Below are 115343 nucleotides of genomic sequence, written 5' to 3'. Positions count from 1 at the left end.
CATGCGCTGATCCTTGTGGAGATTCTCCGTCTTGCGCAGATCCGCATGCCCCATCCACGGCGACGATTCGATGTTGCGCATGTACTCGGCGACGCTCGCGTTGGATTGCGCCACGCCATCAAGCGACATCGAGTCTCCGCTCTGCTTCAGACCGGTGAGGCGCGCGCTGGCCGGGATGGTTTTCACCAGCTCGTCGAACAGGTGGACCATCTGGGAGCGGTTGGCCTGCAACTGTTCGATGATCTGCTTGCGCGCCAGCAGGCGATCGCGCACCTTTTCCAGATCCTTGATCTTGGCGATCTTCTCGTCGAGCTGTTTGATCTCGGTCTGCAGATAGGCGTTGCGCTCGTTCTGGTTGTCAATGCGCAAGCCCATCCACCAGGCCCAGAGCAGCACGCAAAGTACGGCAGCAGCAGCAGCCGCACCCAGCTGCATGAAGAATTCACGCTCTCGCTGCTTGCGACGCTCGGCGCGCCACGGAAGGAGGTTGATATGTGCCATCAGTCGAAGCTCCTGAGCGCAAGGCCGACAGCAATCATCAGCGCCGGCGCATCCTGGGCCAGGGCCTGCGCCTGCACGCGAGAGGAGAGCGACATGCGCGCCAGCGGGTTGGCCACTACGCAGGGGATGCCCAACTGCTCCTCGAGCATCGGTGCCAGGCCCTCGATCGAGGCGCAGCCACCGGCGAGCACGACCTGGTCCACTTTGCTGTATTCGCTGCCCGCGAAGAAGAACTGCAGCAGGCGGCTGATCTGCTGGGTCAGGGATTCCTTGAACGGTTCCAGCGCCTCAGTCTCGTAAGACTCGGGCAGACCGCCCTTGCGCTTGGCGCGACCGGCCTCTTCATAAGACAGACCGTAGCGGCGCATGATTTCGTCGGTCAGCTGCTTGCCGCCGAACACCTGCTCGCGCGAATAGATGGTGCGCTGGTTGCGCAGCACGGACAGCGTGGTCATGGTGGCGCCGATGTCGACCACGGCGACCAGCGCATCGCGACCGACGTTGAGCTGGTCGGCCAGCATGGCGAAGGCGTTCTCCAGTGCAAACGCCTCCACGTCGATCACCTTGGCGGCCAACCCGCCGAGATCGAGTGCCGCCACCCGCATGTCCACGTTCTCGGTGCGCGAGGCAGCGAGCAGGATGTTGTTCATGTCGGGGTTGTCGCGAACCGGCCCCATTACCTCGAAATCGAGGCTGACCTCGTCGATCGGATAGGGAATGTACTGGTTGGCCTCGACCTGGATCTGCCCCTCGAGATCTTCCTCGGACAGCTCGCTGGACATCGGCACTACGCGGGTGATCACGGCGGAACCTGCCACCGCTGCGCAGGCGTGCTTGAGCTTGGAGCCGGACCGCGCCAGCGCGCGCCGAATCGCTTCACCGACTGCCTCGACCTCGACGATGTTCTTCTCGACAACCGCATTGGGGGGCAGTGGCTCGACCGCGTAATGCTCCACGCGATAGCGGCCACCGGCCTGGCTGAGCTGCAGCAGCTTTACGGCAGTCGAACTGATGTCGACACCAATAAGCGGCGGCTTCTTGGGTGTAAAAAGACCCACGGTTTGTCCCCCTTCCCCTGGCACTCCAGCCGGTTCCCGGCGGATGTGCGCTGGCATTAAATCCAAAAATTAACGCAATAGCAACGGTATACGATCACTTTCTCGACTCAGTGGCGTGATGGGACACACATTTGAGTCATCCGGCTCTTTGGCCTGTTTTTTGCCCCGGGACCGCAACCGACCCTGCAGGCGATAGTGCTACATCTATACTCTGGCACGTTTTGACTCAGGTCTCGCTACCTCCACATCATGCGAATTTTGAAGCGTCTGCTCCGCTGGGCACTGATCCTGGCCTTCTCGGGACTGCTGCTCGGCGTAGCCGCCATCGGCGTCGCCTACTGGCTGATTTCTCCGCGCCTCCCCAACGTCGACGAGTTGAAGGACTACCGCATGCAGGTACCGCTGCGGGTAGAGAGCGCCGACGGCAAGTTGATCGCCAGCTTTGGCGAGACCCGCCGCATCCCCGTCGACATCGACAAGGTGCCGGATCGACTCAAGCATGCGGTGCTGTCGGCGGAAGATGCCGATTTCTACACGCACCCGGGCTTCGACTGGCACGGCATCGCGCGTGCGGCATGGCACGTGATCATCTCCGGCGGCGACAAGGGCTCGGGTGGATCGACCATCACGCAGCAGGTCGCGCGAAATTTCTTCCTGAGCCCCGAGAAGCTCTACTCGCGCAAGCTCACCGAAATCTTCATTGCCGTGCGCATGGAGAACGAGCTGACCAAGGACCAGATCCTGGGTCTCTACCTCAACAAGATGTTCCTGGGCCATCGCTCCTATGGCGTGGCTGCAGCCGCCGAGTACTACTACGGCAAGACGCTGGACCAGTTGAGCATCGCCGAGTGCGCCACCATCGCCTCGACGTTCCAGCTGCCATCGGCAGTGAACCCGATCAACAACCCGGTCCGCATGCTGGCACGTCGCAACTGGGTGCTCGGACAGATGCTCGAGCATCGTTACATCAGCAAGGTGGAGTACGAGCAGGCGGTCAAGGAGCCCAACGGCGCCTTCGCACACGAGCAGCCGATCGAGGTCGATGCCCCGTATCTTGCCGAGATGGTGCGCCGGCAGGTGCTCGATCGACTCGGCAACGACGCGCTCACCGAGGGCTACGTGGTGAAGACCACCGTGCAGAGCGCCAGGCAGACCGCCGCCGTCGACGCACTGCGCGATGGACTGGTGGCCTATGATCGCCGCCACGGCTGGCGCGGTCCCGAAGCTCACTCCGACCTCGCCAACAGCGCCGGCACCGCCGACTTCGACGACTTGCTGGCAAGCTACAGCAGCATCTCGGGCATGCAGCCCGGCGTGGTGACAGCCGTGTCGCCAACCGAGGCAACCGTCTACCTGGCCAGTCACGACAGCGCCACGCTCGACCTTACCGCCGTGAGCTGGGCCCGCCCCTTCATCAGCGACTCGCGCGTGGGCGTGTCGCCCAAGCGCGTGGACAGCGTGCTCAAGCGTGGCGACATCGTTCGCGTCTCGCGCAACGACAAGGGTGCGTGGGAACTGGCGCAGATTCCCAAGGCGCAGGCGGCGCTCGCCTCGGTGAATCCGGAGGACGGCGCCATCCAGGCGCTGGTCGGCGGCTTCAGCTTCGCGCGGAGCAAGTTCAATCGCGCCGTGATGGCCGCTCGCCAGCCGGGATCGAGCTTCAAGCCCTACATTTATTCGGCCGCGTTCGATCGCGGCTTCACGCCTGCCTCCATCGTCAACGACGCGCCGCTAGCGCTGCCCGACCCGTCCAAGCCCGGCGGGCTGTGGACCCCGTCCAACGACGACGACAAGTTCGACGGGCCGATCCGCCTGCGTGAAGCGCTGGTGCAGTCGAAGAACCTGGTGTCCGTGCGACTGCTGGACGCCATCGGCGTGCGCTATGCGCGCGAGTACGCCACGCGCTTTGGCTTCTCGCTCGATGCGCTGCCGCCCAACCTCTCCATGGCGCTCGGCACCGCCTCGGTGTCGCCCATGGGCATGGCACGGGGCTACGCGGTGTTCGCCAACGGCGGCTATCTGGTCAAGCCCTATTTCATCCGCGAAATCGACGATCGCGACGGCAAGCCGGTCTATCTGGCAAACCCCGCACGCGCCTGCCGCTCGTGCCAGGAGCGGCTGCTCGACACCAGTCCGCCCGGCCCTCCGCCTGCCGAGAGCGCCGCCCCCACGCCAGCCGCGGCCGCCATTGCCGCATCCACTGCCGACGATCCTGCCATCGGCAGCAGCGCGCCCGATGCCGTCGGCGATGTGGTCCTGCCCAGCGATGCCCATGACAATGCCAAGGCCCCGCCGGTACTTGCTCCACACGTCATCGACATCCGCAACGACTATCTGGTGACGTCGCTGATGAAGGACGTGATCCTGCGCGGCACGGGCGCGGCAGCGCGTGCGCTGGGGCGCGAGGATCTGGCCGGCAAGACCGGATCGACCAACGATCATCGCGACGCGTGGTTCGTCGGCTTCAACGGGGACCTGTCCACGGCCGTCTGGGTCGGTTTCGACGACTTCAGCTCGCTCGGTCGCTCGAACGGCGTTGGCGAGTTCGGCGCACAGGCCGCGCTGCCGATCTGGATGGATTACATGGGCAGCGCCCTCAAGGGCCTGCCGGTGAACATGCTGTCCATGCCGCCGGGGATCACCACCCTCACCATCGACCGCAGCACGGGCCTGCCGGCCCCGCCGGGCGATACCAACACGATGTCGGAGATATTCAAGGTGGAAGACCTGGACAAGCTGCGCAGCCAGGCGGCCCAGCAACAGCAGGAGCAGGACAAGCAGCACGCGTACGACATTTTCTGACGTACCGGGTAGGATCGTGTCGTGCCCGCCGTCCCGTAGCCGGACGGCGGCCCCACCGACGAAGGAGCGAGACATGGCCCGAGGCGAGCACCACCGCATCCACGCCCATGACCGCCTGCAGCGCAATCGCCTGCGCGTTGCCCAGGAAGCCGCGAGGCTGATGAGCGAGCACGGCATCCGCGACTTCCACCATGCCAAGCTGAAAGCCTCCGAGCGCCTGGGTATCGTCGATGCGCAGAGTCTGCCGCGCAATGACGAGATCGAGCAGGCGCTGCGCGAGCATCAGCGGATATTCCTGGCTGACACCCAGCCGCAACGGGTACGCCGCTGCCGTGAGGCCGCGGTGGAGGCGATGCGCTTTCTCAAGGCATATCAGCCGCGCCTCGTCGGTGCCGTGCTGGAAGGCACCGCGGACGCGCACTCCGCCGTCTGTCTGCACCTGTTCGCCGACGATCCCGACGACGTGCTGCGTTTCCTGGACGAACAAGGCGTGCCGTTCGAAATCCAGACCCGCCGCCTGCGCCTGAGCCGCGACGAGACGGCCGAATATCCGGTGCTGCTGTTCTCGGCGGACGGGCTGCCGTTCGACCTCACCGTGCTGCCGACCGATTCCCTGCGCCAGCCGCCGCTGGACCGGATCGACGAGAAGCCGATGCGCCGCGCGGGCGTGACTGCCGTTGAGCAGTTGCTGTTCGAAGATCGCGAAGACGACGATCTGGAGCGCAAGCTCGCCGCGCTGCGCTGAGATCGCGCCGTGCCGAACAAAAAACGCCCCGGCATGCCGGGGCGTTTTTCTGGACATCCCGGAGCGGCTCGTGCCGTCCCAGGATGTCGTGCTCACTCAGCGCTTGGCGGCGGGAATGAAATCGCGCGGCGCGGCACCGGTGTAGACCTGACGCGGGCGACCAATGCGTGCCCCCGGGGTTTCGTGCTGCTCGATCCAGTGCGCGATCCAGCCGGCGGTACGCGCGATGGCGAACATCACGGTGAACATCTCGGTCGGGATCCCCAGCGCCTTGTAGATGATGCCCGAATAGAAGTCGACGTTCGGATACAGCTTGCGCTCGACGAAGTAGTCGTCCTTCAGCGCCGCCTCTTCCAGCTTCATCGCCACGTCCAGCAGCGGGTCGTTGACGCCCAGCTCGGCCAGCACCTTGTGGCACATCTCGCGGATGATCTTGGCGCGCGGGTCGAAGTTCTTGTAGACGCGGTGGCCGAAGCCCATCAGGCGGAAGTTGTCGTTCTTGTCCTTCGCGCGCTTGACCGCCGTCTCGACCTTATCCGGCGTGCCGATCTCCTCGAGCATCTTCAGCACGGCCTCGTTGGCGCCACCGTGCGCAGGGCCCCACAGCGCGGTGATGCCCGCAGCGATCGATGCGTACGGATTGGCGCCGGTCGAGCCGACTAGGCGCACCGTCGAGGTGGAAGCGTTCTGCTCGTGGTCGGCGTGCAGGATGAACAGCAGGTCCAGCGCCTTGGCCGCCACCGGATTGAGCGTCAGCGGCTCGCTGGGCACCTCGAACATCATGTGCAGGAAGCGCGTGACGTACTCGAGGTTGTTGCGCGGATAGCGCATTGGCCAGCCAATCGAGTAGCGGTACGCGGCGGCGGCGATGGTCGGCATCTTGGCGATCAGGCGGATCGCGGCCAGCTTGCGGTCGTCCGCGCTATCGACATCGAGATCGTCGTGGTAGAACGCCGACAGCGAGGCCACCGAGGCGGCCAGCATGGCCATCGGATGGGCGTTGTGGTGGAAGCCCTGGAAGAAGTTCTTCAGCGACTCGTGCATCATCGTGTGATGCGTGATCTGGTGCTCGAAGGTGGCGAACTCTTCCTTCTTCGGCAGCTCGCCATTGAGCAGCAGGTACGACACTTCCAGGAAGTTCGAATGTTCGGCCAGCTGCTCGATCGGGTAGCCGCGATACAGCAGCACCCCTTCGTCGCCGTCGATGTAGGTGATCGCGCTCTTGGTGCTGGCGGTGCTACCGAAACCGGGGTCGTAGGTGAAGTGGCCGGTGTCCTTGTACAGCGTGCCCAGGTCGATACACGACGGGCCCAACGTGCCGCTCACCAAGGGCAGCTCGCTGCTGCGGTTGTTCGACTCGTCGGTCAGCTTGACGATCTTTGCATCGGACACGGAAACCTCCTTCACGTATGTCACCGCCGCCGCGACCGCAGGGCGGCTCCGGCTGGCGAGGGAATCGGGGCAGCGGCGGCGGGGAGACCGGCGCTGCAGCAGGCGCCGTGGCACCTGGGCCGCGCATTATCGCACAACGCCATCGCCCACATGCGTCAGCGGATGGTCTGATGGAGGGCACAAAAAAACACGGGGCAGACGTCGGTCTGCCCCGTGCTCGAGACCTGCTCGACTGGCGCCAGGGCGCCGGCCGGGATCACTGCAAGCCTTACTTCTGCGCGTAGCGACGGCGGAACTTGTCCACGCGACCGCCGACGTCCAAGGTCTTCTGCTTGCCGGTGTAGAACGGGTGCGAATGGCTGGAGATATCCACCTTGACCAGCGGGTACTCGTTGCCGTCTTCCCACTTGACGGTTTCCTTGGTGGCAATCGTCGAACGCGTCAGGAACGCGAACTCGGACGAGAGGTCCTGGAACACCACCGGGCGGTAGTTCGGATGGGTATCGGGCTTCATGACAGGCTCAAAGCGGTGGGTGAAAAGAGCGGCATTGTACAAACCCGGCGCAGCGCGGGTCAACCCGGAGCGCTACGGCGCGCCGAGCGCCCGGCGCACCATGGCGGCGAAGCGGTCCGCGTCGAGCTCCATGACGATATTGGCGTTGGCCGGACGCTGCAGCCGGCCGGCCCAGTCGACCACGGTGGCGCCGCGGGTCAGCCGACCATCCAGCTCCACGGCAACGTGGCGGGATTCGCTGCGGGTCACGATCGACGGATCGATCGCCACGGCCATCGCCAGTGCATCGGCGGCGATCACCCCGCGGCGGCCGCGGCTGCGGTTGAATGTCCGCGCCGTCCCGAACACCTTGCCGAAAAACTCGGCGCGCGCGTCGCCGGCGGCGAGCCAGCGATCGAAGGTGTCCTCGTCGAAGGCGTAGCGAAGGGTCGCCTCCCAGTCAACCAGATCGAAATGGGGGAACGCCTCGAACACCACGTGCGCCGCCTCCGGGTCGAAGCCGACGTTGAACTCGGCCGGCACCTTGCCGGTATTGCCCAAGCCGGTCACCGCACCGCCCATCACCACCAGCCGCGCGACGCGTTGCGGGAGTGACGGGTCCAGCCGCAGCGCCAGCGCGAGGTTGGTCAGCGGCGCCAGCGCCACCAGGGTGAACTGACCGGGATACTCGCGAGTCAGGCGCAGGATCGCGAGCGCGGCGGCCTCGTCTTCGGCCGCTGCCTTTGGCGCGGGAAAGCCGATGTCGCCAAAGCCGTCGCTGCCGTGCACGAAGGCGGCATCCTCCTCAGGCATGCGCACCAGCGGGCTCGGGCAGCCGGCAAACACCGGCGTGGCGGCGCCCACCAGGTCGACCAGGGTGCACGCATTGCGCACCGTATGGGCGAGGCCGACGTTGCCGGCGGCGACACTGAGGCCGACGACGTCGGCATGGGCGTGCGCCATGAGGATGGCCAGCGCGTCGTCGACGCCCGGGTCGGTATCAATCAGGAGTTTCGGCTTGCTCATGGTCCGTCACGTATCGGCAGAGCCGGTCAGCTTAAGCGCAAGGCGGGCGACGGGACAACGCGCTCATCACGCGTGCGCGTAGCGCGCCGCGCCGCCGATCCAGCGCTCGATGAGCAGCTCGGCGGCACGCGGGTGCTCGCGCAGCATCGTCTCGCCGACTTCATGCACGGCATCGAGCAGGTGCGCATCGCGGGACAGATCGGCGATGCGGAAGCTGAGCTGGCCGGTCTGTCGCGTGCCGAGCACTTCGCCGGGACCGCGCAGCTCGAGGTCCCTCTCGGCGATGCGGAAGCCGTCGTTGGTCTCGCGCATCACCTGCAGGCGTTCGCGCGCCAGCTGGCCGATCGGCGGCTGGTACAGCAGCACGCAGTTGGAGGCGATCGCGCCGCGCCCCACCCGTCCCCGCAACTGGTGCAGCTGGGCCAGGCCGAGGCGTTCGCTGTTCTCGATCACCATCAGGCTCGCGTTGGGCACGTCCACGCCCACTTCGATCACCGTGGTGGCCACCAGCACGGCCAGCTCGCCCGCCTTGAAGGCATCCATCACGGCCTGCTTGTCCTTCGGCTTCATGCGGCCATGGATGAGGCCGACGCCGTGGCCCGGCAGTGCGGCGACCAGTTCGGCGTGCGCCACTTCGGCCGCCTGCGCGCGCAACTGCTCGGACTCCTCGATCAGCGTGCACACCCAGTAGACCTGGCGGCCGTCGCCGCACGCGCAGGCGATGCGCTCGATGACTTCGGTGCGGCGCGCGTTGGAGACGGCCACGGTCTGCACCGGCGTGCGACCGGGCGGCAGCTCGTCGATGGAGGACACGTCGAGATCGGCATAGGCGCTCATTGCCAGCGTGCGGGGAATCGGCGTGGCGGTGAGCACCAGCTGATGCGGCACCTGATCGCCCTCCAGCCCCTTGTCGCGCAGGGCGAGACGCTGGTGCACGCCGAAGCGGTGCTGCTCGTCGACGATCACCAGACCAAGCCGGCCGAACGCGACGCCTTCCTGCATCAGCGCGTGCGTACCGATCATCACCAGCGCGCCCCCCGCCACGCGCTTGAGCGCCTGCTGGCGCGCCTTGCCCTGCACCTTGCCGGCCAGCCACTCGACCGCGATGCCCAGCGGTTCCAGCCAGTGGCGGAAGTTGCGCAGGTGCTGTTCGGCCAGCAATTCGGTCGGCGCCATCAGCGCCACCTGGTAGCCGGACTCCACCGCCGCCAGCGCCGCCAGCGCCGCGACCACGGTCTTGCCCGAGCCGACGTCGCCCTGTACCAGGCGCAGCATCGGCTTGCTGCGGGCGATGTCGCGCACCACTTCGTCGGTCACGCGCTGCTGGGCCGCGGTCAGGGTGAACGGCAGTGATGCCAGCAGCTGCGCGCGCAGCTCACCCTTACCACCCAGCGCGGGCGCGCGTCGCATGCGCACCGCCGCACGCATGCGACGCAGGCTGAGATGCTGGGTCAGCAACTCCTCGAAGGCTAGGCGCTGCTGGGCCGGATGGATGCCGAGCGTGAGCTGACCCAGATGCGCATCGGCCGGCGGGCGATGTACATAGAGCAGCGCCTCGCGCAGCGAGGTGAGCCCATGTTCCGCGCACAGCGGCGGCGGGATCAGCTCCAGCGCGGCCTCGGGCGGCAGCAGTGCCAAGGCCTTGGAAATCACCCCCGCCAGCCGCTTGATGCCCAGCCCCTCGGTGGTGGGGTAGATCGGCGTCAGCAGCTCGCTCATGGCCGCCGGCGCATGGCCCGCCAGCCGCTCGTACTGCGGGTGCACCATTTCCAGCCCCTGTGCACCCAGGCGTACCTCGCCGTAGCAGAGCAGTCGCGTGCCGGGCTTGAGTAGGTCGGCCTGTGCACGATGGAAGTGGAAGAAGCGCAGCTGCAGCGTCTCGCGCGAATCGTCGCTGATCGCCACCTTCAGCTGCGGGCGGAAGCGAAAGCCCCGCTCCACCGCATCCACCACACCCTCGACCTGGGCGCGATCGCCCGGACGCAGATCGGCGATCGGCGTCAGGTGGGTGCGGTCTTCATAGCGCAGCGGCAGGTGGAACCACAGGTCCTGCACGCGCTCCAGCCCCAGCCGCGCCAGCGCCTCCGCCAGCGCCGGCCCGACGCCGGGCAGGCTGGCGACGGGGCGCAGCCCGGGTGCGTCCGTGGATGGCTGGGCGGTGGCATTTCGAGCAGGCATCGCGCAAGCCTAGCGGAGGCGCTGCGCCTGCTGCAGCGGTGACGGCAGCGGCGCACGTGGGTGTCGGCCGCGCAGGAGGCTCAGTCGAGCACCATGACCGCATCGACCTCGACCTGCGCCGCCTTCGGTAGTGCCGAGACCTCGATGGTGGAGCGCGCGGGATACGGCGTCTGGAAATACTCGGCCATCACCGCGTTGACCTCGGCGAAGTGGCCCAGGTCGGTGACGTAGATGCCCACGCGCACGATCTGCGCCAGTGAGCCGCCGGCCGCCTCGGCCACCGCGGTGAGGTTGTCGAACACGCGCCGCGTCTGCGCGCGGATGTCGCCCTCGACCAGCGCGCCAGTCGCCGGATCGAGCGGAATCTGGCCGGAGAAATACACCGTGTTGCCGGCGCGGACGGCCTGCGAATACGGACCGATGGCGGCGGGCGCACGCTCGGTGGCGATGATGCTGCGGGACATGGAGGCACCTCGTGGCCGGGGATGATCGACAAGCGCCGCATCCTGCGACGCGAACGCACCCGAGGCAAGCACCGGAGCGCTACAGCGGGTAGCGGTGCGCCCCGCTGACCACGCCAGTGCGGCGCACGCGGCGGATCACTTCGGCCAGGTGGCGGCGGCTCTTCACTTCCATCGTGAACAGCAGCGTGGCGGCGGCGGCATCGCGCTCGACGTACTCCACGTTCTCGATGTTGGAGTCCGCATCGGCGATCGCCGAGGCGACCGTGGCCAGCACGCCGGGGCGATTGATGACCTCGATGCGCAGTTCGGCGCGGTAGTCGCCCTGCACGTCACGATCCCACTCGATCGACACCTTGCGCTCGGGCTGCTTGCGCAACTCGGCGACGTTCGGGCACTCCTCACGGTGCACCACGATGCCCTTGCCGGAGGAGAGATAACCGACGATATCGTCGCCGGGCAACGGATGGCAGCAGTTGGCGAAGCTGAGCACGCCGCGCTCGGCGCCGGTGATGCGGATCTTCTCGGTGCTGGTCGCCGGGATGAGCGCGCGGGCGCGCTTGCCGCGGGCGGCCACCAGCTGCGCGGCGACCACGTCGGGCATGCGGTTGCCCAGCGCGATGTCGGCCAGCAGCTCTTCCAGCCGATGCAGCTTGGCCTCGGTGAGGAAGCGGTCGAGCACCGTCGGCGCGATGCCGTCCAGGCTGCTGCCCAGCGCGTCGAGTGCGCGATCGAGCATGCGGTGGCCGAAATCGACCGCGTCTTCGTGCTGCAGATGCTTGAGAAACTGGCGGATCGCCGTGCGCGCCTTGCCGGTGACGACGGACTCCAGCCACGCCGGATTGGGCACCGCCGAGGGCGCGGTGATGATCTCCACCAGCTGGCCGGACTCCAGCCGCGTGCGCAGCGGCACCAGTTTCTTGTCCACGCGCGCGGCCACCGCGTGATGGCCCACGTCGGTGTGCACGGCGTAGGCGAAGTCGAGCGCGGTGGCGTTGCGCGGCATGGAGAGGATGTCGCCGCGCGGAGTGAACAGATAGACCTCGTCCGGGAACAGGTCGATCTTGACGTTCTCGATGAACTCGCTGGACGAAGCGGTGTTCGCCTGACTGTCGACCAGCGAGGAGAGCCACTCGCGCGCCCGCGCCTGCGCGCTGTTGGCCGGACCCGAATCGGTCTTGTAGGCCCAGTGCGCGGCAACACCACGCTCGGCGACCGAGTCCATCTCGGCCGTGCGGATCTGCACCTCGATCGGCGCGCCGAACGGTCCCAGCAGCACGGTGTGCAGCGACTGGTAACCGTTGGCCTTGGGAATGGCGATGAAATCCTTGAAGCGGCGGTCGACCGGCTTGTACAGCGTGTGCACCGCACCCAGCGCCATGTAGCACTGCATCGCGTTGTCGACCACCACGCGGAAGCCGTACACGTCCATCAGCTGCGCGAAGGTCTTGTGCTCGTTGCGCATCTTCGAATAGATGCTCCACGGCGACTTGATGCGCCCCACCACGCGCGCCACGACATGCTCGGAGGCCAGCCGCTGGGTGAGCGCCGCCTCGATCTTGCCCATCGCCTCGCGGCGGTTGCCGAGCGCGGCACGGATGCGTTCGCTGATCACGCGGTAGCGATCCGGATACAGGCCGCGAAAGCCCAGATCCTGCAGCTCCGCCTTGAACTTGTTCATGCCCAGCCGCTGGGCGATCGGCGCGTAGATTTCCAGCGTTTCGCGGGCAATGCGACGGCGCGAGGACCCATCCTTGGCACCCAGCGTGCGCATGTTGTGCAGGCGGTCGGCGAGCTTGATCAGGATGACGCGGATATCGCGCGCCATGGCCAGCAGCATCTTGCGGAAACTTTCCGCATCCGCCTCCTGGCGGTTGCTGAAGCGCATCTTGTCGAGCTTGGTCACACCGTCGACCAGCTCGGCCACGGTTTCGCCGAATTCACCCGCCAGCTCGGTGCGGCTGAGCTGGGTGTCTTCAAGCGTGTCGTGCAGGATCGCCGCGATGATGGTCTCGGCGTCCAACCCGAGTTCGGCGAGGATGCCGGCCACGGCGATGGGATGGGTGATGTATGGCTCACCGCTCTTGCGCGCCTGCCCGGCGTGCGCCACGGCACCGATGCGGTAGGCGCGGACCACGCGCTCGACCTGGTCGGCCGGTAGGTAGGTCAGTCGATCCTTGAGTGCCAGCACGTAGTCCGGCAACACCGCGGCTTCCGAAGGATCCGCCGCGGCGATGGGCGCGGGAATGCGCTGCCCGCTCAGACAGGCACCCCGTGCCGGGAGACCATCACGGCAGCCGTCCGCAACGCGCGACGCCCCCGACGGGCGGTGGCCCGCGGAGCGCGATCATGCATCGGGCCGCCGTTGGTCATGCTCAGTCGTCCCCGCCCTTGGAGAGATCGTCGTCCACTTCGGCCGCCGCCCACTCCAGCGCCTCGCGCTCGGCGCGCTCGCGCTCGGCCTTGTCGATCTCGTCGATGGTGGCCTGGTCGATGCGGCGGTCGGCTATTTCGCGCAGGGCCAGCACGGTCGGCTTGTCGTGGTCGGGATTGACCGCCGGATCGGCGCCCTTGGACAACTGGCGGGCGCGCTTGGTCGCCATCAGCACCAGTTCGAAACGGTTGTCGACCACCTCAAGGCAGTCTTCCACGGTAATGCGTGCCATGCGAAATCCTCAGGCGGTAAAGCAACTTGGAAGGTCGTTCAGTGTATCGAGCGTACGCTTTGCTGGCAATCGATCGGCGCGTATGATGCCCGGTTGCGCCGCCGGCGCCGGGCGAAAGCGCGGCGAAACCCGTGCATAATATAAAACCAGACAGTACACTTTCTTCACTCCCCCGGCTCTGCAACGGATTCGAGACCGATGCTTCACCCACGACTTCCTCTCTGGCTGCGTCGCGCGGTCGTTCTCGGTGCGGTCGCACTGCTGGCAGGCTGCGCCATCGCCAAGCCGCGCAGCGACGATCCGTTAGAGAAGTACAACCGCAAGGTGTATGCGTTCAACGACTCGCTCGACAAGGCGGTGATCCGCCCGGTGGCCGTGGGCTACCGCAAGGTGACCAACCCGCCGGTGCGCCGCTCGGTCGGCGATTTCTTCACCAACCTGCGCATGCCGGTGACGGTAGCCAACGACCTGCTGCAGGCACGCCCCAAGCAGGCGCTGCAGAGCACCGGACGATTCCTGGTCAACCTCACGCTGGGCATCGGCGGCCTGTTCGATCCAGCCAGCTCGCTGGGGCTGCCGATCGAGAACAATGACTTCGGCGTCACGCTTGCGCGCTGGGGCGTGCCGGAGGGCGACTACCTGATGCTGCCCTTCCTCGGCCCGACCACCGTGCGCGACGTCTGGCAGATCCCGGTGGACGGCTATTTCTTCGACCCGCTGACGATCTACGCACGCAACCACAGCTACCACTACGGGCAGCAATACCTGCCGCAACTGGTGTACCTGGTGAACCTGCGCTCGCGCGCCTTCGACGCGGAGGGCTTCCTGCAGTCCGCCTACGATCCGTATGTGTTCGTGCGCGACGCGTATCGCCAGCGCCGGCTCTACAAGATCTACGACGGCAACCCGCCGTCCAGCCTGATCGAGCAGATGCAGGGGCTGGACCAGGACAATTTCGATCCCGACCAACTGCTCGACGAGCAGCACCAGTGGGAAAACAAGCATCCGGACCAGACCAACTCATCCGGCGGCAAGGGCTGATTCCCCGCGCCGGCAACCGCACTCGCATCGATCAACAAAAAGGGCCCCGCGGGGCCCTTTTTTCTTACGCAGCCGCCGTCAGGCGGTGAGCAGATCCTCGACCTCGCAGACCTGCGCCAGCGCGTGCAGGCCCTCGGGCAGATGACGGACGGCCAACGTTCGCCCGTGTGCGCGAACGTCGGCAAGCACCGCCAGCAAGCACGACAGGCCGGCGCTGTCGCCGCGCTCGACCCCGGCCAGATCCAGCGACGCAAACGAACCGTTGGCGAGTTTCTCGCGCAGCGCCAGCAGCGCCGCGTGCGCGGTGTCGAAGGTCAGCACGCCGCTCACCGCCAACGTGGCATCCGCGCGCGCCTCGAGCTGGAATCCGGCCGCCTGGCTCACGATGCCTTGCCGTCCTTTTCCATGGTCTTGAGGGCATCTTCGCCGCGGGTTTCCAGGTTGGTGATCAGCTGGTCGATACCCACCTTGCGGATCTCCGCATCCACTTGGTTGCGGTAGTTGGTGACGTAGGAAATGCCCTCGATGATCACGTCGTAGGCCTTCCAGTCCCCGTTGCGGCTCTTGCGGAAGGCGTAGTCGACCGACACCTTCTTGCCGTCTTCGAGCACCACCTGGGTGCGCACCACGGTGCGCTTGTCATTGAGGTCGCCGTTGAACGGCAGCACCACCACGGCTCCCTTGGTGTAGTTCAGCAAGCCCTCGGCGTAGCGGTTGGTGATGGAGTTGTAGAACGCCTTGGCGAAGCGCTCGCGCTCGGCCGGCGTGGCCTCGCGGGCGTGCTGGCCGAGCACCAGGATCGAGGCGTAGTCGATGTCGAAGTGCGGCAGGAACACGTCATCGATCACCGCGATGAGCTTTTCGCGGTTGTTCTTCAGCTCGTCGCGGTGACCGGCGATGGTGGTGTCCAGGTCGTGCGCGATGGTCTGCACCACCTGCTCGGGGGTCTGCTGGGCGGAGGCTGCCGCGGCGGTGTCCTGCGCGAACGCCGGTGCGGCCAGCGAGGCGCCGAAGGTCAGTGCAAGAGCGAGTGCCAGGGGACGCAGCATGGGGAAACTCCTAGGGGAGAGGGTCGAAAATCGCGCGATCACTTCGCGCCGGCGGCGGGCTTGTTGCCGCCCTTGTCGCCGGGCGAGCCGTTGACCAGGAACTTGCCGATCAGGTCCTCCAACTGCATCGCGGACTGGGTGAGGATCATCTCGTCACCGTCCTTGAGCATGTCGGGGGACCCGCCGGGTTGCACTGCAACATACTGGCTGCCGATCAAACCGCTGGTGAATACCGCGGCCGAGGAATCGTCCGGAATCTGGTCGTACTTCTTGTCGATCGCCAGGGTGACCAGCGCATCGAGCTTGACCGGATCGGCCTGCACCGACTGCACACTGCCGATCGCCACGCCGGCCATCTTCACCGGGGCGCCCGGCGACAGCGCGCCCACGTTGGTGAAGCGCGCCTTCACTGTGTAGGTGCCGCCCAGGTTGTCGGCCGACGCACCGGCGCCGAAGAACTTGCCCAGCATCGCCTCCAGCGGCTCGGTGGACTTGCTCAGCGCCAGCGTGCCGCCATCGGCGACGAACTTCTTCGCGCTGCCGAACTGCAGGCCGACGTACTGGTCGCCCAGCAGGCCACTGGTAAACACGGTAGCCACCGAGTCGACCGGGATCTGGTCGTACTTGTTGTCGATCGAGAGGGTGACGTCGGCCACCTCCTTGCCCGGCTCCAGTGCGATGGACTCGACCTGGCCCACGCGCACGCCCGCGATCTTCACCGGCGCGCGCTCCTTGAGCTGACCGACGTTGGCGAAATGCGTCTTCACCGTGTAGCTGGGCCCTTGGTGCACGTTGGCGATCGACGTGGTCTGAGTCGCCAGGTAGGCCAATGCGGCAAAGCCGAGCACGATGAACAGGCCGGTGCCGACGGCATAGGATTTTCGCTGGGTCACGGCACGATCCTCGAGGCGGAAGAAACGGAAAGGGTCACGAAGGGAGTCACATCAGGAAAGCGGTGAGCACGAAATCCAGCGCCAGGATGGCGATGGACGAGGCCACCACGGTGCGGGTGGTGGCATAGGCCACGCCCTCGCTGGTCGGCGCCGTGGTGTAGCCCTGGTACACGGCGATCAGCGAGACCACCGCACCGAACACCAGGCTCTTGTAGATCACGCCGTTGATCACGTCTTTCCAGACGTCGACGGTGGAAGTCATGTTCGACCAGAACGTGCCGTTGTCGATGCCCAGCCAGGTCACCCCGACCAGGTGTCCGCCGAACACACCGAGCGCGCAGAACACGCAGCACAGCAGCGGCATCGCGATCACTCCCGCAATGAAACGCGGGGCGGCGACGTAGGCAATCGGGTCCACCGCCATCATCTCCATCGCGGCGATCTGGTCGGTCGCACGCATCAGGCCGATCTCGGCGGTGATCGAGGTGCCGGCACGCCCGGCGAACAGCAGCGCGGTCACCACCGGCCCCAGCTCGCGATAGATCGCGATCGCCACCACCGTGCCGCTGGCCGCGGTGCCGCCGAAGATCGACAGCACGTAGTAGAGCTGCAGGCCCAGCACCATGCCCACGAACAGGCCGCAGGTCATGATGATGGTGAGGCTCATCGCGCCGGTGAACCACAGCTGGCGCACCGTCTCGCGACCGTGGCGGAAGCTGCGCGGCACGGCGGCCAGGATGGTCAGCAGGAACAGGCCGCAGGCGCCGATCTGCGCCAGCGCCTCGGTCACCGCGTTGCGTTGGGGCTGTGCGCTCATGCCGGGCTCCGCGGAAAACCGAGCGACTGGGCGTAGTCGCCCGCCGGATACTGGAACGGCACCGGGCCGTCCGCTTCGCCACCGAAGAACTGCCGCGTCCATGGCGAACCGTCGTCGGCGATCGTCTTCGGATCGCCCTGCGCCACCACCTTGCCGTTGGCGATCAGGTAGACGTGGTCGGCCACGTGCTTGATCGCGTCAAGCTCGTGCGCCACCAGCACGCTGGTGATGCCCAGCGTGTCGTTGAGCGTGCGGATCAGCTTCAGCACCTGGTTCAGTGCGATCGGATCGAGCCCGACGAACGGCTCGTCATAGAGGATCAACATCGGATCAAACACGATCGCTCGCGCCAGCGCCACGCGCCGGGCCATGCCGCCGGACAGCTCGCTGGGCATCAGCGCCGCCGCACCGCGCAGGCCGACCGACTGCAGCTTGAGCAGCACCAGGTTGCGGATCAGCTCTTCCGGCAGGTCGGTGTGCTGGCGCAGCGGAAACGCGACGTTCTCGAACACGTCGAAATCGGTCAGCAGCGCCGAGTTCTGGAACAGGTAGCCGATCTGCTCGCGCAGCTTGAACAGCTTCTCGCGCGATAGTCCGGCCACGTTCTGCCCGTCCACCCACACGTCGCCGCGGTCGCCGTGCATCTGGCCGGTGATGTGCTTGAGCAAGGTGGTCTTGCCGGTGCCGCTGGGACCCATGATCGCGGTGATCCTGCCGCGGGGGATATCCATGTCCAGCGCATCGAAGATGGTCTTGCCGTTGAGCACCGTGGTCAGGCCACGGACGCGCACCAGCGGCTCGGCGTCGGTCGGCGTGCGGACGGGTTCGGTCATGGGAGGCGGGGTCGGCCAAAGAGGAACAAGGTAATGGAACGCCGCGGATGGCGCCATCGCGCGGCAGCCTGTCGCAGACCGCCGGCTAGGGCGCAAGTTCGAGGCAATCGACGCAAGTTTTCGCGGCGCGTCACGGGGCCAGCAGGTCGGCGATCAGCGCCTCGTGGCGCTGCCACTGCAGCGCGCTGCGCAGGCGCACCGCGCGCACGATGGTCTGCAGGTCGGCGAGCGCGTCCTCGAAGCGATCATTCACCACGATGTAGTCGAACTCGTGCGCGTGGGCGATCTCCTCGCGCGAGTTGTGCAGGCGCCGCTCGATCACCTCCGGCGCGTCCGAACCGCGCCCGCGCAGGCGGCGCTCCAGCTCCGGGCGCGATGGCGGCAGGATGAACACGCTCACGCAGTCCGGCTTGCTCGCGCGGATCTGCCGCGCGCCCTGCCAGTCGATCTCCAGCAGCACGTCGCGCGACTGCGCCAGCAGGCCGTCGACCGTGGTGCGCGAGGTGCCGTAGAGGTTGCCGTGCACCTCGGCGTGTTCGAGGAAGATGCCTTCGGCGATCTCGCGCTCGAATTCGGCGCGCTCCACGAAGTAGTAATGCCGGCCGTACTGCTCGCCCACCCGCGGCGGCCGCGTGGTGTGCGACACAGACAGCGAGATCGATGGCTCGGTCTCCAGCAACGCGTTGACCAGGGTCGACTTGCCCGCACCGGACGGCGCAGCCACCACGAAAAGGGTTCCTGCCGTCGGCGCGCTCATTCGATGTTCTGCACCTGTTCGCGCATCTGCTCGATCAGCACCTTCAATTCCACCGCCGCGTTGGTGCTGCGCGCGTCGACCGACTTGGAGCCCAGCGTGTTGGCTTCGCGGTTGAACTCCTGCATCAGGAAATCCAGCCGCCGACCCACCGGCTCGGCCAGGCCGAGCACGCGGCGGGCCTCGGCGATGTGGGTGGAGAGGCGGTCCAGCTCCTCGTCGACGTCGGTGCGGGTGATCTGCAGCACCAGCTCCTGCTCCAGCCGGCCCGGGTCGGCGGGCTGCTTGATGTCGGCGAGGCGGGTTTCCAGCCGCGTGCGCAGCGCGGCGCGGATCTCCGGCATCCAGCCGCGCACGTCGGCGACCACCCGCTCGATCGCGTCGAGCCGCTCGCGCAGCATCTGCGCGGTCTTCTCGCCCTCGCGTTCGCGGGTGGCGGTGAGCGCATCCAGCGCGCGGTCCAGCACGTCGAACAGGGCCGCCTGCTGGGCGTCGTTGTCCACCTCGGCGCGGTCGAGCACGCCGGGGAAGCGCAGCAGCTCGGTGAACTCCACCTGCATCGTGGGAAAGCGCGGCTGCAGCTCGCGCGCCAGTTCGCCCAGGCGTGCCAAGGTGGCGGCGTTGACCCGCAGCGATTCGCCGCGATCCTCGCCACGCAGGCGCACCGTCAGATCGAGCTTGCCGCGCGACAGCCGCGTCGCCACCCGCTCGCGCAGCAGCGATTCGAAGCCGCGCAGTTCGTCCGGCAGCCGCGGGCTGATTTCCAGATAGCGATGGTTGACCGTGCGCAGCTCGCAGCTGAGCGTGCCGGCGGGGCCTGCCAGCTCGGCCGAGGCGTAGGCGGTCATGCTGCGGATCATGGAAGCCTTTGCGGACATGCGGAAAAGAGCGCAATGGTAAACTTTCCGGCCCTGCCCTGCCCAACCAGGCTCCCCGACCCATGCATACCGTCAGCCGCCCGAGCGGCCGCGCCAGCGACCAGCTGCGCCCGATCACCATCGAACGCCGCTTCACCCGTCACGCCGAAGGTTCGGTGCTGGTGAGTTTCGGCGACACCCGCGTGCTGTGCACCGCCAGCATCGAGGATCGCGTGCCGCCGTGGCTGCGCGGCAAGGGCGAGGGCTGGGTCACCGCCGAATACGGCATGCTGCCGCGCGCCACCCATACGCGCATGCAGCGCGAAGCGGCCAAGGGCGGCCAGGGCGGCCGCACCATGGAGATCCAACGCCTGATCGGCCGCAGCCTGCGCGCCTGCGTCAATCGCCAGGCGCTGGGCGAACGCGTGGTCACGCTGGACTGCGATGTGATCCAGGCCGACGGCGGCACCCGCACCGCGGCGATCACCGGTGCCTACGTCGCGCTGGTCGATGCGGTCAGCCACCTGATGGCGCGCGAGAACCTCAAGCGCAACCCGATCATCGGCGCAGTGGCGGCGGTGTCGGTGGGCATCTACCAGGGCGTGCCGGTGCTCGATCTCGACTACGCCGAGGATTCGAGCTGCGACACCGACATGAACGTGGTGATGAACGACGGTGGCGGCTTCATCGAGGTGCAGGGCACCGCCGAAGGCCATGCGTTCCGCCGCGACGAGATGGACGCGCTGCTGGCCCTGGCCGAGAAGGGCGTGGCCGAACTGGTCGCCGCCCAGCGCGCCGCTTTGGCGGCAGGCTGAGCCGATGGCGCGCATCGTCCTGGCCAGCGGCAACCGCGGCAAGCTCGCCGAGTTCAACCATCTGCTCGCCGACAGCGGGCTGGACGTGATGGCGCAGGGCGAGCTGGGCGTGGAGGACATCGAGGAAACCGGCCTCACCTTCGTCGAGAACGCCCTGCTCAAGGCGCGCCACGCCGCGCGCGTCACCGGCCTGCCCGCGCTGGCCGACGACTCGGGCCTGTGCGTGGATGCGCTGCGCGGCGCGCCCGGCCTGTATTCGGCGCGCTACGCCGGCACCCACGGCGACAACGCGGCCAACAACGCCAGGCTGCTGCGCGAACTGGACGGCGTGCCGGCCGAGCAGCGCCGCGCGTTCTTCATCTGCGTGCTGGTGCTGCTGCGCCATGCCGACGATCCCGCTCCGCTGGTGGCCGAAGGGCGCTGGCACGGGCGCGTGCTGGACGCGCCGCGCGGCGACGGCGGCTTCGGCTACGACCCGTTGTTCCTGCCCGACGGCCACACGCTCGGCGCCGCCGAGCTGGACAAGGCGCTGAAGAACCGCATCAGCCACCGCGGCCAGGCGCTGGCGCAACTGCACGCGCGCCTGGTCGACCTGAAGGCCTGAGATGGGCCTGATCGCGCCGCCGCTGTCGCTCTACGTGCACATGCCCTGGTGCGTGAAGAAGTGCCCGTACTGCGACTTCAATTCGCACGGCCTGCGCGACGCACCGCCGCCCTACGCCGACTACATTGACGCGCTGCTGGCCGACCTCGACGCCGATCGGGTCGACTTTGGCGCCGCGCTGGCCGGCCGTCCCATCGTCAGCGTGTTCTTCGGCGGCGGCACGCCCAGCCTGTTCGCGCCGGAGCTGGTGGAGCGCTTCCTGGACGGCGCCCGCGCGCGGCTGCCGTTTGCCGACGACGCCGAGATCACGCTGGAAACCAATCCCGGCACGGTCGAGCACGGCCGTTTCGACGGCTACCTCGCCGCCGGCGTGAACCGGCTCTCGTTCGGCATCCAGAGCTTCGACGACGACAAGCTGCGCCGGCTCGGCCGCATCCACTCGGCCGCCGAGGCCGCGGCGGCGGTGAAATCGGCGCAGGATGCCGGCTACGCCAACATCAACCTCGACCTGATGTACGCCCTGCCGCAGCAGACGCTGGACGGCGCGCTGGCCGACGTGGCGCGCGCCGTGGCGCTCTCGCCCACCCACCTCTCGCACTACCAGCTCACGCTGGAGCCGAACACCGCGTTCGCCGCCAACCCGCCGCCGCTGCCCGACGACGACCACGCCTGGGCGATGCAGGAAGCCTGCGAGGTCGCGCTGGCCGACGCCGGCTACGGCCAGTACGAGATTTCCGCCTACGCGCGGCCGGGCCGGCGCTGCACGCACAACCTCAACTACTGGCAGTTCGGCGACTACCTGGGCATCGGTGCCGGAGCGCACGGCAAGGTGAGCGATGTGGCCACCGGCAAGGTCCAGCGCCGCTGGAAGGCGCGGCTGCCACGCACCTATCTGGAGGCCAGCGGCGGACCGGGCCGGATCGGCGGCGGCGGCGCGGTCGACCCCGCCGAGCTGCCGTTCGAGTACATGCTCAACGCGCTGCGGCTGATCGACGGCGTGCCGATGGGTGACTTCGCCGCACGCACCGGACTCGCCCCGGCGCGCATCGACGCGGCCGTGGCGGACGCGCGACGCCGCGGCTGGCTGGTCGACGATGCGAGCCGATTGCAGGCCACCGCGCAGGGCCAGCGCTTCCTCAACGACGTGATCGGGCTGTTCCTCGACTGAGTCCGCTCGCCGGACTGTGCGCGCCGTCACGCCGGATCGACGCCCAACTTGTTCAAGTTTGATGGCCGCGAACCGTCACAGGAAGCGATATCCGGGGATGCGGGTCATACCCTGCCCCGGATACGCTTCTGACCCTTCCCTCGTCGAGATCGACCCACTGCATGAACGGCCCCGCTCCCTCGCCTCACGTCGTCCGCGGCATGCGCTCGTCCGGGCCGCAGGGCACGCGCCTGTTCACGGCGGACGAGCTGCATCGCTACGCGGCCGATTCGATGCCGCAGATCGAGGAGCGCGCGAGCGTCGCCCAACCCGTGCTCGAAGGGCGCAGCCACGGCGTGGAGAAGCGCCGCTTCGCGCTGCGCAGCGGCAAGCAGACGGTGGGCCGCCGCGCCGACAACGACATCGTGGTCGATGACCTGAGCGTGTCCGCGTCGCACGCCTGGATCATCAACCAGCAGGGCCACTACATGATCATGAACACGCTCTCGACGAACGGCACCTTCGTCAACGGCCGGCGCGTGCATGAGGCGATCCTGCGCCACGGCGATCGCGTGCGGCTGGGCCAGGCCGAGTTCGTGTTCCTCACTCGAGACGCCCGCGCCTCGCGGTTGCTGTGGGCCGCGTGGATCGCCGCGGGCGCCGTGGCGCTCGGCGCGCTGGGCGCGTTCGCGTGGTGGCTGCTGCGCTGATCGCCGGCCCATGCGCGACCCCAACCTTCCCCGCACGATCGACCGCTACCGCATCGAGGGCATCCTCGGTCGTGGCGCGATGGCCGTGGTCTACGCCGGCTACGATCCGCAGATCGAACGCGAGGTGGCGATCAAGTGCCTGCATGCGGGCGTGGCCGCCGATGCAAGCTATCGCCGCCGCTTTCTGGTGGAAGCACGAGCGGCCGGCCACCTGACCCACCCGCATATCGTCACGCTGTTCGACGTGGGCGAGACGCCCGACGGCCAGCCGTTCCTCGCGATGGAGCGCCTGCCCGGCGACACCCTCGCCAGTCGCGCCGCCCGCGAGGGCCTGCCTCCCTTGCAGGTGGTGCTCGAACTGGCCCTGCAGATGGCGACCGCGCTGGATTACGCGCACGCACAGGGCGTCGTCCATCACGACATCAAGCCGGAAAACATCATGCTGGCCGACGGCTGGCGGCAGGCCAAGATCGCCGATTTCGGCATTGCCGAACGCCGCGGCCTGCAGCCGGCCGGCGCGGACGCGCCCGGCGAAATCGGCGGCACGCCCGCCTACATGGCGCCGGAGCACCTGCGCGGTGAGCCGACCGACGCACGCAGCGACCTGTTCTCGCTGGGCGTGGTGCTGTACTGGTTGCTGGCCGGCAAGCTGCCGTGGAACGAGACGGCCGACGTGCCGCGCCTGCTCGAAGAACGCCTGCAGCATCCGCTGCCGCCGCTGGAACCGCTGGACGCCGCTACGCCGGCGATCCTCACCGACATCGTGCACAGCCTGCTCGCGCCGGAAGCCGCCGCGCGCTACCAGCGCGGCGCCGAGCTGGCCGACGACCTGCGCATGGCACGGCGCGAGTACGAGCGCCTGCACGAGCAACCGCTGGTCAGCCGCATCGTCTCGCTGCGCTGGCGCTGGTCGGCGGTGCTCGGCGGCGTGCTCGGCCTGGTGCTGATTGCCGGCATGGCGGCGATCTATGCCATGCAGGGCCGCGCGGTCAGCGGACTGGCGCTGGATTTCGGCAGCTCGCTGGGGCGCATGGTGGCCAGCGAATCGGCCGAGGATCTGCTGCTGGGCGACCGCGCCGCCACCCGTGCGCTGGTGGAAGACATCGCCCGCAACCAGCAGATCCGTTACCTGGCGGTGGCCGATCGCGGCGGCGAAGTAGTGGCCAGCACCCGCCCGGAGGAAGTCGGCGGCGCGCTGCCGACGCTGCCCGGACACCCGCTGGCGCAGCGCGGCGAGATCGACAGCTACCGCGGCGACGACGGTGGCAGCGACGGCCTGCTGCTGTTCAACACACCCATCCATTACCAGAGCGCCACCGTCGGCACGCTGCGGCTGGGCATCAGCCGCAGCCCGCTGCGCGCGGCGCAGAGGACCACGCTCGCTGCGATCGCCGCGGTGCTGCTGGTGACCCTGCTGGCGGTGCTCGGCGCCGCCTATGCCCTGTTCCGCCGACTGCTGGCCTCGATGGGCCTGGTCGGCGACGCCATGCTGCGCGTGGCGCGCGGCGATCTGCGCTACCGCATCCGGCTGACGCGCCGTGACGAGCTCGGCCGTCTGTTCGCCGCCTTCAACCTGATGGCCGGCGCCCTGCAGTCGCGCCAGCGACGTCCGGCAGCGCCGCCACCGCGACCGGCCCGACCCGGCGCGACGGTGGTCCAGCCCACCCGCCTGACCGCGGTGCCGCGGCGCCGCGCCGGGGATCAGTCGACCGGCGAGTAACCGCAGCCGCGGATGCTTTGACTCGCCGGCGCGTCAAAGCTGCTTGAGGCGACGCTGCAGCTCCTGCGCCCGCGCGCGATAGGCCAGCGCCGGCTCGTACGAGGGGTCCACCGCCAGCACGCGATCCCACAGCGCGATCGCCGGTTCCAGTTTCTGGTCGCGATAGAGCACGATGGCGCGCTGGTGGCAGCGCGCCACGACGCGCTGGCGCAAGCCAGCGGCGCTGCCGCGATCCGAAGCCAGTGCCGGGTCCTCGGCCAGCGCCGCATCCAGTCGGGCCAACGCCTCGGTATCGCGTCCGGCATCGAGCAGTTCGAGACTCTCGCGCTGCAGGCGCTGCGAGCGCGCCGCCGGCGACTCGATCAGCGCCCGAGCGGCCGGCGCCGCCGCGTCAGTGCCCGCGGATGCGGTGGGCTCGTCGCCTGCCGCGCGCCGGGAGGCCGGCAGCCGCAACTTTTGCCCCGCGCGCAGCAGAGCGGGCTGGGTCGAGCCGTTGTAGCGCGCCAGGATCAGGAACAAATGCGCATCGCCCAGATAGCGCTGGGCCAGCGTGCTGTACGACTCACCGGCCTGCACCACGTGGCTGGAGCCAGCCGGCCCCAGCGTGCGCTGCGGATCGGCGGTGAGCTGGCGCAGCATCGACTGCGCCAGGCGATCCTTCGGATGCTCGACGAGGTAGGCGCGCAGCGAGGCCTCGCCTTCGGCATAGCGGCCGTGCTGCAGGTCGTCGTTGATGATCGAGCCAAGCGGCCGCACCGGCGGCGCCGGCTCGGCGGGTGCCGCTGGTGCCGGTGCGGGCGCAGGGGCCGCAGGCGCTGACGTGGCGTGGTCGCCGCGATGGCGCAGGCGGTCGAACTGGGCGCATCCGCCGAGCATCAGGAGAACCGCCATCACCGACAGACCGGCCGCGGATTTCAGGAGACGAGGGAACATTCGGGACATCGTGATCATGCGGGCAACCTTGCGTATCCGACGCTGCGGTCAGACGGGATGAGTACGACGGCCGGCGCTGCGCAGCGCAGACCACCAGCTGAGAGGACGCGCCAACCATGCATGCCGTACGCGCTCCGGCCGAACCAGGATCAGGGCGGCATTGTCGCCGGCATCGCCGCCGCGGGTCAGCACCAGCGCCAGCGCCTCGCCCACCGCAGCGTGCAGATCGCGTCGCGCGGCGAAGGCGGCCAGCTCCTGCGTGGACAGCTGCTCCCAGACGCCGTCGCTGCACAGCGCGAACGCCTGCCCGGCGCGCAGCCGTGATCGACGCGCGGCTGCATGGGACCGCCCAGGCCGCGCAGCAACTGGTGCTGGTCGGCGGCGCGCCCGGCCTCGTCCGCCGTCAGTTCGCCGCGGCGCACGCGCACCTGCACCGCGCTGTGATCCTCGGTGCAGCCAAGCAGCCGGTCGCGGGTGAAACGGTACAGGCGGCTGTCGCCCACGTGCGCCCAGTACGCCGTGCGGCGCTTGAGCAGCAGCGCCACCACGGTGGCATGCGGTGCGGCATCCACCAGGCCCTCGCCGCGGCGGCGCAGTTCAAGATGGGCGTCCTGGCAGAGCTGTTCGAGAAACAGCGCGCCGGGCAGCTCGCGCCAGCGTCCTTCGCGCCACAGTCGCTGGGCCACGGCGATCACGCCGGCCGAGGCCAGCTCGCCGGCACCGTCGCCGCCCATGCCGTCGGCCAGCACCAGCAGGCGCGATTGCGTTGCCTCGTCGGCCAGGCACACCAGGTCGTCCTGCTGGCTCGGCCGCCCGCCGCACGCCCGCCCGGCACCCAGCCACGACGGGCCGGCCGCATCGACGGGTGCCATGTCGATCCCCTGTTCCATTCCGCGACGTCCTCCGCTCATCGGCGCCCGGGGTGTGTCCCGGACGCCGCGCGGCCAGTGTAGCCAGCACCGCGCATGCAACCGCGACCGACTCGACCAAACGACCATGGCGAGCCCCCGGCTTCCGGCATAGACTCGTCGCTCCGGGGGAGTTCACTAGGGTCATCCATGGAAGCAGAACCGCAGGGTCGAGGCCGTCTGCCCGCGCGCAGCGGCGGCGGCGGAAGTGCGCGCGACCAGTGGTCCGGACGCGCGCGCCGGCTGATCGAGCATTGTCAGGCGTTGAGTACCGACTGGCTGGCGCGCCCCCTGCGGGTGTGCCTGGACGAGCTGGAGCGCCAGCTTTTCTCGCTGTCGGAAACTGCCCACGACCCGTTCAACCAGCAGCGCCACTTCAATGTGCGCCAGCGCCTGATGCGCGAGCGCGCCACGCTGGAGCAACGCTTCTTCGAGCAGCTGAACCTGCACTTCGACCAGTTGGGAACACCGCCGACACCCCCGCCGGCCGAGCCGCTGGATCAGCCGCTCAGCCTGGTCGACACCGACGAACACGAGATGACCGTGGCGCTGGACAAGCTCGCGGCCCGCGGCGAGTCGCGCGGCGGCGCGGCGATCTTCGAGCTCGGCTATCGGCTGGCCGTACTGGTGGCAGCCCCGCCTCTGGAGGGCGGCGAGCTGCCGATGGGTCCGCTGGCGGTGGCCAAGGCGCTGCGTCATGCCGCCGGCGCGGTGGAACTGCCGGTCGAGCACGACCTGATGCTGATCAAGTGCCTCGAACACGCCCTGCTGCCGGACCTGCCGAAATTCTTCGGCGCGCTCAACGACGCCCTGCAGCACGAGGGCATCCTGCCCCAGTTGCGCCCGTATCCGCTGCTGCGCCAGAGCACGCAGGTCGTGCGCGGCGGCGCACCGGGCAGCGCCGCATCCGGCGCGGCATCGTCGCCAGCCAACGCGGTGGCGACGGAAGCGGCCGGCACCGGCGGCGGCACTGCGCAGGCGAACGAACCGATCGCGGTGCTCGACAGCCTGCGCGAACTGCTCGCGCGTCGGCGCAGCGGACAGACCACCATCGGCGGCGAGGCGGCCGAAGTCGCCACGACCGAAGAACTGCAGACCGCGCTCTCCGCCCTGCAGCAACACCTCACCCAGGTGACCGACAAGGCCACCCGCGAACTGCGCAGCGCGCAACTGCTGCGCGAGGAACTGCTCGCCCAGCTCAACCACGGCAAGCCGGCCGGCGCTCCACGTACCGGCTTGAGCGCCGAGCAGGGCGACACCGTCGAGCTGGTGGCGATGCTGTTCGACCAGCTCTCGCGCCAGCTGCAGCAGGGCGAGGAAACCCACGCCCTGCTCGGCGGACTGCAGCTGCCGGTGCTGCGCATGGCGGTCACCGACCGTAATTTCTTCGAGCAGAAGGAGCACCCAGCGCGCCAGCTGCTCGGCACCGTGACCGAAGTGGCGCACGAGTGGCTGGACGATTCCGGCAGCGAGGCCGATCGCAGCCTGCGCGCGAAGCTGGAGCAACTGGTGGAGCGCGCCAGCCGCGAGCCGCCCAGCGCCGGCCTGTACACCGCGCTGCTGGCCGACATCCAGCAGCATCTCGCGCTGCTCTCGCGCAAGGCGCAGACCGCTGAGCGCCGGCATATCGAGGCGATGCAGGGCCGCGAGCGCCTGGACCAGGCGCGCCAGCGCGCCAGCGCGCTGATCGGCGAGCGCTTTGCGCAGAATCCGCCGCGCGGCCTGCTGCGCGCGCTGCTCGACCGCGCCTGGTCGGACGTGCTGGCCCTGACCATCCTGCGCCACGGCGAGGACAGCGAGGCGTTCACCGGCCAGTTGCTGATCACCGACCAGTTGCTCGGTCGCAAGCCGGTCACCGATCGCGCCCACCTGCAGGCCGAGGTGGAAACCGGCCTGCAGCAGATCGGCATGCATCACGAGGAGGCCGCGCAGGTCGCGCAGCGCCTGGCCAACCCGGGCGAGAGCGCGGTGCCGACGTCCGGCGGCGAGGCGCTCAGCACCACCGACCTGGCGATGCGCCTCAAGCAGCACCAACGCCTGGGCGAACACCAGCAGACCGCCGCCGAACCTGCGCCGGCCGCGGTGAGCGAAGCGGGCGCCAGGGCCACCGACACCACGGCGCGGCCGGGCCCCGCACGTCCGTCGATCGCGCCGCCGCCGCGCAGCCAGCCGAAACTCGATCCGCGCGAAGTGGAGCTGCAGGAGCGACTGCGCCTGATGCCGTTCGGCCGCTGGTTCGAGTTCACCGATCCGCGCACCGGCAAGCTCAGCCAGCGCAAGCTCGCCTGGTTCTCGCCGGTGTCCGGCCAGACCCTGTTCGTCAACCGTCGCGGCGTGCGCGCCGAGGACATGACCCTGCCGCAGCTGGCGCACGAGATGGTGAAAGGTCGCGCGCGCGAGCTGACCGAAGTGAAGGAATCGCTGCTCGATCGCGCTTGGCGCAGCCTGACCGGCAACCTGCTGCGGCCGGGCCCGTCGCGACCGACGCCGGGCCGGGCAGGAATCTGAGGACGCCATGAACACCAGCCCCGCCTCCAGCGAACAGCGCCGCGCGCAGCGCAAGCGCGTCAACTTCACCGCCGTGGTCACTGACGTGATCAGCGGCAAGCCGATGGGTTTTCTCGGCAACCTCTCCGCGGGCGGCATGCTGCTGATCTGCCAGCAGCCGCCACGCGAGGAAGCCATCTACCAGCTGCAGCTGCCGCTGCACGGCCTGGGTCCGCAGCCGCAGCACATCGAGGTGGGCGTGCAGGCGCAGTGGCACGAGCGGGCCGCGTCGATGGGACAGATCTGGGCAGGCTTCCGCATCATCGCCATCGCCAAGGAAGACGCCGCGGTGATCGACCGCTGGCTCGCCCTGCCGACCTGAGTGGCCGGTCGCCGCGCGCCGGGTGGCATCCGCCGGCGAAGGTTTGCGATCATGCATGATTCCCCGCGCACCGCTTCGTCGATGCGCTCCACTCCGGCGTTGCCCGCGCCGCGGCTCCGCTTGCCGCCACCCCGGGCACGCCCCGCCGGGAGGATCCCCGCATGAACGATCGCCTTGCCCCGCTCTACGCCCAGCACCTTGCGACGCTGCTCGAACGCGCCGATCGGGCGCTGGCGCGCGGCGGCTTCGATCACCTGCTGATCGCCGCCGGCCAGCCCGGCACCAAGTTCCTCGACGACAACCACTACCCGTATGCGGTCAATCCGCCGTTCAAGCACTGGCTGCCGCTGACCCGCGCACCGGGCAGCTGGATCGCCTACACGCCGGGCGCGAAGCCGAAGCTGGTGTTCCTGCAGCCGCGCGACTACTGGCACGTGGTGCCCGAAGCGCCGGCCGGCTACTGGGTGGAGCACTTCGACATCGTCATCGCGCGCACCGCCGAGGAGGCGATCGCGCAACTGCCCAAGGGCAACGCCGCGGTGATCGCCGAGGCCTGCCCGCCGATGGACGGGCTGCAGGCGAACAATCCCAAGGCGGTGCTCGACTACCTGCACTACTACCGCGCCTACAAGACGCCTTACGAGCTGGAGCTGATGCGCGAGGCCAGCCGCATCGGCACCCGCGCGCACCGCGCCGCCGAGCGCGCGTTCCGCGCCGGCGAGAGCGAGCTGGGCATCCACCAGGCCTACCTCGCCGCGGCCGGCCAGACCGACGCCGAGCTGCCCTACTCCAGCATCGTGGCGCTCAATGAGCATGGCGCCGTGCTGCACTACATGGACTTCACCCGCACCCCGTCCAAGCCGTTGCGCTCGCTGCTGATCGACGCTGGCGCCAGCGCCAGCGGCTACGCCAGCGACATCACCCGCACCTACGCCGCCGACGGCCATGCGGAGTTCCAGGCGCTGATCGACGCGATGGACGCCGTGCAGCGCCGGCAGGCCGCCAGCGTGAAGGCCGGTGTCGACTACGCCCAGCTGCACGTGCAGGCGCACCACCAGCTGGCCGAGGTGCTGCTCGCCCACGGGCTGATCCGCATGAACCCGGAAAGCGCAGTGGCGAGCGGCGTGACGCGCGCGTTCTTCCCACACGGCCTGGGCCATTCGATCGGTCTGCAGGTGCACGACGTGGCGGGCTTCGCGAAGAACGACCGCGGCGAGACCATCGCCCGTCCGGACGGCCACCCGTTCCTGCGCATGACGCGCACGCTGGAGCCGGGGATGGTGGTGACCATCGAACCGGGCCTGTACTTCATCGACATGCTGCTGGACGAAGTGCGCCAGACGCCTGCCGCGAAGGACGTGGACTGGGCCAGGGTGGACGCGCTCAAGCCCTACGGCGGCATCCGCATCGAGGACGACGTGGTGTGCACCGCCGGCGAGCCGGAAAACCTCACCCGCGACGCCTTCGCCCAGCTCGGCTGACGCCGCCCGCGACGCGGGTCAGTGGTAGCCCGCGTCGCCCGCCACCTTGCCGCGGAACACCCGGTACGAATACACCGTGTAGGCCAGCACGGCGGGGATCAGGAACGCCGCCCCCACCAGCACGAAGCCCTGCGAGCTGGGCGGCGAGGCGGCCTCCCAGATGCTCAGCGCCGGCGGCACGATGTTCGGCCAGATGCCCACCACCAGGCCGATGAAGCCCAGCAGGAAGAAGCACAGCGCAAACACGAACGGCTGCATCTCGCGCTGCTTGGTCACCGAGCGCCACAGCATCACCGCCACGAACGCGGTGAGCAGCGGCACCGGCGAGAGGTAGAGGAAGTTGTTGCCGGTGAACCAGCGCTGCATCAGCGCCGAGTGCAGCGTCGGCAGCGAGGCACTGACGATCAGCATGAACACGATCACCGCCACCATCAGCGGCCGGGTGAGCGCGAACGCGATGCGCTGCAGCCGCCCCTCGGTCTTGAGGATCAGCCAGGTCGCGCCGAGCAGCGCATAGCCGCACACCACCGCCACGCCGGTCACGATCGCGAACGGGCTGAACCACGCGAACGCGCCGTGCGTCTGCCCCGGCGCCAGCGGCACGATGCCGTCGACCAGCACGCCCAGGATCACCCCCTGCGCGAACGCCGCCAGCAGCGAGCCCACGTGGAAGGCCAAGCCCCAAAGCCAGCGCGAGGTGTGTGCCTTGAAGCGGAACTCGAACGCCACGCCGCGGAAGATCAGCGCGATCAGCATCAGCAGGATCGGCAGGTACAGCGTCGACAGCACCAGCGCGTAGGCCTTGGGAAACGCGGCCAGCAGACCTGCACCGCCGAGCACCAGCCAGGTCTCGTTGCCGTCCCAGATCGGCGCGGCGGTATTCATCATGTGGTCGCGCTGGTGCTCGTCGTCGGCAAACGGCGCGAGGATGCCCAGGCCGAGCACGAAGCCATCCAGGAGTACGTACATCATCACGCCGAAGCCGATGATGAAGTACCACACCACGGGTAGCACGGTTGCCATGTCCATCGCTCAGCCCTCGATCGTTTCTTGCGGCACGGACAGCGGACGCGCCGGCGTCTGGTGCGCGGCCGCATCCTTCACCGGCGCGGCCACCGGACCGGTGCGGAACAGCTTCACCAAGTAATACAGGCCCGCGCCGAAGATGCCCAGATACACCGCCACGAAGGTGATCAGCGAGGCGACCACGCTGCTCACCGGCAGCGGCGTCGCCGCCTCGGCGGTGCGCGTGATGCCGTACACCACCCACGGCTGGCGACCCACCTCCGCCACCCACCAACCGGTGAGCACGGCGATGAAGCCGGACGGGATCATCGCCACCCATGCGCGCAGGTACCACGGCTTTTCCAGCGTGCCGCGGCGCCAGCGCCACAGGCCGATCAGCGCCAATCCCAGCATCGCGAAGCCCAGGCCGACCATGATGCGGAAGGAGAAGAACGGGATCTTCACCGGCGGGCGCTGGTCGGCGGGAAAGTCCTTCAGGCCCTTCACTTCACCGTGCAGGCTGTGGGTGAGGATGACGCTGCCCAGCCTCGGCACGTCGACCGCATAGTGGTTCGTCTCGGCCTTTTCATCGGGCCAGGCGAACAGGGTCAGCGGCACGTCGCTGCGGGTTTCCCAGCGTGCCTCGATCGCCGCCAGCTTCGCCGGCTGGTTTTCGCGCACCTCGAGGCCCGACATGTCGCCGATCACGATCTGCAGCGGGATCACGATCGCCAGGAACGCCAGCGCCAGCTTGAGCGTGGCGCGCGACTTGTCGGCGAAGCGGCCCTTGAGCAGGTACCACGCGGACACGCCGCCGATCACCATCGCAGTGGAGATGAACGCGCCCATCACCATGTGCGGCAGGCGCACCGGGAAGGACGGATTGAAGATCACCTTCATCCAGTCGTCCGGAAAGAACACGCCGTCCCTGATCACGAAGCCGGCCGGCGTCTGCATCCAGCTGTTGGCGGACATGATCCAGAAGGTGGAGATCAGCGTGCCGATCGCCACCATGCAGGTGGCGATGAAGTGCGTGCGGTCGCTCACTTTGCGCCAGCCGAACAGCATCACGCCGAGGAAGGTGGCTTCCAGGAAGAACGCGGTGAGTACCTCGTAGTTGAGCAGCGGGCCGACCACGTTGCCGGCCACCACCGAGAAGCCCGACCAGTTGGTGCCGAACTGAAAGCTCATCACGATGCCGGAGACCACGCCCATGCCGAACGCCACGGCGAAGATCTTCAGCCAGAAGAAATACAGATCGCGCCACAGGTCGGTGCGTTTGACCAGCCACACGCCTTCCAGGAAAGCCAGCCACGACGCCAGCCCGATCGAGAAGGCCGGGAACAGGATGTGGAAGGAAATGACAAAGGCAAACTGCAGCCGGGACAGGAATTCAGCCGTCAACATGATCGACACCTCATGAGGTCGTTCTGCGGCGGACTATACGCTCGCGCATGGAAGCCCACGCCGCACGCGACGAAACGCCGTGCGGCCATCGACCGCGTTGATCCGGTGCATCCGCGGCAGCGGCGGGAATGGCATAGTTTCGGATCCTTGACGTGGAGGCCCGATGAGCGCGCACCAGCCCCCACGAAGCACGCAGCACTCGCGCATGAGCGAGTGGCTGGATGGCGTCGGGCGATCGCGCACGCTGGGCCGCCTGCTGCTCGAGTTGCTGCCCGTGCTGCTGGCCAAGGCGGTCGCCGCTGCGCTGCTGTGGTGGGTGGTGTTCGGCACGCACCGCTGAGGCGCGGCGCTCAGCGCGAAGCCAGCAGCGCCTCGATGGCCTCGGGCTCCTTGGGCACCGCCGCGGTAAGCACCTCGTGGCCGCGACGGGTCACCGCCACGTCGTCCTCGATGCGGATGCCGATGCCGCGCCAGCGCTCGGGCACGCTGCGATCGTCCGGTGGCACGTAGATGCCCGGCTCCACCGTCACCACCATGCCCGGTTCCAGCACGCGCGGCTCGCCCTCGATGCGGTAGTCGCCCACGTCGTGCACGTCCAGGCCGAGCCAGTGGCCGGTCTTGGCGGGAAAGAAGTGTCGGTAGCTGCCGGTGGCCACCGCCGTCTCCGCGTCGCCCTTGAGCAGGCCGAGCGCGCACAGCCCTTCGGCGATCACCTGCACTGCCGCCGTGTGCGCGGCGCTGAACGGGTTCCCCGGGCGCACCTCGTCGATCGCGGCCAGCTGGGCGGTGAGCACGATGTCGTACAGCGCGCGCTGCTCGCGCGAGTAGCGTCCGCTCACCGGAAAGCTGCGGCTGATGTCGGACGCGTAGCAGTCGACCTCCGCGCCCGCGTCGATCAGCAGCAGCTCGCCCTCCGCGAGCCGCGCGCGGTTGGCGGTGTAGTGCATGGTGCAGGCGTTGGCGCCACCGGCCACGATGGGCGGGAACGCCGCCACCGCGCCGCGCAGCCGCATCGCGCGCAGCAACTCGGCCTCCACCTCGTACTCGTGGCGCCCCGGGCGCGCCACCTGCATCGCCGCCAGGTGCGCCTCGGCGGCCACTGCCGCGGCGGCACGCATGAGCTTGAGTTCGGCCGGCGACTTGAACAGGCGCAGGTCGTGCAGCAGATGCCCCAGCGCCACGAATTCCTTCGGCACCACGCCACCACCGCGCAGCTGGCGCAAGCGCCGCATCCAGCCGAGCAACTGCGCGTCGAACTGCGGCTCGCTGCCGAAGTGGCAGTACACGCGGGCGCGGCCCTCGATCATGCCGGGCAGGATGTCGTCGATGTCGTCGATCGGGAACGCGTCGTCCATGCCGAACGCGGCCACCGCCTGCTCGGTGCCGACGGACGCGCCGTGCCAGCGCGCGTGCTCGTCGTCGTGCTCGCGGCAGAACAGCACCGCCTCACCGTGCTTGCGCCCTGGCAGCAGCGCCAGAACCGCGTCAGGCTCCGGAAAGCCGCACAGGTAGTGGAAGTCGGAATCCTGCCGGTACGGCCAGGCGGCGTCCGCGTTGCGCATGCGCTCGGGCGCGGCGGCGACCAGCACCACGGCGTCTTCGCCCGCCAGGTGCATCAGCTGGCGGCGGCGGCGGGCGAATTCGGCCGGCGTGATCAAGGGCGACGCACGTCAGTGCAGGGTGTCGTTGCCGGCGGCCGGATCGCTCGCGCACTCGGCGTGCAGCAGCATCGCGCCCACCCGCACGAACTCGTGCACCTCGATCAGCGCGTCCTCGTCCTCGTCTTCGCTGCCGAAGTCTAGGTGGGAGGAGGCGATGGTGCCCAGGTCACGCAGCACTTCCTGCGCCTCCTCGGACAAGCGCGCGTGCGATTCCGAGCCGGCCAGCCCGAAGCCGCCGAGGAAACCGCGGCACCATTCCACCGTCGCCTCGGCGCGTTCGGCCAGCGGGCGGTCGTCCTCGGGCAGCATCGGCTCGAACCCCAGATCCGGGTCGGCGAGCTGGTCGGCGGCCTGGCGCGACAGGCGTTCCAGCAGGGCGGCGTCGGCGACGGTGGGGTTCGGCGCTTCGCCGTCCAGGTGCAGCACCGCCAGCAGCGGCTGGCGGCCAACGCGCCCGCCGCCGGCCAGGAAGCCGCTGAGCGAGCCGTGCAGTTCGCTGGGCGTGGTGCCCAGTTTCAGGCGATGGGTGAGGTCGTCCAGATCGTCGTATTCGACGCGGGCGGGGGCCGTCATGGCGGGCTCCTTCGAAGGCAGGGCGGCAGTCTACCGCCTCGCTCGCCGCGAGGCGTCCTGCGCCGCAGTTTTGCGCCGGCCTGCTGATATAGTTTCGGCCCATGAGCACGCCGCCCGATCTCCAGCAGGAACTCGCCGCACTAAACCGCCAGGTCGATCAGCTGATCGACACCGTGCGTCGCCTGTCCGAGGAAAACCGCAGCCTGCGCCACAGCCAGGAGCAGCTCGCCAACGAGCGCGCCGGCCTGATGGCGCGCAACGAGCAGGCGCGCGGCCGGGTGGAAGCGATGATCCAGCGCCTCAAGGCCCTCGAGAGCAACAGCTGATATGAGCACCCCTGCCAGCGAACCGGTCGCGTTGCGGCTGATCGACCGCGAGTTCCTGATCGCCTGCGCGCCGGAAGAGCGTGAGGGGCTGCTGGAAGCGGCCAGCTATCTCGACCGCAAGATGCGCGAGCTGCGCGCCAACGCCAAGACGCCGGGCTTCGACCGCCTCGCCGTGCTGGCGGCGATCAGCGTCACCCACGAATTCCTTGCCTTGCGCAAGCAGCACTCCGGCGCCGACCAGAGCGTGACCGATGGCCTGGCCGCGCTGCGCCGCAAGCTGGAAGCTGCGCTGGAGCCGGCCGCGCCGCGGGCCTGAACTGCGCCTGCCGCAAAGCGCCGCGGCGCGGGCACGGCGATGGCGTTGCTGATAAAATCCGAGACGGCGTTTTCTGCGGTGTGCGCCAGCACACTCTTACATTTGCCTTGTTCCTAAATACGGCCCCGGGTCGGTTGCATTCAGGCTGTTGTGCATGTCCGCCGCGTGCGGAAAGCCTCGAAGCCTGGACAACCCTCCCACCTGATCCTCGTGGATCAAGGTCGTTTGGTGGGCAGCGGCATCGCGGTTGACGCCACCTCTTTTCCGCACCGGCCGGCGCCCAGGCGCCGGCCGGCGTGTTGTCGGCGGCGCCGGTCGGCGCGCCCCACCGGGAGACGCGCGACCGTGGATGCCATCGCCCAGCGACGCGAGCTTCGCCAGCGCCTCACCGAGCGCCGCAAGGCGCTCACCCCGCAGCAGCGCATCGCCGCCGCCCAGGGCCTGCGCCATAGTCTGGAGCAGTTGCCCGAATATCACACCGATACGCGCGTGGCCGGCTACTGGGCGGTGAACGGCGAGCTGGCGCTGAACCTGGTGATTCCACCCCTGCTCGCGCGCGGCCAGCAATTTCTGCTGCCGCTGCTCGGTGCCGAGCGCCAGCTGCGCTTCGCGCCGTGGAACGCCGGCGATGCGGTGGAACCCAATCGCCACGGCATCCCCGAACCGGTGCGTGTGACCACGCCGCTGGCGCCGTTCCAGCTCGACCTGGTGCTGGTACCGCTGCTGGCGTTTGATCGCCGCGGCCAGCGGCTAGGGTACGGCGGCGGCTACTACGACCGCAGCTTCGCCTTTCTCAACGAGCAGGCGCGCCCCACCGAACCATTGCTGGTCGGTATTGCCTACGATTTCCAGGAGGTCGACGCGATCGAACCCGCGCGCTGGGACGTGCCGCTGGACTTCGTCGCCACCGACCGCGAACTGATCGACTGTCACGCCGAACGCAACCATGAGACGCCCGCATGAGCGCCGCCCGCAGCAAGCCCGCACCCATCAAGGCCGCCCGCATCAAGCATTGGCTGATGAAGTCCGAGCCGGACACGTTCTCCATCGATGACCTGCAGGCCCGCGGCAGCGAACCGTGGGATGGCGTGCGCAATTACCAGGCGCGCAACTTCATGCGCGACGGCATGCGGGTTGGCGACGGCGTGTTCTTCTACCACTCCAACTGCGCCGAGCCGGGCATCGTGGGCCTGGCCGAGGTAGCCTCGGAGGCCTACCCCGATCCGAGCCAGTTCGACCCGAAGAGCGACTACTTCGACCCGGGCGCCAGCCGCGTCAATCCGCGCTGGGTGCTGGTCGACGTGGCGTTCGTGCGCAAACTCAAGCGCACCATCACGCTGAAGGAACTGCAGGCGCTGCCGTCGCTGGCCGAGATGGCCCTCGTGCGCAAGGGCAATCGCCTGTCGGTGATGCCGGTGACCGCTGCCGAGTGGAAGACCATCCTCGACCTCGAATGACGCCGGCCGGCCCGGCGGCACGATTTTCCTCCCAAGTTCCGGAATCCCTGCCCATGAGCAACGAAAAGAAACTCGCCGGCGAAGCCGCCATCCGCTTTGTCGAGGACGGCGCCATCGTGGGCGTCGGCACCGGCTCGACGGTGGCCTACTTCATCGACGCGCTGGCCGATCTGCGCGAGCGCATCCGCGGCGCCGTGTCGAGCTCGGAGCAGTCGACCGCCCAGCTGAAGAAGCACGGCATCGAGGTGCTCGACCTCAACAGCACCGGCCAGCTGACGCTGTATGTGGACGGCGCCGACGAATGCGATCCGCACAAGCGTCTGATCAAGGGCGGCGGCGCCGCGCTGACGCGCGAGAAGATCATCGCCGAGGCCAGCGAGAAGTTCGTCTGCATCATCGATTCGAGCAAGCAGGTCGACGTGCTCGGCAAGTTCCCGCTGCCGATCGAGGTGATCCCGATGGCGCGCAGCCTGATCGGTCGCGAGATCGCCCGTCGCGGTGGTCATCCGGTGTGGCGCGACGGCGTCGTCACCGACAACGGCAACTGGATCATCGACGTGCACGGCTGGCAGATCACCGATCCGGTGGCGCTGGAGCAGGATCTGAACCAGCTCCCGGGCATCGTCAGCGTGGGCCTGTTCGCCCGCCGCCCGGCCGACATCGTGCTGGTGGGCGACCGCCAGATCTGATCCATCGCCGCATCGTGGATGGCGGCCACCGCCGCCAGACACAGGCAACAAAAAACCCGCCGTGAGGCGGGTTTTTTGTTCCGGTCACTTGAGCCGACCGGCGTCTTGTTTGGCAGCCCCGGAAGGATTCGAACCTCCGAATGCCTGAGTCAGAGTCAGGTGCCTTACCGCTTGGCGACGGGGCTATGAAACAAAGTTTAGCGCTTCGAGAACTGCGTGGCGCGACGCGCCTTGTGCAGACCGATCTTCTTGCGCTCGACCTCGCGGGCGTCGCGGGTCACGAAACCGGCCTTGCGCAGCGGCTGCTTCAGCGTTTCGTCATACTCGATCAGCGCACGGGCGATGCCCAGACGGATCGCACCGGCCTGACCGGTGATGCCACCGCCGGCGACGGTGACCTTGATGTCGAACTTGTCGGAGCTCTGGGTCAGTTCGAGCGGCTGGCGCACGATCATGCGCGAGGTCTCGCGACCAAAGAACTGCTCGAGGGTCTTGCCGTTCACTTCGATCGCGCCGCTGCCCTTGCGCAGGAACACGCGGGCGGCGGAGGTCTTGCGGCGGCCGGTGCCGTAATTCTGCTGAATCGCCATGAGGTTTCCTTAGAGTTCCAGCGCCTGCGGCTGCTGGGCGGTGTGCGGATGTTCGGCACCGCCGTAGACCTTGAGCTTGCGGTACATCGCGCGGCCCAGCGGGTTCTTCGGCAGCATGCCCTTCACGGCGATCTCGATCACGCGCTCGGGGTGGCTCGCCAGCAGATCACGCAGGTTGGTGGTCTTGAGGTTGCCGACGTAGCCCGTGAAACGGTGGTACTTCTTGTCGTCCAGCTTGGCACCGGTGACGGCCACCTTCTGCGCGTTGACGACAACGATGTAATCGCCGGTGTCGACGTGCGGGGTGAATTCCGGCTTGTGCTTGCCGCGCAGGCGGCGCGCAATCTCGGTGGACAGACGACCGAGCGTCTTGTCCGTGGCGTCGATCACGAACCAGTCGCGCTTGACGCTTTCCGGCTTGGCGCTGAACGTTTTCATTTCGGAATACCTGTTGGCCGCCGTGAGGGCGGTGACGGAAATCGGGTCAAACAAAGGTGCGAGATGATAGCGGAGCTTTCATCCATCGCACAAGCCCACCGATGGGCGAGCTGTGAGCCGGCTATGTTAGCACGGACGACGGGCCGCTTGAAAAGCCCCCCGAAACCGGCAAATCCACGCCTGCGGCGCGCTGCCGGCTTGGCGCGGGGGCGCGCATGCCTTCCAATAGCGACCGCAGCACGCCTTCCCCCCGGAGACCGCCATGACCGTACGCCAGCTCAGCCCGCTCGACCGCCTGATCGCCGGCTTCGAACGCGCTCTGGAGACGGTGGCCGGCGATCCCCAGGCCGCCCGCCCCTCGCCGGCCAGTGACCTGGACGAGGCCGAGATGGATGCGCGCGAACGTCGCCACGCCGCGGGGCTGATGCGCATCAACCATACCGGCGAGGTCTGCGCGCAGGCGCTGTACGACGGCCAGGCTGCGCTGGCGCGCAACGAGGACACCCGCCGTCATCTGCAGCACGCCGCCGCCGAGGAAACCGATCACCTCGCCTGGTGCGCCGAGCGCCTGCGCGAGCTCGACAGTCGGCCCAGCCTGCTCAATCCGCTGTGGTATGCCGGCAGCTACGCGATCGGCGCGGCGGCCGCGCTGGCCGGCGATCCGGTCAGCCTGGGCTTCGTGGTCGAGACCGAGCGGCAGGTCGAGGCGCACCTGGCCGAGCATCTGGAAACCCTGCCCGAGCAGGACCAGCGCTCACGCGCGGTGCTGGCGCAGATGCAGGTTGACGAGGTTCGCCACGCGGACGAGGCCCAGGCGCGCGGCGGCATCGAGCTGCCCTTCCCCATCCCGCCGCTGATGCAGCTGACCTCAATGGTGATGAAGAAGGTCGCCTACCGCCTGTAGCCGCAGGCGACCCCAAGGCCGACATGAAAAACCCGCCTCTCGGCGGGTTTTTCGTTACATCAGGTTGCGGCCGTGGAACAGCTCCTCGATCTCGCGTCGCAGCAGCGACTCGATGCGCTGGCGCTCCTTGAACGAAAGGTCGTCGGCGTGAGCCTCGAACAGGTACGTGTCCAGGTCGAAGTCCTTGATGTGCATCTTCGTGTGGAACATGTTTTCCTGATACACGTTGACGTCGAACATCTCGTATTTCTGGCGGATGTGGCGCGCCAGGTAGTCCTGCACCGAGTTGATCTTGTGGTCGATGAAGTGCTTCTTGCCCTTCACGTCGCGGGTGAATCCGCGCACGCGGTAGTCGGCGATCACGATGTCCGACTCGAAGCTGTCGATCAGGTAGTTCAGCGCCTTCAACGGCGAGATCACGCCACAGGTGGCCACATCGATGTCCGCGCGGAAGGTCGCGATGCCGTTGTGCGGATGCGTTTCCGGGTAGGTGTGGACGGTGATGTGGCTCTTGTCCATGTGCGCCACCACGGCACCGGAAATGGTGTCGCGGCCGAGCTTCTCCACCACCGGCTCCTCGGAGATGAGGATGGTGACCGAGGCGCCCTGCGGGTCGTAGTCCTGGCGGGCGATGTTGAGGATGTTCGCGCCGATGATCTCCGCCACGTCGGTGAGGATCTGGGTCAGCCGGTCGGCGTCGTACTGCTCGTCGATGTATTCGATGTAGCGCTGGCGCTGCTCTTCGGACACCGCGTAGCAGATGTCGTAGATGTTGAAGCTCAACGCCTTGGTCAGGTTGTTGAAGCCCTGCAGGCGCAGGCGGGGAAGTGGTTTCACCACGGCAACTCTCCATGGCCGCACGGCGGCCAGCAGCAGAGGCGGGTTAGCGACAAGGGTCCCCGCGGGATGGTACGGCACGAAAAGACAAGCTTCCGCGACCCTTGTGACCGACGCGCGACACGTCATCGGTGCTGGAAGACCGCCAAGTATGGAGTAAAAGGGATGAAAACTGAAACTGCGCCCCGGGCGACGGGTTTGCCATAATGCGGCGCTACAGGGGAAAAACACTTACGCTCACGCAGGGCCGTGCCTGACCGGCCGCCCGGGTCACCCTCATTCGGAAAACATCGTGGCGCAACTCAAATACCAGCTGCAGCAAGCTTTCGAACGGTCCCAGGCTCCGCTGGGATTCGCCCCCGATCCGGCCTCGATGGAGCGCTTCCTGGCGCTGTGCCATCGCCGCCGCTATCCCGGCAAGACCGCGATCATCCGTCCGGGCGATCCGGCCAACACGCTGTATTACGTGGTCGAAGGCTCGCTGGCCGTTTGCACCGAGGACGAGCAAGGGCGCGAGCTGATCCTCGCCTACATCAGCCGCGGCCAGTTCATCGGCGAGATGGGCCTGTTCGTCGAGCAGTCCCAACGCGAATCGCTGGTGCGCACGCGCACCCCGTGCGAGATGGCCGAGATCAGCTACGAGCGGCTGTTCCAGTTGATGGAAGGCCAACTTCGCGAGGAATGCCCGAAGATCCTCTTCGCCATTGGCGCCCAGCTGACCAACCGCCTGCTGCGCACGTCGCGCCAGGTCAGCCGCATGGCCTTCATGGACGTCACCAACCGCATCTCGCGCACCCTGCTCGACCTGTGCCAGGAACCGGACGCGATGACCCATCCGGACGGCACCCAGATCCGCATCTCGCGACAGGAAGTGAGCCGCATCGTCGGCTGCTCGCGCGAGATGGTCGGCCGCGTGCTCAAGCAGCTGGAGGAGCAGGGCATGATCCAGGTGTCCGGCAAGACCATCGTGGTGTTCGGCACGCGCTGAGCATCAACAGCGGGGGGGCGAACGAAAGCGGCGCTTCGGCGCCGCTTTGCGTTTGTGCCGATTCAGTACCAGGCCACGCGCTCGATGCTGCGGCCCAGCGCCTTTTCCACCAGCTTGCACAGCTTGGGCGACGCGTTCACCAGCACCGGTTCGGCGGCCGCCTTGAGCATGGGAATGTCCAGCACCGAGTCGCCGTAGGCGCGCTGCCAGGCGCTTACCCCCGCCTCGGCCAGCGACTGCAGCTTGCGCCGTCCCACGTTGTGCCGCTTCACGCGCATGCCCGGCCAGCGCGGCACCAGCTCCGAAGCCAGCAGCTCAATCTCGGGCAGGCCCAGTTCGTCGAGCAGGCCGCGCGCGAGCGTGCGCTCGCAGCCGGTGACCACGATCACCCGGTCGCCCCCGGCCTGGTGGCGGCGCAGCACAAGCAGTGCATCGCGCTGGAACTGGCGTGGACGGCGTACCAGCCTGGACGCGAAGTCCAGCGCCAGCTCGCGGTAGCGCCGCTCGCCGACGCCCAGCAGCCCCACATGTACCAGCGTGCGCACGCCCAGCCGCCAGGAGAACGGCCACACCAGCAGCAGCCACGGCACTACCGGCAGCAGGAGCAGCTTGCGGCCCACGCCTGCGTAGCGTTCGCGCATGAAGCGGGCGAAGGTATCGTCCACGGTGATCACGCCGTCGAAATCGAACAGCACCGTGCGCGGCCCGGCCACCGGCGCCGATGCGACCGGCTGCGGCGGCGCCTGTTCCGGCGCCGGCATCGCCACCTCGTCCATGGCTCAGTCCGCTTCGAACAGGCGCTTGAGCTCGGTGCCCGGATCGACCGCCCGCATGAACGCCTCGCCCACCAGGAAGGCGTGCACGCCCGCCTCGCGCAGCTCGCGCACGTGCTCGGGCGTGTGGATGCCCGACTCGGCCACCAGGATGCGGTCGTACTCGACCAGCGGCTGCAGTTCCAGCGTGGTCTCCAGCGTGGTCTCGAAGGTGCGCAGGTTGCGGTTGTTGACGCCGATCATCGGCACCGGCAGCGCCTGGGCGCGTTCGAGCTCCTCGGCATCGTGCACCTCGCACAGCACGTCCAGATCCAGCTCGGCAGCCAGCAGCGCGAGGTTCATCAGCTCGGCATCGCCTAGCGCGGCGACGATCAGCAGGATGCAGTCCGCGCCGATCGCGCGCGCCTCGTACACCTGGTAGGGATCGATCACGAAGTCCTTGCGCAGGATCGGCAGCGAGCAGGCCTCGCGCGCCTGGCGCAGGAACTCCTCGCTGCCCTGGAAGAAGTCCTTGTCGGTCAGCACCGAGAGGCAGGCCGCGCCGGCCGCCTCGTAGCTGCGGGCGATCGCGCCCGGATCGAAATCCGCGCGGATCACGCCCTTGCTGGGGCTGGCCTTCTTCACCTCGGCGATCACCGCGGGCAGGCCGGCGTCGATCTTCGCCTCCAGCGCCGCGGCGAAGCCGCGCGTGGGCGGCATGTCGGCCACGCGCGCGGCCAGCTCGTCGAGCGAAACCCTGGCGCTGCGTTCGGCGATTTCTTCCGTCTTGCGGACGAGGATGCGTTGCAGGATATCGGCCATGATCGTGGTGTCGTTGGGGCGCCGCGGGAGCGGCGGTAAGACAGGGCACCGCGCCCGGGCGGGGCGTCAGATGCCGGCGAGGCGTCGGGTGGTGGAAACGAACTGCTGCAGTTTGGCACGGGCGGCGCCGCTGGCGATGGTGGCGCGCGCCAGCGTGATGCCGTCGTCGATGCTGTCCACCACGTCGGCGGTATACAGCGCCGCGCCGGCATTCAGGCAGACGATGTCGTGCGCCACGCCGTGCTTGCCATGCAGCGCCTCTTCCAGCATCGCGCGCGATTCGGCCACGCTCTCCACCCGCAGGTTGCGGCTGGAGGCCATGGCGAGGCCGAAATCCTCCGGCTCGATCTCGTATTCGCGCACCTGGCCGTGGCGCAGCTCGCCGACCAGGGTCGCCGCGCCCAGCGAAATCTCGTCCATGCCGTCGCGGCCCCACACCACCATCGCGTGCTTCGCGCCCAGCTGCTGCAGCACACGGACCTGGATGCCGACCAGGTCGGGGTGGAACACGCCCATCAGGATATTCGGCGCATCGGCCGGGTTGGTCAGCGGCCCGAGAATGTTGAACAGGGTGCGCACGCCCATTTCCTTGCGCACCGGCGCGACCACCTTCATCGCCGGATGATGATTCGGCGCGAACATGAAGCCGATCTCGGTCTCGGCCATGCAGGCAGAGACCTGCGCGGGCTTCAGGTCGATCGAGGCGCCCAGCGCCTCCAGCACGTCCGCGCTGCCGGACTTGGACGACACGCTACGCCCGCCGTGCTTGGCCACGCGGGCGCCGGCCGCCGCGGCCACGAACATCGAGGCGGTGGAGATGTTGAAGCTGGACGCACCATCACCGCCGGTGCCGACGATGTCGACGAAGTGGTCGTGCGGCGGCGCCTCCACCCTGGCCGACAGCTCGCGCATGACGCGCGCCGCGCCGGTGATCTCGCCGATGGTTTCCTTCTTCACGCGCAGGCCCGTGATGATCGCCGCGGTCATGAGGGGGCTCACCTCGCCGCGCATGATCTGGCGCATCAGCGCGATCATCTCGTCGTGGAAGATCTCGCGGTGCTCGATCGTGCGCTGCAGGGCCTCCTGCGGCGTGATGTGCAGCTCGCGCGACATCATGCGGCGAGCTTCCGCGCCGGCAGGCCGAGGAAATTCGCCAGCATCGCGTGGCCGTGCTGGGTAAGGATGGACTCGGGGTGGAACTGCACGCCCTCCACCGGCAGGGTCCGGTGGCGCAGGCCCATGATCTCGTCGATCGAGCCATCGGGATGCTCGGTCCAGGCGGTGACTTCCAGGCAGTCCGGCAGCGAGGCCTGCTCGACCACCAGCGAGTGGTAGCGCGTGGCTTCGAACGGATCGGGTAACCCGGCGAACACGCCCTGCCCGCGGTGGCGTATCGGTGAGGTCTTGCCGTGCATGATCTGCTTGGCGCGGATCACCTTGCCTCCGAAGGCCTGGCCGATTGCCTGGTGGCCCAGGCACACGCCGAAGATCGGCAGCTCGCCGGCCATCTCGCGCAGGATCGCCAGCGACACGCCGGCGTCGTCCGGCGTGCCCGGCCCGGGCGAAATCATGATGTGCGAAGGCTTCAGCGCACGCACTCCGGCGACATCGAGCGCATCGTTGCGCACCACCCTCACCTCCTGCCCCAGCTCGCCCAGGTACTGCACGAGGTTGAAGGTGAAGCTGTCGTAGTTGTCGATCATCAGAAGCATACGCGGTGTAACTCTCTGTAATAACTAGCCATAGCGGCCGGTGATGAACTTCGGTACCCGCTTGCGTACCCGCCTTTTGCTTCACTGCAATGGGCGGCGCCTCTATAGCGGCCACGACTCCATTCTTACATGCATCCCTTGTCCGTTCGCGGCGGCAGGTTGTTGCACCTAAGGGCACCATGCGCTGACAGTCGCATGTGTGCACTCGCTCCAGGAAAAGAGGAAAAGGGATCGCCGACACACAAGGCAGCAAGGCCTCGCCACCGAGCCCTTTTGCGCCAAAATGCATTTTCGTGCGAAGTACTCCGGAGCCAGCGCATCCGGTTGCGGGCTATTCGGTAAGCAGGATCAGCCGTCCGTAGGTACATGTTACCCACGGCACAACCACAGCGATATGCGGAAACATCATGGACAGGCATCTTCTTGAATTAATCATCCCCGAACATCTGAAGAGCGAAAAATACGCCCTTACAGAAGCTGAGCAGGACGTAAATCCATACTCTAGGAGGTTTATCTTTGGCAAGGAATACGCGAAAGCTCGCAACGATCGCCTTTCCTTTTTTGGCCCGAACGGCGCGACGCTTTTGCGCGCTATTTTGAGTGATCTTCCAACCGAGCGATCGAAGGCTATCTTTCCGGGTATTTTTGACCTTGGAAACCACGATAACGTGGCGCTGAACGATATCACCTACTCCCGCCTTACCGATGAGCTCAAAGACCAACATGGATGGTTGCTCGACCCGGAAGAAGCGTTCGAGAACATTAAGAGGATGGTAGTAGATACCACTGGGAACACTTTCGAATTTTATGTTAAGCAAGACAAGCTTAAGGCACTGAAGGTCCTCAAACTGCTACTTGTTCTAGTCAGACAACGCGAACCGCGTCTTATTGATTTTCTAACCAAGGAGCCACCTGAGAAAGTGTCCCTAGAAATTAGGGACGCCTTTCCAATCACGAAGAACGAGCAGAACACCTACTTGCTCTCTGACCTAAAGTCCTACCTCACCATCGAAATGGATGAAGCCAGAACCCATGAAATAGATGCGTTTTTTTACCATTTCATCCGTCGCTGCGGTGCCACTCAAAGGTCACTCGAAGCCCAGATCACGACCGATTTTTCGGCCTCGCACGAAACGGAAGGAGCACTCGACCTTTTTACCGCTTCATTAAAAGAATTCGTGCCACGGGCGCCGAAAAGGGAAGCACCCCTAGACGAAGCGCTCTATGTTTACCTCTGCAGGTATGAGTGCGTACATTTTTTCAAGGAAATCGAACGAATCATCGCGACTACCACTCCGCGTGCTCAAGTGGCGCCGGTGCCTCATGAAATTCAAGCATTCAGAACCAAGCTCGCCGCGCGGTTCAAGGCACCAGAAGGCGGTACTATTGCGGAGTTCGCCATTAAGCTTCGGCAGTTCCCCGATTTTTTTCAGGACTACATGGCGGACATATTGCCAATCACCCAGAAGACCATCGGGTTCCCCGTGGAGTCCCAGAGTTATTGCAATGCCATCGGGCCCGCGCACGAGTTACTTAGGCTGCGCTTGTTCTTTAGCCTGACTCCTAGTGGTGACATAAACGAGGATAAGCCTTTTACCTTGTTGCTAGGCATCTCAGCGATATGTGCAGTTCTCCATCAACGCCACGTGGAGCGAACGAAATACGACATCTACTGGCCTGGCCGAAAGACCCAGGGCAGCAGCCTCATGACGCCACTCGAAGAAGGCTTGCATCTGCATGAGCGCCGCACGGACTGGGCTGTGCCGGAGGCCATCCTTCAGATATGGGACCTTCGACTCCAATGGATGCACGACTCGCTCGTGGGAGCAACAGCCATCAACTCGCGGAAGGTTTCGTTACGGCTCGCGTTAAGCAACATGCTGCTCGCCTGCACGGCATCTAGCGACATCGGTCATGTTGTAGACGAACTCCAACGTTTCAACGATCATATCGAAGCGTGCCTTCATCGCGTCTACGAGGCATCGAGCACTTCCAGGTTGTGATGGCCACGCAGGGCACGCGTGCTGCCGAACCGATCGCAGCCGCCGCGCGCACTACCCGTTACGTTCAGTGGCTTGGACATACCTATAAGCCCTTGATACGTACCGTTAAAAGAGGAACCTCTCCTCGACGGACCCCTTCCTTCGTCAAATCGCCGCCGGGCAAGCAATCCGGCCTGCCCATTGACCGAAGGAAGTTCCATGTCCACCGCAATCCCCCATGAGGCTCGAGCCTCACGCAGTATGAAGACGTCACCCGAGGGGGCTCCCAGCCCGCGCGATAACGTGACGTTGATGGAGATCCGTCGACTCCTCCTGGAAGTCAGCAGCCAGCTTGGGCGGTCCGAGCCCAAGAAGGCCCTTCGACTTCCGGATGTGAAGGAGCTCACTGGCGAAAGCCGTAGTCAGATCTATGCGCGCATGAACAAGAAATGCGCTGCGTACGATTGTACGTGGCCTCTCCCCTTCTACATTGGGAAGTCCCCGCGCTGGTGGCGTCACGAAGTTGTGGCTTGGCTTGAGGCACGCGCCACTCCCACTTCCACTAGCCACCACTGAGGAGACCAAAACAATGTACGCAGAAACCAAAACGCACGACGCAAGCTACACCGGCAGCAACTCTCTCGCTGCCAGGCTGGCAGCGCTTCAACCGAAGAAGCGCACCAGCAACCAGGCGAAGTTCGCCGAACATTACGAAGAGATCCTTCACGCCATTGAACGTGGCGTGTCACTGAAGGACATCCGCGAGGCTCTTGCCGAAGCAGGCCTCAAGCTGTCGTCGGCGACCTTTAAGCGGCTGCTGCAGGCGGAAGCCGACCGCCGCCGGAAATCTTCCCCTCAGGTAAGCGAAGCCGGCGAACAGGGAGGTGCAGCATGAACTACTTCAACTTCGGGCCTCCGGCATATCCGCTGGACAAGTTTCCGGTCCTCGTTCGTGAGACCGCGCGCGAGCTGAGCTGGCACCTGCAGGCGCCTGACGCGCTCATCGCCATGTCGCTCTTGGCCGTGATGTCTGCTGCCTGCCAGGGGCGGATCAAGTTCAAATTGCCCACCGGGCAGGTCCGTCCGGTGTCGCTCAACATCTTCGCAATCGCCGAGTCCGGTGAACGCAAGAGCGCCCTGGATGATCTTGTTGCAAGGGCCTTGTACGACTTCGTCGCGCGTCGCCAAGCCGCGCACGATCTCGCGATGGAACAATACGAACGGGATCTGGCGATGTGGGATGACGTCGCCCAGGTGCTGCAACAGAAGCGCTCCGCCCTGATCCGCAAGGGGAAGCCGACGGATGAGGTGACCATGGAACTGGCGGAACACCGCAAGATCAAACCGGCCCGCCCTCGCATGCGGAAGATGGTGCATCAGGACCTGACCGGGCGCGCGTTCGCTGATGCAATTAACGGTAACGGAGAGTCCATTGCATGGATGAGTGCTGAGGGCGACATCCTTTTGCGCAGCGGAGCGATGAAGCAGCTTGGATGGCTCAACTCTGCCTGGGACGGCTCGACACTCACGCTCGATCGGGCTGACGGCAAGAGCGTGGTTGCGCGCAATCCGCGAGTCACGATCAGCCTGATGGCTCAACCGTCCGCATTTCGCCAGCACATGGCGCGCCATGGTGAGCAGGCGCGTGGCACCGGTCTCCTCGCGCGGTTCCTGGTGGGCTGGCCCGCATCTACGCAAGGCAAACGCTTCCTGTCCGCGGCAGAGCCTTCATGGGACAACCTGACAAGGTTCCATGAGCGAGTTGGGGAGTTGCTTGATGAATACGATCAAGCGCTCGCAGCCGGCTCGATCGACCAGACCATCCTGACGTTCACGGAAGACGCCACCACGCGCTGGATCAAGTTGGTCAACGACGCCGAGCCGCTCATCCGGCCTGAAGGTGCATACCACGACATCAACGATGTTGTCTCGAAGGCTAGCGAGATGGTCGGTAGGGTCGCTGCAATCCTGCACTACTTTTCCGAGCAGGAAGGTGCAATCTCGTTGGATACGCTGGAGCGTGCCATCGTTATTGTCGGATGGCACGTGGATGAGTTTCAGCGCATCTTCAGCGAAACGTCGGACACGTCGATCGCACACGGTGACGCAAATATTCTCGCACGTCACTTCCACACCCAGGTCTGGCAGAAGGGGTTCGCTTCGGTACGTCGGAACGACATCCTTCGCTTCGGCCCGGTGGCCCTGCGCGTCAAACGCCGCCTGGATCCTGCCTTGGACATCCTGGTGGCCAACGGCGCGGTTTGGACCAACCGCGACCGTCGCGGACGCTCCTACGTGAACCTCAACGGGCAGTTCTTCAACAACTTCTTCTCGTTCTAGCAGAAAGCTCGGGGGCAGGCCGGTCGTTCGGCCGGCCTGACCCCGGAGACCGTTGGCGGATTCGTAAGCTCCCCCGTCAAGCAGACACTTCAAAAGTAGAACCGCTGGCGGCTTGTTGACGGTATTCGGCGGGTGTCAGGTCGCCGAGTGATTCGTGGGGGCGTTGCTCGTTGTAGTCGAGCATCCACCAGTAAGCGGCTTCACGCACATCCTCCAGTCGGGCGAACAGGTGTTGGTCGAGCACCTCCTCTCGGAAGGTGCGGTTGAAGCGTTCGATGTAGGCATTCTGGTTGGGCTTGCCGGGCTGGATGTACTGGATGGCCACGCCGCTGGTCTTGGCCCATTGGGTAAATGCCTCGCCCAGGAACTCCGGCCCATTGTCCGAGCGCAGCACTTGCGGCAAGCCGTGGTCGCGTTTGATCTGTTCGAAGATGCGCACCAGCCGCGCCGAGGTGATCGACGTGTCGACCTCGATGTGCAGCGCCTCGCGGTTGAAGTCGTCGACCACGTTGAACGTGCGGAAACGACGACCGCAGGCCAGTGCGTCGCTCATGAAATCGATCGACCACACCGTATCGGGCAGCCGCGGCACGTACAGCGCTACGCGCTCACGCTTGGGCAGGCGGCGTCGGGCGGCTCGCCGGAGGTTGAGCTTCATGGCCTTGTACACCCGATAGATCCGTTTGGGGTTCCAGTCCGGCCGCGCCTTGCGCAGCTGGGCACAGCACTTCCAGAAGCCACGGCTCGGCCGATCCTCGACCAGACGGGCCAACGCAGCGATGAGCTCGGCATCGCGCACCGTCCAATCCAGCGGCGGGCGGTAGTACGCGGCACGTGACAGTCCGACGCACTCGCAGGACCGGCGTAGCGGCCGCGCGTGCACCTCGACCAGGTACCGCACTGCCTCGCGCTTGCTCGCCGGTCCTACAGTTTTTTTGCGATCAGGTCCTTCATCGCCGCGTTGTCCAGCGCCAGCTCGGCATACATCCGCTTCAGCCGGGCATTCTCGGCCTCCAGCTCCTTGACGCGCTTGAGGTCGGAAGCCTCCATGCCGCCGTACTTGCTCTTCCACTGGTAGTAGGTCGGCACGCTGATGCCGGCCTGCCGACAGATGTCCTTGATGGGCACCCCGGCGTCGGCCTGCTTGAGGATCGAGACGATCTGCGTCTCGGTGAACTTCGACTTCTTCATGGAACCTCCTGGCTCGGGAACGATGCCAGAAAGTTCTACTTTCGAGATGTCTGCCTAGCGGGGGAGCTTACGGATTCCCTGGTGCGGCGGATCCCGAAAAAGCTGCGATTCACGCGACCGAATCGCGTGAATCGATTACCCGTGCCGAGAGGCAGATCAACCCGTACCCCCTGGTGAAGAAGCGCGGCACCAACCAAGCGCTTACATCAGCCCTGGGGCGGCCTTAAGCCTCGCCGGCGCAAGAGCCCAGCCCGTGAACCGTCTGCCCTACTGCCCTGCAGACAGCCTCAAAGACGGCCCGCCTGACCGCTTTTGGCTTCAGCTCTGCCGTTTCGGCCGGCAACATACTCGTGCCGTTCCTTCTCGGACATGTGCTTAACTCGCGCGGCACCCAGGTGCCGCTCAGGCATCACCGCAATGCCCCGTTCCTTGTAGCTTCGGTGATCGACCCGCGCGCTTGCGCCTACCTCCGCGAGCATTTCGTTCTGGATCTCGGCGATGAGCCTACGCTGAGCACGTGCCGCATCTCGCAGCTCCATGCGGTTCTTTCCACCACTGTCCTTCTTGCAGCCGCCCCGTTCTGGATGCTGGGGGTTGTGACGGGCAAAGGTCTGCTGCGGAGATCGATCGATGCCATCCGGCAGCCTGTCGGAGAACATCAAGTGCATGTGCGGATTGTTCATTCCGCCGAGTTTCCCCACGGGCTCATGGATTGCGTAGAGGTAGGGTTTCGGGCCGACGACGCGCTTCACCGTGCGTCTCGCGAGTTCCTGTTGTTGCTCCCGATCCAGCTCAACGGGAAGCGCGATTTCGTATTCGCGATAGACCGACCCATTCTCGCGTTCGTACTTTTCGGCCGCCCGCCAGAACTCGATCGGGTCGCCCCCTGCCCACCGCGGCAAGTTGCCGTATCCGGTGTCGACCAGATCTTCGTAGTCACTGAACTTGCCTTCCCGCGTGATGTATCTCGCATGCTCGAGCACCGAGCCCTTCTTGCCGCTGTTGATCTCAAAGTGATAACTAGCCATCTGTGCACTACCCTTTCTTTTCTGTGCAAAAAAAACCGACGAGGGATCTCGTCGGTCGCTTTTGAAGGGTGGCTTTCAGCCTACACGGACGTGTTCTAGGAGAAACGGTAAGTGCGCATCCCCAATTCCCCCCTATACGGATGGCTTGGATTCACTCAACCGCCTCTTCTTGAAACGATGTAACTGGTACCGCCCTTCATATACGTAGTGCACAGTGGGTAAAAATTTACTTTTTGCTGCTGACATAGCACGCGCCCTCGTACGAGGAGCACTCATGAAGGCAGCATGCCGGTCATGCTTCAACGGCACGCTCCAACCGATGTCCGTAGAGCGCTTGCGCAACCGTAGCCGGCTGGACCGACACGTCGGCGGGCCTCTTCCACACCAGCAGCGCCGCATCGAAGAGCGCCATGGCTCGTGTCTTCATGGCACCCTCGTTCCAGACACTCAATTCCGCCCTCTGGAAGTAGGTATTGAGCAGCAACGCGCTCTGGCCTAGCCTGGACCGCTTCCCCAGCTTCTCACCCTCGACCGGAACCTCGGGGTCCGGAAATGGGCCATTGCTGACGGAGCTGTTCAACGGTTGCGTCAACACCGTCAGGTTTCCGAAGCAGTGGATCGCGGTTCCGCGCAGCGATCGCTGCTCATCGGTCATGTCTGGGGTCTGCCAGTACGGGAGCTTTTCCCAGCTCTGAGGCATTACGTGCTCAACGGTGAGGTCAGCCTGGACAGGAACGTGGTTGCTGCCCTGCAGCTTGCCCCTGGCGGCGTACTCCAGTGCGCGCAAGACGGCGCAGGTCTTGCCCGGCTTCAGCTCGGTGTACACCGGACGATGGAGCCACTTTTCCTTGAATGCTTCATCCTCAGGCCAGACCTCGCTCGGTGCGCTCGCACTCAACAGCGCATTACGTAGAGCAATGTGAGGTGCTTGAGCGGCTTGGGTCACGGCATGGAGCACACGTAGGAAGAACCGGTTGTAACCCTTCGTGGTCAACCCGCACACGGCGCGCCGTGTCAAATAGGAGGCCAGATCACCCAGCGCTTGCTTGAGTTCCTCGCTGTCATCTGCCAAGCGCTCCCGCAGCGCCAGGTACACAGGGGTGACCGTTCCGACGTCCAGCGAACGAACAAGGCGGGCGAACTCGGCCAGGTAGCCGGTTCCTTCCGGTGAAATCAGCTGCTTGAAATGGTGACTCGACGCCACGATGCGTGCCAGTTCCCTTTCCAGATCACGCGGGCCTTCCTGCCACCACGCCTTGAACGCTTGGAAAACATGACTGGCAAGTGTGACCTCCTCGCTTCGCAGGATCGTGTAGTTGAAGAAAAAGAGATCGATGCGCGGGTACGTCAAGCGCCCCTGGCGCTCCCGCTCCCGCCAATAGCGGTTCGCGGACACACCCTTGGGGCCGGCATCCAAGTCGAACGAGCTCCAGAACTTCTGGTAGAGCTCTTGCACGGGCCTCTGGCTTCGCGCGGCTTCAAGAAACACAAAGTTGCGCACCAGATCGGACGCCAGCAGCGGTTCGCCACGGGCATTCAGCGTCTCGAAAATGACCTGTGGGTCGTCCTCGGCCTCCAGCGCGAGCGTCATTATCTGAATGTGCTCCGAAAGCACCATGAACAACGTTTCCGCCCGCCCGGCATCCAAAGGCCGTTCGGTGCCTAACGGAGGCACCTCGTTGTGGCTTCGTATCTCTGCAACAAGCGCGTCACTGTGCGTGCGGTCGTGCGCCGGATCGACCGCATCGCTCAGATCCATGCCCCGCATGTATGCCAGGCAGGCGTGGCAGAGATAAAGGAAGGTCTGCACCATCAAGGGGCGTTCGATCTTTCGGCGACCCTCTCGTGCCGGATAGGCACTGCACAACGCCTCAACCGTGAGCTGCTCGTCACTCAGCCGCCGGATCTCGTCCTGCCCCGCCTGAGTTGGCCACACCTTGTAGTGATCTTCCGGCTGGCTGTAGGGCCCCATGTTTCGCGTCAGGCCCGCGAGCATCTGCGGGATGGGACTTTGATCGAGCTTCAACGCGGCATGCCGAAAGGCCAGAAGCAGCAGTTGCAAGGTCGTGGAGCGCTGCTGGCCATCGATGACCTCGTAGGCAGGAACACGGCCGAACGTATGTCGGACCGGAGCCATGACGATCGACCCTAGGAAATGCTTCTGGAATGGCTGCATGCTCACGGTACTGGTTCCGCCAGCTTCCAGCGCTCTCCGCGCAGTGAGCTCCTCGGCGCGGTCTTGGATGTCCAACCACAACGGACCAACCTGCTTTTCGAGCGTCCAGACATAGCCGCGCTGGAAGATGGGAATCTGGTACTGGAACTGAGCGTTGAACAGCCCAATCACGGTCGTTTTGTTGGGTTGCATCGCAAATCCTTGCTGGTGTACTTCGGGTGTCTGTCTCAGCCGCCTTCACGAATATCAAGCGCGGGCAGCGCCTTCACGATCTTGAGGGTTTCCAGGCTGACGGTGATCACGCGCTGGAACAGCTCCAGGGGGTACTTGGGGTTTCCCATGGTTTCGATGGCCCAGTCGTTGGCGTCGTTGACGATGCCGCTGGCCTTGTCGGTCTTCACGCACTGGCGTTCCACTACCCAGTCCAGCGCAGGCTTGCCGTTGACCACGTAGTCGTAGGCTTCCAGCGGGATGCCGGTTAGGGTGATGATGTCGTTGTAGTGCAGGGTGGTGAGGTCTTTTTCCTTGCCCTTCTTGCCGTAGCGCATTTTCTCGACGCGGTAGCCAGCGTCGGTGAGGCGCTTGCCGCCGGTGTCGACCTTCACCGGGTAGGGGGCGACGGTTTCGTAGCCCAGATGCAGCTCGGCGAGCGCGCGGCCGGCGCGGGAGAATGCCCAGAAGTCAGTGGAGGCCTTTACGCAAGGGATGCGCGGCAGCTCCTTAGCGAGGTTGTCGGCGAAGCGGGCGCGGTAGTCGGGCGAGTGCAGCAGGCCGTAGACGTAGTAGAAAACGTCTTCCTTGCTGATGGCCTCGCTTCGATAGGCAGCGAGGAAATGCGCAAGCCCCTCATCGGTAAGCGCGTCTCGGTGCCGAGGCTCGTGGGTTGCTACCGAATGCGCGGCGAACATGTCCGTAGTTGCGGCGTCACCGCCACCCGTGTCTGCATCGCCGTCGTACAAATAGAGCGGAAAACACTGCACCTTAGCGGGCCCCTGGAGGTCGGGCAGGCTATCGCTGATGAAACAAGCGAAATCCACAGTAGCCCCAATTCCAACGACCCAAATGACGCGGTTCTTTGCCTGCGCGTCCGGGAAGATACGAGGCATTTGGTATAAGCGGTTGTTGAAAAAATGATCGAAGTAAAGCCACTGCTTAGTGAAAGGTCGATACAGACTCTGCCGAACTGCGGCGCTACTGGAATTCGCTTTTCGGCCACGCGCGACGCCTATTTTCTGGGCATAGTCCCAGCTGATTTTTTTGGCGTCGGTATCGATAAATGCGTTGACGGCGTCCTCGCGCTCACTGCCGCTCAAGTGAGAAAAATTGCTGGAGCTAAATCGATCAACCTCGTCATTGTAGAACGCAATCATCCGATCCATGTTGGCCAACACGGCGGTTTTGCTTGCGTTGTACGCCCATGCGTCGCGATTGGTTTTCACTCCATTTGAATAGTTTTCGAAGAGGCGCGGGCCGTCGCCCTTCTTGTCACCAAGCGAGATGAATTCTGCAAAACCTTGGTCGCGCTGGCTTAGCCAGTCGCCGTGGGCGTCTGGCTCGATGGTCGTCCATTGCTCCACTTCGGAGATACCGGTCACGCTCCTGTAGGCAGTGATTTTTTCCAGCTTTTCCTCGCGGCTCAGGTAGTCGCCGATGTCGTGGAAATAGATGCGGCCGTGCTCGGTGGCTGTGGGGTTCTTGACCAGCAGCGAGATAGCGATGGGGGCGCGGCTGCCGCTGCCGAAAATCTTGCCGCCTTCCTTGCGGGAAAGCTCACCGGATGTGCGCTGATTCCCTCGCAGATGGAACACGTAGATGCTGGAAAATTCCTCGGCCAACGTCTTGCGCAGGCCGTCTGCGGTGTTGGCGTCCAGCCAGCCCGCATTGGTCACGAAGCCGATCACGCCGCTGTCACCCACACGGTCAGAAGCCCAGCGGATGGCGCGGATGTAGCTGTCGTATAGAGCATTTTTCAGGGTGGCTTTGGAGCGGGCGGCGTACGTGCTGCGGATGCGTTCATCCAGGTGGGGATAGGCAACATTTTGGTTGTTGTCGTTGGCACTGTTCTGCCCCGCGGAATACGGCGGGTTGCCGATGATTACCCGGATATCCAGGTTCTTTTGCCGCTTACGGCGCGCGCTGTTGTCCGCCAGCAGGGCGTCCACCAGGTCGTCCTTTTCATACATCTGGAAGGTGTCGGTAAGGCAGATACCCTCGAATGGCTGATAGTCGCCACCCACGATGCTGTGATAGACCGCCTCGATATTGATGGCGGCGATGTAGTAGGCCAGCAGCACGATTTCGTTGGCGTGGATTTCGTGGCGGTACTTCTGCGGCAACTGCTCGGGGGTGATCAGCCCGCTTTCCAGCAGGCGAGTGATGAAGGTGCCGGTACCAGTGAAGGGATCGATGATGTGCACGCCCTTGCTGCCCAGCGTCTGGCCGAACTCGGTCTGGAGCAAGTGGGCCACGCTGTGCAGGATGAAGTCCACCACCTCGACCGGGGTATAGACAATGCCCAACCGCTCGGTCATTCGGGGGAAGGCGTTGCGGAAAAACTTGTCGTACAGCTCCACCACGATTTTTTGCTTGCCGACGGCGTTGTCGATGCCTTCGGCGCGCTGGCGGACGCTGGCATAGAAGCGCTCCAGCGTGTCGGCCTCCTTGTCCAGGCGGTGCTCCTGCAGGGCGTCCAGCACGCCTTGCATGGCCTGACTCATGGGGTTGTGCTGGGCGAAGCTGTAGCCGGCAAACAGCGCGTCGAATACCGGTTTAGTGATCAGGTGCTGGGCCAGCATCTCGATGATTTCGCCATCGCTGATGCTGTCGTTGAGGTCATCGCGAAGCTCCTCGGCAAACTCCTCAAAGGCCTTGCGCTCCTTGGCGTGGCCGGTGTCCTCAATGATCGCGGTGATGCGGTCGATATGGGTGCGGGCGATACGGGCAATGTCGTTAGCCCAGTCTTCCCAGTGGTGGCGGTTGCCGCACTTCTGCACCACCTTGGCGTAGATGGCGCGCTCGATCTCGCCGATTTCAAAGGGCAGAGGCGCGGTGCCTTTCTCGCCATATTGCGGGGCGGCCTCGCCGATGCCGAACTGCCCGCGGCCGGCTTTGCCATTGCTGGTGCCGGCCTTGGCGTGGGCCGGCTTGCGCTGCACCTTGTCGGTGATAGCTACGACTTCCATCTTGCGCGGGTCTTTGCCGATCAGGTCCAGCTTGTTGACCATCGCATCGAAGCGGTCGTCGTGCGAGCGCAGGGCCTGCAGCACCTGCCACACCACGTTGTAGGTCTTGTTGTCGTTGAGCGCGTCGTGTGGCTCCACGCCAGCCGGGATCACCACCGGCAGGATCACGTAACCGCGTTTCTTGCCGTCGGCCTTGCGCATGACGCGGCCCACGGACTGCACCACGTCCACCTGTGAATTGCGCGGGGTGAGAAACAGCACGGCGTCCAGCGCGGGCACGTCCACGCCCTCGGACAGACAGCGCACGTTGGACAGCACACGGCAGGTGGCCTCTGGAGCGTCGGCCTTGAGCCAGTCCAGCTTGGCCTCTTTCTCGCTGGCGTTCATGCCGCCGTCGACGTGCTCGGCTTCGCAGGTGAGGCGCGCGGCCGGCTCGATATCCTCGGCTTCTTGGTAGGCCTCGACCACGGCTTGGAACATGTTGGCGATGTTCTTGGAGCTGACCTTGTGGGTCTTGGCACCCTTGGACACCTCGATCACCTGACAGAACGCCACGGCCTTGCGCATGGGGCCGTCGTCACCCACCAGGTCGTCGGTCATGCCTTGCTTGGCCAGTGCCTTCCAGCAGCCGACGATTTTGGAGGCGTCGTCTACCTTGAGCTGGTTGTCTTCGCTGGCCAGCAGTTTCTGCAGGCGGCGATTGACGTGGCTCTCTTCCACGGCCAGCACGATGACTTTGTAGTCCACCAGCAGCTCGCGTTCGACGGCCTCGGAAAAGGTAATCAGGTAGAGCTGTTTGCCGTACAGCGCCTCGTCGTCCATAGAGCACAGCGCCACGCTGTCGCGCTCGGCGGTGGCCTTGGCGCTGTCCGCGTAGATGCGCGGGGTGGCGGTCATGTAGAGGCGTTTGGCGGCGCGGATGTAGTCGGCGTCGTGTACGCGCACGAAGGCGCTTTCGTCATCGTCGGCAAAGGTGACACCGGTGGTGCGGTGGGCCTCGTCACAGACGATGAGGTCGAAGTCGGCCAGGCCGTGGTCGTGCTGGGCTTGGCTGATGACGTCGATGGAGTGGTAGGTGGAGAACACCACGCTCATGTGCTGGGCGTCATGGCGCTTGGCCATTTCGGCGGCCAAGCGTGCCGGCTCGGTGGTGGCGGGGTAGCGCAGTTCGTGGGTGAACGTCTGGACCGCGTCGTCTTCCTTCTTACGCTTCTTGCCCACGTCGCTATCGGAGCACACGGCGAAGCTGTGCAGCGGGATGGCGCTTTCCTGCGTCCACTCGGTGAGGGTCTGCGACAGCAGCGACAGGCTGGGCACCAGGAACAGCACGCGCCCACCTTCGCCGGCGATGGCCTCGGCCACCTTTAGACTGGTGAAGGTCTTGCCGGTGCCGCAGGCCATGATCATCTTGCCGCGGTCTGCCTTGGCCAGGCCCTCGCGCACGGCCTTCAGCGCGCTTTGCTGGTGCTCGCGCAGGGTCTTCTTGGGCTTGAGCGCGGGCGGTGCCTTGGCCTGATACTTGGCCCAGTCAATCTGGCTGTTTTCCAGGTCGTGCAGGTCGATCTTGCTGACTGGAGGCTGTTGATCGCGCAGCGCCTCCTCTGCGTGCTCGCTCCAGTGGTTGGTGGTGCAGACAATCACCCGATGGGTGAAGGGCTTTTTGCCGGACGCGGTGAAAAAGCTGTCGATGTCCTTTTTTTGCAACTTGTAGCTAGCGTCGTAGAGCTTGCACTGGATCGCATGGATTTCGCCGGTGCCGGCGGCCTGGGCGACCAGGTCGATGCCAGTGTCGCGGGCGTCCAAACCCTGGGCTTTGGCCCAATCGGCATAGCTCCACACCTGACTGTAGAGGTCGCGGTAGCTCGCCTCGTTCCGCAGATAGGTGAGGATCAGCTCCTCGAAATACGTGCCCTTCTCTCGCTCGGTGACAGCAGCGTGGCGGTAGGTATCCAACAGTTGGGCAAGAGCGGTCACGAGTCTTTCCTGATGCGGGCCATGTGAGGGACATCCGCAGCGACTGCTTCCGCGACCGCGGAAGTGCTCAGCGCGAAACAGCGACGACTCCCCCTTGTCCGGTTGATTTTAGGCGCGCCCGACGCATACGGCGAGGGGCTACCGTGCCCCTCAGGCAGCCGCATGGCCGTGCCCGAGGGTCAACGTGTGGATTACGGTAGGTTGAACATCGATTCCGACGAGTGCTGGGCACTCCGCTGGTGCTCACCGAGTGTTGCTGGCAAGCCGCCGCCAGGTGCTCTAGCTCGTGTCAGCGACGGGACGGCTCCCGACCCGGTTTCGGCCGATGGCCTCCACTGTTGATGACGGCGGCGCGCAGAAGATGATCGAATCCCGCAACTCGGTGCCTTGATCAGGATGATCAGGCGTTGCCGGAGCGATGGTCAAACCGTTACCGGAATCCGCAATCAGCGAAAAAAAAAGGCTGCTCAGGCCATGGAGGGGGCCGAAGCCCCCTCCCCTTTAGTGCTCACTGGCGCCCGCCCCATGGGAGCGGATCAGGTACACGCCTAGGCCGAACAAGGCAAAGCCATAGACAGTCAACCCACCAATCACCTTCAACATGGCATGTGCTCCCCTTTCACTGCTGCCTGCTTTATTTTCGCGTCCAGGCGCCCCCGTAAGTCGTTTGGCACCAGCTGCGGCGGTGTCGCTTCTGCGGCTTCCGGAAAGAACTCCTCCACCACTGCCGACACATCCTCCTCCAGCTCCTCGAACGCACCATTGGAGAAGCCCTTGTGGGCCGCACTGTCCAGTGCCTCCTGCTTGAAGCCTCCAGAGCGACGCCGCTCGTCCAGGGTCCTCGCCTGCTCGATGGCCTGCTCGAGTGTCAGCCCGGTCCGCACAATCAGGTCGACGTAGTAGATCGGCGTTCCGTAGCTCATCGTGGTGGACTTGCCGCGCAGCTTGAGCTCCAGGGGCATGCAGGTCAGGAGCCCACCGGACACGGCGTGGAAGTACTCCAGACGCGCCGCGAGCGTGCGGATGGTGTTGTACGAGGTGGTGCGAAGCACGAAGCCGCCCAGCGCATCCCCCTCCCCATCCCCGACCAGCACATGGAGGCGCGCGTAAGCCTTGCATTCGCCCTGGCCGAAGGCGCAGTTGTCCGCCCCCGGGCACGGCAATTGCTCGATCCCGTCCTTACCGCGCCGCCGGCAGCTCTCGCCGTTGCCCACGCATACCGGGCGCCCCTTGCTGCGGTCGAACAGCGAGTAGTCGGCACGCAAGTTGAGCGTCGGGTCGTTGAACAACATCCGCACCGCTATGGAACGCAGCTTGCCGCCAGCGGCCTTGCGCAACTCGTCGTCCAGCGGGTGCAGCACCCATCCATCGCGGCTCTGTACCTGGGTGGTCAAGGTGAACTGGTCGTCTTTCTCCGGCAGGCGCTTACCGTTGCGTTCGACCACGCGGCCGATGGATATGCGCCCGATGGCGGGCGGGGTAATGGCCAAGCCCTTGAGCATGGGTGTTCTCCTCGTGGGTTTTGGGAAATGAAAGTGGTGCAACGCGGGCACGCGCACGGCCGTTACTCCCGTGCTTTGGGAACGCTCGGTGGAGACGTTCCGATTTGTGTCGCCTGTGTGCAGGTTTTTCAGGACGCAGAAACGCCAAGAGCCCGGCACGCCGGGCTCTTGGGTTAATTGACGCTGGTGACAGCCTGACGGCTGGGTTTCAAAAGCCCGGAGCTTGCTTGCCTTCCTTGCACCAACCCGTCCATTCGTCGAGCTGGTCCTGGGTAACCACGGCATCCTCGCCGGCGTCCTTGCGGTAGGCATCAACCCAGTGGTCGACGCACTGGTCCGTATCGGTGGTGGAGGGTTTGCTGAGGGTGGCTTCGAAGTCCGCCAAACTCTGCTCGGCAACGGCCGGGTTGGCGGCTTGGGCTTGGCGGGTGGCCATGTGGTTGCCAATCAGCAGGCAGATCCCGCCCAGCACCCATGCGCCGACCATCAGGAACCACCATTGCCATAGCTGGCGCTTGGTGGGGGTGATCTTCTTCTTGCGCAGGCGGATCCGGTTGGCGATACCGAACCCGAAAAAGAACCAGCCAACGATCGTCAGGATCGTGCTCAGTCCGGTGAAAAACTCAGCCATTGTCATGCTCCATGTCACAGTGGGTTAGACCCATGCGCGCAGGCGTCATGGGGTGGTGCTTGGTCCGGCATCAGGAACGAAGAGAAGCGGATGCGCGGGCCGCGCATCGTGAGGGGACCGTCAGGCGATCATCGTGAGGACGAAGCAGACCATCCAGACGATGAAGTAGCCGAGGCTCTGATTCAGCGCCTTGGCGCGCTTGTACAGGTATACCGGCACGAGCCAGGCCATGGCCTTGAATTTGCCGGTGTCGTAGCCGGCACGGTTGAGTCGGCCTTCGTCGAAATACGACAGGCCGATATTCAGTGCCAGCGTGATGAACCAGTACTTCGAATCGCTCATGGCGGCATCGGCCGCGCTGTCGCTGCTGTTGATCGCGTAGGCGAAGGCGCTTTCGAGGATGTAGCCGATAAGGGGCGCGAACGCGAGTGTCCACACGACGCCATTGCCGATGTGCTTGCCCGTGATCGGCGGTGGCGCGACGCGCTCCAGGTGACTACGAAGTTCACTGTCTTCAGCCTTCAGCCACTCAGGGAAGCCCGCTTTCCAGACGAGCGTGCCGTAAGTCACGGTGCCCTGCTTGATCAAGGCGAGCATGCCTTCTTCGGTGATCGGTCCCTTGCGTTGCCCGTCTGTTTCGTAGAACCAGCTCACCGACTCGGTGTTTGATGCGTCCATCTGCACTCCTTTGGCGTGGGGTATGGGTGACACTGAGAAGCGCCCGTTGTCGGACGCACGAGAAAAGGAGCCATGGCGTGGCCATGGCCCTTGGAAAGGGATGAAATAGTCAGCGACAGACAATCAGCTGCCACGGCGACATGCCGTTCGTGTGTGCGACGCAAGGCGTGCCCCCCTGGCTGCTTCAGGCCGCGAGGGGCCTGTTCGTCGTGTGATATATACTGCTTCAGTATAGTCTGTCGCACGGTACAGGCTTGCGCAATGCTGAGGGCTGTTAGACCAAGCCCTGTCGCCTCTTGTCCAAGCCCATTGCATCCATCTTTGCGACACGCCTGAAGGCCGCACGCGACATGCGTGGCCTGTCCCAGCGCGCGCTTGGAGGCCTGGTGTCGGAGAGCAAGAGCAACGGAAGCGTCCGCATCAACCGGTACGAGCAGGGCGTCAATCGCGCGGATATGGACACGGCGGCCGCACTGGCAGAGGCGCTTGGTGTGCCGCTCGCCTATCTCTTCGCCGAGAAAGACGATCAGGCCGAGTTGCTCCTCACCTTCGCCAAGCTTTCCAGCGGAGACCGCGCCAAGCTGCTGGCACTGGCCAAGCAGATGGCCGAAAAGCGCGATAGCAAGGGCACCAAATCCCCCTGAAGGAAGCAGGAGCGCATGTGCGCCCCTGTCTTTGGGATATCTCGTGGCCCGAGGCTCTGCTTGCCCTGTTCGGCGCGGTCACGCTGCACTGTGCGCAGTCACAACAAACCGGCGCGCGCCTGGCCGGGTGACGACATATTGGGCCGCAAGATCGGGGTGGTCCGATGCCAGACGTTTGACGTCCCAGGAGGCGCTCTCCTTCGCGCCTTTGTAGGTGACCTCGCCGCGGCTGAAGCAGGCTTTGCTCGCTTCCCCCATGGCTTGCTGGATGACCTGCTTGAGCCGCTCGGCTTCCTGCTCCTTGGCATCCAGTTCTTCCCTCAGCGACACCAAGGTAGTGAAGGCGCTATCGAGGTCCGTGTTGCCCGTAAAGTCGAGCACCGTACCCTGGTCACGATAGAGCTGACGTAATGCCTTCGCTGAGGATTCACTGCCATCCGCTGGCGGGGGCGTATCCGTTTCTACGTGCTCCCAGAAGCGCGTCTCCAGCAGCGTCAACCGGCCAATGAGCTCGTCGTCGCGTTCGATGCGGTGCACTTCCAGCTGCTGGCCGCACAACAGCACCGCGACATCGGCTGCCCGCTTGCCGGTGACCGCCAGCTGGTGCTGGACCTGCAGTTGCACGTAGTCCGGGACCCCATCCTTCCAGAGACGCGCGCCGAACTCGCCGGCGGTCTTGCACTCCAGAATCTGGACGTCCGGGTCTCCGACAATTTCCCGATCGAGGTTGGCGAGCAAGAAAGGAAACGTGGGGTGTTGCAGGACCGCATTGACCTTGCGCACCTTGCGGCCGGTCTTGCGCTGGTAGGCCGCCGCGACGTAGGGCTCCAGCAAGGTACCCCAGTAGCGCGGATCATCCATTTCCTCGGCCGCGTCTTGCTGTTCAACCGCGCGCCCGGTCTTGTCCATCCACAGGGCCAGCGGGCTCTTGTAGGGATTCAGGCCGACGGCGGCCGCCGCATCCGAGCTCCCGATGCCACCTCGGCGCACCTCCAACCACTGCTGCCGATCGAGCGTGCGCGTGTCGACCAGTCGCAACGCTGCTTGCTTCTTCATGTGTCCTCTCCGGAAAAAGAAACGCCCGGCCATGGGGCCGGGCGGTATGCCGCTTCCTGTGAAGGAGCGGGACGACGTGCAGTGCGTGTTACATCAAGCCGCGTGTGGCCAGCGATACCACGTCCGTAGCGGTCACCACGAAGTGATCGAGCACGCGAATGTCCACCAGGCAAAGCGCCTCCCGCAAACGTGAGGTGAGCATCCGGTCCGCGGGGGACGGCTCGGGATTTCCGCTTGGGTGGTTGTGCGCCAGCATGACCGCTACGGCGTTCAAGACCAGCGCGCGCTGGACCACCACGCGTGGATGCACTTCGGCCCCGTCCACGGAGCCGGAGAACAGCCGTTCCACCGCAATGAGCCGGTGGCGGTTGTCGAGGAAAGCGACCTCGAAGTGCTCCCGGCTCTCCTCGCCCAGACGCAGCCGAAAGAACTGCCCGGCAGTCGGCGGATCCTTCATGAACTGCCCTGGAGCCACTGCCCGTGACGACAGGATGCCGAGCGCCTGCGCGATGACCGCATCCTGCTGGTCACGAGAGATGGCCTCGCGGGTGGTCACGTGCACGACGGGTTTCCTTGCCGCCAGAGCGCGCATCAGGCCACCCCCTTGACCAGTGCATCCCAAGCCCGCTGCTTGATCTGCGCGCCCTGACCAAACCATGCCGCATCCCGGCGGTGGTCCTCGGTGCGAGCTCGCCGGTGGTGGTCGACGAACTCGGTGACGCTGTTGAGCAGGCCCCAGGCCGTCCCGCGACTGGAAGCCATCTGGGCACCCCGGCCACCGCCTTCGTACAGCGCCCGCACGTTGGCCACAGCCTGCTCGTTCACCACAGCAATCCGGCTGTCCTGACCCGGATAGGTCAAGATTCGACGGAGCAGGCCCTCGGCCGAGTCCGGATCCACCGGCTTGTCGACCAAGGCCTTCATGCGTGCGACGAACCCGTCCCAGGACGACACGGTGATGCCGAGCTGGCGCTTGACCGCTTCGGCATCGAACTGACTGCGGTGCGGCACCTTGATGGCGCCTTGCCCGTGGCCGAGCGCGATCTGCAGCGTGTTGTTGCAGACCACACGCACGCTGGTGAACTGGGCTGTGGTGGCCAGCGTGCCATCGCAAGCCGTGGCAAGCAGCAGGTAGCCCTCGACCTTGTCCTTGCCGCGCAGCGTGACGCTCTGGCCCGTGCGAGCCAATGCCCAGAACTTGCGGCCCTCGCGCAATACGCCGGCCGTCTCCAGCTCGAACCCGCCCACCTCGGTCAGGTCACGGTAGAACTCCAGAATCTCGCCCGGCTGGACGACCTGGAAGCGCTTGGAGACCACCGCCAGCGGTGCCTTGGTATCCGAGCGGTACAGCACCTTGTTGCTGGGGAAGGACTGGATGACGCCCAGCCCCTGGTTCCCCACCACGTAGCGCACGTCGGCATCCTCGATGGACCAGTCCATCCCGGCGCGCTCTCTCCAGACCTCGATGGGCTGACCAGCTTCGAGCCGATTGCCCAGGCCGTGCCACGGTTTCTCGCCTCGATAGGCGATCGATTCGACCAGATGCATATTCAATTCCTCGTTTGGAACGGCATAAAACGCCGAAGGCCCGGTTTCCCCGGGCCTTCGGCGAGTCCTGCTTGGTTGGATGGGCTCAGGGAACCTTGTTTAGGTTCCCCGAGCAGCGAACGAAGCCCAGCAGCAGTGCGGCGGTCACCACCAGGACGCACGTCAGCGGGTCGGGTTTTTCAGGAATCATGGAATTACTCGGTGAAGCGGGAGCATCAGAGCGGATGTCCCCTACGCAAGACGAGAAGCTCCCCGCCTCATGTGGGTGATATAGATCTGAAATATCTTTGTTTAGGAAACGCCTGTCTCAGACCAGCAGTTGAGGGCTCGGCGATGCAAGTTTTCATGCACGCGGATTGCCTACCCTTACAGCGGCCCCCTTCCCGAAGAGGAAGGCAACGCCTGTCTCGCGCTGTGAGACCTGCCCCTGGCAGAGTGTTGTAAGGAGGAACCGCGATGATCCGCCTCGCTGCGCTTGCCGCCAAAGATCAGACCCATCCCCACGTGCTGGACCGGCAGTCGGGCCTGTGGGTGTCGCTCGAAGCCTTCCTTGGCGACGGGGACTACGGCGACGTGGTCGAACGCAAACGCGTGGCGCAGAAGATGGCGCTGATCAAGGAGGGCCGCCCGCAATACGTGTGCCCTTGGTGTAGCCAGGGCATGTTCCTCGCTTCGCTGCGTATGCATGACAAGGTCAGCGAACGGTTCTACTTCAAGCACCTCTTTGAGAACACCGCCTGCTCGGGCATCGTGGGCAAAGGCGACCGGGCCATCTGCGCTCAACGGTTCAACGGGGCGAAGGAAAGCGAGGCGCACAAGCGCTTCAAGGCGCGCGTGCTGGAAAGTCTCGACGCCGACCCTGCGTTCTCGGACAGCAAGCCGGAAACCCGGGTCGTCAGTGCCGACGGCACGCGTTGGCGCCAGCCCGACGTGCAGAGCACCTGGAAGGGCGAACAGGTGGTGTTCGAGGCACAGCTGTCGACCACCTTCCTGCACGTCATCACGCAGCGGATGTCTTTCTACGCGCACGAGGGCGTGCGTCTGCTGTGGCTCTTCCGGGACCTCGACCCCGCCCACTTCCGGCTCACCGAAGACGACATCTTCTACTCGAACAACCGCAACGGCTTCCGGGTGACCGAGGAAACGGTTGCCCTCTCCAAGGCCAGTGGACGGTTCGCCCTGGAATGCGTGTGGGCTGTGCCGACGCTGGTGGGTGGGACGATTGAGAACCGGCTGGAAACGCAGACGGTGTTCTTCGATGAGCTGAAGCACGAAGTCAGCGCCCATGGCGTTCCTCGCTCGTTCTTCTTCGACTATGACGCCGAGAAGGTCAAGGTCGCACAGGCTTTGAAGCACCAGCAGAAGCTGGCCCGTGAGCAACCGCTCCGTGATGCGCTGGAAGCGTTCTATCTGGACCTCTGGGGCCACAAGCTGCCTTCCCTCGAAGCCGTTCAGGAACGATGGCAACCCCTCGTGGCGCAATTCGCCCGACATGGTCTGACTCTGCCGGCGACGCCACTGGCGGATGGAGGGCCGCACATCTACCTGCAGGCCGCCTACTCGGCCAAGAACGGCCGGTCCGTGTGGAGCCGCCACTCCAACCTGGTGGAGCTGAGCCACCACGTCTTTGAGCAACGGAAGGAGACCCTCTGGATTTACCGGCTCATGCTCGAAGCCTATGGCCGGCACGAACACATCCGGCGCTACGACCCACAGGGAAAGTGGGTGAGAAAGGCCGCGGAATACCGGGAGCGGATGCGCCAGGGGGACCCCGCCTTCCTGCCTAACCGGAAGTTCGACGTACTGCTGGCCTTCCTGTTTCCGGAAGTGGCGGACACGCTGGTGAAAGCACCTCGCGACGTCTTGCCTCCCCCCACCGCGCGCCGGGCAACGGGTGAACCCCCGCCTGCCTGCTTGACCAGCGGTTCAAGTTGCCAGGCTGACCACGCCCCCGGCGAATTTTCGACGGGCAGCGGATAGCGGCCGCTGCCCATGTCGAACAGAAAGCCCGCCACGGCACCCAGATCGTTCGATAACAAGTTGCGATGTGACTCGTTGAGCGTCATCACCTGTCGCCGCATCGTGAGATAGCTATCCCAGCGACCGAGACGAGCTTTCGCCCCCATCAGCGCGTTTTAGCCGTTGAGTATGGCCGTGTTGAACGGCATGGCGAGAGTGGGGTGCAGGAAATACAGAAGATTGGCTGCCGCCGGCCCCAAGCCCTTGATGGCATGCCCATCCAGCGTGTGGACCGCCTCAACCAGCGCCTGTTCGCCATCGCAGCACAGACACGTCTGCAAGAATCGTCCGAACGCCCGTTGATGCGCGGGATTTTCGTAGATGTCCGGAATCCGCAGCTTCGGTTTCCACAGGAACGCGTGATCGGCCCCCTTGAAAATCTGACGCTGCTCGGCGATCGAGTGCACGACGGTCTCCAGCGATGATCCGCGGTACGCCGTGCCAAAGGTCCCTGTATCAATTTCTTCTACTACCGCTTGCAGGCCGCGACGGATGGACCGGAAATGCTTCAAACGCCTTTCCCACAGGAACCAGCTCTGATACGTGCCGCCAGGATCGGCGCGCCAACGCTGCAGAAGCGCGTGGATGGTGTCGAATGAAAGCGCGGACATTCCCTCTCCTCATTGCGGCATAAAGCTCGTACAGCCTATCGCTGGCTACCCGGCGAGGCGCATGAACCCTACTCCATGGTTGATTCCGTTGCCTCGCCAGCTTAGGGTGCTAGGGCCATGATGCCTGCCCTCCACCAAATTCAGCGCTCTCGTCGCCTTCGGGTGATCGGGTTGCTGGCGTGGTTTGCACTGGTCCTTCAGAGTTTTGCAGCCATGGCCCAGCCGCCAACGTTTCCGGCGATGACCGCGATGTCGATGTCGATGGCAAGCCGCTCCCCGACGCACGCCCAACATGCGATGTCTCCGGTCTCACAGGACGTATGTTGCGCTGACCACATCGCCGCGAATCACTGCACGTGCGCATCCATGTGCGCGAGCGCGCTGCTTCTTTCACGCATCGGCCTGCCTGCTGCATTGCCGATGCCCCCGCGTTTTGGTCACCTTCGTGTGCCCCATGCGCCGGCCGTGGCGATGACGCCACCCCTGCGACCGCCGTCCGTCTGACTCTGCGCTGCATGACCTCTGTGGTGCGTTGAGCCTCAGGCTACACGCCCGCGTTCTTTACGATTCACGAGGCATGGTCCGTGCCCGTGGATGCGCAGATGGAGTCCCCCTATGAATCCTTTCCTTCCTCCCGACGGGGTGGATCGTTCACGCCGTCACTTCGTGCTCGGCCTGGCGGCCGGTGGTACCGCGGCCGGCCTCGGGCTGCTGGCGCCCGGCCGTGCCTGGGGCGCCGCCGGCCCGGCGATGCCCGCCTCGGCGATGCCGCGGCTGCGCGGCGACACATTCGACCTGACCATCGGCGAAACCCCCGTCGACTTCACCGGTGCGCGGCGTATCGCCACCACCATCAATGGCAGCCTTCCCGGCCCGATTTTGCACTGGCGCGAGGGTGACACCGTGATGCTGCGCGTGACCAACCGGCTGGCGGTGCCTACCTCGATCCACTGGCACGGCATCCTGCTGCCGTTCCAGATGGACGGCGTGCCAGGCATCAGCTTCCCCGGCATCGCGCCGAGCGAAACCTTCACTTACCGCTTCCCGGTGAAGCAGAGCGGCACCTACTGGTACCACTCGCATTCGCGCTTCCAGGAGCAGTCCGGCCTGTACGGTGCGATCGTGATCGACCCGGCCGGCGGCGAGCGGCACCGCGTCGATCGCGACCACGTGGTGATGCTCAGCGACTGGAGCGATGACGATCCGGAGCACATCTTCGCCACGCTCAAGCGCCAAAGCGATTACTACAACTTTGCCGAGCCGACCGCGCCGGAGTTTTTCCGCGACGTGCGCACCATGGGCCTCCAAGCAGCACTGGCCAAGCGCAAGATGTGGAACACCATGCGCATGAGCCCGAGCGACTTGAGCGACGTGTCGGGCTACACCTACACCTACCTGATGAATGGCACGACGCCGAACGGTAACTGGAGCGGCCTGTTCCGGCCCGGCGAAAAGGTGCGCCTGCGATTCATCAACGGCTCGGCGATGACCTATTTCGACGTGCGCATTCCCGGACTGAAGATGACCGTGATCGCCGCCGACGGTCAGGACGTGGAGCCGGTGCCGGTGGACGAGTTCCGCATTGGCGTGGCCGAGATCTACGACGTGCTGGTGGAGCCGCAGGAAGACCGCGCTTATACCGTGTTTGCCCAGTCGATCGATCGCACCGGCTACGCCCGCGGCACGCTGACGCCGCGTCTGGGCATGCAGGCCGAGGTACCGGCGATGGACCCGCGTACGCGCCTGGCGATGGTCGACATGATGGGCGCGATGGCGATGGGGAATGGGGGTCACAGCGGTGGTGGCATGCAGGGCATGGACATGTCCGGCATGTCCGGCATGTCCGGCATGTCCGGGATGTCCGGGATGGACATGGGTGGGAACAAGGCGCCCGCCGTCCACCACGCCCGTACCGAGTACGGCCCCAGCGTGGACATGCACGTGGACATGCCGCGCACCAACCTGGACGACCCAGGCGTGGGCCTTCGCGACAACGGTCGGCGGGTGCTGACCTACGCCGACTTGCACACCATCGGTGGGCCGATCGACCGGCGCGAGCCCGGCCGCGAGATCGAGCTGCACCTCACCGGCAACATGGAGCGATACATGTGGTCGTTCGATGGCGTGCCGTTCAGTGATGCCACGCCAGTGCATTTCCGTGCCGGCGAGCGGCTGCGCGTGGTGCTGGTGAACGACACCATGATGCCGCACCCGATTCATCTGCACGGCATGTGGAGCGAGCTGGAGAATCCCGACGGTGCGTTCCAGGTGCGCAAGCACACTATCAGCGTGCAGCCCGCGCAGCGAGTCAGTTATGCCGTGAGCGCCGACGCCGCGGGGCGCTGGGCCTATCACTGCCACATGCTCTACCACATGGAAGCGGGCATGTTCCGCGAAGTGGTGGTGTCATGAGCCAGGTCATCAGCACGTTGCAAAACCCGCTTCGCGTGGCGCTCGGCATTGCGCTCGCTGCCGGTAGTGCCTTGGCACCGCCGGTCGCCGCGCAGTCGGCGCCCGCACCGTCCGCCAGCACCGCCCAGGCGAAGGACTCGATGGACATGAGTTCGATGGACATGGGCTCCATGGACATGGGCGGCATGCCGATGCCCGCCAGTACGTCCAGCACGAAGGCTCCGGCAGCATCCGGGACTACTCGCTCCTGGAAAGGCGATGGCATGGGCGGCATGGACCGTGGGGCCATGTCCGGCATGCAACACTCCGAATCCGCACCGGCGACCTCATCCAGCAGCCCGCCGTCATCCATGAGCTCGATGGACATGGGTGGCATGGACATGGGCAACATGCCGATGCCGGCCAGCGCGTCCAGCACCCCGGCAGCAGTCGGGGCCAGCCCTGCCGCAAAAGATCGCGACATGGCCGGGATGAAGCACGGCCAAATGCCCGATCCCGCCCCTGCCGCCAAGACACCCTCGACAGGGACGATGGACATGGGCTCGATGGACGTGGGCGGCATGCAGCATGGGGCGATGCCCGGGATGGATCATGCAGACCATGCCAAAGGCGCGCGTCCGTCGGCATCGTCGTCGTTGATGTCCGGGATGTCGGGCAATGCTTCCGGCGACGGCATGTCCGGCATGGCGATGGGCGCCATGCAGGGCGGCAAGGCCCCGGCGGATGCGCGCAGTCCCGATTATTCCGACGGCGTCGGCTACGGCGACATGTCGGGCATGGACATGGTGCCGCCCAAGGTGGGGCGACTGCTGCTGGACAACCTCGAAGCGGTGCACGGGCGGAACGCCAACGGCCAGGCCTGGGAGCTGCAGGCCTGGTACGGCGGCGACACTGACAAGCTGTGGCTGCGCAGCGAGGGCGAGCGCAGCGCCGGACGCCTCGAAGACGGCAGTGCTGAAGTGCTGTGGAACCATCTGGTGGCGACCTACTGGTCGACCCAGTTAGGCGTTCGACGGGACATCGGCGTGGGCCCCGGGCGGACCTGGGCTGCCGTCGGTGTAGAGGGACTGGCGCCGTACTTTTTCGACGTGGAAGCGACGGCCTACGTCGGCCAGTCAGGTCGTACGGCGGCCCGTTTTCGGGCCACCTACGATGTGCTGCTCACCCAGCGGCTGATTCTCACGCCGGAGTTCGAGCTCAACGCCTACGGCAAGGCCGACCCGGCGCGTCGCCTTGGCGCCGGCGTCTCCGACGCCTCGCTGGGGCTGCGCCTGCGCTATGAGATCCGCCGCGAGATCGCGCCGTATGTGGGCGTGAACTGGGTGCGCCGCTTCGGCGCTACCGCCGGTTACGCACGGCGCGACCATCAACCCGTATTCGACCCGCAGCTCGTGGCGGGCGTGCGCATCTGGTTCTGAAGGGGAATCCATCATGAAAAAACACATCAAGCACCACAGCATCACCGTGGCGGTCGTCCTGGGTGTGCTGGCCATCGGTGCGGGGGCGTTCGTCTATTCAGGCATCTACAACATCGGCGCCGACGACCACCACACCAAGCCGGTGTTTGCACTGCTGCAGACGCTGCGCGAGCGCTCCATCCAAGCGCGCTCGGCCGACCTCAAGATGCCCGACCTGAACGATCCGCAGCTCATCCTCAAGGGCGCCGGCCAGTACGCGGCGATGTGCACGCAGTGCCATCTCACCCCGGCGATGAAAGACTCCGAGTTGCGCCCCGGTCTGTATCCTCAGCCGCCCAACCTGAGCCAAGCGCGGGTCGACCCGAAGGAGGCATTTTGGGTGATCAAGCACGGTATCAAGATGAGCGCGATGCCCGCATGGGGAGCCAGCCATGACGACGACACGATCTGGAGCATGGTCGCCTTCCTGCAGAAGCTGCCGGACATGACAGCCGCGCAGTACAAAGACATCGTCGCCAAGGCACCGCCGGATGACGACATGGACATGGATGGCAGCGACGGTGGCCACAACCACGCGCAGGGGGACGCGGCGCAAGCGATGCCGGCTATGGCGATGCCGGATGAGCACAGCCACGCCGACGCACACGACCACGACCAAGGCGCGAAGGAGGTTGCCGCCGAGACGCCGATCCCGCTGGAGGGCCTGCGTGCCGGTGCCGTCCCGGGTGCCGAAGCGGTCGCCCGCCGGTTCCAGCAAGCCCTGCAGCGTGGCGATCGCGCGACCGCGCTGGCGCAGCTGGCGCCCGACGCTAGCATCCGCGAAGGTGGCGAAACGCAAACGCGAGATGCCTATGCCGCAGGTCACCTCGACGCGGACATCGCCTTTCTCAAGCAGGCTCGGGTGAGCCCGGGGACGTTCGGCTCCATGGCGATGGGCGACACAGCCATGGTCGGCAGCGAGACCACCATCGCCGGCACCGCCAAGGGCCGGCCGGTGACGGTTCGTAGCCGCGAAATGCTGACCCTGCGCCAGCACCACGACGCCTGGCAGATCACCGAGGTGCAGTGGCAGTCCACGCCGGTCGCAGGAGTAGTCCCGTGATCCATCGCGGTGCGCAAGCGCGTGGATCTGCTCGGCAGCACGGGTGCGGACGCGCAACGGCGCCAAGCCCTCTGTGCAACCGCCGGGGCCGGCGGGAGCGCTGTGGAAGCCGCCTTCCGGTGCTGCCGGCCCGGGCCGGCCGATGCGCTCAAGTTGTGGCAAATGGCCGCCATCGCCGACGGCTGCGTCCTCGGATTGACCTGCGTCATCCGAACAACGTGGCGACCGGGTAATCTTCGCCATGATGAAACGCTGCCGCCGGCTCCGACCGACCATTCGCCGTCGCCTGACTTGGGCGATGGTGCTGTGGCTGGTGTGCCAGCAGCTGGCGCTGGCGGCGTACGCGTGTGCCGGCCTGCCGGGTGGTGCTCTGCCGGCGGAAGTGGCCGCCATGCCGATGATGGCCGGTCGCCAGGCTGCCGGCATGCGCATGCCGGGCATGGCCATGCCCGATACGGGCATGGCCCCGGACTGCGCCGACATGCGCACAGGCGCTCCGGCGCGTGCCCTGTGCGAAGGCCACTGCCATCCCGATCACGCCACCCAGCCGGACGCACGCGCACCGTCCGTGCCGACCGCGATGGTCGGCATGCTCGCCCCGCCGCCGGTGATGCCGGCGATGGCGCAGGTATCGTCCAGCGGCAATGTGCGGGTGCGCGCCGAACGATGGCGTCCCCCTGCGCCGCCACCGATGCTCCTGTACTGCTCGCTCCTGATCTAGCAGGCCGCTATTGGCCGCCTTGCGTTCGCCGGGCCATCGCGCCCCGGCGTTTCCGGATCCCTGGAGTGAGTGACCATGTTTTCCCGATGCCTTGTCCGGCGCCTGATGCCGGGCCTTTTCCTATGCGCTTTCGCTGGGGCGACGGTGCCGCGTGCCCATGCTGACGGGGCGGTGCCGCTGACCCTCGACCAGGCGGTACGGCTTGGCACGCAGCGCGCGCCCCTGCTTGACAGCCGCGATGCCGAGGTCGCCGCCAGCCGCGACGATGCGGTGCGGGCCGGCCGGCTTCCCGACCCGGTGCTCAGCTTCGGCGTGGCCAATTACCCGGTGACCGCGCCGGGTGCCTTCAGCCTGCGTGCCGACAGCATGACCATGCGCACCGTCGGCGTCATGCAGACCATTCCCTCCCGCGCCGCTCGCCAGGCCGACCGCAACGCCGCCTCCGCCGGGGTGGCGGCAGCGCAGGCCGATCGCCTGGCGCTGGCGCAGGACCTGCGCCAGTGGATCGCCGATGCCTGGATAGAAGGCTGGGCTGCCCGGCAACGGCTGGACCTCCTTCAGGCCTTGCGTGAAGAGAGCGACCTTGCCGTACGTGTCACACGGGCGCGGCTGCGCGGCGGTGACGGCAACGCCGTCGATGCGCTCGCCGCCCGCGCCGAGCAGGCCGCGCTGGCCAATCGCATCGATGCCGCGACGGCCGAGCTGGATCGCGCGCGGGCGAGTCTGGCGCGCTGGATTCCCGAACCGCAGGTAGACGCCCCGCTGGCCGAGCCGCCCGATTTCACGCAGCTGCCGGTACCGGTGCCTACCCTGCAGCGCGAGGTGGACCGGCAGGCGCCGATGCAGCCGTGGCAGGCGCGTGAGCGAGAGGCGCAGGCCGCGCTCGACCAGGCCAGGGCCACCCTGCATCCCGACTGGAGCGTCAGCCTGATGTACGGCCAACGCGCTCCGCGCCTGTCGGACATGGTCACCCTGCAGGTGGGCGTGAGCCTGCCACTGTTCACCCGCAACCGGCAGGACCGTGCCGTCAGCGCCCGCCAGGAGGCCCGCGACGCGGTGCAATTCGCGCGCGAGGACGCGCGCCGCGCCCAGCGCGAATCGATCGCGCGGATCGCCGCCGACTGGCAGGGCTGGAACCGTCAGGTGGATCGCGATCGCGAGCTGCTGCTCCCGCTGGCGCGCGACCGCACGCGAGTGGCGCTGGCCGCGTACCGGGGGGGCGGCCCGCTGCAGCCGTGGCTCGATGCACGCCGTGACGAGATCGCGCTACGCCTGGACTACACCGATGCGCTGGCCGCCCAGGCCCGCGCGTGGGCAGCGTTGGCCTACCTGTTGCCCGCCTCCACCCTGTCGTCGGAGCACCTGCCATGAAACGGATCCTTATCGTGATCGGCGCGCTGGCGGGTGCCGCCGTCCTGCTCGTCCTGGGGTATGTCGGCGGTCGCCATGCCGGCGCCACACCGCCCCGGGCCAACGTCGCTGCCACGGCACAGGGCACGCCACGCAAGGTGCTCTACTGGTACGACACCATGGTGCCGGACCAGCACTTCGATCATCCGGGTCTCTCGCCGATGGGCATGCAAATGGTGCCCAAGTACGCGGATGAGGGAAGCACCGACAAGGACGTCGTACACATCGATCCGAGCACCGTGCAGAACCTGGGTGTGCGCACGGCGCCCGTAGTGCGTCGCGTCCTGGCAGCCCAGTGGGAGGTGCCTGGCACCGTAGGTTGGAACCTGCGCGACGCCGTCACCGTCAGCGCGCGGACCGACGCGGTGGTGGCGCGACTTGACGTGCGCGCGCCGTACACCGCCGTCAAGGCAGGACAGCCGCTGGCCGAACTGCTGGCGCCGTCATGGAACAGCGCGATCGCCGAATACCGCGCCTTGCAGCAGGCGCGGTCCAGTGATGCACAGGCGCTGCGCGCCGCGGCGCGGCAGCGGCTGCAGGTGCTGGGCCTGACCGCGCCGGACATCGCCTCGGCGCACGACGGCCGCGTCACGCTACACGCGCCGCAAGATGGGGTGGTCACGGCCCTGGACGTGCGCGAAGGCCAGCAGGTCGGCGCCGGCCAGACGCTGATGACGCTCAACGGCCTGTCCACCGTGTGGGTGGAGGCGGCACTGCCGCAGGCCATGGCGGGCACGGTACGCGCCGGCACACCGGTGACCGTGCGTGCGACGGCTTTGCCTGGCCAAGTGTTCCGCGGCCAGGTGGAAACCCTGCTGCCGGACATCGACGCCACGACACGCACCCAGCGGGCCCGCATCGTGCTGGCCAATCCCGGTGACGCATTGAGCCCGGGCATGTTCGTCGACGTGGCCCTGCAACCGGCCTCGGGGCCACCGACGCCAGTCGTCCCCGACGGCGCCGTGATCGCGACCGGCAGCGCAATGCCGAGGGTGATCGTGGCAGAAGGCGACGGCCGCTTCCGGCCCGTGCCCGTGCGCATGGGCCGGTCGGCCGGCGGCTACACCGAGGTGCTTGCCGGCTTGGCCGGTGGCGAACGCGTGGTGGTGTCCGGTCAGTTCCTGATCGATTCGGAGGCGAGCCTGTCCGGCGCCTTGCAGCGGCTACAGACGGGCGAACCGGCGCCGGCGGCGAGTGCCGCGATGCCGGGCACGTCCCCGCCGGAGCCGCGGCCATGATCGGCGCACTGATCCGCGCCGCGATCCGCTACCGCGTCTTCGTGCTGCTGGCCGCGCTGGGGCTGGCGGCGGTGGGCGTCTTCTCCGCCTGGCATACGCCGATCGACGCACTGCCGGATCTCTCGGATACCCAGGTGATCATCCGCACCCCGTATCCGGGCCAGTCGCCGCAGGTAGTGGAGGACCAGGTGACCTATCCGCTGGCCACCACGATGTTGTCGGTGCCCGGTGCGACCACGGTGCGTGCGTACTCGTTCTTCGGCGACTCCTACGTGGACGTGCTGTTCAACGACCACACGGATCTCTACTGGGCGCGCTCGCGGGTACTGGAGTATCTGAGCCAGGCGCGCAGCCAGCTGCCGGCGGGCGTCGACCCCTCGCTTGGCCCGGACGCCACCGGTCTTGGCTGGATCTACGAATACGCCCTCGTCGACCGCACGGGCCGGCACGACCTCGGCCAGCTCACCGCGCTGCAGAACTGGACGCTGCGCTTCCAGCTGAAAACCGTGCCCGGCGTGGCCGAAGTAGCCACCCTGGGCGGGATGGACCGTGCGTGGAAGATCGTGCCCGATCCCCAGGCGCTGGCCGCGCGCGGTCTCACCGTGGCGCAGTTGGTCGATGCCGTACGTGCCGCCAACGGCGCGAACGGCGGGTCGGTGATTGAACAGGGCGAGGCCGAGCTGATGGTTCGCAGCGAGGGCTATCTGAAGACCCGCGCGGACTTCGAGAACGTACCCCTCGGTGCCAACGCGAACGGCGTGCCGGTGCGGCTGCGCGATGTGGCGACCGTGCGGCGGGGGCCAGTCTTCCGCCGCGGTATCGCCGAACTGGACGGCCAGGGCGAGGTGGTGGGCGGCATCATCGTGATGCGCTCGGGTGCGAACGCAAAGGCCACCATCGCGGCAGTGAAGGCACGCCTGACGCAACTGCAGCGCAGCCTGCCGCCGGGGGTGGACATCGTGCCCACCTACGACCGCTCGCAGCTCATCGACGCCGCGGTGCAGAACCTCAGGGACAAGCTGCTGGAAGAGTTCCTGATCGTTGCGCTGGTCTGCGCGCTGTTCCTCGGCCACCTGCGTTCGGCGCTGGTGGCCGTCGTCACTTTGCCACTGGGTGTGCTGGCCGCCTTCATCGTGATGAACCTGCAGGGTGTCACAGCGAACCTGATGTCGCTGGGTGGCATTGCCATCGCCATCGGCGCGATGGTGGACGCGGCCATCGTGATGATCGAGAACACCCATAAGCACCTGGAACACTGGCGTGACGCGCACGACGGGGCGGAGGCGCAAGGCGAGGCCCGCTGGGCGCTGATTGCCGAGGCCACCGTGGAAGTGGGGCCGGCACTGTTCGTGAGCCTCCTGGTGATCGCGCTGTCGTTCGTGCCGGTGTTCGCGCTGCAGGGCCAGGAGGGCAAGCTCTTCAAGCCGTTGGCCTTCACCAAGACCTACGCAATGGCCGCCGCCGCCGGGCTGTCGGTGACCCTGGTGCCCGTGCTGATGGGTTACCTGGTGCGCGGGCGCATCCGCGCCGAGCGCGACAATCCGCTCAACCGGGGTCTCACCGCGCTGTATGCGCCGATCCTCGACACCGTGCTGCGCTGGCCGAAGACCACGCTAGGACTGGCCGGCCTGCTGCTGCTCACCGCACTGGCGCCGCTCAGCCGGCTCGGCAGCGAGTTCATGCCCGCCATGGACGAGGGGACGCTCCTGTATATGCCGACCGCCTTGCCGGGGCTGTCGGCCGGCAAGGCGTCGCAGCTGCTGCAGCTGACGGATCGCATGATCAAGGCCGTACCCGAGGTGGCCCATGTGTTCGGCAAGGCGGGCCGCGCGGACACCGCCACCGACCCGGCGCCGCTGGAGATGTTCGAGACCACGATCACCTTCAAGCCGAAAGACCAGTGGCGACCTGGCATGACGATGGACACGATCAAGGCGGATCTCAATCGTGCCGTACACGTGCCAGGTCTGACGAACCTGTTCGTGCCGCCGATCCGCAACCGCATCGACATGCTCTCCACCGGCATCAAGAGCCCCATCGGCATCAAGGTGTTGGGTACCGATCTGGCGGCGCTGCAATCAGCGGCCGATCGCATTGAGGCGGTCGCGCGCACCGTGCCCGGCGTGCGCTCGGCGATCGCCGAACGCCCGGCCAGCGGCCGCTACGTCGACGTGCACATCCGCCGGGATGCGGCGGCGCGCTACGGCCTGACGCAGGAGCAGGTGCAGCAACTGATCGCGACGGTGGTCGGAGGCGATCCCATCGGCCAGAGCATCGAGGGGCGCGAGCGCTTTCCCATCGTGGTGCGCTATCCGCGCGTGGACCGCGACTCGGTGCAGGCCTTGCGGCAACTGCCGATCGTGGCCGCCAACGGCGCCCAGCTCACGCTGGTCCAGATCGCGGACATCACGGTCGCGGCGGGGCCGTCGATGCTGAAGAGCGAGGATGGCCAGCTGGCGACTTACGTCTACGTCGACACCGACAGCGGCAATCTCGGTGGCGTCGTCGCCCGACTGCAGCGCGCGGTGGCACAACAGGTCACGCTGCCTACCGGCGTCACACTGGACTGGTCGGGCCAGTTCCAGTACCTGGCCAGCGCCGCCCAGCGGCTCCGGCTGGTGGTGCCGGTGGCCTTGCTCATTGTCTTCGTGCTGATCTATGCCGTGTTCCGGCGCGCGGCCGAGGCGGCGCTGATCATGGCCAGTGTGCCGCTGGCCTTGGTCGGCGGCCTGTGGCTGGTCTGGCTGCTGGGCCAGGCCGTATCGGTGGCGACGGTCATCGGCTTCATCGCCCTGGCCGGCGTCGCCGCGGAGTTCGGCGTGGTGATGCTGCTCTACCTGCGCCAGGCCTGGGATCGGCAGCGCGTGGCCAACCCACAGGCGGGTGTCGAAGCGCTGGATGCCGCGATCCACGAAGGCGCGGCGCAGCGCGTACGGCCCAAGGCGATGACCGTGGCCGTGATCCTGGCGGGCCTGTTCCCCATTCTGCTGGGTCACGGCGCCGGGTCAGAGGTCATGCAACGCATCGCCGCGCCGATGATCGGCGGCATGGTGACCGCGCCCCTGTTGTCCATGCTGATCCTGCCAGCCGCATTCCGCCTACTGATGCGGCACCGACTGCGCAAGCTCCCACCATCGACCCCGACGTTCCATCCATCTCAGGAGATTCAACCATGAAGAAGCATGTTTTCATCCTCGCATGTGCCAGTACGCTGGCTTTGGCCTCGACTGCGGCCTTTGCCCAACAGACGGACCCAAACATGCCCGGCATGGCCGGCATGCACATGGCGAAATCCACTCAGGCGCAGGGCGTGGGCATCGTCAAGGCCACCGATACCGCCAAGGGCACGATCACGCTCCAGCACCAGGCGATCGCCGCCATAGGCTGGCCAGCCATGACGATGACCTTCAAGGTCGATCCGCCGACGTTGCTAGCGAAGGTGAAGGTTGGCGAAAAGGTGCAATTCACCCTGCATCCAGACGGCATGGCCAGCACGGTGACGGCGATCCGTCCGGCGAGTTAACAGACACCCTCGTCAGCTGGGCCCAGTTGTTGAGGGCCAGCCGGTGATCGTGAAGGCGGTGCTGCCACGCGCGTCGTGAGGCGCGTGGCGGCATTTGTTTCAGTCGTCATTTTTGGAGAACGACCATGAAATGGCTCGCTGTTTGTCTCAGCATCCCGCTGCTGTTCGCGGGCCTCACCATCAGCCGCGCAGTGCAGGCCACCGATGCTTACACTGACGGTTGGGTCGGCCAGGTGGATGGCCGGCATTTGGATGTCTGTTACCGTGTCACGCCGTTGCCAGCGGTTGGTGCGCGGCTGCAGGTCATGCCACGGTAACGTCGATCACAGACGCGCATTGCGTGCGTGCCGAGCTGATCCAGAGCACGGCGCAGCGGGCAGATCACATGCGCTGAACGGACGCGACGGCGAGGTCGAAAGGACTGCATGCATGCTTCGCGGCGGCCCGCTGCGGGTACTGGCGGCAGTATTTGTGATGCGGGCCAGTGGCCATCGCACCGGATGGCTGCTCTATCCGGGCCTGTTGCTGATGGGTGCCGTGTCGATCGGCGACCTGTTAGTGCCTGCACCTGGCGCATCCTGCCGCACGGTCAGCGATACCGTGGAAGTCCGCTGAATCGACACGAAAGATACGGGCACAGAGAAGACCCTGCCGACACTTCATTCTCATTTTCCCGGTAAAACCCATGACGACCGAGCTCATCCTGCAGAGCATGCTGACCTGTCCACATTGCGGCCATCAGGCCAACGAAACTATGCCGACTGACGCCTGCCAGTTCTTTTACGACTGCGCGAGCTGCGGCGAGCTGCTCCGACCGAAAGCCGGTGACTGCTGCGTGTTCTGCTCCTATGGAAGCGTGCCCTGTCCGCCGATTCAGCAGCAGAAATCCTGCTGCGGATAGTGATCGCCGAATCTTCTCCGTCAAGCTGCTGGGACGTTGACTCTGCTCAGCGATCTGGTGGTCGCCGCTCTCCAGATGCTCAGGGTGGCTAACGCAGCGAGGGCAAGCGCTCCCACCATGTCGCCTGGGTAATGCACGCCCAGATAGATGCGTGCCCACGCCATCGGCAGGCCGAGCAGCGCGACCGCCATGCCCCAGCGGCGCGTGCGTGGGTCGAGCAAGAGCATGCCGGCGACCACCCACTGGGCGGTCAGGTGATCGCTGGGGAAGCTGCCGGTGGCGGCATGGGTGATCCACGCATGACCTACGCCGGCCACGAACGGGCGAGCTCTGTTCCACACCATGTCGATAAGCGCGTTGCCGATCAAGGCCACGGCAGAGACCACCAGCGCTTTCAGCGCGGTGCCGCGCATCGACCATCGGGGCTGCACCAGCATCAGCCCAAGGACGCCGGCGTTCAGTACCAACGGCCCATCGGCGAACACGCGAGCCAAGTGCAGCATGGCGGGTGACGGCGGTACCGTTGGGTGGATGGCCTGGAACAGGCGAAGATCCCAGTCGTACACGATCGTGCCGATCCACGCGATGAGCGACATCATAGCTTGGCGATCGTGGCACCGGCGGCGATTTGTGCCTCCCGCGCCTCGCGAAGAATGCCCACGGACTCCTTGAGCACATAGACCGCGATGGCCGCACCGATCACCAGATCGGGCACGGAGCTATGCAACCAGAGCACCAGGACGCCTGACAGAATCACGGCCCCATTCGCGATGACATCGACCCGGGTGAGTAGCCAGGTCGCGCGCAAATGCACCTCGCCCTGACGAAAGCGTCCCAGCAACCGCAACACCGTGGCGTTGACGATCAGGGCAACAAGGGCGACGCCCATCATCCATCCGCCTTCCGGGTGGCTTCCCATCACACTGCGCCATACGACGCCGAGCAAGACACTTAGCCCCAGGATGAGTAGGAGCATTCCACTCAGTTGTGCGGCGGAGGCCTTGAAGTGGGCGCTGCGCGCCCACGCCGCCAGACCGACACCGTAGACACAGGCGTCGGCCAGCATGTCCAGCGAGTCGGCGATCAAGCCCATCGACTGGGCGATCAGCCCGGCGACGAGGCCGACCACGAACATCGTGGCATTGAGTCCCAGGGCGAGGCGCAATATCCGGCGCTGCGCCTCATTGGATGCTTCTGCGTGGCAACCACACTCAGTCATGCCGCATCGCCTTCAGTCCGCATCGGGCAGAACTTCTCTGGTCATAGAGGATGACGGCTGTGGTCGGCGGCTTCGATGGATGTTGAACACGAAACCGACAGCCAGCATCACCAGAATCGCCAGCTGGGCCAGCAGGGATTGCCAGGTCGGATAGATGCCCAGCAGTTCGATATGCGGCACCGGTGCGACGCTCACCGCCACCCAGCCGGCCTCCTGCAGCGCGGCGACGCCCTTGCCGGTCAGCACGATGGCGAGCACGGCGATTAACGCCGAACTTGCAGAGAAAAACGTGCCGATCGGGAGCCTGCGACTGGTGCGCAACAGCGCCCAGGCGATCACCCCCAGTACCGACGCACCGGCCGCGATGCCGCCGAGCAACCACACTTCCTGGCCGTCGTTCCACAGCGCGGCATAGAACAGGATGCTCTCAAACACCTCTCGGTACACCGAGATGAAGGCCAGCCCGAACAGGAACCATCCGGAACGTCGGTTGAGTGCGGCGGCCATCTTTTCCTTTAGATACGCCTGCCAGCGACCGCCGATGCTCTTCTGGTGCATCCACAGACCCACCCCAAGCAGCACGAACGCCGCAAACAGCGAGGACAGCCCCTCGGTCAACTCACGGCCGGCCCCACTGATGGAAATCGCATAGCTGGCGATCGCCCAGGTAGTGCCGCCAGCGACCAGTGCAAGGCTCCAGCCGGCATGCACGTAGCGCAGTGCTTCGGGCCGCGCGGCCTTGCGCAGGAAAGCGAGCAAGGCGACTACGACCAGCAGGGCTTCAAGACCTTCACGCACCAGGATCGTGAAAGCACCCAGAAAAGTGGCAGCCGCATCGCCTGCCGCATCGCTGGTGACCTTTTGCGCACGCACCAGCAGACCATCGACCTCATCGGCCTGTTTAGCCACCGAGGCCACTGCTGCGGTGCTGCTCGTCAACGCGGTGCGATAGGCTCCCATCGCCGTTTCAAGCTGGGCGCGCAGTGCACCATCCCGTGCATTGAGTTGCGGTTCGACCGGTTCCACGCCATCGAGGTAAGCCGACAGCGCCAGCTGAGTGGCCTGCGTCTTCGCGCCGGCACGATAAGCCGTCAGGCTCGCCGCAAGTCGCTCGCGCGCCAACGGAATGCCCGCCAACGCCTGCTGCTGGATGACGTCAGGGTGGCCCCGCAAATAGCCCACGATCGCCCGGGCACGCTCCGCACCGAGGGTAGGTGTCAGCTGCGCGACGCGCACACGCGACAATTCCTTCAAGTCAGCGATCTGTGCACGGGCGGCGGTATCGTGCTGCCAGGTATCGGCGCCGGTGGCGGCTTCCTTGGTGTAAGCCAGCGAACCCACGTAGTACGCCAACGCCCAGCGGTCGTCGGAAGAGAGTTGTCCAGCGTAGCTCGCCATCGGCGTGCCTTCCACGCCTTGGCTGATCACCTCGTACAACGACAGCGCGCTGCGCTGATCCGCTCGCGTCTGGTCAGCGAAATTCACTGGTCGAGGCGATAGCTGCAGGCCGGCCGGACCATCGCCATGGCCGGTCGCTCCATGGCAGTCGGCACACTGATTCTGATAGAGCGTCGCCCCACGCGCCAGATCGGGGGCATGTTCCGGAGCGGTCGGCACCGGATATGCCTGCACCAGCGCATCGGCCAGCGCATGTGCCTGTGTCGCCACTTGGGCGGGTGCCGCTTTGGTCTCGACCGAGGCCATCAACGCATCGGCCTCCTTAAGGAGCTCCGGCGTGGACGCGGTCGGCGGCAGCGCGCCGATGCGTAACCGAGCCGTCGATGTGAATTCCCGCATTTCGGCGTATTCGGACGCGCTGATCACCGCGCCATCCTTCACCGCACCGGCGTAATCGGTCGCCAAGTAGTCGAGCATCTGCCAAGTCTGCGGGACGGTGGAAGGGGTATCTTCTGCCCACGCCGGTAAGGCCGATGCGCCCCACAGCAACAGGATGATGACGGCGAGATGCCGCAAATATATACGAATGAGAATTATTGTCATTATTTAAATGTAGCAAGGTCAAAGCACTGCGTAAACTTAGACCACTCCACTCCCAAGGAAACCGTCCTGGCGCGATTGGTGGCACGGTGTCATTCGCACCGCGTACGACCTGCCTTCGAAGGCCGTGCCGCGACTACGCGGGCCCACACCAAACGCTGCGACGGCATTTCGAAATGGGCATGGTATGGCTTGCTGTCGGCGACGCCTGACAGCATGGCGCACTATGGTGATCAGGCCGGACATGAAGGGCGGCTGGCCGTTTATCGGCAATGCCCTGCCAGCAGTCGCGTGATGCGCGACCGAAACTGGTCAGGGGTGAACGTCGTGATCGGTCTCCCGATGGCTTGCTTCGCACTCGGATATCAGGAATGCCGGTGGCGGTGATGGATGTCCGGATAGTGCGCGTGAATGTGCGTGACCGGCTCATGCACATGTGGGTGGGTGTGCGGTTCACTGCCATCCCAAGGGAAATCGTGCGCGTGCTGGTGGTGATCATCGTGGCGATGACGATGCTCATGGGCGAGCGGATCGTGTGTATGCTCGTGCGCGTGGCGCTCGTTGACGTGCAGCCAGACGCCCATCGCCATCAGGGCACCGGCCAGCCAGAAGGTGAGGTCTGGATGGTCGGCGAACAGCAGCAGCGATAGGACGGCGCCCCCGAACGGTGCCGTAGAGAAGTAAGCCCCCGTGCGGGCCGTACCTAGACTGCGCAGCGCCAACACGAATAGCACCAGGCTCAGACCGTAGCCGACAAAGCCAAGCAGCCCCGTGGCCAGCAGCGGCAGCATGGTAGGAAAGCGCAGCCCCAGCCACAGGGCAAGCCCGATGTTGATCGCACCAGCCGCACCGCCCTTGATCGCGGCGATTTGCACCGGATCACCACCGGACACCGGGCGCGTCAGGTTGTTGTCGATGGCCCAGCACAGGCAGGCACCAGCGATCGCCAGCGCACCCCACGGCAATTCGCCGATGCGCTGCCTCTGCCACGTCAGCAGCACGCTACCGGCGACGATCGCCAGCATGCCCAGAAAAACGCGCCGATCGACGTTCTCGCGAAACACCACCCAGGCAAGTACCGCAGTGAGCACGCCCTCAAGGTTGAGCAACAGCGAAGCGCTGGAGGCAGGCGTATGGGCCAGCCCCAGCATCAGCAGGACCGGACCCAGCACGCCGCCGAACACCACCGCTCCCGCCAGCCACGACAAATCCCGCCGATGCAACGGTGCCTCAGTGGGTCTCCGGCCACGCCACCGCCGCAACACCATCCACGTTGCCAGCCCGATACCCGAGCCGGCGTATAAGAGGCCCGCCAGCAGCAGCGGAGGAATCGCGCCCAAGAGCGTTTTGGCCAATGGCGTGCTCAGACCAAACAGCGCGGCCGCCGCCATCGCCTGGAATACACCGCGTAGGTGCTCATGTTTCGGTTTCATACATCGCTTCCAGAGGGGTAGCATGAGTCGCTCCGCATTGGCTGCGGGGGGCCGGCCTATTGAGCTGAACCACAATGCGCGTGTGAAATTGTCTAACACCTCGGAGGCTGGTTACGATAACTGGATGCCATTCGCCCGCACATCGCTGCTGACCCGCCTGCGCCGCCACCGCGGCCTTTGGGTGTTGGCGGTGGCCGTGTTGCTGATCAAGCTGGTCGCCGGCACGGTCTGTCTGGCCGATGCGCCAGAGAAGCGATTGGTTTCGACCACCGCGGTCTCCGCCGTCAGCACGCCGGCAGATACAGCGATCGCCAACGTGTCGGCTGATGACGCGAGCGCCTGCCTCCTTGGTGAAGCGGATTGCCATTGCGCGTGCGCGCACACGGTGACGCTGCCGACGACTGCCCCGCTTGCTGTCGCCAGGGTGGAGTCTCGTTTCGACAACTTCACCATCCGCTCCGGGTTTACGCCGGCGACGACTGGCTCTCTGCTGCGCCCTCCGATCGCCTGAAACCGCTCCGTTTCGCGACGCATTCGCCCAGGCGATGCGTCGCTTCGTGATCGATTTCAGGAGATGGCTTCATGTCTGTGTTCCGTTCGGTGCCTATTGGCGCCGCGTGCCTGTTGTATGCGGCGCTGCTCAGTGCTGCCCCCGTACCCCCATTATCCGATCCTCCCCTAGCGGCAGGGACCCGAGCACCCTCGTTGCTCTCGTCTCCATTGCAGGACGCGGTACGCCGCATCTGGCAAGCCAGCCCCGAAGTCCAGGCAGCGCGGGCGGATCTCGACGCCGCTCGTGCCCGTGCGCGGGCCGCCGCGCAACCGCTATACAACCCCTCGCTGTCGCTCGATGCGGAGAACGCCGACGTCAATCGGCGTACGGCCGGCCTCAGCTTGGCGCTGGATCTATCCGGCAAGCGTCGCGCTCGGGCCAGCCAGGGTGATGCCGATGTGCTTGCCGCCGAGGCGGCCTATGACCTTCTGCGTCGCAACGTCGCCGCCCGCTGGTTGAAGGCGTGGTCGACGGCGGCTCTCGCGGCTCGGCAAAGTGAACTGGGTCGCCGTCGACTCGCGCTGATGCAACGCTTTGACGACTTAGCCGCACAGCGGCTCAAGGTGGGCGACATCAGCAGTCCCGAACGCGACCTGGCCGGCCTGGCTCTCGGTGAGGCGCAAGTGCAGCAGGCCACGCTCGCCGGCAATGAGGCGGCCGCGCGTGCCGCTTTGCTGGCCATCAGCGGCGACCAGCTCACGACCTTGCCGCCGTTACCCGAGGGGCTATCACCGGCGGCCGACCGTGTGACGCCCTTGGCCGTCGACGAGTTACCCGAACTGCGTCAGGCCCGCGCTCAGCAGGCAAGCGCCGACGCCGGCGTGCAGGTCGCGCGTCGTGCGCGCATTCCCGATCCCACACTCAGCCTGACCGGTGGACAGGTACGCAGCGGGTCGCGTACCGATCAAGTGATCGGTGTAAGCGTGTCCATTCCCTTGCCCGTGCTCAATACCGGACGTGCCGAAGTGGATGCCGCCCGGGCGGAAGCCGATGCGGCAGCCGCAGGCGTGCGATCGCGCCAGTTTGTCCTGCGTGCGGGGCTGCAGGAAGCACAAGCCCGCTATGCCGCCTTGCGCGGTGCCGCCGAGGCGTTTCGCACCGGCCGCGCCGCCGCGTTCGAGGACCGCACCGCGCTGCTGGAAAAGCTCTGGCGTGCCGGTGAAATCAGCACGTCCGATTACCTCGTACAGCTCAAGCAAAGCCTCGATACCGCGCTGTCGGGCCAGGAGCTGGAAAGCCAAGCTTGGCAGGCCTGGTTCGATTACCTCACCGCCGCTGGCCGTCTGAACGACTGGCTCGATGGCCGCACTCAGGACGGCCCCAATCAGGACATTTCCCGATGAACGAATCTCTATTGAAGCGCGGCCTGCTGGGGATGGCGTTGTTGGCCGCCCTGGCCGGACCGGCGATGGCACAAGACACCTCGTCTACCAACCCGCTCGCACTGGACGCCAAGGCGATCAAGACCGCGGGCATCGTGCTCGACAAGGTCACCCCGCGCGACCTGACCGATGAATTGAAGGCGCCCGGCGAAGTGAAGGCCGATGCGTATTCCACCGTGCTGGTGTCGCCGCGCGTGGAATCGCAGGTGCTGGCTCGCAAGGCCCGGCTGGGCGATGTCGTGAAAGCCGGTGCGCCGCTGGTCGTGCTCTCCAGCGTCGAGGTGGCCGCCACGCAAGGTGCATTGATCGTCGCCGAACAGGATTGGCAACGGATCGCGTCGCTGGGGCCACAGGCGGTGTCGGCGCGCCGCTACAACGAGGCGAAAGTGCAGCGCGACCAGGCTCGCGCCAAGCTGCGTGCCTACGGCTTGTCTGAGGGCCAGATCGGGGGCTTGCTGCGCAAGGGCTCGGCCGCGGCCGATGGAAGCTTCGAGCTGCTCGCTCCCGCTGCTGGTCGTGTCACCACCGATGAATTTCTGGTCGGCGAGCGGGTGGAACCGGGTCGCACGCTGTTCACCTTGGTCAAGGAAGATTCGGTGTGGGTCGTCGCTCAAATGTCCCCGGCCGATGCCGAACGGGTCGAACCCGACGCGGACGCCCGCATCCTCGTCCACGACACCGCCATACCCGGCAAAGTGGTACAGCGCTCGCACCAGACCGATGAGCGCACGCGCACGGTTCCGGTGCGCATCGAAGTCGACAACCGCAGGGATCTGCTGCATCCCGGTGAGCTGGTCGAGGCGCGCATCGAGGCGGGCAGCTCCGTGAAAGCGCTCGCGGTACCGGCCGACGCGATCGTGCTGCTGCAGAACCAGCCGACCGTGTTCGTCGCCAAGGGCAACGGGGCGTTCGAGCCGGCACCGGTGATGGTCGGCGACACGCGCAATGGCTGGACGGTCATCACTCAAGGGCTCAAGGCCGGCGCCATCTACGTACGTAAGGGTGCCTTCGCGCTGAAGGCCCGCTTGCTGCGCTCGCAGTTGGGAGAAGAATGATGCTGGAACGTCTGGTTGCATTCTCCCTGCGCTACAAGGTGCTGGTGCTGATCGCCTTCGTGGTGATCGGCTTTCTCGGCTTTCAGGCCGTACGCCAGTTGCCCATCGACGCGTTCCCCGACGTCACACCGGTGCAGGTCAACGTCTACACCGAGGCGTCGGGGCTGGCCGCCGAAGATGTGGAACAGCTGCTCACCACGCCGGTGGAATCGGCGCTGGCGGGCCTGCCCAAGGTGGAACAGATCCGCTCGGTAAGCCTGTTCGGTTTGTCCTATGTGTCGGTGTATTTCGACGACAGCATGGACATCTACTTCGCCCGCCAGCTGGTCAATGAACGGCTGCAACAGGTGGGCGATCGCCTGCCGGCAGGCTACGGCAAGCCGGAGATGGGCCCGAACACGTCGGGTCTGGGACAGGTGTTCTGGTACACGGTCGAACGCGCTGACGACAAACTGAAAGGCGCGACAGCGGGCACCGCACCGAACGACATGGACCTTCGCACGCTGCAGGACTGGACCATCCGCTTGATCCTGCGCACCGCTCCCGGCGTCGACGACGTCACGTCGTGGGGTGGCCAGGAAAAGCAGTTCCAGGTGCGCATCGACCCGATGAAGCTCATTGCACACAAGCTCGGCTTCAAGGAGGTGATCGAAGCCTTGCAGGCGAACAATGCGCAGGTCGGTGGCAATTTCGTCGACGTGGGACGCGAGCAGTACCTGGTCCGTGGGCTGGGGCTGGTCCAGAACGCAAAGGACCTAGGCAACATCGTCCTCAAGACCGAAGATGGCACGCCGGTCTATGTGCGTGACGTGGCCACGATCACCGAGGCGGGCGCTCCGCGTACCGGAGCCGTAACCCGGGATGGTAAGGAAGTCGTCATGGGCCAGGCCCTGGCCCGTATCGGTGAGAACGCCAAGAGCGTGGTCGATGCGGTCAAGGCCAAGCTCGAAACGGTGAAGCAGGCGCTGCCGCCAGGCGTGGTGGTCAAGCCGGTGTACGAGCGTACCGAGCTCGTCAACGCGGCCGTAGAAACCGCGGTGCGGGCGCTGATCGAAGGCTCGATCCTGGTGGCGATTATCCTGTTCCTGTTTCTGGGCGAATTTCGCAGCGCGCTGGTGGTGGTCGTGGCGTTGCCACTGGCGATGCTGATCGCCTTCATCTGCATGAATCAGGCCGGTCTGTCAGCCAACCTGATGTCGTTGGCAGGCCTGGCGATCGGCATCGGCATGATGGTCGATGGCGCCGTGGTGATGGTGGAGAACGCCTACCGCATCATGGCTGAGCGCAAAGCCCATGGGGGCCCGGTGGACCGCACCTCGGCCGTGCTGGCCGCTGCCCGCGAGGTCGCCAATCCGATGGCGTTCGCGATTTTGATCATCATCGTGGTGTTCCTGCCGCTGTTCAGCCTGCAGGGGCTGGAAGGCAAGATGTTCAAGCCGATGGCGTTCAATATCAGCTTCGCCATGGCCGGCTCGCTGATCCTGGCCCTGACGCTGATTCCGGTGCTGGCGGCGTTGGTATTGAAGCCCAAGGAAGAGAAGGACACGCGCCTGGTCGCGTTCCTGAAACGGCACTACGCCACCGTGCTGGCGTGGGCACTGGAACGGCGCAAGCTGGTGCTGGGCATCGCCGCCGGCGCCTTGATCGGCAGCCTCGCGCTGTTCCCGTTCCTGGGCAAGGAGTTCATGCCCAACCTGAAAGAGGGCGCCATCATGTGGCGCATCACCTCGATTCCCTCGGCCTCGCTGGATGAGTCGATCAATATCTCCAAGCAGGTGTCGGCACTGATCAAGCAGAAATTCCCGGAGGTGGACACCACTCTGGCGATGATCGGCCGCGCGGAAAAAGGCGAGACCGCCGACGTGAACTACATGGAGGTCTACACGCCGCTGAAGCCGAAGGATCAGTGGCGCAAGGGCGAGACGCTGGAAAGCATCGAGGAGGCGATGCAGAAGGAGTTGACCGCCGCCCTGCCCACCGCCGTGGTTAGCTATACCCAACCGATCCAGATGCGTATCGAAGAGTTGATCTCCGGCGTACGTGCCACCCTGGCCTTGAAGATCTACGGCGAGGACCTGGGCGAGCTGGACCGGCTCAGCGCCCGCATGAAGGAAGTGCTGGCCGGGGTGCCCGGTGTGGCCGACTTGGCGTTGGAGGCAAATATCGGCAAGCCGCAGATCCGCATCAAGGTGGATCGCGACGCGCTGGCCCGCTATGGCCTCAACGCCGACGACGTGCTGACCGTGGTGAAGAACGGCATCGGCGGCGAGCCCGTGACGACGCAGCTCGATGGCGTGAAACGCTTCGACATCGCGGTCCGGTTGGACGATGCCGACAAAGCGTCCCTGCCAGCGATCCAGCGCATCCCGATCCGCACCGCCAGTGGCGCGCTGGTGCAGCTGTCGCAGGTAGCCGAGGTCAGTGACGCCGAGGGCTACTCGTTTATCCGTCGCGAGCAGTTGCAGCGCTACGCCGTGATCCAGATGGACGTGCGGGGTCGCGACATCGACGGCTTCGTCAAGGAGGCGAATGCCGCGATCTACAAAAAAGTGCATCTTCCCACCGGCTACTACACCGAATGGGGCGGCGCATTCGAAAACCAGCAGCGGGCCTTGAAGCGGTTGTCGTTGATCGTGCCAGCGACGATCTTCTTCATCTTCGTACTGCTCTACACCGCCTTCAACTCGGTGAAGTACGCCGCATTGATCCTGGCCAACGTACCGTTCGCCACCATCGGCGGCATCGTCGGGCTGGCCATCACAGGGCAATACCTCTCGGTGCCCTCGGCCATCGGATTCATCGCCGTGTTCGGCGTGGCGATGTTGAACGGCATCGTGCTGGTGAGCTTCCTGAACGAGCAGCGCGAGAAAGGGCTTCCAGTTCGGGAGGCCGTGGTTCGCGGCACGGCGTTGCGCATGCGCCCGGTGATGATGACCGCCAGCGTGGCGATCCTGGGCCTGGTGCCGATGCTGCTCTCTAGTGGTGTCGGTGCAGAAACCCAGCGTCCACTCGCCACCGTGGTGGTGGGCGGCCTGATCACCTCGACCCTGCTGACCCTGGTACTGCTGCCGGTGCTCTATGACTGGATCGAAGAACGCGCCGCACGGCGCTTGGCCAAGGAGACCACCCCATGAAAGAAGTGAAGGCATTCATCCACCGCGGCCGCGTCGTCGACGTCATTCACGCCCTGGAGGAGGCTGGGTTCGGCTACCTGTCCGTCAGTGACGTCAAGGGCTTGTTGACGGCGCTCAGTGCACAAGAACAGGTCTATTCGATGGAACTGGGCGAACGCGTGACCCGACAGATCAAGCTGGAGGTGTTCTGCGAAGACGACCAGGTGGACCGAGCCGTACAACTGATTCGCCTGCACGGACGCACCGGCCAGAGCGTGGCCGGATGGGTCTACCAGAGCACCGTGGATGGGTCATGGCCGATCGACGGTCAAACCGACTGAGCCGACGATGGTGCGGGCACCCGGGCGCATAGCCGGGCGTCCGCGCCATATGCCTTTGGCCAATACCTAGGCGGGTGCAGCACATGTGCGATTTTGTAGCACCCACCCACGTCGTAGGCTCGACCTGCGCCCGCTCTAGCCAGCACTGATGTTTTCAATGACTGCGCCTGCGCCGACGGCCGCTGGCGACATGGAAACCTGCTCGGCATCCCTAAGCACAACGCGGTCTGCCACGCAGTCGTCGCGTCTCACCGCTGCCCGGATGGGCGAACTCCACATTCGACGGAAACGCAATGGCACACGACCACGCCCATGGCTCAGCACACGCTCATGACCACGCCCCGAAGGATTTCGGGACCGCTTTCGCGGTCGGCATCGGACTCAATCTGGCCTTTGTAGCCACCGAGGCGGTCTATGGTTACCTCGCGCACTCGCTGGCCTTGCTTGCCGACGCTGGTCACAACCTGAGCGACGTGTTGGGGCTCGCACTGGCATGGGGCGCGACAGTCCTGGTCAAACGGCAGCCAACCCGGCGGCGCACTTATGGCATGCGCCGATCCTCGATCCTGGCGTCACTGCTCAATGCAGTCCTGCTGCTTGTGGCCATTGGGGCCATCGCCTGGGAGGCGATTGGGCGCTTCAGTAGCCCCCAGCCCGTGGCAAGTGGCACCGTGATGGCGGTGGCCGGTATTGGTGTCGTAATCAACGGCATCACCGCATGGCTGTTCGTGGCTGGCTCCAAGAACGACGTAAACATACGGGGGGCCTTCCTTCACATGGCGGCAGATGCAGCGGTCTCGCTCGGCGTAGTCGTGGCCGCCCTGGCCATGCGCACGACCGGCTGGCTCTGGCTGGATCCCACCGTCAGCCTGGTCATCGTTGTCGTCATTGCGGTGGGCACTTGGGGCCTGCTCAAGCGCTCGCTGGACTTGGCCATGGACGCGGTGCCTCCGCACATAGACCCGCAAGATGTCGAGGGTTACCTGGCAGGGTTACCGGGTATTTCCGCCGTGCACGACCTGCACATCTGGGGCATGAGCACGACCGAAGTGGCTCTGACAGTTCATCTGGTCAAGCCCGATGCGCAGATCGAGGATGCCTTGCTCGCACGGATCCAGCACGACCTGCATACACAGTTCGGCATCGACCACACCACCGTTCAATTGGAGCTCGGCGATAAGGCACACCCTTGTGGGCAGGCCCCTGTCTCGACCGTTTAGAAACACAATGGTGAACCGGTACATTTGCACGCTGGAAGGTTGCGCTTGTTCCGGCGGCGAAAGTCTGTAGCGCACCCTGCATTGGAGACTCCGCTTACACGCAGCCGCCAAGGAGGCGAGATGCGAGTTCAGTATCGCCGGCCTTGTGCGCTATGAGTGCTTGATGAAGCCTCGCAAATGTGACCCGAACTCTGCCGAAACCGAGCTCATGCGGCGACTGGACAAGGAGCAAGGACGCGGCGGTTTCGCCACCCACTCCTGCGATATCGGCGACCTACAGGCCATTAAGGTACTTGAGCGCCGGAGGCGCTTAGGCAAGGGTGAGGTGCCGTCTGTCGCTTTCGCCGACGTCCCCCCGCTTTGAGACCACACACGAATTGGCGCTGCAATGCCGACCCAATGCGCCGCCTGACGCGTAACCACGATCAGCGGCAACCTCAAAGTGTTCGGCCTGCATGGCGGTGCGCGCACGCTTCGCCATGGTCACCAGTTGGCTGCGATCGTGCCGATGTTGGCGACCTGATGGTCGACGATCAGGTGGTGCTGCGCATCGGCAGAGTTTTCACACACCCTGGGGAGGAATTAGACAGCAACTGCGTGCTGTCGGGCGATCGGCAGCATGTTGGACAAAGCTGGAAAAGGGTCGTATTCACAGCGCCACGTGTGGCATGGCACGAATAGCACGCGGGTGTCAGACCGATCTTTTCTTCGGAATGGCCATTGTCGAGCGCTCGCTCAACCACAGATGTCGCAGCGCGATTGGGCCCGGCAACTCCCCGTTCCGTAGCATGAAATTACGAGCATGCGTGCTGATCGCTATTGTTGGAGCGGATCCGTCCTCCTGCACTTTAGCTATAGGAGCGCAGGAGGCTGGGGACGTCGGATGCATCCAGCGTTCGACCAAGGTGGACTTGGCATTCTGGTTACTATCGGTTACCAAATAGCCGATCATGCCTGCATGCGGCATTGCCCATGCGTAGTGTCCTTTTTCGAAACGCGCAACGCCTTGGGCGATGTAGTGATCTATCGTACGCCCCCTCCCCAGAATCTTGCACTCGTAGAACATGGCGTTGTGGTTCATCACGGGACGTGCTGAAAGACGCGTGATCGTCAAATCTGGTCGCTTCTCCAGCCGAGCGCCCGAATAGTCCTCCATCTCTTGGCCCCGTATTGGTGGGCCGTACAGTGATGTCGAAAAGCCCGGCAAAGCCCCGCTATTAAGCAACGCTGTGAGCGCATCCTGAAGCATCGCCGTGATCTGGACCTCTGTGCCACTGGCCAGCAATGCTCGTCCGAGCGGTGCCGCCATCGAGCGCCCCCAGGCGAGCACAATTGCCTTGTCCAGTATCTTTAGCTGCCTGACGGACCAGGCCTCAAAGGGCGGTGGCGGGCCTTTGGGAGGAGAACCGAGGTGCAGGAACATGAACGGCGCGGCCTCAGTACGAGGCCAAACCAGAGCACATGCCGCGCTCCATAACGTCGAGCGCTAACAGATGCGCTTGGCTCTTGCTCCAATAGCGCGCATGCCTGAGACGTCCGATCAACCAATCGCCTTTCGCCAGTTGTAGGCGGATCTCCGAAGTCATCAAAGGATCGCCTACGCGCCTGAGTACGTCGCGGATACCCTCAGCATCGAATACCAATGACGCTCCAGACGTGACGCGCAAGAACTGCCACAGGCCATCATCCTTGGAGAGCGTAATGGGCATGACGTCGACATCACCGCCCTCGGCTTCTGAAAGCAGCGCCCCCAAGGAAGATGCGAATGCGGGAATCCGCGGATCGTCCCGCGAAATTTCAGCGACGCTCAGCGACTGGCTCTTGGGAAACGGGCTCTCATAACGCAGCGCGTCGGCGACTAAGGCTTGATCATGAACGGTCAAGCCATAGATCTTGGCCATTAGTGCGTTGATGTGAGGCCAGGGACATTTCCCGCCACGGATCGCCACTGCCAGCTCTGCCACGTTCCGCTTTATGGATGTCGAAAGCGATGTCCAAGGAACAACGGGAAAGTTGCCGTAGTCATCCTTGTTGAAGATGTCGCGCTCCACGCCGAATTTAGAGCTCGTCATGAGCACCCAGTACATCAGCAAGTCTGCGTAGGACAATACGTAGAGATAGTCACCGATGGCGGACCTGCCCTCAGGGATGTGCACGCCATAGAACGAGCGGCTAAAAGCCACGTCACCGTCCGTCCAAAGTGCACCACGGTGCGCGATGTCCTGTTTGGGCGCTTCGCGGAACAGGAGATGGGGCCCCTTGTAAATGCTAGGGTTGCGAGGCCACTGCAAGGCTAGTGCGGGATAACGGTGCTCGATACGGCTGAGAGCACGCGTCTTGACGGTGAACAGCGGTTTATCGGTACCTTCTAGCACCGGGAGGCCACGCAGCGATGTGGCATCTAGGGGGTTCTGCGTCCCAGCAATAAAACCCTGAGCAATTTCCAGCCTTTCTTTCGAAAAGTACTGTCGCATCGAGATGCGCGGCTCTGCACCCAAGCGCGAGATCAATTCCAGATCCAGCGCCGAGCCTCGCGCTAGGGTCTTGAATACGTGCGGCACGCTTGCCGCCATGGCGACGGGGACCGGGATCGCCGACCGTGGGTCAAGACGAAACTCGCGCCGACGGGCCAGTGCCGGTTCGTGGCGCGGCACAAGGAAGTAAAACGAGTCCTCCGGTCCGGGAGGCTCGTTTATAGACACCAGCGCGCAAAATGGCTGTGTGTTGGACGGCCATATCCGGCGATCCTTTCGCAGGAACACGCCGTTGAGGATGCCCGTGACCCGAGTGCGCTCGAACCAATGGGTCCGGGCGGCGGCGGCCTCTTCGCTGAAGAGCAAGCGCGCATGCACTAACAGGCCAATCACCCCTGAGGGCTTGCACCATTGCTGAGCGCGCCAAAGAAAAGCCAGATCCGGCCACTGATTGGGAACCAGGCTCTTGGCGCGAACCGGTGAGGCGCCATCCGCATCCCAAGGAACTTGGTCCAGGAGCTTTTTGAAGCGTCCCGGCAGGCGCGTCCATGGCGGGTTGGCCAGCACGATGTCGAAGGGCCCTAACTTACGCAATGACGAGCTCAGACTTCCGAGTGCCGCGTCCTCGCTTGTTCCCAAATGAGCCTGATCGACACAACGCAGCGTTCCATCGAACAACCGCTCAAAGCGCAGATCGCTGAGCGGCTGCGGCTGTGGATCGAGCTCCAGTGCCGCTAGATACAAGCTCAGGGCGGCCATTTTTATCGATGTTGGATTGATGTCCAGGCCGCACAGCTGCTGCGTGAGAATGCGACGCAACGCCAACCGACGTGGGCGCTTGCCATGATGCAGCCAGTATTCGGCCGCCAGCCGGCGATAGGCCAAAACCAGGAAAACCCCGGCCCCTACGGCTGGATCAAGCACCCGTGCACAGTGACGCTGTTCCGCCGGCACGGCGCCAAAGGCACCGTCGACGAGCAATTCGGCGATGTTTCGGGGAGTGAAATGGATGCTGGTCTGGCGCGCCGTCTCGGGCATGAAGCGGTGCGCAAAGTGCTCGTAGACCTGGCTCAGTACATCCACCGGGATGTGTTGAAAGCGCAACCCATTCCAGTCCAACGACAGTTGGCCACCCGGCGCTCGCGACATGACGTTGGACAACACAGTGCACAGCAGGTCCACTGAGGAACCCAGTCGCGCCATGAAGTCGACATAGTCTTTAGTTCCCAGCTCGAGCAGATCGCCGTTGAAGGTGAGATCCAACCATTGGAACGTCGCTATCAGCGCAGCCGGAGTGGCAAACAGTTCCTCGGGCCGCTCGATACCCGGGAAGAGGGCCGTGATGTCGTCTCCCGCCACGATGTTTCGGTCCACCAAAAACCGGGTGAAGAGCGCCCGACCGATCAGCGAGACCACATCGCCGTCAGAGAGCAGCTCCGACGGAAACGCCGCTCGCAATCCGTCGGCGGCATCCGTCAAGAGCTTGAACAGCAGATCGTCTAGCCAAAGTTGATCGGCACGCTTCTGCGTGGATCCTTCCGTATTCCCATTAAGCAGAGTGCGAAGCCCGACAGCGTTGTCGGAAAGAATCTCCCTGTCGATGGCGGGAAGTTCATCGGCCCGGTAGAACCCGATCGGATAGATGCTCGTCGACGCCGGGCTAGACACTGCCAGATAGGCCGCATCAGCGCGGCATGCCAGCGTGCGTATCAGCTGGATCAACTGCTCCTTAGGCGGAGAGCCTGCAATTGCCGGTGCCTGAAGCACATAAAGGGCGGCCTTGCCCGCCACCTGGATCACACCATCGGGCAGTTCCTGCGTGTCCGCGCCAGGCCGACGCGCGGGGGCCATCAAGTCCATGTAGCGCAAATGGCGCGCGGTCGGAGTTCCGCGCAGGTCGACGTAGGCATCACGCGGCACGCCAAGCCGGTCAGCGATCTCAGCGGGCTTGGCGACCACGACGGTCCTCCTGATGTGAAGACCCCGACAGGGATACCAAGCCAAGCGCGAGTTCACGCTGAGCCGGCATGGCCACACCAACGAACGCATAGACAGCGAGCCAGATCGGCTCCAGGTCCAGTGCTACCGACAGAGCTCCCTGCGCCTCGCTGCCAACGGCCCACGCACCATCGCCAACTTGGTTGATGTACAGGCGGACGGTGCCGCCGGTCAGCGCAGCCCGCATGTCGAGGCGAGCGCGGAGTGGCGCGGAGAATGCGGCAATCGAATGCAGGGACAGGCCCAAGCGCTGATGCAGTTCCGCAACGGCACGAAAGAAGGCCAGATCGGCGATCGTGAACTGGCGCGCGGTCCGGGGTTTGGCTTTGACTTGATTAAATGGAGGTAGGGCAGACAGCCACCGTTGCAGATCGGTGCGACTGAGCCCGAGCAGCTCACGCACATGCACTGCGGTGTAGTGAATTCCGGCCATCGTGGAACCAAGTATGGCAGATCTGCTTCAAATTTGAAGCAGATCTGGGCTGAGGTCGAGACGTAGTCTAAAATCCACAACGTCCCTCCAATGGCACTCTTCAGCGGCTTGCTCTTAGCCGCACTTGCCGGTGCACGCACGAAGGGTGTTCCGCCCTAGTCTCATGCGCTTGGACGCACCCATGGCGATAGTTCGGAGCCAGCAACAGAGCGCACCGCCCAGGACACGGGTCAGGCTGAGCATCAAGCCATGCGCTCGATAAGTTTGCTTCCGTCCGTCGACTAGCGGCCCAGGACGCTCCGCCTCTCTAACCAGGTCGGCGTGCCCGCGTGGTAACGCCGGTACCCTTACCCTTGTTACGCATCGGGTCTTCTAGGAAATCGGCCCAATCCTGCATCATGGACCTCCGCTCTTCCATGTACTCGGCGTGGTTGTAGCTGGCGCGGACCTTGTTACGTTCGGAGTGTGCCAACTGACGCTCAATCACATCCGATCGATAGCCCATCTCATTGAGGAGAGTGGAGGCCGTCGCGCGAAATCCGTGCGCCGAGAAGCCGATACTGCCCTTTCCGTTGAACCCCATGCGCTCAAGCGCGCGATTCAAGGTGGTCGCGGTCATGCATTCCTTCGGATTTCTATAGTTCGGAAATAGAAGCCCACGGCCGCCCGTATAGGTTTGCAGCTCTCGCAGTAACACCACGGCCTGTTCGGATAGCGGCACGATGTGCGGCTCTCGCATCTTCATACGCTCTGCCGGTATCCGCCATTCAGCGTCCTGCAGGTTGAATTCGGACCATTTGCCCTTTCGAAGTTCGACAGTGCGAACGAACGTCAGCAGCATCAAGCGCAGTGCGATTACTGTCGTGCGATAGCCGCCGTACTTGTCCACTGCACCGATGAAGCTGGCGATCTCGGAGCGAGAAAGCGGCTTGTGGTGCTCGACCTTCGGACGATGAATAGCCCCCTTTAACGCAGCAGCAGGATCGCCGTCAGCGCGCAGCGTAGCGACCGCATATCTAAAGATGGCCGAAGACCATTGACGAACTAACAAGGCGACCGTCTCGGCTCCCCGCCCTTCGATGCGGCGAACTATTTCCAGCAAATGTGCTGATGTCACGCTACGGATCGGTAGCTTCCCGACGTAAGGAAACACGTCGGACTCCATGAACCGCGTCACTTGTCGCGAGTAGTACGCGGTCCACCTCGGAGATTTTTTCGAGATCCACTCCTTCGCGACAGCCTCGAAGGTGTTCGCACTTGCCGCCTGATTCGAGAGGCGTTCGGCCTGCCGATTGTGAGAAGGATGGACTCCCTGTTTTACCAACGCCCGCGCCTTGCCGTGCTCAGCACGCGCTTCAGCGAGGGCGATGCTGGGGTACTCACCAATGGCGAACAGGTTCTCCTTGCCCGCGATGCGATAGCGGTAGCGCCACAGCTTCGCCCCCGTAGGACGCACTTCAAGATAGAGACCACCGCCATCAGCCAGCTTCGCCGGCTTCGGGCCGGGTTTGGTGTTGCGGATCTTCGCGTCTGTGAGTGGCATGGTGCGGGTATCGGGTCTTCGGTACCCGCAAAGGTACCCGCACTTTCCCTAGCTTACAACGGACTCCCGCGGACACTAAGAGACTATGAACCCAGTTCCGCAGCCATCTTGAAGGCAAACCTTGGACTGTCGCGGATCCCCGTGGACGCCGATGCTAGTTGTCGATCATCAGGAGCATGGTTGCCGCCGGGCGCGAAACGTCAGAGAAGCATGATAGCGAGGCATCGCGCCGGCGTGCATGCGACAAATGGGCGAGGCGGCGCCACGCACATCAGCTGCCTTTGAGGACACCTGCCGCCGGCGCGCAACGCGACCACGGAGGCTCACGCATCGGGGAGATCGGCGCCGGCAAGACGCGCCGCCAGTCCGCTGGCGCGCTGCACCGGCTGCGCCAGCGCGGCCTCGACCGCGTCGGGCGTGCCCCACAACTCGACCCGGCGCTTGGCGCGTGACAGGCCGGTGTAGAGCAGCTGGCGCGAAAGCAGGCGATGTTCGGGATCGGGCGGCAGCAGCACGGCGGCAAGGTCGTATTCGGAGCCCTGGCTCTTGTGCACGGTGATGGCGAAGCCGCCCTCGTGCGGCGGCAGCGTGCCGGGGGCGAAGCTGCGCGCGCTGGCACGGCCGTGTTCGTCCACCGTCTCGAACCACACCCGCAGCGAACCGTCCGGCTCGGCCAGGCACAGGCCGACGTCGCCGTTGTACAGGCGCACGGCGTAGTCGTTGCGGGTCACCAGCACGGCGCGACCGGCGTACCAGCTGCGCTCCGCCGGCACACCCCAGAGCTGCTTCAGGCGTTGCTCGATCCAGCCGTTGAGGGCGAGCGCGCCGAAGCCGTCCTCGCGCAGCGCCGAGAGCAGCTGCCGCTGCGCCAGGGCGCGCAGGGCCTGCACGGCGATCGCCGCCCGCACCTCGGTGTTGGCCTCGTCGCGCGGCGGCAGCTGCGGACGGATCGGCAAGGCGGCCAGCGGCTCGCACCAGGCGGCCAGCGCGCGCCGCAGCGCCGCGGCGTCGGCCACCTCGCGCCAGCGCGCATCCTCGCCGGCGGCCTCCATCGCCGCGCGCAGGGCGAGTCCATCGCCGACCCGCACGGCCCGGTTGATCGGCACCAGCTGCCGCTCGGCGCGGAAGCTGTGCTCCAGCCGCACCAGGTCGCCGCGCGGATCGGCCTCGAAGGCGCTCACCAGGTCCATCAGCACCGAGCCGGCGGCGACCGAGGTGAGCTGGTCGGCATCGCCCACCAGCACCAGGGTAGCCTGCGGCCGCACCGCGTCGAGCAGGGCGCGCAACATGGCCAGATCGACCATCGAAGCTTCGTCCACCACTACCACGTCGGCGGCCAGCGGATGCGCGGCATCGCGGGTGAAGCGGTTGCGGCGCGGGTCGTAGCCGAGCAGGCGATGCAGTGTTAGCGCCTCGGACTCCGGGATCGCGGCCAGCGCGGTGCCCCAGCTGTCGTCAAGCTGCGCCGCCAGCGCCTGCTTGCCCTGCCGCAGCGACTGCACCAGCCGCTGCGCCGCCTTGCCGGTGGGCGCGGCAACCTGGATCGACAGCGTGGCGCCCGCCGCCTGCCGCTGCAGGGCGAGCAGCATGCGCAGCACGGTGGTGGTCTTGCCGGTGCCGGGGCCGCCGGTGAGCACGAACAACTTGCGCCCAGCCACCGCGGCCACCGCCTCGCGCTGACGCTGCACGGCGTCGGAGCGGTCGCCGTGGAACAGTGTGTCGAGCAGTGCGTTGTCGGCCTGGGCCGGGAGCGCCGCATCGCGCCGCGCGCGTGCCGCGCCCGCCACCGCCATCTCGTGCGCGTGATTGCGCCACAGGTAGAACCGATCATCGGCATCGATCACGTACGGCGTCGGCACGCTGCCGTCGCCGACCAGCGGGTCGGCACGCAGCGCGGCCAGCGCGTCCTCATCCGGGCGCGGCATGCCGTGGCGACCGGCGGCCTCGCCGGACAACGGCAGGGCGGTGTCGCCCTCGCCGTCGGCGTAACTGGCCCAGGCGGCGACCTTGGCCAGCAGCGGCGAGCCGCCGTGGCCCAGCGTCCAGCGCAGCACCGCGCGGTCGAGCGGACGCCACGGTGCGTCGGTCAGTTCCAGCGGCGAGGGCACGAAACGGTAGGCGCTCACGCGGCGACTCCTTCGATACGACCAGCCAGCGCCGTATCGGCGGCGTCGATCAACGCATCGTCGAAACGGTGGCGCCAGATGCCGGCCTCAGGCACCAGCCCCACTGCACGCACGAACAGGTAGATCGCCTCGCCCAGGTGCCGCTCGCGGCGGTAGCCCGGCAGCCGCTGGCGCAGCATGCGGTCCACCGCCACGGTGTAGAGCAGCGCCTGGAAGCGGTACTGGTGGTCGTCCATCGCGATACGCAGCGCTTCGGGCGTATAGCCGTCCAGGTGGTCGCCGAGGTAGTTGCTCTTGTAGTCCAGCACGTGGAAGCGACCGTCATGCTCGATGATCAGGTCGATCTTGCCGGTCATCCGCCCACGCAGCTGGTTGACCGCGGTGAACGGCACCAACTCCGGCTCACCGTGGCGCATGCATGCCTCGCGCAGCGCGGCCACCGAGGCGCCGTCGAGCAGGTAGTGGAATTCCATCTCGGCCAGCTGGCGCTGCGGCGGCACCCGGCCCAGCGCGAGGCCGGGCAGCAGTTCCACCTCGAGGTTGGCCTGCAATCGCCGCGCGATCCGTTCGATCAGCGCCGGGCGCTCGCGCTCGTCCAGCGGCACGCCGGCGTCTCCCAGCTCGCGGTCGATCAGGCCGAGCTGGCGGGTCATCGGTTCGCCGATGGTGCGGTGCTCGAACATCGCGTGCAGCGCGTTGCCGATGTCGGCGCCGCGGATCGCCGCCAGCGCCTGCAGCTCCGGATGCGGTGGTGCCGGCTCAGCCACCGGCAGTACGGCGTCCAGCGCCTCGGCAACTTCGTCGGTCACGGGCGCCTCGTCGCTGGCGGCGGCGTCTTCCAGCGTGCCGTCGTGAGCGCCACGGACCAGGGTGGAGAAGCTGTAGACGCGCGCATCCGGATGCGGCGGCGGCTCCCGGCGCGCGATGCGCGGACCTTCCGGCGACACCTCCAGCGCGAGCCGACCGGCGCACCACGGCCAGCCGTCGGCGGACCAGCCGAGCTGCGGCGCCGTTGCGGCGAGATCGAGACCGGCCGCCCGCGCGGCGAGCAGGCGCTCGATCGACACGTCCAGCGGCGCGCGCTCGGGATCGCCCGCCGGCTTGTCGCTGTTGGCCTGCTTCGGGCGATCCGGCGGCAGCACGTAGACATGACAGGCATAAACGGCGCGGGTCAGCGCCACGTAGAGCACGCGGAATCGCTCGTCCTGGCCCTCGTGGTCGTACTGCGCCTTGGCCGCCTTGCCGAAGCCGATCACGCGGCGGCCGCACAGCGGCTCGTCGATGACGGGCAAGGTGTCGTTGGCGTTGCGTGTGTGGTCCCACATCAGCGGCAGGAACACCAGGTTGAACTCCAGGCCCTTGCTGGCATGCAGGGTCATCAGGCGCACGCGTTGCGCGTCGGATTCGATGCGCAGCTGCTGCTCGTCCGCCGCATCGCCGCCGGCCGCCTCGCCCTCGCGCTGGCGGGCAAACCAGGCCAGCAGCTGCTCGCTGCCGTGCAGCTGGTCGGACTGCGCCTGCAGCAGCTCGCCCAGGTGACGCAGGTCGGTGAGCGTGCGCTCGCCGTCGTCGCCGGCCAGCAGGGCGGGCGCGGCATGTTCGATCAGCTGCCGCACCACCGCCAGCACGCCTTCGCGCTGCCAGCGCAGGCGCCACTGCTGGAACTGCTGCTCGTAATCGAGCCAGGCTTCGGGCTGTTCGCGCAGCGCCTTCAGCGTGTGGAACGACAACCCATAAAGCCGCGTCGCCAGCGCCGCCCGCACTGCGCCCTCGTCGCTGGCGTGGTCGATGCCGTAGAGCAGGATCTGCAGCTCGCGCGCCACGTCCAGCGCGAACACGCTGGAGCGACCCGCACCCACGCAGGGCACGCCCAGGCGCTGCAGCCGCGCGCGCAGGTCGATGATGTCCTGGTTGCCGGGCAGCAGCACCGCGATGTCGCCCGGCTGCACGGCGCGATCGCCGATGCGATGGCGACCGGAGGCCAGCAGCGCCGCAATCTGCTGCGCGCAGGCCTCGAGCGCGTCGCGCGAGCGCGCGGGGACCGCGGCGGGATAGTCCGCCTGCCAGTGGAACTGCAGCGGCTGCGCCAGCGGCGCGCCGTCGACCGTGTACGACGCACTGTCGCGGCGGCCGCTGGCCTGCACCGGCTCGACGCGGATGGGCGCGTCCGGATCCACGCTCAGCACCGCGCCCGCGGCGGCATAGAACTGGTTCAGCGCGGCGACCAGCGTGCGCGAGGAGCGGTGGTTGGTGTCCAGCCGCAGCACCTGGTCGGCGCCGGCGGCGGCGCGCAGGTAGGTATGGATGTCGCCGCCGCGGAAGCGGTAGATCGCCTGCTTGGGGTCGCCGATCATCACCTGCCGCCCGCGCGCCGCGCCGGCGGCATCGCTGTAGATCGCGCGCAGGATGTCGTACTGCTGGCCGTCGGTGTCCTGGAACTCGTCCACCAGCGCCACCGGCCACGCGGCGAACAGCCGGTCGGCGAGGGCGCGGTCCTCGCGCCTGAGCGCGGTGCCGACGCGGGCGATCAGTTCGTCGAAGCTGAGCTGGCCGCGCGCGGCAAGGCGTTCCTCGCGCCACGCGTGCACCTGGGCCAGCCAGCCTTGCCAGGCGCGCACGTGGTCGACCATCGCGACGTACTCGAAAACGCGCCCTGCACGGGCGGCAAAGGCGAGCAGTTCGTGCGTGGCGGGCGCGGCCAGTGCATCAGCGGAAAGTTGTTGGTGGGCTTCCGTTTCGGCTGCGAGCAGGTTGGCGATCACCGATGCCTTGGGCGGCTCGCCGCGATCGCGCAGCCACTGTGCCAGCGCCTGCAGCGCCGTCTTCAGCGCGGTCTTGCGCGGCAGGAAGTTCGCCTTGCCGGCGACGAACGTTTCGAGCGCATCGGCGCGCGCGGGCGGCAGTTCGGCATCGAGGCAGGCCGCATCGGGTGCCCACAGCGCCACGCCGGGCTGCAGATAGGCCTTGAGCTGGCGACGCAGCGCAGCCAGCGACGCGGGCGCCTCCGCCACCGCGACCTCGCCCTGCTGCAGCCGTCGCCACAGGTCGGCCGACCATTCGTCGAGCAGCGCCTCGGACGAGACCATCTCGCCCAGCTGGAAGCCGCCGCCGCTCTCGAACGGATAGTCGGCGAGGATGCGCCGGCACAGGCTGTGGATGGTGCCGACCGGGGCCAGGTCCAGCTCGGCCTGGGCCAGCCGCAGGCGCAGGCGGTCGCGTTCGGCCTGGGCGGGATCGTCCTGCCAGCGCACATGCAGCCAGAGGAGATCGGGGCCGATGACACTGTCGGCGGTGTCGGCCTGCCAGTCCGCCGCGGCCATCTCGCCCCACACCAGCTTGGCGCGCAGGCGCTCGCGCAGCTCCTGCGCCGCGGCGTCGGTAAAGGTGGTGACCACGATGGCGCGCGGGCTCAGGCCCTGCTCCAGCAGCAGGCGCAGGTAGAGCACGGCGATGGTCCAGGTCTTGCCCGTGCCGGCGCTGGCCTCGATCAGCGTGCGGCCGTGGCCGGCCAGCTGCAGGCGGGTCCAGTCCAGCGACGCGGCGTGTTCGGCGGTGCCGGTCATGCGCTCACCGCTTGCAGGGTGGAGAACTCGATCAGCGCCGCGAGCTGCCCGGCCAACGCCTGCAGCTCGGCGTGCTGCGGCTGGCCGTCGGCGAAGTTGATCTCGCCGGCGAGCAGGCGCGCGTAGCCGGGCGCGTAGTCGCGCTCACCGGTGTTGAAGCCGCCCTCCCACGCCTGCCGCGCGGAATCGGGCTTGTCGTCCAGCGCGGCCCAGCTGGTGCGCGGGAAATACGGCAGCGGCTGGCGCTGCGCCTGTCGCCAGATCGACAGCAGCGCGGCGACGCGCGCGGCCAGTGCCTCGCGCATCGCGCGCGCGTTTTCCGCCGGCGCGGCCTGCAGCGCCTCGTCCCAGCGGTTGAACGGCGCACCGACGTCGGCTTTTTCATCGGCGGTGAAAACCGCCACCCGCACCGGCGTGGCGGCATCGACCGCCAGCCGCAGCAGCGCCCAGTCGAGGAACAGCGGCACGCGCTCGCGGAACGTCAGCGCCTCGGGTTTCTTGCCCGGCCAGGCCTCGAACAGCCACAACGCGTCGTCGGTGGCGAACACGCGTTCCAGCGCGCCTTCCACCGTGTGTTCGCCGATGGAGAGGGCGAGTGCGCGCGGCTGACGCTGCGGCATGGCTCCGGCGAACAGCGGATGCGCCTGTGCCGCCCGCAGCAGCGCGTTCACCGCATCGCGTTCGGCCGTCCAGGCGGCCAGACCGAGCCGGCCGCCGGGAAGCATGCCGCCGAGCCGCAGCCAGGCCGACGGCTGCTCCGGCAGGTCGAAACGGCCCGCGCCCAACGCATCGAAGAACAGCCGGCGGCCAACCTGGTCCAGCGCACTGAAGCCGGGCTGCAGCGGCTCGTCGGCCTGCAGGCGGTCGTCCTCCAGCGCGTCCAGACGGATGTTGAGCCGCTGCGCCAGCAACTGCCGCGCGGGATCGCGGAAGTAGGCCTGCACCTCGCGCAGGGCGATGGGCCCCGGCACTTCGCCGCCGGCGTCATCGCCGGCAGCGAGGAACGGCGCCAACGACTGGCCGGCCACCATGCCCGCACTGCCGCCATCGAAGGTGAACAGCCGCGGATCGCTGCCGTCGAAATAACGGCGGTCGAACGGCTGCAGCGGATGCTTGATGCGCCACGGCCGATGGATAACGCGCGGCGCGCCCGGCGCCGGTGCTCTGTCGTCCTCGTCGGCGTCGATACCACGCAGGCCGGCCTGGTCGTCCAGGCTCTGCAGCAACTCGGCCAGCGGCGCGGCCGGGTTGCGCGGCTTGCCATCACGCACGCCTTCACCGATATACGAGAGATGCAGCACCTCGCGCGCGGCCATCACCGTCTCCAGAAACAGGTAGCGGTCGTCGCTGCGCACGTCGCGGTCGCCGAGGCGGCGGTGGTGCTGCATCAGGTCCAGCCCGGCGTCGCCCACGCTGCGCGGGAATTCGCCGTCGTTGAGACCGAGCACGGCGATCACCCGGAACGGGATCGCGCGCTGCGGGACCATGCCGCAAAAGGTGACACCGCCGAGCAGGAAGCGCTGGCGCTCCGGCGCGGCAGCGAGCCGCTCGCGCAGCACCTCGCGCACCACGGAGAACTCCAGCAGCGGATCGAGTCCGCAGTCGGCGGTCTCCACCCGGGTCGCCTGCAGGAAGCGACGCAGCAGCGACAGCGCCTCCACCGCGTCGCGGTCACGCGGGTCGATGCGGAACAGCGTGTCGAGCAGGCGCTCCAGCCGCGCGGCCCAGGCCGACGCGGTGCGCGCTTCGGACGCGTCGCGATGCAGCTCGGCCAGCGCCAGCAGCAGGCGGTCCAGCGCGCCGAGGATCGCCGCCTGCGGACCGTGCACGCCTTCCACCGGCCACAGCTCGCCGTCCGGCAGGCGCCAGCCCGTGTCACCGGTGTCGGCGTCGCCCAGCACGTAGCCGGCGAGCAGGCGGTCCATGCCCCAGGCGAAGGTGTGCTCGTCGATGCCGGGCACGCCGAAGCCTTCGCGGAATGCGCCGTCCAGCGCCCAGGCCACGCGCCCCTGGCGCAGCCAGCGGGCCAGCGTGTCGATATCGCCTTCGCCCAGACCCAGCGCGCGCGCCACTTCCGGCACCTGCATCAGGTCAAGCAGCTCCGGTGCGGTGAGCCGCGACTCGGGCACCGCCAGCAGCCGGCTGAACGCGTCGAGCAGCGGATGCGTGCGCGCCACCGCCACGTCGGCCAGGTGGTACGGCAGCGGCCCGTGATGGCGGCCGGCCTCGCCGAACACCGCCGGCAGCAGCGGCACGTAGGCGGCGATGTCCGGGGCCATCACCACGATGTCCGAGGGCTTCAGGTCCGGTCGCGCGGCCAGCTCGGCGAGCAGCGCGTCGCGCAGCACTTCCAGCTCGCGCAGGCGGGTGTGGCACAGGTGCACGCGCAGCGAGCGGTCGGCCAGCGCCGCATCGGCGCCACCGCGCAGGGGCGCGATCACCGAGGGATCGAGCGCGCGCAGGCTCTCCTGCAGCCGCTGCAGCAGGCCGTCGCCCTCGCCCGGCGATGGCGCCTCGTCCTGCCAGTGGCGCACGTCCATGGCGATGGCGTCGTCGAAGTTCTGCAGGTTGAGCATGAAGTGCTGGCCCATGCGGCCCCAGGCGGCGAGCAGCGGGTGCCCCATCTGCAGGAAGTGCTGCTCGGAGGCCTCGCCGAAATCCGTGGTGCGGGCCAGCTCGCGCAGTTGCTCGCGCTCGCCGCGCAGGCCGGCCCAGAACTCGCGGCAGGGATCGGGCACGTAGACGATCACCGGCCGCAGCTGGCTTACCGCGCGCAGCAGGGCCAGCTCGGCCGGGGCGAGGTGGCTGATGCCGAACAGGTGCAGCGGCTCGTCGCTGGCATGGCGTGCGGGATCGCGCGCCAGCTCACGCACCAGCGCCTGCACGCGCTCGCCGCGGTGCGGCAGGCCGATGTCCGCGCGCAACTGGCGCCACAGCGGCGCCATGAAGGTGGGTTCGGGCAGGTCGTCGCGGCCGTGCTCCCAGGCGTCGAGCCAGTCCGGCCGATAGACCAGGTATTGGGTGTAGATGCGCGCCAGCCGGTCGGCCAGCTGGTAACGGCGGCGCGCCGCGTCGCCGCCGGCGAGGTAGCCCCGCACGCGGGCGTCGTCGATCGCCGGCAGGTGTTCGTGGATGCGCCAGCGCAGGCGGTCGCGGCGGTACGGCGTGAGCGCCACCGCGCCGCTGCCCAGCACTACCAGCGCCAGCTCGTCGAGCCAGCTGCTGGGCAACGAGATGCGCAGGTTGGCAACGATGCCACCGGCGCCGCGCTTGCGCGCCAGCGCGCCGGCCAGCCAGTGGCGCATGCCCGGGTGCGCGGCGATCACCGTCTGCGGCGCCAGCACGTGGGCCGGCGGCGCGCTGTCGAGCAGCTTGAGCAGCGGATCGAGCAGGGCCTCGAGCCGGCTCGCGCGGTAGATCACGAGGCCGTGGCCGAATTCGTCCTTGGGGGCGGTGTGCATCGTCGGGATGATAGCCGTGTGCGGTGGACGCACAGCACACCCGAAGCGCATCGCAGCGGCTGCGACGCGGCGGAATCAGCGGCGGCTTACCACTCGAGCTGGGCGGGATCGACGCCACCTTCGCCGTCGCCATCGTGCGGCGCGCCGGCATCCAGCTCGGCCTGCGGCTCGCCGGCCGGCTCGGCGGAGGCGTGCTGCAGTTGCATCTGTGCCTCGCGAGCAGCCAGGCGCAGCGCCAGCACGGAGCGCAGGTTGCGTTCCAGCTCGGCCAGCGTGATGGGGAAGAACGAGGCTTCGCGATCACTCACCGTCCAGCTCTTCACCCGGCGCAGGTCCACCGGCACCTGGGCGGCGTGCAGTGCTTCCATCACTTCCGGCGCATCGACCGCGCCCAGCTCGCAGATCAGCCGCCAAAGCCAGTTCATGCGCTGGGGATCGACCCCGCGCGTCATCGGCGGGCGGCGGTACGGCAGTTGGCTGAGGTCGGGTTCGTTCATGTCGTTCCCTGGCAAACGGGCGCGGACGTTCCGCGGCAAGCTTTCCGATAGCGGCCGGGATCGGGCGGGCTTTAGGGTGCCGGCGGTGGCCGCGGAGGATCGAACGCCAGCACCTGGTCGGTGTAGGTCTCGATCAGCGCGCTGATCGGATGACCGTCGCCGTCGACCAGCAGCGCCCGGTGTTGCAGCAGGCGGTGTGGCATCGCGAGCGATCCCGGTCGATCGGCCGGCAAGGCGCCGGCACGTTCCCAGCCGTCCGGCAGCGGCGACCACAACAGTTCGGCCGACAGCGTGCGCCGGCGGAAATGCAGCGGCTGCACCACCTTGCCGAACGGCACGTCGGTGGTCTGCAGCATGCGGTTCATGGCGGCGGTCAGCCGCGCCGGCACGTACCAGTTTTCCGCCTCCGACAGCGTGCGTCCGCCACAGCGCAGCGCCACGCGGCGATAGGCGACCGGCTCGTCCGCGCCGATGCCGAGTTGCGCGCGCAGATCGTCCGGCAACGCGTGCGCCGGCCCGCGCACCCGCTCGGCGGTCACCTTCGCCGGCGACGCCATGCCGTGCGCGCCGCACCAGCGCTCCAGCGTCAGCGTGGCGCTGTCGTGACTGAGCAGGTCGGCGTTGAGCGTCTGCAGCAGGGCCAGCGCTTCGGTGCGCGCAAGTGCGGTGTCAGGCCAGGCCGGTGCCGAAGGCGCTTTTTCTGCCTGGACGCTGCCCGCCAGCGCGCCAGCCAGCGCGATACCGGCCATCACGCGGCTCACAGCCCCTGCGCCGCCTGCGCCACGGCGCGGAACAGCGCGCGGCCCTTGTTCATGGTCTCCTCCCACTCGGAGGCGGGATCGGAGTCGTAGACGATGCCGGCACCGGCCTGCACGTGCAGGCGGCCGTCCTGGATCACCGCGGTGCGGATCGCGATGGCGGTGTCGGCATCGCCCCACCAGCCGATCCAGCCGATCGCGCCGGCGTAGATGTTGCGCTTGACCGGCTCGAGCTCCTGGATGATCTCCAGCGCGCGGATCTTCGGCGCGCCGCTGACCGTGCCGGCCGGGAAGGTGGCCTTGAGCACGTCCATGTAGGACAGCCCATCGCTCAGCGCGCCCTCGACCTGGCTGACGATGTGCATGACGTGCGAGTAGCGCTCGACCACGAAGGACTCGGTGACCGCCACGCTGCCCGTCTCGGTGATGCGCCCGACGTCGTTGCGGCCCAGATCGATCAGCATCACGTGCTCGGCGCGCTCCTTGGGGTCGGCCAGCAGCTCGGCTTCGAGCGCGTTGTCTTCGTCCTCGGTGGCGCCGCGTCGGCGCGTACCGGCGATCGGGCGCACCACCACCCTGCCGTCCTTCAGTCGCGCCAGGATCTCCGGTGAGGAGCCGACGATCTGCGTCTTGCCCAGGTCGACGAAGTACATGTATGGCGACGGATTCAACGCGCGCAGCGCGCGGTACACGTCCACCGGCCGCGCGTTGAAGCCGACACTGAGCCGCTGCGACGGCACCACCTGGAAGATGTCGCCGGCGCGGATGTATTCCTTCGCCTTCTCCACCATCGCCTCGAACTCGGCCTTGGTGAAGGAGGATTTGAAGTCGCTCTCGTCCAGCGCCACCGACTGCGTGAGCTGCGGGTACGACGCGCCGCCCTGGCGCAGGCGGTAGACCAGCGCGTCGAGCCGGCGCTGCGCCTGCGCGTAGGCGTGCGGCTGCGACGGATCGGCGTGCACGATGAGATACAGCCGGCCCTTGAGGTTGTCGAACACGGCCACTTCCTCGGCCAGCATCAGCAGCACGTCGGGCGTGCCCAGCTCGTCGGGGCGATCCCACTGCGCCAGGCGCGGCTCGATGTAGCCGATCGTCTCGAAACCGAAATAGCCGACCAGGCCGCCGCTGAAGGCGGGCAGCTGCGGCAGCCGCGGCACGTCGTACTGCTGGCGGAGTTTCTCGATCTCGGCCAGCGGATCGTCCAGGTGACGGCGCTCGGTGACTTCGCCGGCATCTTCCACTTCCAGTTCGTGCCCGCGCAGGCGATACACGCGGCGCGCCGGCAGGCCGATGATCGAATAGCGCCCCCAGGTGGCACCGCCCTCGACCGATTCGAACAGGAAGGTGTACGGGCCATCGGCCAGCTTCAGGTACACCGACAGCGGCGTGTCGAGGTCGGAAAACACCTCGCGCACCAGCGGGATGCGCGTGTGGCCCTGGGCCACCAGCGCGTCGAATTCGTCTCGGGAAATCACGTGGCGTGGGTCCGGCTGATCCAAACAGACGGCCATTGTAGGCACGACGCCGCGCCATCGCGCACCCGCACGGGCGCCGCGGCCGCCCGCCGCGGCGCATCCAGCAGGCAGCGGGGTGGCGGCGGGGCGTGGCTTGGTTAAGCTGACAGGTACCCACCGGAGGGAACAGCGGGCATGGATACGTTCTGCCTGGTATTGGCGGGCCACCATCTCGACCACAACGCCGACGCCGTCGAGTCACGGCTTGCCGCGGCATTCGGCATGACGCCGGAGGCTTTTCGCGACAAGGTGTGGCAGCGCGCGCCGCTGATCATCCGGCGCACGCTGGACGAGGCGACGGCACGCGCCCAGGCTGCCCAGTTGCAACAGCTCGGTACTGCGGCCGCGGTCCACGCCGACGATGGGGCGCTGATCTGGCTGCTGCGCGGCGATCGCGTGCTTGGCCCGCTGCCCGCCGACGCGCGCGGCGACTACGCCCGCCCGGACGACCGCTGGTGCCATGACGGCGACGCGAGCTGGCAGGCACTGCCGCTCGCCGCGACACCGCCGCCGCTGCCGCGCCCCGCCAGCCAGCCACCGCCGCTTCCTGCCCGTGCCATGCCGCGCGGCCGTCGTCGAACATCGACGTGGCTGGGAGGCGTGGCCGTCGCTTCGCTGGCGATCCTGATCGGGTACCTGTATCGCGCGCCGGCCCGTGCGCCCGCGACGCCGGTGGTGCGCTATGTGCCACGCCCGCTGCAGCCCATGGTGGCAAGCGCATCCGCAGCAACCATGCCTTCCGCCTGCCCCGCTGGCGGCGCGGCCGGCGGCGAGGAAGACCGCTTCCTGCTCACCGGTGGACAACGCGTGCTGACCGGGCGGGCACGGCGCAGCGGCGACGCCTACGTCGCCGAGGCGATCGTGCAGCGCGATGCCCAGTGCCAACCCAGCGCGGTGCAGCTCTACATGTTCCGCCGTGGTGTCTTCGTCGGGACCGTGCTCGACGCGCCGATCGACCCGCGCCACATGCAGCTGACCGACTTCACGCTCGACGCGCAGGGCCAGCTCACCTACAGCGTGCGCCGCTGCGACGGTCGTACCGGCGGCTGTGGCGACACCGAGACCTACCAGGCGCACCTGCAGCGCGGCGACGGCGGCTGGGTGCTGGCCTACGGCGCGCCCACGGCACCGGTGGCGGTGGAGATCATCAGCCGGCCGCCGCCGCACTATCCGGAAGAAGCGATACGTCAACGTCACCAGGGCACCGTGCTGCTGGTGCTCACCATCGGCACCGACGGCCTGCCGCGGGATATCGCCGTGGCGCAATCGAGCGGGTTCGCCGAGCTGGACGCCGCGGCGGTGGCCTCGGCCCGTCAGTGGCGCTTCCGCGCGCTGCGCAGCGACGGCGGCGCCGGCACGGCCACGGCACGCGTGCCGGTGCGCTTTCACCTGAGTGACGGGCAGGCGCTATAGCCGCGGGCGCGGCATGCCGAACAGCTGCAGCGTGAACGCCACACCCTGGCCGTCATCCGTGTTGCGCGCCAGAGCCACTCCGCCATGACGCTCGGCCACCAGCCGCACCACGTACAGGCCCAGCCCCAGGTGCGGCGCATCGCCCGGCGTGGCCTTGTCGCGCAGGCTCACCAGCGAATCGAACAGCCGCGCCTGCATCGCCTCGGGCAGCGGCGGCCCCTGGTTGGCCAGGGTGATCTGCGCGCCGCCATCGATGGCCCGCAGCTCCAGCCGCAGCCAGCCCTCGGCCGGGGTGAACGAGAGCGCGTTGTCGAACAGCTTGTCCAGCGCCTGCGCCACCAGTTCGGGCGCGCCGTGGAACGGCAGTGGTGCATCGGGCAGCACGCAGTCGAAACGACGCGTCCCTGCCAGCGCGCGATAGGACTCGGCGCAGCCGCGCACCACGTCGCGCAGGTCGACGTCCTCCGGTTCGGCGGCGGCGATGGCGCGCTCCATCCGGCTGGCCTCGCTCATGGCACGTACCAGCGCACCGAGGCGGGCGGTGCCGTCGCGCGCCCGCGCGAGATACGGCGCGGCATCCGCGGGCACGCCGCCGTCCGCATCGAGCGCGTGCTCCAGGTTGTCCAGCGAGGATTTGACGATCGCCAACGGCGTGTTGAGTTCGTGCGACAGCTTGGAGGCCAGCGTACGCAGGTAGTCGGTGTAGCCACCCACCGCCTCGAACAGCTTCTCGAAGCTGCGCGCGAGGTCGCCGACCTCGTCCGGCGCGTCGGTCATCGGGAAGCGTCCGCGCTGGAACAGGCCGTCCAGACGTCCATCCGCTGCCTGCGCCCGCTCGGCCGCATCGCGCAGCTTGCCCAGGCGCAGACTCAGCCGCGTGGCGAAAGCGAGCAGGATGCCGCCGGCCACCAGTAGCACCGCGAAGCTGGTGAGCAGCAATCCGAACAGCGCGCGGTTGGCCAGCAGCGGCACCGCGCGACTGGCCTGCTCCAGCAGCAGCACCCCGCGCACGTGACCGGCCCGCTCGATCGGCACCGCGGCATCGAGCACCACGCTGGCGCGCGTCTCGCCGTCGCGCCACACCGCGGCGGGCGTGCCGTGGCGCGCCTGGGTGACCTCGTCGGTGAGCAGGCGCGGCGCATCCTGCATCCAGGGCTGCGAGGCCTGCACGCGGTCGGCCAGCAGGGAGCGGTAGATCAGCGCGGCGAACCAGCCCGGCTGCGGGCCCTGGCTGCGATCCGCATCGTGTCGTCCGCTCTGTGCCAGCAACCAGCCATCGGGTGACAGCACGCGGGCGTGCACGTCGTCAGGTGCCAGCTGCGCCAGTTCTGCCGACAGCGGGTCCGAATAGGCCAGCAGCGGCCGCTGCTCGACGGCGAGGGGATCGCCGCCATCGGCCGGATCGAACACGCCCACGCCCAGCGCGCTGACGCCGTCCACACGCGGCACGCGCAGCTCGATGCGATAGCCACTGCCATCTTCCTGCCACTGCGCGGTGAGCAGATCGGGCAGGCCGTCGACCGGCGGATCCAGCGGACGGGCGCTGACCGGGCCGGGCGCCGCACTGGCCAGCAGATAACGACGCAGCACCGTCCCGCGCTGCAGTGACAGCACCACGTGATCGGCGCGCAGCACCAGCGGATCGTCGACCTCGGCGCGCGTGCGGCGGCTGTCGCGCACGTCCAGCCACAGGTAGAGCCAGCTGTCGTCCTGCGCCAGCAGCAGCTTGCCGCGCGCACCCACCGGCTCGCTCCACGGCGTGAGCGGTGCCCAGTCGTCGCCGTAGCCGTCGATGGTGATCGGCGTGCCGGCGGCCTGCACATACCAGCCCTGGCCGGCTTCCGGCAGCACCGCGCCGGTGACCGCCAGGCTGCGCGCCACGGCGCGCGCCGACGCGGTGAGCGCCTGCGCCTGGCCGTCGCGCAGCAGGTTTTCCATCTGCCGCACGTAGAGCCAGCCGGCGACGGGCAGCGCCAGCGTGCACAGCGCGACGAGCAGCAGCTTGCGGCGCAGGGTCATGGCGCGGAGTGTTTGCCAGCGCCCCGCTGCCCGTCCCGCGATCGATGATCGCCCTCTCGACTCATATAGGACGCGTTGGCAGCGACTTTCATAAATCCGTCCAGCAGCGCTCTACGCTGCGGATCGCCGGCCGCCAAGGTCATCGACCAGCTTAGGCGTATGCCGGTCGTTCGGCCCGGATCGCAGAACACAACCACGTCATCAAAGTGATCCGTGCCTTCGTAAGCGATGGCATCGCAAGTCATCTTCGCGTGTGGGATCCGGAACAGCTTGGAACGCGCTCCCGGATCGCGCTGGAGATATTTTTTGCGGTCGGCGACGACTTCATCGTTGAGACTGTGCAGCTTGGCAGGCCAGACGTTGAGCACGATCACCTGTTCAGGCTTGCCCGTCCACTCGCCCTGATACATGACCAAGTTCACGCCTATAGCGCGTGCGTACATGCAGCAATCGGCCGTCCAGCCACTCAGCTTGTCGGCTAGCACGGCCCATCCAGGAACGTCGCCGTCTGCCTTGCCATAGACCAACACGACGCGGTCTGCTTGCACTGAATCCGCTTGGCCGACCGCAAGGCATACCGGCGAGGCACAAGCGGCGATCAGCAGCAGCCATCGCCTCACGGCTTCCACCGGTAACCCACGCCATGCACGGTCTCGATCGCGTCGAACTCAGGCGCCACCGCGATGAACTTCTTGCGGATGCGCTTGATGTGC

The 115343-nt window shown here is 66.3% G+C and carries 101 protein-coding genes, 1 tRNA gene and 1 other RNA gene (2 of these 103 cut by a window edge); 45 read left to right on the top strand and 58 right to left on the bottom strand.

Annotated elements, in window-relative coordinates; genetic code table 11:
* Positions 1 to 501 carry the 5' portion of a PilN domain-containing protein gene (locus tag ISP17_RS03085; RefSeq protein ID WP_404630045.1) on the bottom strand. The gene continues 156 nt to the left of window position 1, outside the view, so 501 of the gene's 657 nt are visible here — the first part of the coding sequence; the start codon lies at positions 499 to 501; its stop codon lies off the left edge, out of view.
* Positions 501 to 1559, bottom strand: coding sequence for a pilus assembly protein PilM (locus tag ISP17_RS03080; protein ID WP_404630044.1), 1059 nt, complete (start codon positions 1557 to 1559; stop codon positions 501 to 503). The genes ISP17_RS03085 and ISP17_RS03080 overlap by 1 nt, the downstream gene beginning before the upstream one ends.
* A 249-nt stretch (positions 1560 to 1808) precedes the next feature.
* Here ISP17_RS03080 and ISP17_RS03075 point away from each other — a divergent pair, with 249 nt between their 5' ends.
* Both ISP17_RS03075 and ISP17_RS03070 read left to right on the top strand, forming a co-directional pair.
* Positions 1809 to 4361 carry a penicillin-binding protein 1A gene (locus tag ISP17_RS03075; RefSeq protein WP_404630043.1) on the top strand — a complete coding sequence of 851 codons (2553 nt, stop codon included), beginning with the start codon at positions 1809 to 1811 and terminating at the stop codon, positions 4359 to 4361.
* 73 nt (positions 4362 to 4434) lie between these two features.
* The gene (locus tag ISP17_RS03070; RefSeq protein ID WP_404631405.1) at positions 4435 to 5106 is read left to right on the top strand and encodes a hypothetical protein; all 672 of its coding nucleotides are present in this window, start codon (positions 4435 to 4437) and stop codon (positions 5104 to 5106) included.
* A gap of 96 nt (positions 5107 to 5202) precedes the next feature.
* On the opposite strand, the gene ISP17_RS03065 is transcribed toward ISP17_RS03070, so the two are convergent.
* From ISP17_RS03065 to rpoZ, 7 genes are all read right to left on the bottom strand, one after another.
* Complete coding sequence (locus ISP17_RS03065) at positions 5203 to 6498, bottom strand: citrate synthase (protein ID WP_404630042.1); 1296 nt, start codon at positions 6496 to 6498, stop codon at positions 5203 to 5205.
* Positions 6499 to 6766: 268 nt separating this feature from the next.
* Positions 6767 to 7012: a type B 50S ribosomal protein L31 gene (locus tag ISP17_RS03060; RefSeq protein ID WP_266170673.1), complete on the bottom strand. Its 246-nt coding sequence runs from the start codon at positions 7010 to 7012 to the stop codon at positions 6767 to 6769.
* Between the two features lie 72 nt (positions 7013 to 7084).
* Positions 7085 to 8017, bottom strand: coding sequence for a nucleoside hydrolase (locus ISP17_RS03055; protein WP_404630041.1), 933 nt, complete (start codon positions 8015 to 8017; stop codon positions 7085 to 7087).
* Positions 8018 to 8083: 66 nt separating this feature from the next.
* A complete protein-coding gene (recG, locus tag ISP17_RS03050) occupies positions 8084 to 10195 on the bottom strand; it encodes an ATP-dependent DNA helicase RecG (protein WP_404630040.1) in 2112 nt (703 codons plus the stop codon).
* Between the two features lie 80 nt (positions 10196 to 10275).
* Positions 10276 to 10659, bottom strand: a complete 384-nt coding sequence (locus ISP17_RS03045) for a RidA family protein (protein WP_404630039.1) — start codon at positions 10657 to 10659, stop codon at positions 10276 to 10278.
* Between the two features lie 79 nt (positions 10660 to 10738).
* Positions 10739 to 12892, bottom strand: coding sequence for a RelA/SpoT family protein (locus ISP17_RS03040; protein ID WP_404631403.1), 2154 nt, complete (start codon positions 12890 to 12892; stop codon positions 10739 to 10741).
* A 139-nt stretch (positions 12893 to 13031) separates the two neighbouring features.
* Entirely contained in the window at positions 13032 to 13322 is a 291-nt protein-coding gene (gene rpoZ, locus ISP17_RS03035; protein WP_404630038.1) for a DNA-directed RNA polymerase subunit omega, read from the bottom strand.
* Between the two features lie 198 nt (positions 13323 to 13520).
* Here rpoZ and ISP17_RS03030 point away from each other — a divergent pair, with 198 nt between their 5' ends.
* The gene (locus ISP17_RS03030; protein ID WP_404630037.1) at positions 13521 to 14363 is read left to right on the top strand and encodes an MlaA family lipoprotein; all 843 of its coding nucleotides are present in this window, start codon (positions 13521 to 13523) and stop codon (positions 14361 to 14363) included.
* Positions 14364 to 14441: 78 nt separating this feature from the next.
* Here the strand turns inward: ISP17_RS03030 and ISP17_RS03025 are convergent, their stop codons facing one another.
* The 7 genes from ISP17_RS03025 to ISP17_RS02995 all read right to left on the bottom strand — a co-directional run bounded on the left by ISP17_RS03025 (position 14442) and on the right by ISP17_RS02995 (position 19569).
* Positions 14442 to 14747: an STAS domain-containing protein gene (locus tag ISP17_RS03025; RefSeq protein WP_404630036.1), complete on the bottom strand. Its 306-nt coding sequence runs from the start codon at positions 14745 to 14747 to the stop codon at positions 14442 to 14444.
* Positions 14744 to 15412: an MlaC/ttg2D family ABC transporter substrate-binding protein gene (locus ISP17_RS03020; protein WP_404630035.1), complete on the bottom strand. Its 669-nt coding sequence runs from the start codon at positions 15410 to 15412 to the stop codon at positions 14744 to 14746. The genes ISP17_RS03025 and ISP17_RS03020 overlap by 4 nt, the downstream gene beginning before the upstream one ends.
* A gap of 38 nt (positions 15413 to 15450) precedes the next feature.
* Positions 15451 to 16305, bottom strand: coding sequence for an outer membrane lipid asymmetry maintenance protein MlaD (mlaD, locus tag ISP17_RS03015; RefSeq protein WP_404630034.1), 855 nt, complete (start codon positions 16303 to 16305; stop codon positions 15451 to 15453).
* 46 nt (positions 16306 to 16351) lie between these two features.
* Complete coding sequence (gene mlaE / locus ISP17_RS03010) at positions 16352 to 17122, bottom strand: lipid asymmetry maintenance ABC transporter permease subunit MlaE (RefSeq protein WP_404630033.1); 771 nt, start codon at positions 17120 to 17122, stop codon at positions 16352 to 16354.
* A complete protein-coding gene (locus ISP17_RS03005) occupies positions 17119 to 17955 on the bottom strand; it encodes an ABC transporter ATP-binding protein (protein WP_404630032.1) in 837 nt (278 codons plus the stop codon). The genes mlaE and ISP17_RS03005 overlap by 4 nt, the downstream gene beginning before the upstream one ends.
* A gap of 130 nt (positions 17956 to 18085) precedes the next feature.
* Positions 18086 to 18712: a guanylate kinase gene (gene gmk, locus ISP17_RS03000; protein ID WP_404630031.1), complete on the bottom strand. Its 627-nt coding sequence runs from the start codon at positions 18710 to 18712 to the stop codon at positions 18086 to 18088.
* Positions 18709 to 19569 carry a YicC/YloC family endoribonuclease gene (locus ISP17_RS02995; protein WP_404630030.1) on the bottom strand — a complete coding sequence of 287 codons (861 nt, stop codon included), beginning with the start codon at positions 19567 to 19569 and terminating at the stop codon, positions 18709 to 18711. Before ISP17_RS02995 ends, gmk begins: the two co-directional genes overlap by 4 nt.
* Before the next feature lie 80 nt (positions 19570 to 19649).
* Here ISP17_RS02995 and rph point away from each other — a divergent pair, with 80 nt between their 5' ends.
* The 5 genes from rph (at position 19650) to ISP17_RS02970 (ending at position 24562) form a co-directional block, all read left to right on the top strand.
* Complete coding sequence (gene rph, locus ISP17_RS02990) at positions 19650 to 20381, top strand: ribonuclease PH (RefSeq protein ID WP_404630029.1); 732 nt, start codon at positions 19650 to 19652, stop codon at positions 20379 to 20381.
* A 4-nt stretch (positions 20382 to 20385) separates the two neighbouring features.
* Complete coding sequence (gene rdgB / locus ISP17_RS02985) at positions 20386 to 20985, top strand: RdgB/HAM1 family non-canonical purine NTP pyrophosphatase (RefSeq protein WP_404630028.1); 600 nt, start codon at positions 20386 to 20388, stop codon at positions 20983 to 20985.
* A gap of 1 nt (position 20986) precedes the next feature.
* Positions 20987 to 22153 (top strand): radical SAM family heme chaperone HemW, encoded by a 1167-nt coding sequence (hemW, locus tag ISP17_RS02980; RefSeq protein ID WP_404630027.1) that lies wholly within the window; start codon positions 20987 to 20989, stop codon positions 22151 to 22153.
* Positions 22154 to 22314: 161 nt separating this feature from the next.
* Positions 22315 to 22842, top strand: a complete 528-nt coding sequence (locus ISP17_RS02975) for an FHA domain-containing protein (RefSeq protein WP_404630026.1) — start codon at positions 22315 to 22317, stop codon at positions 22840 to 22842.
* A gap of 10 nt (positions 22843 to 22852) precedes the next feature.
* Complete coding sequence (locus tag ISP17_RS02970; RefSeq protein WP_404630025.1) at positions 22853 to 24562, top strand: protein kinase domain-containing protein; 1710 nt, start codon at positions 22853 to 22855, stop codon at positions 24560 to 24562.
* A 33-nt stretch (positions 24563 to 24595) separates the two neighbouring features.
* Here the strand turns inward: ISP17_RS02970 and ISP17_RS02965 are convergent, their stop codons facing one another.
* Entirely contained in the window at positions 24596 to 25495 is a 900-nt protein-coding gene (locus tag ISP17_RS02965; protein ID WP_404630024.1) for a LysM peptidoglycan-binding domain-containing protein, read from the bottom strand.
* Between the two features lie 185 nt (positions 25496 to 25680).
* Positions 25681 to 26385 carry a PP2C family protein-serine/threonine phosphatase gene (locus tag ISP17_RS02960; RefSeq protein ID WP_404630023.1) on the bottom strand — a complete coding sequence of 235 codons (705 nt, stop codon included), beginning with the start codon at positions 26383 to 26385 and terminating at the stop codon, positions 25681 to 25683.
* Positions 26386 to 26553: 168 nt separating this feature from the next.
* On the opposite strand from ISP17_RS02960, the gene ISP17_RS02955 reads away from it, so the two are divergent.
* The 3 genes from ISP17_RS02955 (at position 26554) to pepQ (ending at position 30753) form a co-directional block, all read left to right on the top strand.
* Complete coding sequence (locus ISP17_RS02955; protein WP_404630022.1) at positions 26554 to 28911, top strand: DUF1631 family protein; 2358 nt, start codon at positions 26554 to 26556, stop codon at positions 28909 to 28911.
* Between the two features lie 7 nt (positions 28912 to 28918).
* The gene (locus ISP17_RS02950; RefSeq protein ID WP_404630021.1) at positions 28919 to 29272 is read left to right on the top strand and encodes a PilZ domain-containing protein; all 354 of its coding nucleotides are present in this window, start codon (positions 28919 to 28921) and stop codon (positions 29270 to 29272) included.
* A gap of 161 nt (positions 29273 to 29433) precedes the next feature.
* Positions 29434 to 30753, top strand: coding sequence for a Xaa-Pro dipeptidase (pepQ, locus tag ISP17_RS02945; protein WP_404630020.1), 1320 nt, complete (start codon positions 29434 to 29436; stop codon positions 30751 to 30753).
* 18 nt (positions 30754 to 30771) lie between these two features.
* Here pepQ and cydB read toward each other — a convergent pair whose 3' ends face one another.
* Both cydB and ISP17_RS02935 read right to left on the bottom strand, forming a co-directional pair.
* Positions 30772 to 31782 carry a cytochrome d ubiquinol oxidase subunit II gene (gene cydB, locus ISP17_RS02940; RefSeq protein ID WP_404630019.1) on the bottom strand — a complete coding sequence of 337 codons (1011 nt, stop codon included), beginning with the start codon at positions 31780 to 31782 and terminating at the stop codon, positions 30772 to 30774.
* A 3-nt stretch (positions 31783 to 31785) separates the two neighbouring features.
* Positions 31786 to 33162 (bottom strand): cytochrome ubiquinol oxidase subunit I, encoded by a 1377-nt coding sequence (locus ISP17_RS02935; RefSeq protein WP_404631401.1) that lies wholly within the window; start codon positions 33160 to 33162, stop codon positions 31786 to 31788.
* A gap of 208 nt (positions 33163 to 33370) precedes the next feature.
* Between ISP17_RS02935 and ISP17_RS02930 the strand changes: the two genes are divergently transcribed.
* The gene (locus ISP17_RS02930; protein WP_404630018.1) at positions 33371 to 33505 is read left to right on the top strand and encodes a hypothetical protein; all 135 of its coding nucleotides are present in this window, start codon (positions 33371 to 33373) and stop codon (positions 33503 to 33505) included.
* A gap of 10 nt (positions 33506 to 33515) precedes the next feature.
* Here the strand turns inward: ISP17_RS02930 and ISP17_RS02925 are convergent, their stop codons facing one another.
* Both ISP17_RS02925 and ISP17_RS02920 read right to left on the bottom strand, forming a co-directional pair.
* Positions 33516 to 34781, bottom strand: a complete 1266-nt coding sequence (locus tag ISP17_RS02925; protein ID WP_404631399.1) for an aminopeptidase P N-terminal domain-containing protein — start codon at positions 34779 to 34781, stop codon at positions 33516 to 33518.
* Between the two features lie 54 nt (positions 34782 to 34835).
* The gene (locus ISP17_RS02920; protein WP_404630017.1) at positions 34836 to 35399 is read right to left on the bottom strand and encodes a UPF0149 family protein; all 564 of its coding nucleotides are present in this window, start codon (positions 35397 to 35399) and stop codon (positions 34836 to 34838) included.
* 101 nt (positions 35400 to 35500) lie between these two features.
* Between ISP17_RS02920 and ISP17_RS02915 the strand changes: the two genes are divergently transcribed.
* The 6 genes from ISP17_RS02915 to rpiA all read left to right on the top strand — a co-directional run bounded on the left by ISP17_RS02915 (position 35501) and on the right by rpiA (position 38187).
* Positions 35501 to 35725 carry a TIGR02449 family protein gene (locus tag ISP17_RS02915; RefSeq protein ID WP_404630016.1) on the top strand — a complete coding sequence of 75 codons (225 nt, stop codon included), beginning with the start codon at positions 35501 to 35503 and terminating at the stop codon, positions 35723 to 35725.
* Between the two features lies 1 nt (position 35726).
* Positions 35727 to 36041 (top strand): cell division protein ZapA, encoded by a 315-nt coding sequence (locus tag ISP17_RS02910; protein WP_404630015.1) that lies wholly within the window; start codon positions 35727 to 35729, stop codon positions 36039 to 36041.
* A 67-nt stretch (positions 36042 to 36108) separates the two neighbouring features.
* Positions 36109 to 36295, top strand: a non-coding RNA gene (ssrS, locus tag ISP17_RS02905) — 6S RNA.
* Between the two features lie 91 nt (positions 36296 to 36386).
* Positions 36387 to 37004, top strand: coding sequence for a 5-formyltetrahydrofolate cyclo-ligase (locus ISP17_RS02900; protein ID WP_404630014.1), 618 nt, complete (start codon positions 36387 to 36389; stop codon positions 37002 to 37004).
* Complete coding sequence (locus ISP17_RS02895) at positions 37001 to 37498, top strand: EVE domain-containing protein (protein WP_404630013.1); 498 nt, start codon at positions 37001 to 37003, stop codon at positions 37496 to 37498. The genes ISP17_RS02900 and ISP17_RS02895 overlap by 4 nt, the downstream gene beginning before the upstream one ends.
* Before the next feature lie 53 nt (positions 37499 to 37551).
* The gene (gene rpiA / locus ISP17_RS02890; RefSeq protein ID WP_404630012.1) at positions 37552 to 38187 is read left to right on the top strand and encodes a ribose-5-phosphate isomerase RpiA; all 636 of its coding nucleotides are present in this window, start codon (positions 37552 to 37554) and stop codon (positions 38185 to 38187) included.
* Positions 38188 to 38297: 110 nt separating this feature from the next.
* Here the strand turns inward: rpiA and ISP17_RS02885 are convergent.
* From ISP17_RS02885 to rplM, 3 genes are all read right to left on the bottom strand, one after another.
* Positions 38298 to 38372 (bottom strand) — tRNA-Gln (locus ISP17_RS02885).
* Between the two features lie 12 nt (positions 38373 to 38384).
* Positions 38385 to 38777 carry a 30S ribosomal protein S9 gene (gene rpsI / locus ISP17_RS02880; RefSeq protein WP_404630011.1) on the bottom strand — a complete coding sequence of 131 codons (393 nt, stop codon included), beginning with the start codon at positions 38775 to 38777 and terminating at the stop codon, positions 38385 to 38387.
* 9 nt (positions 38778 to 38786) lie between these two features.
* Positions 38787 to 39215, bottom strand: coding sequence for a 50S ribosomal protein L13 (gene rplM / locus ISP17_RS02875; RefSeq protein WP_404630010.1), 429 nt, complete (start codon positions 39213 to 39215; stop codon positions 38787 to 38789).
* Between the two features lie 262 nt (positions 39216 to 39477).
* Between rplM and coq7 the strand changes: the two genes are divergently transcribed.
* Complete coding sequence (gene coq7 / locus ISP17_RS02870) at positions 39478 to 40119, top strand: 2-polyprenyl-3-methyl-6-methoxy-1,4-benzoquinone monooxygenase (protein ID WP_404630009.1); 642 nt, start codon at positions 39478 to 39480, stop codon at positions 40117 to 40119.
* A gap of 54 nt (positions 40120 to 40173) precedes the next feature.
* Here coq7 and speD read toward each other — a convergent pair whose 3' ends face one another.
* Entirely contained in the window at positions 40174 to 40959 is a 786-nt protein-coding gene (gene speD / locus ISP17_RS02865) for an adenosylmethionine decarboxylase (protein WP_049622792.1), read from the bottom strand.
* Positions 40960 to 41248: 289 nt separating this feature from the next.
* Here speD and crp point away from each other — a divergent pair, with 289 nt between their 5' ends.
* Positions 41249 to 41944 carry a cAMP-activated global transcriptional regulator CRP gene (crp, locus tag ISP17_RS02860; RefSeq protein WP_404630008.1) on the top strand — a complete coding sequence of 232 codons (696 nt, stop codon included), beginning with the start codon at positions 41249 to 41251 and terminating at the stop codon, positions 41942 to 41944.
* Between the two features lie 62 nt (positions 41945 to 42006).
* Here crp and ISP17_RS02855 read toward each other — a convergent pair whose 3' ends face one another.
* The 4 genes from ISP17_RS02855 to ISP17_RS02840 all read right to left on the bottom strand — a co-directional run bounded on the left by ISP17_RS02855 (position 42007) and on the right by ISP17_RS02840 (position 45230).
* On the bottom strand, positions 42007 to 42720 hold the full coding sequence (locus ISP17_RS02855; protein WP_404630007.1) for an HAD family hydrolase: 714 nt from the start codon (positions 42718 to 42720) through the stop codon (positions 42007 to 42009).
* Positions 42721 to 42723: 3 nt separating this feature from the next.
* Entirely contained in the window at positions 42724 to 43518 is a 795-nt protein-coding gene (gene trpC, locus ISP17_RS02850) for an indole-3-glycerol phosphate synthase TrpC (RefSeq protein WP_404630006.1), read from the bottom strand.
* A 66-nt stretch (positions 43519 to 43584) separates the two neighbouring features.
* A complete protein-coding gene (trpD, locus tag ISP17_RS02845) occupies positions 43585 to 44634 on the bottom strand; it encodes an anthranilate phosphoribosyltransferase (RefSeq protein ID WP_404630005.1) in 1050 nt (349 codons plus the stop codon).
* Positions 44631 to 45230, bottom strand: coding sequence for an anthranilate synthase component II (locus ISP17_RS02840; protein WP_404630004.1), 600 nt, complete (start codon positions 45228 to 45230; stop codon positions 44631 to 44633). Before ISP17_RS02840 ends, trpD begins: the two co-directional genes overlap by 4 nt.
* Before the next feature lie 407 nt (positions 45231 to 45637).
* On the opposite strand from ISP17_RS02840, the gene ISP17_RS02835 reads away from it, so the two are divergent.
* From ISP17_RS02835 to ISP17_RS02820, 4 genes are all read left to right on the top strand, one after another.
* Positions 45638 to 47233: a hypothetical protein gene (locus tag ISP17_RS02835; protein WP_404630003.1), complete on the top strand. Its 1596-nt coding sequence runs from the start codon at positions 45638 to 45640 to the stop codon at positions 47231 to 47233.
* A 198-nt stretch (positions 47234 to 47431) separates the two neighbouring features.
* Positions 47432 to 47788: a helix-turn-helix transcriptional regulator gene (locus ISP17_RS02830; protein ID WP_404630002.1), complete on the top strand. Its 357-nt coding sequence runs from the start codon at positions 47432 to 47434 to the stop codon at positions 47786 to 47788.
* Between the two features lie 13 nt (positions 47789 to 47801).
* Positions 47802 to 48107 (top strand): hypothetical protein, encoded by a 306-nt coding sequence (locus tag ISP17_RS02825; RefSeq protein WP_404630001.1) that lies wholly within the window; start codon positions 47802 to 47804, stop codon positions 48105 to 48107.
* Positions 48104 to 49552, top strand: a complete 1449-nt coding sequence (locus tag ISP17_RS02820; protein ID WP_404630000.1) for a YfjI family protein — start codon at positions 48104 to 48106, stop codon at positions 49550 to 49552. The genes ISP17_RS02825 and ISP17_RS02820 overlap by 4 nt, the downstream gene beginning before the upstream one ends.
* Before the next feature lie 76 nt (positions 49553 to 49628).
* On the opposite strand, the gene ISP17_RS02815 is transcribed toward ISP17_RS02820, so the two are convergent.
* The 7 genes from ISP17_RS02815 to ISP17_RS02785 form a co-directional block, all read right to left on the bottom strand.
* A protein-coding gene (locus ISP17_RS02815; RefSeq protein ID WP_404629999.1) for an IS3 family transposase occupies positions 49629 to 50743 on the bottom strand; the annotation gives its coding sequence in 2 pieces (ribosomal slippage) (positions 49629 to 50491 and positions 50491 to 50743; 1116 coding nt in all).
* 287 nt (positions 50744 to 51030) lie between these two features.
* Positions 51031 to 51771 (bottom strand): MobA/MobL family protein, encoded by a 741-nt coding sequence (locus ISP17_RS02810; protein WP_404629998.1) that lies wholly within the window; start codon positions 51769 to 51771, stop codon positions 51031 to 51033.
* A 292-nt stretch (positions 51772 to 52063) separates the two neighbouring features.
* A complete protein-coding gene (locus ISP17_RS02805; RefSeq protein WP_404629997.1) occupies positions 52064 to 54139 on the bottom strand; it encodes a DUF262 domain-containing protein in 2076 nt (691 codons plus the stop codon).
* Positions 54140 to 54174: 35 nt separating this feature from the next.
* Positions 54175 to 59103 (bottom strand): DEAD/DEAH box helicase, encoded by a 4929-nt coding sequence (locus ISP17_RS02800; RefSeq protein WP_404629996.1) that lies wholly within the window; start codon positions 59101 to 59103, stop codon positions 54175 to 54177.
* Positions 59104 to 59699: 596 nt separating this feature from the next.
* Positions 59700 to 60605 (bottom strand): recombination directionality factor, encoded by a 906-nt coding sequence (locus ISP17_RS02795; protein WP_404629995.1) that lies wholly within the window; start codon positions 60603 to 60605, stop codon positions 59700 to 59702.
* Between the two features lie 208 nt (positions 60606 to 60813).
* On the bottom strand, positions 60814 to 61236 hold the full coding sequence (locus tag ISP17_RS02790) for a hypothetical protein (RefSeq protein WP_404629994.1): 423 nt from the start codon (positions 61234 to 61236) through the stop codon (positions 60814 to 60816).
* Between the two features lie 120 nt (positions 61237 to 61356).
* Positions 61357 to 61914: a DUF4339 domain-containing protein gene (locus ISP17_RS02785; protein ID WP_404629993.1), complete on the bottom strand. Its 558-nt coding sequence runs from the start codon at positions 61912 to 61914 to the stop codon at positions 61357 to 61359.
* A gap of 296 nt (positions 61915 to 62210) precedes the next feature.
* On the opposite strand from ISP17_RS02785, the gene ISP17_RS02780 reads away from it, so the two are divergent.
* Positions 62211 to 62558, top strand: a complete 348-nt coding sequence (locus tag ISP17_RS02780) for a helix-turn-helix domain-containing protein (protein ID WP_404629992.1) — start codon at positions 62211 to 62213, stop codon at positions 62556 to 62558.
* Between the two features lie 78 nt (positions 62559 to 62636).
* Here ISP17_RS02780 and ISP17_RS02775 read toward each other — a convergent pair whose 3' ends face one another.
* The 3 genes from ISP17_RS02775 to ISP17_RS02765 all read right to left on the bottom strand — a co-directional run bounded on the left by ISP17_RS02775 (position 62637) and on the right by ISP17_RS02765 (position 65162).
* Positions 62637 to 63614, bottom strand: a complete 978-nt coding sequence (locus ISP17_RS02775; RefSeq protein ID WP_404629991.1) for a YqaJ viral recombinase family nuclease — start codon at positions 63612 to 63614, stop codon at positions 62637 to 62639.
* An 88-nt stretch (positions 63615 to 63702) separates the two neighbouring features.
* A complete protein-coding gene (locus ISP17_RS02770) occupies positions 63703 to 64176 on the bottom strand; it encodes a JAB domain-containing protein (protein WP_404629990.1) in 474 nt (157 codons plus the stop codon).
* A 29-nt stretch (positions 64177 to 64205) separates the two neighbouring features.
* Positions 64206 to 65162, bottom strand: a complete 957-nt coding sequence (locus ISP17_RS02765; RefSeq protein ID WP_404629989.1) for a DUF932 domain-containing protein — start codon at positions 65160 to 65162, stop codon at positions 64206 to 64208.
* Positions 65163 to 65618: 456 nt separating this feature from the next.
* On the opposite strand from ISP17_RS02765, the gene ISP17_RS02760 reads away from it, so the two are divergent.
* On the top strand, positions 65619 to 67142 hold the full coding sequence (locus ISP17_RS02760) for a DUF6035 family protein (RefSeq protein ID WP_404629988.1): 1524 nt from the start codon (positions 65619 to 65621) through the stop codon (positions 67140 to 67142).
* 155 nt (positions 67143 to 67297) lie between these two features.
* On the opposite strand, the gene ISP17_RS02755 is transcribed toward ISP17_RS02760, so the two are convergent.
* Positions 67298 to 67792, bottom strand: a complete 495-nt coding sequence (locus tag ISP17_RS02755; protein WP_404629987.1) for a hypothetical protein — start codon at positions 67790 to 67792, stop codon at positions 67298 to 67300.
* A 117-nt stretch (positions 67793 to 67909) separates the two neighbouring features.
* On the opposite strand from ISP17_RS02755, the gene ISP17_RS02750 reads away from it, so the two are divergent.
* The 12 genes from ISP17_RS02750 (at position 67910) to ISP17_RS02695 (ending at position 80517) form a co-directional block, all read left to right on the top strand.
* Positions 67910 to 68296: a hypothetical protein gene (locus ISP17_RS02750; protein ID WP_404629986.1), complete on the top strand. Its 387-nt coding sequence runs from the start codon at positions 67910 to 67912 to the stop codon at positions 68294 to 68296.
* A gap of 111 nt (positions 68297 to 68407) precedes the next feature.
* On the top strand, positions 68408 to 70204 hold the full coding sequence (locus ISP17_RS02745) for a copper resistance system multicopper oxidase (protein ID WP_404629985.1): 1797 nt from the start codon (positions 68408 to 68410) through the stop codon (positions 70202 to 70204).
* Complete coding sequence (locus tag ISP17_RS02740) at positions 70201 to 71622, top strand: copper resistance protein B (RefSeq protein ID WP_404629984.1); 1422 nt, start codon at positions 70201 to 70203, stop codon at positions 71620 to 71622. Before ISP17_RS02745 ends, ISP17_RS02740 begins: the two co-directional genes overlap by 4 nt.
* Before the next feature lie 13 nt (positions 71623 to 71635).
* Positions 71636 to 72724, top strand: a complete 1089-nt coding sequence (locus ISP17_RS02735; protein WP_404629983.1) for a c-type cytochrome — start codon at positions 71636 to 71638, stop codon at positions 72722 to 72724.
* Positions 72725 to 72965: 241 nt separating this feature from the next.
* Positions 72966 to 73445, top strand: a complete 480-nt coding sequence (locus ISP17_RS02730; protein WP_404629982.1) for a hypothetical protein — start codon at positions 72966 to 72968, stop codon at positions 73443 to 73445.
* Positions 73446 to 73616: 171 nt separating this feature from the next.
* Positions 73617 to 74816: a TolC family protein gene (locus ISP17_RS02725; protein WP_404629981.1), complete on the top strand. Its 1200-nt coding sequence runs from the start codon at positions 73617 to 73619 to the stop codon at positions 74814 to 74816.
* A complete protein-coding gene (locus tag ISP17_RS02720) occupies positions 74813 to 76093 on the top strand; it encodes an efflux RND transporter periplasmic adaptor subunit (protein ID WP_404629980.1) in 1281 nt (426 codons plus the stop codon). Before ISP17_RS02725 ends, ISP17_RS02720 begins: the two co-directional genes overlap by 4 nt.
* Positions 76090 to 79269 (top strand): efflux RND transporter permease subunit, encoded by a 3180-nt coding sequence (locus tag ISP17_RS02715; protein ID WP_404629979.1) that lies wholly within the window; start codon positions 76090 to 76092, stop codon positions 79267 to 79269. The genes ISP17_RS02720 and ISP17_RS02715 overlap by 4 nt, the downstream gene beginning before the upstream one ends.
* On the top strand, positions 79266 to 79616 hold the full coding sequence (locus ISP17_RS02710; RefSeq protein WP_404629978.1) for a copper-binding protein: 351 nt from the start codon (positions 79266 to 79268) through the stop codon (positions 79614 to 79616). The genes ISP17_RS02715 and ISP17_RS02710 overlap by 4 nt, the downstream gene beginning before the upstream one ends.
* A gap of 125 nt (positions 79617 to 79741) precedes the next feature.
* A complete protein-coding gene (locus tag ISP17_RS02705) occupies positions 79742 to 79933 on the top strand; it encodes a hypothetical protein (RefSeq protein ID WP_404629977.1) in 192 nt (63 codons plus the stop codon).
* A 112-nt stretch (positions 79934 to 80045) separates the two neighbouring features.
* Positions 80046 to 80231: a hypothetical protein gene (locus tag ISP17_RS02700; protein ID WP_404629976.1), complete on the top strand. Its 186-nt coding sequence runs from the start codon at positions 80046 to 80048 to the stop codon at positions 80229 to 80231.
* 70 nt (positions 80232 to 80301) lie between these two features.
* Positions 80302 to 80517: a GDCCVxC domain-containing (seleno)protein gene (locus ISP17_RS02695; protein ID WP_404629975.1), complete on the top strand. Its 216-nt coding sequence runs from the start codon at positions 80302 to 80304 to the stop codon at positions 80515 to 80517.
* 20 nt (positions 80518 to 80537) lie between these two features.
* Here ISP17_RS02695 and ISP17_RS02690 read toward each other — a convergent pair whose 3' ends face one another.
* The 4 genes from ISP17_RS02690 to ISP17_RS02675 all read right to left on the bottom strand — a co-directional run bounded on the left by ISP17_RS02690 (position 80538) and on the right by ISP17_RS02675 (position 85167).
* Positions 80538 to 81116 carry a phosphatase PAP2 family protein gene (locus ISP17_RS02690; protein WP_404629974.1) on the bottom strand — a complete coding sequence of 193 codons (579 nt, stop codon included), beginning with the start codon at positions 81114 to 81116 and terminating at the stop codon, positions 80538 to 80540.
* On the bottom strand, positions 81113 to 81736 hold the full coding sequence (locus tag ISP17_RS02685) for a cation transporter (RefSeq protein WP_404629973.1): 624 nt from the start codon (positions 81734 to 81736) through the stop codon (positions 81113 to 81115). The genes ISP17_RS02690 and ISP17_RS02685 overlap by 4 nt, the downstream gene beginning before the upstream one ends.
* 12 nt (positions 81737 to 81748) lie before the next feature.
* A complete protein-coding gene (locus ISP17_RS02680; RefSeq protein WP_404629972.1) occupies positions 81749 to 83737 on the bottom strand; it encodes an FTR1 family protein in 1989 nt (662 codons plus the stop codon).
* A gap of 362 nt (positions 83738 to 84099) precedes the next feature.
* Complete coding sequence (locus ISP17_RS02675; protein ID WP_404629971.1) at positions 84100 to 85167, bottom strand: DMT family transporter; 1068 nt, start codon at positions 85165 to 85167, stop codon at positions 84100 to 84102.
* Between the two features lie 22 nt (positions 85168 to 85189).
* Here ISP17_RS02675 and ISP17_RS02670 point away from each other — a divergent pair, with 22 nt between their 5' ends.
* From ISP17_RS02670 to ISP17_RS02645, 6 genes are all read left to right on the top strand, one after another.
* Positions 85190 to 85678: a hypothetical protein gene (locus ISP17_RS02670; protein WP_404629970.1), complete on the top strand. Its 489-nt coding sequence runs from the start codon at positions 85190 to 85192 to the stop codon at positions 85676 to 85678.
* 209 nt (positions 85679 to 85887) lie between these two features.
* Positions 85888 to 87063 (top strand): TolC family protein, encoded by a 1176-nt coding sequence (locus ISP17_RS02665; protein WP_404631397.1) that lies wholly within the window; start codon positions 85888 to 85890, stop codon positions 87061 to 87063.
* On the top strand, positions 87060 to 88157 hold the full coding sequence (locus ISP17_RS02660; RefSeq protein ID WP_404629969.1) for an efflux RND transporter periplasmic adaptor subunit: 1098 nt from the start codon (positions 87060 to 87062) through the stop codon (positions 88155 to 88157). The genes ISP17_RS02665 and ISP17_RS02660 overlap by 4 nt, the downstream gene beginning before the upstream one ends.
* A complete protein-coding gene (locus tag ISP17_RS02655; protein WP_404631395.1) occupies positions 88157 to 91291 on the top strand; it encodes an efflux RND transporter permease subunit in 3135 nt (1044 codons plus the stop codon). The genes ISP17_RS02660 and ISP17_RS02655 overlap by 1 nt, the downstream gene beginning before the upstream one ends.
* Positions 91288 to 91611 (top strand): P-II family nitrogen regulator, encoded by a 324-nt coding sequence (locus tag ISP17_RS02650; RefSeq protein WP_404629968.1) that lies wholly within the window; start codon positions 91288 to 91290, stop codon positions 91609 to 91611. Before ISP17_RS02655 ends, ISP17_RS02650 begins: the two co-directional genes overlap by 4 nt.
* A gap of 293 nt (positions 91612 to 91904) precedes the next feature.
* Positions 91905 to 92831, top strand: a complete 927-nt coding sequence (locus ISP17_RS02645) for a cation diffusion facilitator family transporter (RefSeq protein ID WP_404629967.1) — start codon at positions 91905 to 91907, stop codon at positions 92829 to 92831.
* 691 nt (positions 92832 to 93522) lie between these two features.
* On the opposite strand, the gene ISP17_RS02640 is transcribed toward ISP17_RS02645, so the two are convergent.
* The 10 genes from ISP17_RS02640 to trpE form a co-directional block, all read right to left on the bottom strand.
* Positions 93523 to 94254, bottom strand: coding sequence for a hypothetical protein (locus ISP17_RS02640; RefSeq protein ID WP_181303102.1), 732 nt, complete (start codon positions 94252 to 94254; stop codon positions 93523 to 93525).
* A 13-nt stretch (positions 94255 to 94267) separates the two neighbouring features.
* Positions 94268 to 97264 carry an HsdM family class I SAM-dependent methyltransferase gene (locus tag ISP17_RS02635; protein ID WP_404629966.1) on the bottom strand — a complete coding sequence of 999 codons (2997 nt, stop codon included), beginning with the start codon at positions 97262 to 97264 and terminating at the stop codon, positions 94268 to 94270.
* Positions 97245 to 97736, bottom strand: coding sequence for a hypothetical protein (locus ISP17_RS02630; protein WP_404629965.1), 492 nt, complete (start codon positions 97734 to 97736; stop codon positions 97245 to 97247). The genes ISP17_RS02635 and ISP17_RS02630 overlap by 20 nt, the downstream gene beginning before the upstream one ends.
* Positions 97737 to 98043: 307 nt before the next feature.
* Positions 98044 to 99279, bottom strand: a complete 1236-nt coding sequence (locus ISP17_RS02625) for a tyrosine-type recombinase/integrase (protein ID WP_404629964.1) — start codon at positions 99277 to 99279, stop codon at positions 98044 to 98046.
* Between the two features lie 323 nt (positions 99280 to 99602).
* Entirely contained in the window at positions 99603 to 101405 is a 1803-nt protein-coding gene (gene recD / locus ISP17_RS02620) for an exodeoxyribonuclease V subunit alpha (protein WP_404629963.1), read from the bottom strand.
* Positions 101402 to 104968 carry a UvrD-helicase domain-containing protein gene (locus ISP17_RS02615; RefSeq protein ID WP_404629962.1) on the bottom strand — a complete coding sequence of 1189 codons (3567 nt, stop codon included), beginning with the start codon at positions 104966 to 104968 and terminating at the stop codon, positions 101402 to 101404. Before ISP17_RS02615 ends, recD begins: the two co-directional genes overlap by 4 nt.
* Positions 104965 to 108429, bottom strand: a complete 3465-nt coding sequence (gene recC / locus ISP17_RS02610) for an exodeoxyribonuclease V subunit gamma (protein WP_404629961.1) — start codon at positions 108427 to 108429, stop codon at positions 104965 to 104967. Before recC ends, ISP17_RS02615 begins: the two co-directional genes overlap by 4 nt.
* 86 nt (positions 108430 to 108515) lie before the next feature.
* A complete protein-coding gene (locus ISP17_RS02605; RefSeq protein ID WP_404629960.1) occupies positions 108516 to 108926 on the bottom strand; it encodes a hypothetical protein in 411 nt (136 codons plus the stop codon).
* Between the two features lie 71 nt (positions 108927 to 108997).
* Positions 108998 to 109675 (bottom strand): hypothetical protein, encoded by a 678-nt coding sequence (locus ISP17_RS02600; protein ID WP_404629959.1) that lies wholly within the window; start codon positions 109673 to 109675, stop codon positions 108998 to 109000.
* A gap of 8 nt (positions 109676 to 109683) precedes the next feature.
* Positions 109684 to 111159: an anthranilate synthase component I gene (trpE, locus tag ISP17_RS02595; protein ID WP_404629958.1), complete on the bottom strand. Its 1476-nt coding sequence runs from the start codon at positions 111157 to 111159 to the stop codon at positions 109684 to 109686.
* A 174-nt stretch (positions 111160 to 111333) separates the two neighbouring features.
* Between trpE and ISP17_RS02590 the strand changes: the two genes are divergently transcribed.
* Entirely contained in the window at positions 111334 to 112611 is a 1278-nt protein-coding gene (locus ISP17_RS02590; protein ID WP_404629957.1) for an energy transducer TonB, read from the top strand.
* Here ISP17_RS02590 and ISP17_RS02585 read toward each other — a convergent pair.
* The 3 genes in view from ISP17_RS02585 to pdsR are tightly spaced (each overlapping or abutting the next) and all read right to left on the bottom strand, a layout consistent with a single transcriptional unit that may run on beyond the window.
* A complete protein-coding gene (locus tag ISP17_RS02585; protein WP_404629956.1) occupies positions 112606 to 114630 on the bottom strand; it encodes an ATP-binding protein in 2025 nt (674 codons plus the stop codon). The two genes, ISP17_RS02590 and ISP17_RS02585, sit on opposite strands and share 6 nt — an antisense overlap.
* Positions 114627 to 115250, bottom strand: a complete 624-nt coding sequence (locus ISP17_RS02580; protein ID WP_404629955.1) for a hypothetical protein — start codon at positions 115248 to 115250, stop codon at positions 114627 to 114629. Before ISP17_RS02580 ends, ISP17_RS02585 begins: the two co-directional genes overlap by 4 nt.
* Positions 115247 to 115343: the 3' end of a proteobacterial dedicated sortase system response regulator gene (gene pdsR / locus ISP17_RS02575; RefSeq protein WP_404629954.1), read on the bottom strand. It continues 593 nt past the right edge of the window; only the last 97 of its 690 coding nucleotides appear in the window; its start codon lies beyond the right edge, outside the window; the stop codon is at positions 115247 to 115249. Before pdsR ends, ISP17_RS02580 begins: the two co-directional genes overlap by 4 nt.

It is taken from the genome of Dyella ginsengisoli, assembly GCF_044904665.1.
Lineage (GTDB): Bacteria > Pseudomonadota > Gammaproteobacteria > Xanthomonadales > Rhodanobacteraceae > Dyella_A > Dyella_A ginsengisoli.
This window is presented reverse-complemented; position numbering and strand designations above follow the sequence as displayed.

Coding starts and splice junctions, on each gene's coding strand:
- ISP17_RS03075 (WP_404630043.1), top strand. CDS start 1,809: ATGCGAATTTTGAAGCGTCTGCTCCGCTGGGCACTGATCCTGGCCTTC.
- ISP17_RS03070 (WP_404631405.1), top strand. CDS start 4,435: ATGGCCCGAGGCGAGCACCACCGCATCCACGCCCATGACCGCCTGCAG.
- ISP17_RS03060 (WP_266170673.1), bottom strand. CDS start 7,012: ATGAAGCCCGATACCCATCCGAACTACCGCCCGGTGGTGTTCCAGGAC.
- ISP17_RS03055 (WP_404630041.1), bottom strand. CDS start 8,017: ATGAGCAAGCCGAAACTCCTGATTGATACCGACCCGGGCGTCGACGAC.
- recG (WP_404630040.1), bottom strand. CDS start 10,195: ATGCCTGCTCGAAATGCCACCGCCCAGCCATCCACGGACGCACCCGGG.
- ISP17_RS03045 (WP_404630039.1), bottom strand. CDS start 10,659: ATGTCCCGCAGCATCATCGCCACCGAGCGTGCGCCCGCCGCCATCGGT.
- rpoZ (WP_404630038.1), bottom strand. CDS start 13,322: ATGGCACGCATTACCGTGGAAGACTGCCTTGAGGTGGTCGACAACCGT.
- ISP17_RS03030 (WP_404630037.1), top strand. CDS start 13,521: ATGCTTCACCCACGACTTCCTCTCTGGCTGCGTCGCGCGGTCGTTCTC.
- ISP17_RS03020 (WP_404630035.1), bottom strand. CDS start 15,412: ATGCTGCGTCCCCTGGCACTCGCTCTTGCACTGACCTTCGGCGCCTCG.
- mlaE (WP_404630033.1), bottom strand. CDS start 17,122: ATGAGCGCACAGCCCCAACGCAACGCGGTGACCGAGGCGCTGGCGCAG.
- ISP17_RS03005 (WP_404630032.1), bottom strand. CDS start 17,955: ATGACCGAACCCGTCCGCACGCCGACCGACGCCGAGCCGCTGGTGCGC.
- gmk (WP_404630031.1), bottom strand. CDS start 18,712: ATGAGCGCGCCGACGGCAGGAACCCTTTTCGTGGTGGCTGCGCCGTCC.
- ISP17_RS02995 (WP_404630030.1), bottom strand. CDS start 19,569: ATGATCCGCAGCATGACCGCCTACGCCTCGGCCGAGCTGGCAGGCCCC.
- rph (WP_404630029.1), top strand. CDS start 19,650: ATGCATACCGTCAGCCGCCCGAGCGGCCGCGCCAGCGACCAGCTGCGC.
- rdgB (WP_404630028.1), top strand. CDS start 20,386: ATGGCGCGCATCGTCCTGGCCAGCGGCAACCGCGGCAAGCTCGCCGAG.
- hemW (WP_404630027.1), top strand. CDS start 20,987: ATGGGCCTGATCGCGCCGCCGCTGTCGCTCTACGTGCACATGCCCTGG.
- ISP17_RS02975 (WP_404630026.1), top strand. CDS start 22,315: ATGAACGGCCCCGCTCCCTCGCCTCACGTCGTCCGCGGCATGCGCTCG.
- ISP17_RS02970 (WP_404630025.1), top strand. CDS start 22,853: ATGCGCGACCCCAACCTTCCCCGCACGATCGACCGCTACCGCATCGAG.
- ISP17_RS02965 (WP_404630024.1), bottom strand. CDS start 25,495: ATGTTCCCTCGTCTCCTGAAATCCGCGGCCGGTCTGTCGGTGATGGCG.
- ISP17_RS02960 (WP_404630023.1), bottom strand. CDS start 26,385: ATGGAACAGGGGATCGACATGGCACCCGTCGATGCGGCCGGCCCGTCG.
- ISP17_RS02955 (WP_404630022.1), top strand. CDS start 26,554: ATGGAAGCAGAACCGCAGGGTCGAGGCCGTCTGCCCGCGCGCAGCGGC.
- ISP17_RS02950 (WP_404630021.1), top strand. CDS start 28,919: ATGAACACCAGCCCCGCCTCCAGCGAACAGCGCCGCGCGCAGCGCAAG.
- pepQ (WP_404630020.1), top strand. CDS start 29,434: ATGAACGATCGCCTTGCCCCGCTCTACGCCCAGCACCTTGCGACGCTG.
- cydB (WP_404630019.1), bottom strand. CDS start 31,782: ATGGACATGGCAACCGTGCTACCCGTGGTGTGGTACTTCATCATCGGC.
- ISP17_RS02930 (WP_404630018.1), top strand. CDS start 33,371: ATGAGCGAGTGGCTGGATGGCGTCGGGCGATCGCGCACGCTGGGCCGC.
- ISP17_RS02925 (WP_404631399.1), bottom strand. CDS start 34,781: ATGCACCTGGCGGGCGAAGACGCCGTGGTGCTGGTCGCCGCCGCGCCC.
- ISP17_RS02920 (WP_404630017.1), bottom strand. CDS start 35,399: ATGACGGCCCCCGCCCGCGTCGAATACGACGATCTGGACGACCTCACC.
- ISP17_RS02915 (WP_404630016.1), top strand. CDS start 35,501: ATGAGCACGCCGCCCGATCTCCAGCAGGAACTCGCCGCACTAAACCGC.
- ISP17_RS02910 (WP_404630015.1), top strand. CDS start 35,727: ATGAGCACCCCTGCCAGCGAACCGGTCGCGTTGCGGCTGATCGACCGC.
- ISP17_RS02895 (WP_404630013.1), top strand. CDS start 37,001: ATGAGCGCCGCCCGCAGCAAGCCCGCACCCATCAAGGCCGCCCGCATC.
- rpiA (WP_404630012.1), top strand. CDS start 37,552: ATGAGCAACGAAAAGAAACTCGCCGGCGAAGCCGCCATCCGCTTTGTC.
- rpsI (WP_404630011.1), bottom strand. CDS start 38,777: ATGGCGATTCAGCAGAATTACGGCACCGGCCGCCGCAAGACCTCCGCC.
- rplM (WP_404630010.1), bottom strand. CDS start 39,215: ATGAAAACGTTCAGCGCCAAGCCGGAAAGCGTCAAGCGCGACTGGTTC.
- coq7 (WP_404630009.1), top strand. CDS start 39,478: ATGACCGTACGCCAGCTCAGCCCGCTCGACCGCCTGATCGCCGGCTTC.
- ISP17_RS02855 (WP_404630007.1), bottom strand. CDS start 42,720: ATGGACGAGGTGGCGATGCCGGCGCCGGAACAGGCGCCGCCGCAGCCG.
- trpC (WP_404630006.1), bottom strand. CDS start 43,518: ATGGCCGATATCCTGCAACGCATCCTCGTCCGCAAGACGGAAGAAATC.
- trpD (WP_404630005.1), bottom strand. CDS start 44,634: ATGATGTCGCGCGAGCTGCACATCACGCCGCAGGAGGCCCTGCAGCGC.
- ISP17_RS02840 (WP_404630004.1), bottom strand. CDS start 45,230: ATGCTTCTGATGATCGACAACTACGACAGCTTCACCTTCAACCTCGTG.
- ISP17_RS02835 (WP_404630003.1), top strand. CDS start 45,638: ATGGACAGGCATCTTCTTGAATTAATCATCCCCGAACATCTGAAGAGC.
- ISP17_RS02830 (WP_404630002.1), top strand. CDS start 47,432: ATGTCCACCGCAATCCCCCATGAGGCTCGAGCCTCACGCAGTATGAAG.
- ISP17_RS02825 (WP_404630001.1), top strand. CDS start 47,802: ATGTACGCAGAAACCAAAACGCACGACGCAAGCTACACCGGCAGCAAC.
- ISP17_RS02820 (WP_404630000.1), top strand. CDS start 48,104: ATGAACTACTTCAACTTCGGGCCTCCGGCATATCCGCTGGACAAGTTT.
- ISP17_RS02810 (WP_404629998.1), bottom strand. CDS start 51,771: ATGGCTAGTTATCACTTTGAGATCAACAGCGGCAAGAAGGGCTCGGTG.
- ISP17_RS02805 (WP_404629997.1), bottom strand. CDS start 54,139: ATGCAACCCAACAAAACGACCGTGATTGGGCTGTTCAACGCTCAGTTC.
- ISP17_RS02795 (WP_404629995.1), bottom strand. CDS start 60,605: ATGCTCAAGGGCTTGGCCATTACCCCGCCCGCCATCGGGCGCATATCC.
- ISP17_RS02790 (WP_404629994.1), bottom strand. CDS start 61,236: ATGGCTGAGTTTTTCACCGGACTGAGCACGATCCTGACGATCGTTGGC.
- ISP17_RS02785 (WP_404629993.1), bottom strand. CDS start 61,914: ATGGACGCATCAAACACCGAGTCGGTGAGCTGGTTCTACGAAACAGAC.
- ISP17_RS02775 (WP_404629991.1), bottom strand. CDS start 63,614: ATGAAGAAGCAAGCAGCGTTGCGACTGGTCGACACGCGCACGCTCGAT.
- ISP17_RS02765 (WP_404629989.1), bottom strand. CDS start 65,162: ATGCATCTGGTCGAATCGATCGCCTATCGAGGCGAGAAACCGTGGCAC.
- ISP17_RS02760 (WP_404629988.1), top strand. CDS start 65,619: ATGATCCGCCTCGCTGCGCTTGCCGCCAAAGATCAGACCCATCCCCAC.
- ISP17_RS02755 (WP_404629987.1), bottom strand. CDS start 67,792: ATGTCCGCGCTTTCATTCGACACCATCCACGCGCTTCTGCAGCGTTGG.
- ISP17_RS02750 (WP_404629986.1), top strand. CDS start 67,910: ATGATGCCTGCCCTCCACCAAATTCAGCGCTCTCGTCGCCTTCGGGTG.
- ISP17_RS02745 (WP_404629985.1), top strand. CDS start 68,408: ATGAATCCTTTCCTTCCTCCCGACGGGGTGGATCGTTCACGCCGTCAC.
- ISP17_RS02740 (WP_404629984.1), top strand. CDS start 70,201: ATGAGCCAGGTCATCAGCACGTTGCAAAACCCGCTTCGCGTGGCGCTC.
- ISP17_RS02735 (WP_404629983.1), top strand. CDS start 71,636: ATGAAAAAACACATCAAGCACCACAGCATCACCGTGGCGGTCGTCCTG.
- ISP17_RS02730 (WP_404629982.1), top strand. CDS start 72,966: ATGATGAAACGCTGCCGCCGGCTCCGACCGACCATTCGCCGTCGCCTG.
- ISP17_RS02720 (WP_404629980.1), top strand. CDS start 74,813: ATGAAACGGATCCTTATCGTGATCGGCGCGCTGGCGGGTGCCGCCGTC.
- ISP17_RS02715 (WP_404629979.1), top strand. CDS start 76,090: ATGATCGGCGCACTGATCCGCGCCGCGATCCGCTACCGCGTCTTCGTG.
- ISP17_RS02710 (WP_404629978.1), top strand. CDS start 79,266: ATGAAGAAGCATGTTTTCATCCTCGCATGTGCCAGTACGCTGGCTTTG.
- ISP17_RS02705 (WP_404629977.1), top strand. CDS start 79,742: ATGAAATGGCTCGCTGTTTGTCTCAGCATCCCGCTGCTGTTCGCGGGC.
- ISP17_RS02700 (WP_404629976.1), top strand. CDS start 80,046: ATGCTTCGCGGCGGCCCGCTGCGGGTACTGGCGGCAGTATTTGTGATG.
- ISP17_RS02695 (WP_404629975.1), top strand. CDS start 80,302: ATGACGACCGAGCTCATCCTGCAGAGCATGCTGACCTGTCCACATTGC.
- ISP17_RS02690 (WP_404629974.1), bottom strand. CDS start 81,116: ATGATGTCGCTCATCGCGTGGATCGGCACGATCGTGTACGACTGGGAT.
- ISP17_RS02685 (WP_404629973.1), bottom strand. CDS start 81,736: ATGACTGAGTGTGGTTGCCACGCAGAAGCATCCAATGAGGCGCAGCGC.
- ISP17_RS02680 (WP_404629972.1), bottom strand. CDS start 83,737: ATGACAATAATTCTCATTCGTATATATTTGCGGCATCTCGCCGTCATC.
- ISP17_RS02675 (WP_404629971.1), bottom strand. CDS start 85,167: ATGAAACCGAAACATGAGCACCTACGCGGTGTATTCCAGGCGATGGCG.
- ISP17_RS02670 (WP_404629970.1), top strand. CDS start 85,190: ATGAGTCGCTCCGCATTGGCTGCGGGGGGCCGGCCTATTGAGCTGAAC.
- ISP17_RS02660 (WP_404629969.1), top strand. CDS start 87,060: ATGAACGAATCTCTATTGAAGCGCGGCCTGCTGGGGATGGCGTTGTTG.
- ISP17_RS02655 (WP_404631395.1), top strand. CDS start 88,157: ATGCTGGAACGTCTGGTTGCATTCTCCCTGCGCTACAAGGTGCTGGTG.
- ISP17_RS02650 (WP_404629968.1), top strand. CDS start 91,288: ATGAAAGAAGTGAAGGCATTCATCCACCGCGGCCGCGTCGTCGACGTC.
- ISP17_RS02645 (WP_404629967.1), top strand. CDS start 91,905: ATGGCACACGACCACGCCCATGGCTCAGCACACGCTCATGACCACGCC.
- ISP17_RS02640 (WP_181303102.1), bottom strand. CDS start 94,254: ATGTTCCTGCACCTCGGTTCTCCTCCCAAAGGCCCGCCACCGCCCTTT.
- ISP17_RS02630 (WP_404629965.1), bottom strand. CDS start 97,736: ATGGCCGGAATTCACTACACCGCAGTGCATGTGCGTGAGCTGCTCGGG.
- ISP17_RS02625 (WP_404629964.1), bottom strand. CDS start 99,279: ATGCCACTCACAGACGCGAAGATCCGCAACACCAAACCCGGCCCGAAG.
- ISP17_RS02615 (WP_404629962.1), bottom strand. CDS start 104,968: ATGACCGGCACCGCCGAACACGCCGCGTCGCTGGACTGGACCCGCCTG.
- recC (WP_404629961.1), bottom strand. CDS start 108,429: ATGCACACCGCCCCCAAGGACGAATTCGGCCACGGCCTCGTGATCTAC.
- ISP17_RS02605 (WP_404629960.1), bottom strand. CDS start 108,926: ATGAACGAACCCGACCTCAGCCAACTGCCGTACCGCCGCCCGCCGATG.
- ISP17_RS02600 (WP_404629959.1), bottom strand. CDS start 109,675: ATGGCCGGTATCGCGCTGGCTGGCGCGCTGGCGGGCAGCGTCCAGGCA.
- ISP17_RS02590 (WP_404629957.1), top strand. CDS start 111,334: ATGGATACGTTCTGCCTGGTATTGGCGGGCCACCATCTCGACCACAAC.
- ISP17_RS02585 (WP_404629956.1), bottom strand. CDS start 114,630: ATGACCCTGCGCCGCAAGCTGCTGCTCGTCGCGCTGTGCACGCTGGCG.